Annotated in this window: 102 protein-coding genes (2 of these 102 only partly in view); 52 read left to right on the forward strand and 50 right to left on the reverse strand. The window is 65.0% G+C overall.

Going from position 1 to position 114,436, the window contains the following annotated elements:
- Together ACFEMD_RS10205 and ACFEMD_RS10210 are read left to right on the forward strand one after the other, a co-directional pair.
- Positions 1-775 carry the 3' portion of a glutamate-cysteine ligase family protein gene (locus ACFEMD_RS10205; RefSeq protein ID WP_394740900.1) on the forward strand. It extends 419 nt beyond the left edge of the window, so 775 of the gene's 1,194 nt are visible here — the last part of the coding sequence; its start codon lies beyond the left edge, outside the window; the stop codon is at positions 773-775.
- Positions 776-781: 6 nt separating this feature from the next.
- Positions 782-1,510 carry a type 1 glutamine amidotransferase gene (locus ACFEMD_RS10210; protein ID WP_394740901.1) on the forward strand — a complete coding sequence of 243 codons (729 nt, stop codon included), beginning with the start codon at positions 782-784 and terminating at the stop codon, positions 1,508-1,510.
- Positions 1,511-1,544: 34 nt separating this feature from the next.
- On the opposite strand, the gene ACFEMD_RS10215 is transcribed toward ACFEMD_RS10210, so the two are convergent.
- Positions 1,545-2,519 (reverse strand): aldo/keto reductase, encoded by a 975-nt coding sequence (locus ACFEMD_RS10215; protein ID WP_394740902.1) that lies wholly within the window; start codon positions 2,517-2,519, stop codon positions 1,545-1,547.
- Positions 2,520-2,667: 148 nt separating this feature from the next.
- On the opposite strand from ACFEMD_RS10215, the gene ACFEMD_RS10220 reads away from it, so the two are divergent.
- Genes ACFEMD_RS10220 through ACFEMD_RS10230 form a run of 3 tightly spaced genes read left to right on the forward strand, consistent with a single transcriptional unit; the run spans position 2,668 to position 6,578 of the window.
- Positions 2,668-3,315, forward strand: a complete 648-nt coding sequence (locus tag ACFEMD_RS10220) for a hypothetical protein (RefSeq protein ID WP_394740903.1) — start codon at positions 2,668-2,670, stop codon at positions 3,313-3,315.
- Positions 3,312-4,556: a DCC1-like thiol-disulfide oxidoreductase family protein gene (locus ACFEMD_RS10225; protein ID WP_394740904.1), complete on the forward strand. Its 1,245-nt coding sequence runs from the start codon at positions 3,312-3,314 to the stop codon at positions 4,554-4,556. The genes ACFEMD_RS10220 and ACFEMD_RS10225 overlap by 4 nt, the downstream gene beginning before the upstream one ends.
- Before the next feature lie 48 nt (positions 4,557-4,604).
- Positions 4,605-6,578, forward strand: coding sequence for a DUF460 domain-containing protein (locus tag ACFEMD_RS10230; protein WP_394740905.1), 1,974 nt, complete (start codon positions 4,605-4,607; stop codon positions 6,576-6,578).
- A gap of 46 nt (positions 6,579-6,624) precedes the next feature.
- On the opposite strand, the gene ACFEMD_RS10235 is transcribed toward ACFEMD_RS10230, so the two are convergent.
- Complete coding sequence (locus ACFEMD_RS10235; RefSeq protein WP_394740906.1) at positions 6,625-6,804, reverse strand: DUF7470 family protein; 180 nt, start codon at positions 6,802-6,804, stop codon at positions 6,625-6,627.
- A gap of 124 nt (positions 6,805-6,928) precedes the next feature.
- Here ACFEMD_RS10235 and eif1A point away from each other — a divergent pair, with 124 nt between their 5' ends.
- Positions 6,929-7,219, forward strand: coding sequence for a translation initiation factor eIF-1A (gene eif1A / locus ACFEMD_RS10240; RefSeq protein WP_394740907.1), 291 nt, complete (start codon positions 6,929-6,931; stop codon positions 7,217-7,219).
- A gap of 100 nt (positions 7,220-7,319) precedes the next feature.
- Here eif1A and ACFEMD_RS10245 read toward each other — a convergent pair whose 3' ends face one another.
- From ACFEMD_RS10245 to ACFEMD_RS10270, 6 genes are all read right to left on the reverse strand, one after another.
- Entirely contained in the window at positions 7,320-7,601 is a 282-nt protein-coding gene (locus tag ACFEMD_RS10245; protein ID WP_394740908.1) for a hypothetical protein, read from the reverse strand.
- Between the two features lie 405 nt (positions 7,602-8,006).
- Positions 8,007-9,119, reverse strand: coding sequence for a pyridoxal-phosphate-dependent aminotransferase family protein (locus tag ACFEMD_RS10250; protein WP_394740909.1), 1,113 nt, complete (start codon positions 9,117-9,119; stop codon positions 8,007-8,009).
- Positions 9,120-9,256: 137 nt separating this feature from the next.
- Positions 9,257-9,526 (reverse strand): hypothetical protein, encoded by a 270-nt coding sequence (locus tag ACFEMD_RS10255; RefSeq protein WP_394740910.1) that lies wholly within the window; start codon positions 9,524-9,526, stop codon positions 9,257-9,259.
- A 127-nt stretch (positions 9,527-9,653) separates the two neighbouring features.
- Entirely contained in the window at positions 9,654-10,679 is a 1,026-nt protein-coding gene (locus ACFEMD_RS10260) for a DMT family transporter (RefSeq protein WP_394740911.1), read from the reverse strand.
- Positions 10,680-11,063: 384 nt separating this feature from the next.
- The gene (locus ACFEMD_RS10265; RefSeq protein ID WP_394740912.1) at positions 11,064-11,774 is read right to left on the reverse strand and encodes a twin-arginine translocation signal domain-containing protein; all 711 of its coding nucleotides are present in this window, start codon (positions 11,772-11,774) and stop codon (positions 11,064-11,066) included.
- A 127-nt stretch (positions 11,775-11,901) separates the two neighbouring features.
- Positions 11,902-13,134: an MFS transporter gene (locus ACFEMD_RS10270; protein ID WP_394741051.1), complete on the reverse strand. Its 1,233-nt coding sequence runs from the start codon at positions 13,132-13,134 to the stop codon at positions 11,902-11,904.
- 113 nt (positions 13,135-13,247) lie between these two features.
- On the opposite strand from ACFEMD_RS10270, the gene ACFEMD_RS10275 reads away from it, so the two are divergent.
- Positions 13,248-14,588, forward strand: a complete 1,341-nt coding sequence (locus tag ACFEMD_RS10275) for an O-acetylhomoserine aminocarboxypropyltransferase/cysteine synthase family protein (RefSeq protein WP_394740913.1) — start codon at positions 13,248-13,250, stop codon at positions 14,586-14,588.
- A 3-nt stretch (positions 14,589-14,591) separates the two neighbouring features.
- Positions 14,592-15,800, forward strand: a complete 1,209-nt coding sequence (gene metX / locus ACFEMD_RS10280; RefSeq protein WP_394740914.1) for a homoserine O-acetyltransferase MetX — start codon at positions 14,592-14,594, stop codon at positions 15,798-15,800.
- Positions 15,801-15,854: 54 nt separating this feature from the next.
- Here metX and ACFEMD_RS10285 read toward each other — a convergent pair whose 3' ends face one another.
- Positions 15,855-16,235, reverse strand: a complete 381-nt coding sequence (locus ACFEMD_RS10285) for a hypothetical protein (RefSeq protein ID WP_394740915.1) — start codon at positions 16,233-16,235, stop codon at positions 15,855-15,857.
- Positions 16,236-16,327: 92 nt separating this feature from the next.
- A complete protein-coding gene (serB, locus tag ACFEMD_RS10290; RefSeq protein WP_394740916.1) occupies positions 16,328-16,972 on the reverse strand; it encodes a phosphoserine phosphatase SerB in 645 nt (214 codons plus the stop codon).
- Positions 16,973-17,102: 130 nt separating this feature from the next.
- Here serB and ACFEMD_RS10295 point away from each other — a divergent pair, with 130 nt between their 5' ends.
- Positions 17,103-17,831 (forward strand): hypothetical protein, encoded by a 729-nt coding sequence (locus ACFEMD_RS10295; RefSeq protein ID WP_394740917.1) that lies wholly within the window; start codon positions 17,103-17,105, stop codon positions 17,829-17,831.
- A gap of 54 nt (positions 17,832-17,885) precedes the next feature.
- Here ACFEMD_RS10295 and ACFEMD_RS10300 read toward each other — a convergent pair whose 3' ends face one another.
- Positions 17,886-19,085 (reverse strand): mechanosensitive ion channel family protein, encoded by a 1,200-nt coding sequence (locus ACFEMD_RS10300; RefSeq protein WP_394740918.1) that lies wholly within the window; start codon positions 19,083-19,085, stop codon positions 17,886-17,888.
- Positions 19,086-19,249: 164 nt separating this feature from the next.
- Between ACFEMD_RS10300 and ACFEMD_RS10305 the strand changes: the two genes are divergently transcribed.
- From ACFEMD_RS10305 to ACFEMD_RS10330, 6 genes are all read left to right on the forward strand, one after another.
- A complete protein-coding gene (locus ACFEMD_RS10305; RefSeq protein ID WP_394740919.1) occupies positions 19,250-20,146 on the forward strand; it encodes an EamA family transporter in 897 nt (298 codons plus the stop codon).
- An 83-nt stretch (positions 20,147-20,229) separates the two neighbouring features.
- Positions 20,230-21,816 carry a phosphoglycerate dehydrogenase gene (gene serA, locus ACFEMD_RS10310; RefSeq protein WP_394740920.1) on the forward strand — a complete coding sequence of 529 codons (1,587 nt, stop codon included), beginning with the start codon at positions 20,230-20,232 and terminating at the stop codon, positions 21,814-21,816.
- A gap of 123 nt (positions 21,817-21,939) precedes the next feature.
- Entirely contained in the window at positions 21,940-22,305 is a 366-nt protein-coding gene (gene hisI / locus ACFEMD_RS10315) for a phosphoribosyl-AMP cyclohydrolase (RefSeq protein WP_394740921.1), read from the forward strand.
- A gap of 1 nt (position 22,306) precedes the next feature.
- A complete protein-coding gene (locus tag ACFEMD_RS10320) occupies positions 22,307-23,464 on the forward strand; it encodes a DUF7118 family protein (protein WP_394740922.1) in 1,158 nt (385 codons plus the stop codon).
- Between the two features lie 63 nt (positions 23,465-23,527).
- Complete coding sequence (locus tag ACFEMD_RS10325) at positions 23,528-23,944, forward strand: universal stress protein (RefSeq protein ID WP_394740923.1); 417 nt, start codon at positions 23,528-23,530, stop codon at positions 23,942-23,944.
- A gap of 45 nt (positions 23,945-23,989) precedes the next feature.
- Positions 23,990-24,499 (forward strand): HPP family protein, encoded by a 510-nt coding sequence (locus ACFEMD_RS10330; protein WP_394740924.1) that lies wholly within the window; start codon positions 23,990-23,992, stop codon positions 24,497-24,499.
- 2 nt (positions 24,500-24,501) lie between these two features.
- On the opposite strand, the gene ACFEMD_RS10335 is transcribed toward ACFEMD_RS10330, so the two are convergent.
- Positions 24,502-25,578, reverse strand: coding sequence for a hypothetical protein (locus ACFEMD_RS10335; RefSeq protein WP_394740925.1), 1,077 nt, complete (start codon positions 25,576-25,578; stop codon positions 24,502-24,504).
- A 56-nt stretch (positions 25,579-25,634) separates the two neighbouring features.
- The gene (glmM, locus tag ACFEMD_RS10340; RefSeq protein ID WP_394740926.1) at positions 25,635-26,999 is read right to left on the reverse strand and encodes a phosphoglucosamine mutase; all 1,365 of its coding nucleotides are present in this window, start codon (positions 26,997-26,999) and stop codon (positions 25,635-25,637) included.
- Between the two features lie 90 nt (positions 27,000-27,089).
- On the opposite strand from glmM, the gene ACFEMD_RS10345 reads away from it, so the two are divergent.
- The 3 genes from ACFEMD_RS10345 to ACFEMD_RS10355 all read left to right on the forward strand — a co-directional run bounded on the left by ACFEMD_RS10345 (position 27,090) and on the right by ACFEMD_RS10355 (position 30,568).
- A complete protein-coding gene (locus ACFEMD_RS10345; protein WP_394740927.1) occupies positions 27,090-27,920 on the forward strand; it encodes an HVO_0234 family beta-propeller protein in 831 nt (276 codons plus the stop codon).
- Positions 27,917-28,702, forward strand: a complete 786-nt coding sequence (locus ACFEMD_RS10350; RefSeq protein WP_394740928.1) for an FkbM family methyltransferase — start codon at positions 27,917-27,919, stop codon at positions 28,700-28,702. Before ACFEMD_RS10345 ends, ACFEMD_RS10350 begins: the two co-directional genes overlap by 4 nt.
- Positions 28,703-29,041: 339 nt before the next feature.
- On the forward strand, positions 29,042-30,568 hold the full coding sequence (locus ACFEMD_RS10355; RefSeq protein WP_394740929.1) for a polysaccharide biosynthesis C-terminal domain-containing protein: 1,527 nt from the start codon (positions 29,042-29,044) through the stop codon (positions 30,566-30,568).
- Positions 30,569-30,596: 28 nt separating this feature from the next.
- Here ACFEMD_RS10355 and ACFEMD_RS10360 read toward each other — a convergent pair whose 3' ends face one another.
- A complete protein-coding gene (locus tag ACFEMD_RS10360; protein ID WP_394740930.1) occupies positions 30,597-31,685 on the reverse strand; it encodes a GNAT family N-acetyltransferase in 1,089 nt (362 codons plus the stop codon).
- Positions 31,686-31,694: 9 nt separating this feature from the next.
- A complete protein-coding gene (locus tag ACFEMD_RS10365; protein ID WP_394740931.1) occupies positions 31,695-32,642 on the reverse strand; it encodes a polysaccharide deacetylase family protein in 948 nt (315 codons plus the stop codon).
- Between the two features lie 535 nt (positions 32,643-33,177).
- Here ACFEMD_RS10365 and ACFEMD_RS10370 point away from each other — a divergent pair.
- The 6 genes from ACFEMD_RS10370 to hjc all read left to right on the forward strand — a co-directional run bounded on the left by ACFEMD_RS10370 (position 33,178) and on the right by hjc (position 38,503).
- Positions 33,178-34,470, forward strand: coding sequence for an amidohydrolase (locus tag ACFEMD_RS10370; protein WP_394740932.1), 1,293 nt, complete (start codon positions 33,178-33,180; stop codon positions 34,468-34,470).
- Positions 34,471-34,627: 157 nt separating this feature from the next.
- Positions 34,628-34,978: a hypothetical protein gene (locus ACFEMD_RS10375; protein WP_394740933.1), complete on the forward strand. Its 351-nt coding sequence runs from the start codon at positions 34,628-34,630 to the stop codon at positions 34,976-34,978.
- A gap of 63 nt (positions 34,979-35,041) precedes the next feature.
- On the forward strand, positions 35,042-36,325 hold the full coding sequence (locus ACFEMD_RS10380) for an adenosylhomocysteinase (protein ID WP_394740934.1): 1,284 nt from the start codon (positions 35,042-35,044) through the stop codon (positions 36,323-36,325).
- A gap of 160 nt (positions 36,326-36,485) precedes the next feature.
- A complete protein-coding gene (locus tag ACFEMD_RS10385) occupies positions 36,486-37,019 on the forward strand; it encodes a DoxX family protein (RefSeq protein WP_394740935.1) in 534 nt (177 codons plus the stop codon).
- Between the two features lie 88 nt (positions 37,020-37,107).
- Positions 37,108-37,929, forward strand: coding sequence for a CPBP family intramembrane glutamic endopeptidase (locus ACFEMD_RS10390; RefSeq protein WP_394740936.1), 822 nt, complete (start codon positions 37,108-37,110; stop codon positions 37,927-37,929).
- Between the two features lie 55 nt (positions 37,930-37,984).
- Positions 37,985-38,503 (forward strand): Holliday junction resolvase Hjc, encoded by a 519-nt coding sequence (gene hjc, locus ACFEMD_RS10395; protein ID WP_394740937.1) that lies wholly within the window; start codon positions 37,985-37,987, stop codon positions 38,501-38,503.
- Positions 38,504-38,506: 3 nt separating this feature from the next.
- Here the strand turns inward: hjc and ACFEMD_RS10400 are convergent, their stop codons facing one another.
- From ACFEMD_RS10400 to ACFEMD_RS10415, 4 genes are all read right to left on the reverse strand, one after another.
- Positions 38,507-40,180: a histidine kinase N-terminal 7TM domain-containing protein gene (locus ACFEMD_RS10400; protein WP_394740938.1), complete on the reverse strand. Its 1,674-nt coding sequence runs from the start codon at positions 40,178-40,180 to the stop codon at positions 38,507-38,509.
- 218 nt (positions 40,181-40,398) lie between these two features.
- Positions 40,399-40,620, reverse strand: a complete 222-nt coding sequence (locus tag ACFEMD_RS10405; protein WP_394740939.1) for a hypothetical protein — start codon at positions 40,618-40,620, stop codon at positions 40,399-40,401.
- Positions 40,621-40,628: 8 nt separating this feature from the next.
- Positions 40,629-42,500, reverse strand: coding sequence for an acyl-CoA dehydrogenase family protein (locus tag ACFEMD_RS10410; protein ID WP_394740940.1), 1,872 nt, complete (start codon positions 42,498-42,500; stop codon positions 40,629-40,631).
- 69 nt (positions 42,501-42,569) lie between these two features.
- Positions 42,570-43,220, reverse strand: coding sequence for an SWIM zinc finger family protein (locus ACFEMD_RS10415; RefSeq protein WP_394740941.1), 651 nt, complete (start codon positions 43,218-43,220; stop codon positions 42,570-42,572).
- Positions 43,221-43,469: 249 nt separating this feature from the next.
- Between ACFEMD_RS10415 and ACFEMD_RS10420 the strand changes: the two genes are divergently transcribed.
- Positions 43,470-43,727, forward strand: coding sequence for a DUF7472 family protein (locus ACFEMD_RS10420; RefSeq protein ID WP_394740942.1), 258 nt, complete (start codon positions 43,470-43,472; stop codon positions 43,725-43,727).
- A gap of 388 nt (positions 43,728-44,115) precedes the next feature.
- Here the strand turns inward: ACFEMD_RS10420 and priL are convergent, their stop codons facing one another.
- A complete protein-coding gene (priL, locus tag ACFEMD_RS10425; protein WP_394740943.1) occupies positions 44,116-45,192 on the reverse strand; it encodes a DNA primase regulatory subunit PriL in 1,077 nt (358 codons plus the stop codon).
- Between the two features lie 165 nt (positions 45,193-45,357).
- Here priL and ACFEMD_RS10430 point away from each other — a divergent pair, with 165 nt between their 5' ends.
- Positions 45,358-46,218: an alpha/beta fold hydrolase gene (locus ACFEMD_RS10430; RefSeq protein WP_394740944.1), complete on the forward strand. Its 861-nt coding sequence runs from the start codon at positions 45,358-45,360 to the stop codon at positions 46,216-46,218.
- Positions 46,219-46,296: 78 nt separating this feature from the next.
- Here the strand turns inward: ACFEMD_RS10430 and ACFEMD_RS10435 are convergent, their stop codons facing one another.
- From ACFEMD_RS10435 to ACFEMD_RS10450, 4 genes are all read right to left on the reverse strand, one after another.
- Positions 46,297-46,611: a HalOD1 output domain-containing protein gene (locus ACFEMD_RS10435; protein WP_394740945.1), complete on the reverse strand. Its 315-nt coding sequence runs from the start codon at positions 46,609-46,611 to the stop codon at positions 46,297-46,299.
- Positions 46,612-46,745: 134 nt separating this feature from the next.
- A complete protein-coding gene (locus ACFEMD_RS10440) occupies positions 46,746-47,489 on the reverse strand; it encodes a DNA polymerase sliding clamp (RefSeq protein WP_278290661.1) in 744 nt (247 codons plus the stop codon).
- A 516-nt stretch (positions 47,490-48,005) separates the two neighbouring features.
- Complete coding sequence (locus tag ACFEMD_RS10445) at positions 48,006-49,118, reverse strand: ATP-binding response regulator (RefSeq protein WP_394740946.1); 1,113 nt, start codon at positions 49,116-49,118, stop codon at positions 48,006-48,008.
- A gap of 49 nt (positions 49,119-49,167) precedes the next feature.
- Complete coding sequence (locus ACFEMD_RS10450) at positions 49,168-50,070, reverse strand: winged helix-turn-helix transcriptional regulator (protein ID WP_394740947.1); 903 nt, start codon at positions 50,068-50,070, stop codon at positions 49,168-49,170.
- Positions 50,071-50,227: 157 nt separating this feature from the next.
- Between ACFEMD_RS10450 and ACFEMD_RS10455 the strand changes: the two genes are divergently transcribed.
- Both ACFEMD_RS10455 and ACFEMD_RS10460 read left to right on the forward strand, forming a co-directional pair.
- On the forward strand, positions 50,228-51,526 hold the full coding sequence (locus ACFEMD_RS10455) for a DUF2334 domain-containing protein (protein ID WP_394740948.1): 1,299 nt from the start codon (positions 50,228-50,230) through the stop codon (positions 51,524-51,526).
- Complete coding sequence (locus tag ACFEMD_RS10460; RefSeq protein ID WP_394740949.1) at positions 51,523-53,067, forward strand: glycosyltransferase; 1,545 nt, start codon at positions 51,523-51,525, stop codon at positions 53,065-53,067. The genes ACFEMD_RS10455 and ACFEMD_RS10460 overlap by 4 nt, the downstream gene beginning before the upstream one ends.
- A gap of 242 nt (positions 53,068-53,309) precedes the next feature.
- Here ACFEMD_RS10460 and ACFEMD_RS10465 read toward each other — a convergent pair whose 3' ends face one another.
- Complete coding sequence (locus ACFEMD_RS10465; protein WP_394740950.1) at positions 53,310-53,834, reverse strand: DNA-binding protein; 525 nt, start codon at positions 53,832-53,834, stop codon at positions 53,310-53,312.
- A complete protein-coding gene (locus ACFEMD_RS10470) occupies positions 53,827-54,489 on the reverse strand; it encodes a nucleotidyltransferase domain-containing protein (RefSeq protein WP_394740951.1) in 663 nt (220 codons plus the stop codon). Before ACFEMD_RS10470 ends, ACFEMD_RS10465 begins: the two co-directional genes overlap by 8 nt.
- Positions 54,490-54,713: 224 nt before the next feature.
- On the opposite strand from ACFEMD_RS10470, the gene ACFEMD_RS10475 reads away from it, so the two are divergent.
- On the forward strand, positions 54,714-55,499 hold the full coding sequence (locus ACFEMD_RS10475) for a 23S rRNA (uridine(2552)-2'-O)-methyltransferase (RefSeq protein WP_394740952.1): 786 nt from the start codon (positions 54,714-54,716) through the stop codon (positions 55,497-55,499).
- 106 nt (positions 55,500-55,605) lie between these two features.
- On the opposite strand, the gene ACFEMD_RS10480 is transcribed toward ACFEMD_RS10475, so the two are convergent.
- The 3 genes from ACFEMD_RS10480 to ACFEMD_RS10490 are packed head-to-tail and all read right to left on the reverse strand — an operon-like array spanning position 55,606 to position 58,526.
- A complete protein-coding gene (locus ACFEMD_RS10480) occupies positions 55,606-55,860 on the reverse strand; it encodes a hypothetical protein (protein ID WP_394740953.1) in 255 nt (84 codons plus the stop codon).
- A 55-nt stretch (positions 55,861-55,915) separates the two neighbouring features.
- Positions 55,916-56,104: a CopG family transcriptional regulator gene (locus ACFEMD_RS10485; RefSeq protein ID WP_394740954.1), complete on the reverse strand. Its 189-nt coding sequence runs from the start codon at positions 56,102-56,104 to the stop codon at positions 55,916-55,918.
- Between the two features lie 49 nt (positions 56,105-56,153).
- Positions 56,154-58,526 carry a twin-arginine translocase subunit TatC gene (locus tag ACFEMD_RS10490; RefSeq protein WP_394740955.1) on the reverse strand — a complete coding sequence of 791 codons (2,373 nt, stop codon included), beginning with the start codon at positions 58,524-58,526 and terminating at the stop codon, positions 56,154-56,156.
- A 143-nt stretch (positions 58,527-58,669) separates the two neighbouring features.
- Between ACFEMD_RS10490 and ACFEMD_RS10495 the strand changes: the two genes are divergently transcribed.
- Together ACFEMD_RS10495 and ACFEMD_RS10500 are read left to right on the forward strand one after the other, a co-directional pair.
- Entirely contained in the window at positions 58,670-59,725 is a 1,056-nt protein-coding gene (locus ACFEMD_RS10495) for a twin-arginine translocase subunit TatC (protein WP_394740956.1), read from the forward strand.
- A 417-nt stretch (positions 59,726-60,142) separates the two neighbouring features.
- Positions 60,143-61,915, forward strand: coding sequence for a nitrite/sulfite reductase (locus ACFEMD_RS10500; protein ID WP_394740957.1), 1,773 nt, complete (start codon positions 60,143-60,145; stop codon positions 61,913-61,915).
- Between the two features lie 38 nt (positions 61,916-61,953).
- Here ACFEMD_RS10500 and ACFEMD_RS10505 read toward each other — a convergent pair whose 3' ends face one another.
- The 4 genes from ACFEMD_RS10505 to ACFEMD_RS10520 all read right to left on the reverse strand — a co-directional run bounded on the left by ACFEMD_RS10505 (position 61,954) and on the right by ACFEMD_RS10520 (position 65,525).
- Positions 61,954-62,313 (reverse strand): hypothetical protein, encoded by a 360-nt coding sequence (locus ACFEMD_RS10505; protein ID WP_394740958.1) that lies wholly within the window; start codon positions 62,311-62,313, stop codon positions 61,954-61,956.
- A gap of 153 nt (positions 62,314-62,466) precedes the next feature.
- A complete protein-coding gene (locus tag ACFEMD_RS10510) occupies positions 62,467-63,711 on the reverse strand; it encodes a glycosyltransferase (RefSeq protein WP_394740959.1) in 1,245 nt (414 codons plus the stop codon).
- 98 nt (positions 63,712-63,809) lie between these two features.
- A complete protein-coding gene (gene larE / locus ACFEMD_RS10515; protein ID WP_394740960.1) occupies positions 63,810-64,676 on the reverse strand; it encodes an ATP-dependent sacrificial sulfur transferase LarE in 867 nt (288 codons plus the stop codon).
- A 69-nt stretch (positions 64,677-64,745) separates the two neighbouring features.
- Positions 64,746-65,525 (reverse strand): hypothetical protein, encoded by a 780-nt coding sequence (locus ACFEMD_RS10520; RefSeq protein ID WP_394740961.1) that lies wholly within the window; start codon positions 65,523-65,525, stop codon positions 64,746-64,748.
- Between the two features lie 134 nt (positions 65,526-65,659).
- On the opposite strand from ACFEMD_RS10520, the gene ACFEMD_RS10525 reads away from it, so the two are divergent.
- Positions 65,660-66,229 (forward strand): DUF6789 family protein, encoded by a 570-nt coding sequence (locus tag ACFEMD_RS10525; protein WP_005555075.1) that lies wholly within the window; start codon positions 65,660-65,662, stop codon positions 66,227-66,229.
- A 115-nt stretch (positions 66,230-66,344) separates the two neighbouring features.
- On the forward strand, positions 66,345-67,199 hold the full coding sequence (locus ACFEMD_RS10530) for an ABC transporter permease (RefSeq protein ID WP_394740962.1): 855 nt from the start codon (positions 66,345-66,347) through the stop codon (positions 67,197-67,199).
- On the opposite strand, the gene ACFEMD_RS10535 is transcribed toward ACFEMD_RS10530, so the two are convergent.
- Both ACFEMD_RS10535 and ACFEMD_RS10540 read right to left on the reverse strand, forming a co-directional pair.
- A complete protein-coding gene (locus ACFEMD_RS10535; protein WP_394740963.1) occupies positions 67,196-68,290 on the reverse strand; it encodes a glutamate-cysteine ligase family protein in 1,095 nt (364 codons plus the stop codon). The two genes, ACFEMD_RS10530 and ACFEMD_RS10535, sit on opposite strands and share 4 nt — an antisense overlap.
- Positions 68,291-68,649: 359 nt before the next feature.
- The gene (locus ACFEMD_RS10540) at positions 68,650-68,892 is read right to left on the reverse strand and encodes a hypothetical protein (RefSeq protein ID WP_005555078.1); all 243 of its coding nucleotides are present in this window, start codon (positions 68,890-68,892) and stop codon (positions 68,650-68,652) included.
- A gap of 208 nt (positions 68,893-69,100) precedes the next feature.
- Between ACFEMD_RS10540 and ACFEMD_RS10545 the strand changes: the two genes are divergently transcribed.
- Together ACFEMD_RS10545 and ACFEMD_RS10550 are read left to right on the forward strand one after the other, a co-directional pair.
- Positions 69,101-71,122 (forward strand): MutS-related protein, encoded by a 2,022-nt coding sequence (locus tag ACFEMD_RS10545; protein WP_394740964.1) that lies wholly within the window; start codon positions 69,101-69,103, stop codon positions 71,120-71,122.
- 163 nt (positions 71,123-71,285) lie between these two features.
- Positions 71,286-72,968, forward strand: a complete 1,683-nt coding sequence (locus ACFEMD_RS10550; protein ID WP_394740965.1) for an alkaline phosphatase family protein — start codon at positions 71,286-71,288, stop codon at positions 72,966-72,968.
- A 71-nt stretch (positions 72,969-73,039) separates the two neighbouring features.
- On the opposite strand, the gene ACFEMD_RS10555 is transcribed toward ACFEMD_RS10550, so the two are convergent.
- The gene (locus ACFEMD_RS10555; protein ID WP_394740966.1) at positions 73,040-74,137 is read right to left on the reverse strand and encodes a polysaccharide deacetylase family protein; all 1,098 of its coding nucleotides are present in this window, start codon (positions 74,135-74,137) and stop codon (positions 73,040-73,042) included.
- A gap of 270 nt (positions 74,138-74,407) precedes the next feature.
- Here ACFEMD_RS10555 and ACFEMD_RS10560 point away from each other — a divergent pair, with 270 nt between their 5' ends.
- Both ACFEMD_RS10560 and ACFEMD_RS10565 read left to right on the forward strand, forming a co-directional pair.
- Positions 74,408-76,048, forward strand: coding sequence for an oligosaccharide flippase family protein (locus ACFEMD_RS10560; protein WP_394740967.1), 1,641 nt, complete (start codon positions 74,408-74,410; stop codon positions 76,046-76,048).
- Positions 76,049-76,178: 130 nt separating this feature from the next.
- Positions 76,179-77,153, forward strand: coding sequence for a glycosyltransferase family 2 protein (locus tag ACFEMD_RS10565; RefSeq protein WP_394740968.1), 975 nt, complete (start codon positions 76,179-76,181; stop codon positions 77,151-77,153).
- A 277-nt stretch (positions 77,154-77,430) separates the two neighbouring features.
- On the opposite strand, the gene ACFEMD_RS10570 is transcribed toward ACFEMD_RS10565, so the two are convergent.
- Positions 77,431-78,783 carry a polysaccharide deacetylase family protein gene (locus ACFEMD_RS10570; RefSeq protein ID WP_394740969.1) on the reverse strand — a complete coding sequence of 451 codons (1,353 nt, stop codon included), beginning with the start codon at positions 78,781-78,783 and terminating at the stop codon, positions 77,431-77,433.
- Between the two features lie 321 nt (positions 78,784-79,104).
- Here ACFEMD_RS10570 and ACFEMD_RS10575 point away from each other — a divergent pair, with 321 nt between their 5' ends.
- Together ACFEMD_RS10575 and ACFEMD_RS10580 are read left to right on the forward strand one after the other, a co-directional pair.
- On the forward strand, positions 79,105-80,793 hold the full coding sequence (locus ACFEMD_RS10575; RefSeq protein ID WP_394740970.1) for an asparagine synthetase B family protein: 1,689 nt from the start codon (positions 79,105-79,107) through the stop codon (positions 80,791-80,793).
- Positions 80,794-81,136: 343 nt separating this feature from the next.
- Complete coding sequence (locus ACFEMD_RS10580) at positions 81,137-81,463, forward strand: DUF7344 domain-containing protein (RefSeq protein ID WP_394740971.1); 327 nt, start codon at positions 81,137-81,139, stop codon at positions 81,461-81,463.
- Between the two features lie 16 nt (positions 81,464-81,479).
- Here ACFEMD_RS10580 and ACFEMD_RS10585 read toward each other — a convergent pair whose 3' ends face one another.
- Entirely contained in the window at positions 81,480-82,070 is a 591-nt protein-coding gene (locus ACFEMD_RS10585; RefSeq protein ID WP_394740972.1) for a DUF7344 domain-containing protein, read from the reverse strand.
- A gap of 409 nt (positions 82,071-82,479) precedes the next feature.
- Here ACFEMD_RS10585 and ACFEMD_RS10590 point away from each other — a divergent pair, with 409 nt between their 5' ends.
- Entirely contained in the window at positions 82,480-83,472 is a 993-nt protein-coding gene (locus ACFEMD_RS10590; protein ID WP_394740973.1) for a DUF1616 domain-containing protein, read from the forward strand.
- Positions 83,473-84,843: 1,371 nt separating this feature from the next.
- Here the strand turns inward: ACFEMD_RS10590 and ACFEMD_RS10595 are convergent.
- From ACFEMD_RS10595 to ACFEMD_RS10610, 4 genes are all read right to left on the reverse strand, one after another.
- Positions 84,844-86,835, reverse strand: a complete 1,992-nt coding sequence (locus tag ACFEMD_RS10595; RefSeq protein ID WP_394740974.1) for a hypothetical protein — start codon at positions 86,833-86,835, stop codon at positions 84,844-84,846.
- Positions 86,825-87,814, reverse strand: coding sequence for a glycosyltransferase family 4 protein (locus ACFEMD_RS10600; protein WP_394740975.1), 990 nt, complete (start codon positions 87,812-87,814; stop codon positions 86,825-86,827). The genes ACFEMD_RS10595 and ACFEMD_RS10600 overlap by 11 nt, the downstream gene beginning before the upstream one ends.
- A 6-nt stretch (positions 87,815-87,820) precedes the next feature.
- Positions 87,821-88,888 (reverse strand): DUF354 domain-containing protein, encoded by a 1,068-nt coding sequence (locus tag ACFEMD_RS10605; protein WP_394740976.1) that lies wholly within the window; start codon positions 88,886-88,888, stop codon positions 87,821-87,823.
- Between the two features lie 146 nt (positions 88,889-89,034).
- Positions 89,035-90,408: a nucleotide sugar dehydrogenase gene (locus ACFEMD_RS10610; RefSeq protein ID WP_394740977.1), complete on the reverse strand. Its 1,374-nt coding sequence runs from the start codon at positions 90,406-90,408 to the stop codon at positions 89,035-89,037.
- Positions 90,409-90,710: 302 nt separating this feature from the next.
- On the opposite strand from ACFEMD_RS10610, the gene ACFEMD_RS10615 reads away from it, so the two are divergent.
- Together ACFEMD_RS10615 and glmS are read left to right on the forward strand one after the other, a co-directional pair.
- Complete coding sequence (locus ACFEMD_RS10615) at positions 90,711-91,397, forward strand: helix-turn-helix transcriptional regulator (RefSeq protein WP_394740978.1); 687 nt, start codon at positions 90,711-90,713, stop codon at positions 91,395-91,397.
- Positions 91,398-91,941: 544 nt separating this feature from the next.
- The gene (gene glmS, locus ACFEMD_RS10620) at positions 91,942-93,747 is read left to right on the forward strand and encodes a glutamine--fructose-6-phosphate transaminase (isomerizing) (RefSeq protein WP_394740979.1); all 1,806 of its coding nucleotides are present in this window, start codon (positions 91,942-91,944) and stop codon (positions 93,745-93,747) included.
- Positions 93,748-94,475: 728 nt separating this feature from the next.
- Here glmS and ACFEMD_RS10625 read toward each other — a convergent pair.
- Positions 94,476-95,153: a hypothetical protein gene (locus ACFEMD_RS10625; protein WP_394740980.1), complete on the reverse strand. Its 678-nt coding sequence runs from the start codon at positions 95,151-95,153 to the stop codon at positions 94,476-94,478.
- Between the two features lie 418 nt (positions 95,154-95,571).
- Between ACFEMD_RS10625 and ACFEMD_RS10630 the strand changes: the two genes are divergently transcribed.
- Both ACFEMD_RS10630 and ACFEMD_RS10635 read left to right on the forward strand, forming a co-directional pair.
- The gene (locus ACFEMD_RS10630; protein WP_394740981.1) at positions 95,572-96,702 is read left to right on the forward strand and encodes an ORC1-type DNA replication protein; all 1,131 of its coding nucleotides are present in this window, start codon (positions 95,572-95,574) and stop codon (positions 96,700-96,702) included.
- A 74-nt stretch (positions 96,703-96,776) separates the two neighbouring features.
- On the forward strand, positions 96,777-97,874 hold the full coding sequence (locus ACFEMD_RS10635) for a saccharopine dehydrogenase family protein (protein WP_394740982.1): 1,098 nt from the start codon (positions 96,777-96,779) through the stop codon (positions 97,872-97,874).
- Between the two features lie 246 nt (positions 97,875-98,120).
- Here ACFEMD_RS10635 and ACFEMD_RS10640 read toward each other — a convergent pair whose 3' ends face one another.
- Positions 98,121-98,390: a DUF7553 family protein gene (locus tag ACFEMD_RS10640; RefSeq protein WP_394740983.1), complete on the reverse strand. Its 270-nt coding sequence runs from the start codon at positions 98,388-98,390 to the stop codon at positions 98,121-98,123.
- A 225-nt stretch (positions 98,391-98,615) separates the two neighbouring features.
- Between ACFEMD_RS10640 and ACFEMD_RS10645 the strand changes: the two genes are divergently transcribed.
- Positions 98,616-99,710, forward strand: coding sequence for a DUF4397 domain-containing protein (locus ACFEMD_RS10645; protein ID WP_394740984.1), 1,095 nt, complete (start codon positions 98,616-98,618; stop codon positions 99,708-99,710).
- Between the two features lie 80 nt (positions 99,711-99,790).
- Here ACFEMD_RS10645 and ACFEMD_RS10650 read toward each other — a convergent pair whose 3' ends face one another.
- On the reverse strand, positions 99,791-101,011 hold the full coding sequence (locus tag ACFEMD_RS10650; RefSeq protein ID WP_394740985.1) for an outer membrane protein assembly factor BamB family protein: 1,221 nt from the start codon (positions 101,009-101,011) through the stop codon (positions 99,791-99,793).
- Positions 101,012-101,131: 120 nt separating this feature from the next.
- Here ACFEMD_RS10650 and uvrB point away from each other — a divergent pair, with 120 nt between their 5' ends.
- On the forward strand, positions 101,132-103,186 hold the full coding sequence (gene uvrB / locus ACFEMD_RS10655) for an excinuclease ABC subunit UvrB (protein ID WP_394740986.1): 2,055 nt from the start codon (positions 101,132-101,134) through the stop codon (positions 103,184-103,186).
- Positions 103,187-103,216: 30 nt separating this feature from the next.
- On the opposite strand, the gene nrfD is transcribed toward uvrB, so the two are convergent.
- The 3 genes from nrfD to ACFEMD_RS10670 form a co-directional block, all read right to left on the reverse strand.
- Positions 103,217-104,578, reverse strand: coding sequence for an NrfD/PsrC family molybdoenzyme membrane anchor subunit (gene nrfD, locus ACFEMD_RS10660; RefSeq protein ID WP_394740987.1), 1,362 nt, complete (start codon positions 104,576-104,578; stop codon positions 103,217-103,219).
- A gap of 89 nt (positions 104,579-104,667) precedes the next feature.
- Positions 104,668-105,150, reverse strand: a complete 483-nt coding sequence (locus ACFEMD_RS10665; protein WP_394740988.1) for a GNAT family N-acetyltransferase — start codon at positions 105,148-105,150, stop codon at positions 104,668-104,670.
- A 67-nt stretch (positions 105,151-105,217) separates the two neighbouring features.
- Positions 105,218-105,514 (reverse strand): SUI1 family translation initiation factor, encoded by a 297-nt coding sequence (locus ACFEMD_RS10670; RefSeq protein ID WP_394740989.1) that lies wholly within the window; start codon positions 105,512-105,514, stop codon positions 105,218-105,220.
- A gap of 132 nt (positions 105,515-105,646) precedes the next feature.
- Here ACFEMD_RS10670 and ACFEMD_RS10675 point away from each other — a divergent pair, with 132 nt between their 5' ends.
- Complete coding sequence (locus ACFEMD_RS10675; protein WP_394741052.1) at positions 105,647-106,156, forward strand: hypothetical protein; 510 nt, start codon at positions 105,647-105,649, stop codon at positions 106,154-106,156.
- A gap of 8 nt (positions 106,157-106,164) precedes the next feature.
- Here ACFEMD_RS10675 and ACFEMD_RS10680 read toward each other — a convergent pair whose 3' ends face one another.
- Positions 106,165-107,928, reverse strand: a complete 1,764-nt coding sequence (locus ACFEMD_RS10680; protein ID WP_394740990.1) for an excinuclease ABC subunit C — start codon at positions 107,926-107,928, stop codon at positions 106,165-106,167.
- Between the two features lie 150 nt (positions 107,929-108,078).
- Between ACFEMD_RS10680 and ACFEMD_RS10685 the strand changes: the two genes are divergently transcribed.
- From ACFEMD_RS10685 to ACFEMD_RS10705, 5 genes are all read left to right on the forward strand, one after another.
- Positions 108,079-108,336, forward strand: a complete 258-nt coding sequence (locus tag ACFEMD_RS10685) for a hypothetical protein (RefSeq protein WP_394740991.1) — start codon at positions 108,079-108,081, stop codon at positions 108,334-108,336.
- Positions 108,337-108,423: 87 nt separating this feature from the next.
- Positions 108,424-109,344, forward strand: coding sequence for an ABC transporter ATP-binding protein (locus ACFEMD_RS10690; protein ID WP_394740992.1), 921 nt, complete (start codon positions 108,424-108,426; stop codon positions 109,342-109,344).
- Positions 109,341-110,318: an ABC transporter permease gene (locus ACFEMD_RS10695; RefSeq protein ID WP_394740993.1), complete on the forward strand. Its 978-nt coding sequence runs from the start codon at positions 109,341-109,343 to the stop codon at positions 110,316-110,318. The genes ACFEMD_RS10690 and ACFEMD_RS10695 overlap by 4 nt, the downstream gene beginning before the upstream one ends.
- Before the next feature lie 101 nt (positions 110,319-110,419).
- On the forward strand, positions 110,420-111,421 hold the full coding sequence (locus ACFEMD_RS10700) for an ArsA family ATPase (RefSeq protein ID WP_394740994.1): 1,002 nt from the start codon (positions 110,420-110,422) through the stop codon (positions 111,419-111,421).
- A gap of 355 nt (positions 111,422-111,776) precedes the next feature.
- Positions 111,777-112,703 carry a CPBP family intramembrane glutamic endopeptidase gene (locus ACFEMD_RS10705; protein WP_394740995.1) on the forward strand — a complete coding sequence of 309 codons (927 nt, stop codon included), beginning with the start codon at positions 111,777-111,779 and terminating at the stop codon, positions 112,701-112,703.
- Between the two features lie 263 nt (positions 112,704-112,966).
- Here ACFEMD_RS10705 and ligA read toward each other — a convergent pair whose 3' ends face one another.
- Positions 112,967-114,436: the 3' portion of an NAD-dependent DNA ligase LigA gene (gene ligA, locus ACFEMD_RS10710; protein WP_394740996.1), read on the reverse strand. It continues 615 nt past the right edge of the window; only the last 1,470 of its 2,085 coding nucleotides appear in the window; the start codon falls outside the window, past its right edge; it ends in the stop codon at positions 112,967-112,969.

The raw sequence follows: 114,436 nt of genomic DNA on the forward strand, positions 1-114,436 counted from the left end.
CGGCCGCGAGATCGACCAGCTGAACACGCTCGTCGCACTCGATCCCGCGCTGGCGCTGGTCAACTCCACGCCGTTCTTTCGCGGAACGAAGCTGGCCACCGGTGCGAGATCGCAGCTGTACCGTCGGCTGGCCTACGCTGCCCTCCCCAACCAGGGGGAGCTGTGGCCGTACGTTCCCGACAGGAAGGCGTGGGCGAGACGCGTCGATCGCTGCTACGAGGCGTTCCTGACCGAGGCCGTGATCGCCGGTTTCGACCGGGAGTACGTCCAGTCCCACTTCGAGCCGGAGGGAACGGCCTGGACGCCGGTCAAGCTTCGCGATCGGTTCTCGACGGTCGAGTGGCGCTCACCCGACACCGCCCTTCCGAGTCAGGTCGTTCGACTCGCCGACGAAATCGCCGGTATCGTCGAGCACGCTACCGACGTCGGTGTTCGTATCGAGGGAGAGACCGGCCACGTGAGGAACGACTCGGTCGTTCTTCCGGAGTTCGAGGCGCTGAGATCGTACGTCGACGCCGCCATCCGGGACGGGCTGTCGTCTGGTTCGGTTCGATCGTACCTGGGACGAATGGGATTCGACGTGTCGGCGTACGATCCGCTCTCGCCAGAACTCGCCGCGATGGGGGAGCCGACACGTTCCGAGGCGCGGGCGCTCCGCCTCCGGTATGCGGACCGCCTCGAGCAGGATTTGTCTCGGGGCGCTCCTTCGACGGCGAGCGACGGGCAAGCGCATCCGAGCAGCGACGAGAGTTCGTTTCGGCCCAACTCCCGGTGAGAACGGATGGGAGAGATACAACTCGCGCTGTTGAACGCGGCTCACGAGGCGACCGATACACGACGAAACTTCCGCCGGGAGCTCGACGCCGAGTTGACGGAGTTTCACTGCCCGTCCGGCGAGTTTCCCGACGACTTCCGCTACGACGGGTTCGTCGTCACCGGTTCGCGAGCGTCGGTCTACTGGGACCGGGAGTGGATCGGCCGGCTGAAGACCTGGACTGGCGACGCGATCCGGGCCGGGTTACCGGCGCTCGGCGTCTGTTACGGACACCAGCTCCTTGCGGACGTGATGGGCGGCCGCGTCAAAGCCATGGGCGAGTACGAGATCGGGTACCGGACGGTCGAACAGGACGGTGCGAATCGCCTTCTCGAGGGCGTCGACCGAACGATGACCGTCTTTACCACTCACTCCGACCACGTCTGCGAGGAACCGCCCGGTGCGACGGTGTTCGCGAAAAACGAGTACGGGATCCACGGCTTCCGGAAGGACCGCGTCTTCGCCGTGCAGTTTCATCCGGAGTACGACATGGAGATGGCCGAATCGGTCACCGCGGGAAAGTCCGATCAGCTCCCCGAGGAGCGTATCGACGCGGTTCTCGAGGGGATCGACGCCGGAAACTACGACGCGGCCTGCGAGGCAAAACGGCTGTTCGATAACTTCCTCGCGTACGTAGAAGAGATCCAGGCGAAACGACTCGCAGCGGACGGCGGACCGAACGAGCCGTCCCGCTGACTGCGACCGGCGGGGTGTCACCGGGGATGTCGATTCAGTCGTGCCCGTAGACCGGCACCGGCTCGTACGGCTCCTCGAGGTACTCGACGTCCGAGTCGGAGAGCGAAATCTCGAGCGCCTCCACGGCCTCCTCCAGGTGTTCGACGCTCGAGGTACCGACGATCGGCGCGGTCGTGTTCTCGTTCTCGAACTGCCAGGCCAGCGCGATCTGGGCCATCGTGACGCCGCGGTCGTCGGCGAGCTCTCCCACCCGTTCGTTGATCGCCTCGCTTGCCGGGAACTCGTGGTAGGGGACGCCGGCGTTCTCGACCTCGTGGTCGGCCCGCGTCGTCGACCGGAACTCCTCGTGGGGCCGAGCGAGATATCCCGCGCCGAGGGGGCTCCAGGGCATCGTGGCGACGTCGTAGTCGTCGCAGACGGGGAACATCTCGCGTTCCTCCTCGCGGTAGGCCAGGTGGTAGAGGTTCTGCATGGTCTCGAACGGCGCGAGCCCCTCGCGCTCGCTCACCCGTCTGGCCTCGAGAAACTGGTGGGCCCACATCGAGGATGCCCCGAGGTGACGGACCTTCCCGCGACGGACGGCGTCGTCGAGGGCGCGCATCGTCGTTTCGATCGGCGTGTCGTAATCCCAGCGGTGGATCTGGTAGAGGTCGAGCGTGTCCATCCCGAGCCGATCGAGGGAAGCCTCGAGCTCCTGCTCGATCGTCTTCCGTGAGAGCCCCTCGGCGTTTCGGTGGTCGTTCGCGCCCGGAAAGCGGACCTTCGAGGCGACGACGAACTCGTCGCGGTCGTAGTCGGCCAGCACGTCGCCGAGGATCGCCTCGCTCTCACCCGCCGAGTAGACGTTGGCGGTGTCGAAGAAGTTGATCCCCAGGTCGATCGCGCGCTCGAGGAGTTCCCGTCCCTCCTCCTCGTCTAACATCCAGTCCTGACCGCTGCCGAAGCTCATACAGCCGAGACAGATCTTGCTCACGGTCGTCCCGGTCGAACCGAGCGTCGTGTACTCCATCGAACCGATCGATGGCCGTCGCGTCCAAATACCTACCGCTGTTGCACTCTCGTTATCTTTTCGACGTCTAAAATTTACGCATCAAACGCTCAGCCCCCAGAAAACCTATATATTCGGTTTTAGTAAGACGGGACAGTGATCCGTATTGTTGGATAGTTTATCTGACCTCACGGCCGTCCTCTTCCCCGCCGTGTACGTGCTGTTCTTTCTGGGAACGCTCGGTATTCTCGCGTTCGCCCGCCGTCGATACGCTCGCGAGGTTTGGCTCGCGGGGTTCTTTACGACGCTGCTGGTCGTCACGCTGGTCGGCATGCCGCTGCTTCCGGTCGTCGACATGCACAAGTTCGCCCAACCGTCCGAGGAGGAAGAGACCTACTACGAGATTCGGATGGTCGACGCGTCGGGTGAGGAACTCTGGTTCGACGACCGCTCGACGCCGCCGACGACGGGTACCCGAACGTCGACGGTCGCCGGTCAGATGGCCGACGAGTACACCGACGAACAGCGCCTCGAGATGGGCGAGTTCTACCTCGAAAACGCCAAGGAACACCGGCACGCGGTCGAGTCCGGCGACAGGTCGGTCACCGATCGGCTGCAGCCGCCGCGGTACGTCGACGACCGGGCCTGGACCGCCGCGGAGCTCGAGGGCCACGAGGCGTTCGAGGCGATCCGGATCTACGAGCGCACGGTGATCTACAGCGACGACAACACGGCGGTCGAATCGAACGAGGAGCGACCCCGGGTGACGATCGATCCGACCGACGGAACCGTCACCGAACACGAGGAGAGCCGATGAGCGCGTTCGTCAACTACGTCGCCGACGACGGCCGCGCCTCACCGCTCAACCTCGCCGTCGTCCGCGTGTTGCTTGGGATGTACGTCATCTGGCGCGTGCTCTCGCTCGAGTGGGCGGCCTACGGGGAGTGGCCGGAGTTCCACGTCGACGAGACGATCGGCTTCCTCCACCAGGATCTCTTCTTTGCGCTGTTGCCCTACCAGCAGTGGGTCGTCGCCGCCCTGTTGGTGCTGTTCGTCGTCGGCTACCGGACCCGCTGGACCGGCGGCCTCGCGAGTCTCCTGTTGATGCACATGCTCTCGGTCAAGGCGACGATCTACCTGGCCGGAACCGTCGAGTCGCTGTTCGTCTGCTCGTACCTGATCCTCATGTTTGCGCTGTTCGCCGAGGACGACCGACTGTCGGTCGACGCGCTCCGCAGAACCGGCGACCGCTCGCTCGAGGAACTGAACGCCGTCCTGACCGACGAGACTAACCGGGTCTACAGGATGCGCGCACTCAAGTGGGGACTGCTCGCGGTCGCGATCATCTACGTCGGTTCGGCCTGGGGGAAGGCGCTGAACGGCCCGCTCGAGATCTGGTTCTCGGGGGCCGAACTCCAGCGGGACATCCTCTTTAACCGCGAGATGACCGGTATCGAACGCGCCGCCGGCGCCCCGATCGTCGAGAACGAGCTTCTGGCGTGGGTCGGCTTCGTCGGCACCGCGGCGGTTCAGGTGTCGCTGTTCGTCGCTGCGGTCCTCGGGCTCTCGGTGACGCTTCCGATCCTCGGAATAATCGGCTTCCACGTCTCGGTGATTCTCACCCTGGGGCTGTACTTCATCGACATGATCCTCGTCCTCTCGCTGTTCGCCGCCTGGGACGGGGCCTACCGACGGCTCGCGGCCGACGCGGACGACGAGGCGACGGTGGTGTACGACGATCGTTGCCGCGTCTGCACCCGGGCGCTCGTCCCCTTCGTCCACCTCGACAGCACCGACTCGGTTCGGTTCGTTCCGCGATCCGACGCCCCTGCCGAGCTGGCCGACCGCGAGGCGGCGCTGTCCCTGTCTCACGACGGCGAGGTCTCCGAGGGATACGAGGCGTTCCGTCGGCTTCTCGGGCGGTTTCGGCTGTTGGCGCCGATCGCGTGGGGGCTGGGAGTATCGCCCGTCCGGGCGGTCGGAACCCGCGTCTACGAGCGCGCCGTCCCCGACCGTCGTCGACGTCCCTCGGACGCGCCGGAACCCGGCCGCTCCTGACCCGTTCCCCGCGTCGGATTTATACCCGGGTCGACCCTATGGCCCGCCGTGAGCACGCGAACGAGTGCGCTCGACGCGGTCGTCTTCGGCGTCGACGTCCAAAGCGGCGACGTGCGCGGGGACGCGCCGTCGTACGCCCTGGTCGTCTACGACGGCGAGGACGTCACCCGGGACGTCGTCACGCACCGGAAACTCAGACGGTTGATCGACGACGAGGAGCCGGCCATCGTCGCCACCGACAACATGTACGAGCTCGCGGCGGACAAGGATCAGCTGATCCACTTCCTGGGTTCGCTGCCCGCCGGGACGAAGCTCGTCCAGGTGACGGGCGCCGAACAGCCCGAGCCGCTCTCTCGCGTCGCGAAACGTCACGGGATCCCCTACGGTAAGCAGCCGATGAAGGAGGCCGAGGCCGCGGCTCGGCTGGCGGCCCACAACGTCGGCCACGAGGTTTCGGCGTTTACCGACACGACGACGGTCAAGGTCTCGAGGGGCCGCTCGACCGGCAGCGGCGGCTGGAGCGAGGACCGCTACACCCGCCGCATCCACGGCTCGGTCAGGAAACGGGCCCGCGAGGTCGAGTCCGAACTCGAGGACGCGACCCTCGAGTTCGAGCGCGAGGTGCGGGAAGCCTACGGCGGCTTTGCAAACGCTGTTTTCACCGTCGAGGCCCGCCCGCAGGACATTCCGGTCTCGCGGAACCGCTCGGGCGACGTTCGGGTCGAGATCGAACGCGAGCGCCGCGACGGGATCGAGTTCCGCCCGCTGGCCAAGCGCCGGGACCACGTCGTCGTCGGCATCGATCCGGGGACGACGACCGCGGCCGCGATCGTCTCACTCGAGGGAGAGGTACTGGACGTCTGGAGCTCCCGCACGAGCGACACCGCGGACGTGATCGAGTGGATCGTCGAACGGGGTCGACCGATCATCGTGGCCGCGGACGTGACGCCGATACCCGAGACGGTCGAGAAGTTCCGCCGGAGCTTCGACGCCGCGGGCTGGGTTCCCGACAGCGATCTGCCGATCGACGAGAAACAACACCGGACCCGCGAGCACTCATACGACGACGACCATCAGCGGGACGCGATGGCTGCCGCGCTGTTCGCCGTCGACGCCCACGAGAGTCAGTTCGAGCGCATCGCCGAGCGGATCCCGCCGGGGATCGACCGCGGCGAGGTCACGGCGCGGGTCGTCGCGGGCGAGGAGAGCGTCGAGGCCGTCCTGACCGACCTGACCGAGGACGACGGCGCCGAGGAGGAGTCGACCGAGCACGAGCCCCGCGAGTTGACCGAGGAGGAACGGAAGATCAAGGACCTGAAGACACAGGTCGAACGGCTTCAGTCCCACGTCGGAACCCTCGAGGACCGACTCGAGGAGAAAGACGAGCGCATCCACGAACTCGAGAACAGCCTCAGCGGCGCCCGCCGCCAGGAGCGAAAGGAGGTCCGGCGGGACCGGGAAGTCTCCCGACTCGACCGCAAGGCCGACCGCCTCGAGCGCGAGCGCGACGAGGCCCGCGAGGAGGCCGAGGCGCTCGAGGAGAAAGTCGAGCGGATGAAGGCGCTCTGGAAGCTCGATCACTCGAACTTCAGCGACGTCTCCGCGAAGAAGGAGGGGCTCGTTCCCGTCAAGGTCGTCGAGAAGTTCACCAAGGGAGCGATCCGCGAGGCCGACGAGCAGTACGGCATCGCTGCCGGCGACGTTGTCCATCTCCGGGACGCCAGCGGCGCGGGTCGGTCGACCGCAAAGCTGCTCGCGGGGTTCGAACCGCGAGTCGTGTTGAAGGAGGGGGGGCTCTCTGACGTAGCCGACGAGATCCTCTTCGAGGCCGAAATTCCCGTCGGTCCGGCCGACGACGTCGCGATGCAGGAGGTCGACGAGCTTGCGGTCGCCCGCGAGGAGGACGTCGAGGCCGTGATCGACGACTGGCACGGCCACGCCGAGGAGCGTACTCGCGATCGGAAGGCGGAGATGGTCGATCAGCTCATCAGCGAACATCGCGCGGGCGACAACGAGGTGTAGGTGTAACCCCACTCCGGGCTCGAGGCGAGGTCGACGAACCGGCCGTTCACATCATGCCGAACTGCCGGAACACGCTCGAGACGAGCGCTTTCACGGCCAGACCGATTCCGACCAGAACGAGCGCCAGCCCGGCGGCGACCAGGAGACTCTCGTAGGCGATAACGGCGAGACCGACCAGCAAGAGCGCGATACCGGCGATTCCGAGCGGACCGAGATGCCTCAGCATACGCTGGACTGGTCAGGGCAGAGAGATAAACGACGTGGTTCGTCACGGGTACAGACCAGCAATCGGGGCGATTCGGCCGGAAAATCGATAAAGGATTAAACCGATCGAACGCGAAGCCCGCGATATGAGCGACGACGGTGACGGCGGTCGGAACGACCTTCGGATGCCCGACGACGACGAGGTGTTCGCGACCGTGACCGACATGCTCGGAGCGAACCGCGTCAAGGTACGGTGTGCCGACGGAACCGAACGGACCGCACGCATCCCCGGAAAGATGCAAAAGCGCATCTGGATCCGCGAGGACGACGTCGTCCTCGTCGATCCCTGGGACTGGCAGGACGAGAAAGCCGACATCACCTGGCGCTACGAGAAGAGCGAGGCCGATCAGCTCCGGCGCGAAGGTCACATCCAGTAACTTCGGTTTTTGCGCTTCGTTCGCGTGCTCCTCGAGCGTCGCAGCGACGGCGTCGCTTCGCTCACGTTCTTCGGGACCGACAGTCGGCAAAATAGCGGCGTTATCGGGCGTCGACACGGATTTCGACGGTGCCGATACCGGGCACCTCGAGCTCGGTCATCCGGCCGTGGAGTTCACGGGCCAGCGCCGGCGCTCCGAGTCGGAAGACCAGCGCCGCGGCCACAACGGCGCCGACGGCGGCGGCGACGGTTAGCGGGTAGCTGATCGCGACGAGCAACCCCATCGCCGCGAGGACGAAGAGGAGCGCGCCGCCGATCGAACCCGACCTCGCGGTTCGGTCTCGAGTCGACTCGGCCGACTGGGGGTGGAAGTATCGCGTCATGAGTGGTTTCGGTTCGAAGTACACACTCGACGCTTATAACCTTTCACCCTTCTGGTACTTTTAGATACGTGCTATCATGTAACATTCGATGATTTCGTATCATGATGGCCTATAGAACCACGTAACGAGTACCATGGTATCCTCTCCCTGTATTTCGAAATAGTTACAAATAGTGCCGGAACGATCATGTGGAACCGCCGATTCGGACGAACGGCGCGATCGCTCGAGGGGCTCGAGTCTCCAAACTCGAGTCGAAACGAGGGCGGAAAACGAGGTCGTAGATCCGAACGGTCGGTCGTGGCGTGGCCGACGAGCGACCGGCGATTCGGACGGGCTGCTGTGACTGCGTACCGGAGCCCCCGCGGGACGGCTCGCGATCTCGGACCCGACGTGCGGAGATCCGTCTCAGAGATCGGCGACGTCCTCGATGGCGTCGGTCAGCGCCTCGATGCTCTCGACGTCGTGTTCGCCCATGTGGCCGATGCGGAACGTCTTCTCCCCGAGCTGTGAGCCGTAGCCGTTCGAGAAGGCGAAATCGTACTTCTCGCTGACGGTTTCGATGGTCCCGGCGACGTCGATCCCCTGCGTGTTCTCGATACAGCTCACCGTCTGGGACTCGTAGCCCTCCTCGGGGAACATCCCGAAGTGGTCGCGGGCCCACTCGCGGGTGTACTCGGCCATTTCGTGGTGTCGCTCGTCGCGGGCCTCGTGACCCTCATCGAGCATGTGTTTCATCTGTTTGCGGTAGGCGAGCATGATCGGGATCGCCGGCGTGGAGTGGGTCTGGCCCTTGCGGTCGTAGTAGTCGATCGTTCGCTGGAAGCCGCCGTACCACGACGCGGAGTCCGTCTCGAGTTCGCGCTCGTAGGCCTCGTCGCTGACGGCACAGATCGCCAGTCCGGGCGGCATCGCGAACGCCTTCTGGGAGGACGCGAAGATGACGTCGACGTTGTGCTCGTCGATATCGACGTAGTCACCGCCCAGCGACGAGACGGCGTCGACGACGAAGTAGGTGTCGGGGTACTCGGCGACGACGTCGCCGATCTCCTCGATCGGGTTCCGAACCCCGGTCGAGGACTCGTTCATCACGCAGGCGACGACGTCGTAGTCGGTGTCGCTCGTCTCCAAGGTCTCGCGGATATCCTCGGGTTTGACCGCCCGCCCCCAGTCGTACTCGAGTCGGTCGACGTTCTTTCCGAGGCGCTCGGCAACGTTGGCGTGGCGTTCGCTGAAGCTCCCGCAGGTTGCGACGAGGATGTTCTCGTCGACGAGGTTGAGCGTCGAGGCCTCCCAGAACTCGGTTCCTGAAGCGGTGAGAACGACGACGTCGTTGTCGGTGCCGAGGAACTCCTTCGTGTCCTCGACGACGGTCGTATAGAGGTCGGTCATCCGGTCCATCCGGTGGCCGAACATCGGCTCGGACATCGCCTCGATGACGTCCTCACGCACCTCGGTCGGACCGGGAATGTACAGCGTCTTGTCGGGATAGTCGTCTCCGTATTCGCGTTTTTCGGTCACGTAACCACCTGAGTACGGTCCACTGGGTCGCGAGGCGGTATGGTAGTTGTGGATGGCACAGGACCGGAACCGTCGTCGTCGGTCCGGACCGAACGGGGCGGCCGTCGCCTCGACGACGGTCCGTCCGACGCGTCGTCTCACTCGTCGACCCAGCCGTAATCCGGCGTCTCGTCGTCCGCAAGATCGTCGGCTCGGTTCCGATCGGCGTCGGCAGCGGCAGCGCCGTCCGTCGGCGAGCGGTCGCAGTACTCACAGCGGTCGGCGTCGACCGCCATGCGAGCGCCACAGTTCGGGCAGTTCGTCTTCGGCTCCGCCGCGGTTTCGTCACCGCCGACCGTCTCGAGGACGCGGTCGAACTCCGCGTAGAAGAGCACCAGTTCGATCAGTCCGAACGCCGTGACGAACACGGCCGTTCCGAGGTCGTCGACGTCCGAACCGACGAGCGTACCGGTGGGAACAGCGGTCGTCGTGCGACCCGATCGCTCGACCTGCAGTGCACGTCTTGTCGTCCGCCGAACGGACGATCGCCGCCGATCAGTCCGCCGACCGCGCCTGGCCGGCGTAGCTGTCGGTACCCGCGACGTAGACGTTGCCGTCGACGACGATGTCGCCGGCCCTGGCCGCCGCGGCCGCGGGTCGGGTCGGGCCGTAGCCGACCACGGGGGCGCCGAGCCTCCAGAGCGCGCCGATCTTACAGAGCGCGAAGCCGGCGATGATCAGCGCGAAGCCGGCGATCGTCGCGAGCGTGATCGTCTCGCCGAGCAGCGCCCAGCCGACGAGCGCCGCGATGACGGGCGAGGCGTAGTTGACGAGGCTGAGCTCGCTCGCGCCGACGCGCTCGAGCAGGACGAAGTACGCAAGGAAGCCGCCCGCGGTGGAGACGACCGCGAGGTACGCGAGCGCCGCGGTCGTCTCGGCCGTCAGCGCCGCACGGAGTCCGGCCGCGCTCTCGCCGGGGTGGGCGAAACTCAGCGTGTGAAGCATGGCGGCGCCGACGGCCATCGCCCATGTCTGGAGCGGGAGCAGCGGGAGCGTCCCTCGAGTGCGTTCGGTCAGCACTGAGCCGATCGCGAACACGAGCGCTGAGCCGAACAGGAGGGCGACGCCGACGACCTGTCCGTCGATGGAGCCACCCGAAAGCGCAATCATGATGACGCCGGCTAGTCCGAGCCCGAGCCCGACGACCGCCGGCGCTCGGATCCGCTCGCGGGGTAACAACGCCAGCGCGAGCGGGGGCGTCACGATCGGTGTCAGGCTGAGCACGATCGCCGCGACCGCGCTCGAGACGTACGACTGACCGAGGAACATGAGCCCGTAGTGGCCGCCGACGATGAGTCCGCCGGAGATGATGATCGTAACCCAGTCCGCCCTGGTTCGCGGTCGCCACTCGTAGCCGAGCGCGGCGATGGCCGCGACGAACAGGAGGACCGCGCCGTCGAGTCGGAGCGCGGCGAAGAGGATCGGCGGCAGCGTCTCCAGGCCGACCTCGACCGCGCCGAAGGCGGTCCCCCAGGCGACCGCGAGCGCAACGAAGAGGAAGATATCTCGCTGTGAAGTCATTTTAACACGAAACGGCCTGGGGGGATTTGTATTTTGATATCTGGCAGTAGAGTGGTGCTACGTACCGAATTCGGGGAGAGTTGCTAGCTATGAACACGGGAAGAACAGTGTATGTTAGTAACTGAGACGGAACGAATTTCCGGCACGAACGCTGGCGTCCTCGAGTCGCGGTACGCGATCGATCCGGCGGGTGAGCCGACGGCCGTCCCGCCGATCAGTCCGATACGTTTCAGTGTGAAAGGAACGCACGTGGCTGGCTCGCTCTTCGAGAGCCGTGAGAAACTCCTGGTCCCGTCACACTCGTCGCGCGGTCGCTCGAGGGAGCTGCCGCTTTAGGTCGTGGGCGCCGCAAAAATGGGTGAATCGTCGTGCGGGGCGAGCGAGTTACTCGTCGTCTTCGTCGTCGATGAGGTCGTCGTCGTCCTCACCGTTGTCTTCGTCGTCGGCGCCGTTCTCGTCGTCGACACCGTTTTCTTCGTCGTCGGCGCCGTTCTCCTCATCGTCGGCACCGTTCTCGTCGTCAGCGCCGTTCTCTTCGTCGTCGGCGCCGTTCTCCTCGTCGTCGGCGCCGTTCTCCTCGTCGTCAGCGCCGTTCTCGCCTTCCTCGATCTCGAAGGCGCCGCGCATCGCGTTCTCGTGGGGACGGCAGACGTACTCGGCCATATCATCGCTGGCCTCGAACTCGAGGAACTGGTCGTCGCCGCCTTCCTCGTCCTGGTCGGTCTCGTAGTCGTCGACGACGTCGTCGTCCTCGTCGACGATCTCGATGTTGTGGGCCGTACCGTCGCCCTCTTCCCAGCCGATCTCGTACTCCTCGCCTTCTTCGAGGATCAGCGTGGGGTTCTCCTCGCCGTCGATGTCCTCGGGCTCCTCGCCTTCCCAGCCGGCGGAGTCGCCGTAGAGGACGATGCGCTCGCCGGGCTCGATCTCGACGCCGTCGCCGTCGGCGCCGTTCTCGCCGTTCTCGCCGTTCTCGTCGTCGCCGTTCTCGTCGTCGTCGCCGTTGTCACCACAGCCTGCAACGAGCGTCGTCGCAGCCGCAGCACCCGTGACCTTCATCGCGGTCCGTCGCGAAATGCCGTTATCTCGTGTCATCACCGATGGGTTGGAACCGAGTACATAAAAATGGCAACCCTCCATCCGAGCGTCGCCATGGGGTCTCATACCACGGTTTACGGTAATATCGGCTGGACTGATTTATGCTCGAAATCAAAGATGTCCGTCAGTCGTCGCTACCGTCGCTCGCACGAAACGGCTCGCTGCGATCGACCGACAGTCGCAAGAAGAGGGGAACGGCGACGAGCGCGATCAGGATCTCGAGGCCGCCGACGGCGAGAAACGCCGAGCCGTAGCCGTAGCTGCCGGCAACGGTCCCGCCGATCAGGAATCCGCCGAGAAAGCCGAGACTCCCGGCGAGGTTGAAGCCGGCCATCGCGATTCCGCGCTCGCGCTCGTGTGCGATATCGGTAACCAGCGCCATCGTCGCCGGCGAGACCAGCGCGCCGAGGACGCCGACAGCGACCATCGCGGCGGCGGCGGTCGCGACCGTCGGCGCGGCGCCGACCGCGAGGATTCCGACGCCGTAACACAGCGAACCGACGACGATCGGGATCGTTCGACCGATCCGATCCGAGAGCACACCCATCGGGTACTGCAGCAGGGCGAAGGGAGCGAAGAAACACGCGAGCATGAGCCCGGTCGTCCCGGGGCCCAGCCCGAACGCGTCCTGGAAGTACAGCGTCCCGACGAGCGCGAAGAAGCCGGCCGTCAGCCGATCGACGAACCCGAACGCGTAGGGGATCGTCAGGGTCGGTCGCCGGCGAACGCCCTCGACGAGGGCTCGAGCGGATCGTCGACCTCCGCCGGTTCTGTCGGGGGCGAACGAGACCAGCGCGCCGACACAGACCAGCAGGGCGGACGCGACGACCAGCGGCGCCAGCGGGTTGAGTTCCGTCAGCTGTCCGCCGACTGGAGCGCCGAGGGCGGCTCCGAGCCCGATCGCGATCCCGGCCGCGCCCATGTTCCGTCCGTGACCCCCCTCGAGGTCCATCAGCATCGTCATCGTCAGCGAGAACGCGCCGATCGTCATCGCTCCCTGGAAGAGTCGCAGGACGAGCACGCCCTCGAACGGAACGTCTCCGAGGAGGGGGGCGGCGGCGAGGGCGGCGTAGCCGACCGCGCCGGCCAGCGCGCCGGCGACGATGAAGGGACGGCGACGGCCCGCCGCGTCGCTCGCGAGCCCCCAGACCCCGACGAAGGCGACGTAGGCCGCGAACTCGCTCACCAGAAACCACATGCTCGCGTCCAGCGCGGTCTCGGCGAACGGCGAGGCCGTCGCCTCGGCGCCGAGCGTCTCGACGAGCGTCGCGACGCCGGGGTAGAGCAACAGCTGTGAGAACAGCACCGCGAAGACGACCGCCGCGAGGAGGATTCGATCGCGGTCACTCGAGTGCACGACCGCCGGTTCGCGCTCGTCGCCTAAGAAGCCGTTCGTCCGGACCGCTTCGGCCCTGCGGTTTTTGCCGTTACTGGGACGCATATGAACGTGGAGAAGTATGCGTACTAAACATGAGTGACGACGCGAGCGACGGGCGCAGCGATCGGGAGGGCTGTCGATTCGGGACGCGGAGCGTCCACGCCGGCCAGTCGGCGGATCCCGCGACGGGCGCGATGGCACCGCCGCTCTACCAGACGACCTCTTACGTTTTCGACGACGCCGACGCCGCCGCGGAGCTGTACGCCCTCGAGGGGGAGGGGTACATCTACTCGCGGATCGCCAACCCCACGGTACGAGTACTCGAGGACCGTCTGACCTCGCTGGAGGGCGGGGCGGGCGCGGTCGCGACCGGCAGCGGGATGGCCGCGCTCGACTCGGCGGTGTTGATCCTCGCCGAGGCGGGCGACAACGTGGTCTGCTCGACGGACACCTACGGCGGGACGACGGCGTACTTCTCGAAGACCGCCACTCGCCGGGACATCGAGACCAGGTTCGTCTCGACGCTCGAGTACGAGGCCTACGAGGCGGCGATCGACGAGGATACCGCGTTCGTCCACGTCGAGACGGTCGGCAACCCCTCGCTGGTGACGCCCGACTTCGAGCGCGTCGCCGAGATCGCCCACGACCACGGCGTCCCGCTCGTGGTCGACAACACGTTCGCGACGCCCGCGCTGTGTCGACCGCTCGAGCACGGCGCCGACGTCGTCTGGGAGTCGACGACGAAGTGGCTCCACGGCTCCGGAACGACGGTCGGCGGGATCCTCGTCGACGGTGGCTCCTTCCCCTGGGGGGAACACGGCTACGACGAGATCGCCGGTCAGAACCACGCCTACCACGACGTCGACTTCTCGCGGGACTTTCCGGAGGCCCCCTTCGCCGCGGCCGCGCGCTATCGCTCGCTGCGCAGCCTCGGCAACCAGCAGTCGCCGTTCGACGCCTGGCAGACCCTGCAGGGCCTCGAGAGCCTCCCCCTCCGGGTCGAGAAACACTGTGAGAACGCGGCGATCGTCGCCGACTACCTGAACGAACACGAGGACGTCGCCTGGGTCACCTACCCCGGACTGGAGTCCCATCCGACTCACGACAACGCATCCCAGTATCTCTCCGATTACGGCGGGATGATCGCGTTCGGGCTCGAGGGCGCGGGCGAGCGCGGCGGGTACGAGGCGGGCAAGACGTTCTGCGAGAACGTCGAGGTTGCCCAGTTCCTCGCGAACATCGGCGACGCGAAGACGCTGGTCATTCATCCCGCGAGTACGACCCACGGTCAGCTCACCCCCGAGGAACAGGAGGAGGCCGGCGTCACGCCGGATCTCGTCCGGATGTCCGTCGGGATCGAGGACCCCGCGGACATCCTCGCGGATCTCGAGGGAGCGATCGACGAAGCTACACGCGCGGCTCGCGAGGGGTAACCCGTGACGACGAAGGAGACGATCGACCTCGGCGAGTTCCAGTTCCAGTCGGGGGAGTCGATCCCGAGCCTCGAGGTCGCCTACGAGACGTACGGCGAGTTCGAGGGGGACAACGCAGTGTTGATCTGCCACGCCCTGACCGGCAGCGCACACGTTGCCCGTCGCCCCGACGCCGGCGACGGGACCGCGGGCCAGGCCCGTGCCTGGTGGGGCGACGTCGTCGGTCCCGGGAAGGCGATCGACACCACCGAGTACTACGTCGTCTGTGCGAACGCGCCGGGCTCGTGTTACGGGACGACGGGTCCCTCGAGCACGAACCCCGAGACGGGGGAGCCGTACGGGACCGACTTTCCGCCCGTGACGATCGGGGACTGGACCCGCGCCCAGCGACGGCTGCTCGACGAACTCGGCGTCGGCCGGCTCCACGCCGTCGTCGGCGGCAGCGTCGGCGGGATGAACGTGCTCGACTGGCTGCGCCGCTACCCCGACGACGTCGAGCGGGCCGCGGGGGTCGCCACGGCCGCCAGGCTCGACGCCCAGTGTCTCGCGCTCGACACCGTCGCCCGCCGGGCGATCACGAGCGATCCGAACTGGAACGGCGGTCACTACTACGGCGGGGCGGAGCCCGAGGAGGGACTGGCCCGCGCCCGGCAGATCGGCCACATCATGTACCTCTCGAAGACCTCGATGGCCCGGAAGTTCGGCCGCCGATCGGCCGGCCGCGAGACGGTCCAGGAGACCCCGCCCGACCCCGCGGCCGCCTTCTTCCCCTACCGCGAGGTCGAGTCCTACCTCGACTATCAGGCCGAGAAGTTCACCGATCGCTTCGACGCCAACAGCTACCTCTACCTGACGCGGGCGATGGACGACTTCGATCTCTCGGCCGGCTACGAGTCCGACGCCGACGCGCTGGCGGCGTTCGAGGGCGAGTTGCTCCTCCTCTCGTTTACCGGCGACTGGCACTTTACCGTCGAGCAGGCGGAGGTCGTCGCCGAGGCCGCCCGCGATGCCGACGTCAACGTCGCCCACCACGTTGTCGACTCCGACCACGGCCACGACGCCTTCCTCGTCGAACCCGAGAAGGTCGGGCCGCCGCTGTCGGAACTGCTCGAGACGGGCCTGTCCGGACGGACGATCACGGACACGAATCCCGAAATCGAGGACGAGAACGACTCGTTCGCGCCCGTGCACACGAGCCTCTTTTCGAAGTAACGGCGTCCTCGCAGTAATCGGTCGTTTCGCGCGTCGGACCGGGACTCAGCCTCGTTAATCGGCGTGGACGGCCGACGGCTGCTCGGCCGAAACGTACTGCTCGCCGAGCCGGCGGTCGTCGCGCCGTCGGTCCACCCACCGTCGCAGGTCCCGCGCGAAAAGCGAGAGACCGGTCAACCGAAGCAGTTGCTGGATCGGTCTCTGGGGCGAGCGAAACGCTGCGATCAGTGACCACATCGATCCCGCCGCGTAGGCGCCGAGCGCCGAGAAGGTCATGCCGAGGGTCAGAAACGTCGTGCCGTACACCATCCCGATCCCCATCGACGGGATGCTCGTCCCGAGGGGAACGCGGGCGCTCGCGTCCCGCAGCGTCGGGGCGAGAAAGAGAATCGAGAGCGTGCTGCCTATCATGAACACCAGGTCTTGCCACATCATCGAGACAACTTACTCGTCCCTGAGTAAATAACTCTCTTGGTATCGAAATGGCCCGTTACCGTAGAATTTCAGCGCTGGCGACGGCTCTCGCGCTACTCGCGGTCCAGCACGCCCTCGGCGAGTAACGTGTCACGGACCTCGGCCATCGAGTCGACGACGACCTCGCAGTGGGGCTCGACGGCGGGTTTCGGGTCGAACCCGATCGAGAGTCCGGCGACCCGCAGCATCGGCAGGTCGTTCGCCCCGTCGCCGACTGCGACGGTCTCCTCGAGTTCGGCGCCGACGTGGGTCGCGAGGTCCTCGAGGGCGGTGTCCTTGGTCCCCTCGATCAGCGAGCCCTCAACGTCGCCGGTAAGCTTACGGTCGGCCATCGGTAGCCGGTTCGAAACGATGTGGTCGACCGTCACCCCCTCGCGCCCGAGGGCGGCCTCGACGCCGCGCTCGAACCCGCCCGTGAGGATCGCGGTCGTGACGCCCGCGTCGTTCAGCGACTCGATCAGCGCCCCCGCCCCCTCGCGGAGTTCGACCTCGGCGAAGGCCGCGGCGACGGCTTCCTCCTCGAGTCCCTCGAGCAGCGCCGCTCGCTTGCGGAGGCTCTCGGCGTACTCGATCTCGTCGTTCATCGACCGTTCGGTGATCTCGGCCATCTCGTCGGCGACGCCACACTGTCTGCCAAGCAGGACGGTCATCTCGGAGTCCGAGAGCGTCCCGTCGAAATCGAACGCAACGACTGTCATCGCTCGCCCGTTGTGGGGCCCGGGATAAACCAGTTCAGGTTCCGCTCCGAGAGCGGTCAGACTCGTTCGGAGCCGCCTCGAGACGAACCGCACCCGAAAGCTGTTAGCGACGCGCTTCGACTGTCGCGCCATGTCAACGGAGAGACGACTCGAGTACGACAAGGGGCCGTCGCTCGAGGACGAACCCCGGGACGATGATCCGAACGACGGAGACGACCCGGAGTGCGCAGTCGAGCGCAGCGGCCGGCCGACGGTCGAGGCTCCAGCCTGGGCGGTCGGGGTGGCTTCGGGCGTGATCGCGTTCGCGGCAGTCTTTTTGATGAGCTACCAGCTCGCCGGGTCGATGTTCGGGACGGGGCTGTTCGCGCAGGTCGAGAACGAACCGAGCCGGTGGGTGATGTCGAGCTTTACGATGCTCGGCAGCCACGGTGCGGTGATCGTGGAGGGCGAGGAAGCGGCCCGCGGGCTGTACGCCCCGATGGGGATGTTCGCCTCTCACGTCTCGGCGCTGGTTCCGCCTCTCGTTCTCGGAGTCGTCGGCTACCTGCTCGCTCGATACGTTCGTCTCGAGACCCTCAGAGATGCCGGGATCCTCGTCGGAACGCTGACTGCGACCTACGTCGTTCCGCTGGTCGCCCTCGGGACGGTCACCCAGTGGGTGCCCGAGGAGAGCGACCCCGACGCCGGCGAGGTCGGCGCCGAACAGGAGGTCCTCTCGGTCGCCGTCGACGTGTCGATGGTGATCTCGACGACGCTCTCGGTCGCCCTGTTCGTTTCTCTCGGTGCTGCCGTCGCCGTCCTGCCGCGGCTGCTCGAGCGCGCGCCGATCGAAACGACGATCGACGACGGCTCCGCGTGAGCTGACCCGAGAACGTGTTCCATCGTGTCCCGCCCAACAGTCAGAAAGCGCCCCTTACTCGTCGGGACCCGGACCGCTCGGCGGCGACTCCGCGGGCTGGTCGGCTCCGTCCCCGCGTTCGTCGCGTCCGCCCGCCGGCTCGTCCGGTTCGCGGAAGTCGAGGCGCTGATCGGCATCGGCCGACTCCTCGAGGAAGGAGAGTTCGCGCTGGGGGAACGGGATCGTGATCCCCGCCTCGTCGAACCGATCGTAGATGCGGCGGTTGAGCTGATCGACGGCCCGGACCTCGGCCAGCGGGTGAGCGATGTAGGCCTGCAGTTCGAAGACGAGCGCGGAGTCGCCGAACTCACGAAACAGCACGCGCGGCCGCGGCGACTCGCGGATCATCGGTGAGTCCTCGCAGACGTCCATGGCGATCCGCTCGACGGTCTCGTAGTCGGTCCCGTACGCCGCCGTGATCGGGACGTCGATCCTGATGTGTCGTCGCGGTGCCGTCTGGTTGACGACCTGCGTCGAGTTCAACACGGCGTTGGGGACGGTGACCATCGTGTTCTCCGGGGTGAGGACCGTCGTCGACCGGATGCCGATATCGACGACCGTACCGCGCATCCCCTCCTCGAGCAGGATGACGTCGCCCGGCTTGTACGTGTTGTCGAAGTACAGCGCGATGCCGCCGATCAGGTTGCTGATCGCGTCCTGGGCGGCGAAGCCGATGATGATACCCAGCACACCCGCCGACGCCAGAAACGGCGTCACCTGCAGGTCCCAGATCGAGACGATCACCAGCGCGGCGACCGCGACCATCCCGATCGTCCAGAAGTTCTGGAAGATCGGGGCGAACTCGTAGTTGTTCTCGGAGCCGTTCGCGACCTCGAGCCAGCGGCTCCCGATTCGGATCGCCGCGCGCGCCCACAGCACCGTCAGCGCCGTCGCGACGGCGTTGCTGAGCAGCGACTCGGCTTCGACGACGCCGAACGCCTGGAGCGAGACGGAGATCCCGATCAGGAGGATCGAGATCGCAAGCGGCGTGTAGATCTCCTCGACGGCCGCCCGTCCGAACGTCGTCGGCGCGTCCTCGTCCAGCGGCCGAAGATACCGTCGGCCGGCCCAGTGGACGAGGCGAGCCAGCAGGTACGAGCCGACGATGATCAGCGAGAGCAACAGCCACTCCCACTCGAGCAGCGACGCCGATAGCGCCGGCTGGCTGGCGCCGTCGGGCTGTAGCCACCGCCACTGGTACGTCGGGAGGGACATCGAAGACGTGTAAGCCGTGGTTAGGGCGAGTAATATACTGTTGGATGTTGCACTCGAGGCTTTTTAATACGGGCGTCGAACCCCGCCGGTATCACAACGATGATCAGGACTCTGTCCCAACTGTTGTCAATGCCCAGTGAGGGGCGGACGGGTGGCGACGACGGATGACCGCCACGTCGCTCGAGGTCGTGGCACTTGCGCTGGTACCGGCGATCCTGTGGGGGCTCGCGCCGATCTTCGACAAGCGCGGGATGGCCAGCGGCGGCGGCTCGATCCAGGCCGCGCTGGTCGTCGTGGTCGTCCAGTTGCTGTGGTACTGGCTCGCGATCGCCGTTCTCTACGGGGAGTCGGCCTTCGCCGGACTGACCCTCGAGATCCTGGCGGTCTTCGCCTTCGCGGGCGTGATCGGCACGGCGCTCGGCCGGATCGCGATCTTCGTCGGCGTCGACAGGGTCGGTGCGAGTCTCAACAGCACGATTCTGAGCACGCGGCCGCTGTTCGCGACGCTGATCGCCCTCGTCGCCCTGGGCGAACCGCTCGGCCCGGTGACGGGGGCCGGGATCGTGATCCTCGTCGCCGGGCTCTCGACCCTGACGGTCTCGAGAGGCGGCGACCTCGGCGGCTGGACGCCGCGGGATCTGCTGTGGCCGATCCTGGCCGCCGCGACGTTTGCCGTCGCCAACGTTGCTCGCCGGTACGGGATGCTCGAGACGCCGATCTCGGCGCTCGAGGCCGTCGCGATCAACGAGACGGCCGGACTCGTCGCGCTGGTCGCCTACGCGCTCGCCGTCGGCGGGCGCGACGTCCTCGAGCGTCCTCGCGCCTCCTACCGCTACTTCGCCGTCAGCGGACTGCTGACGACGGTCGCGATGCTCTCGTTGATGGCTGCGCTCGGCCTCGAGGCGGGACGGATCGCCGTCGTCGACCCGCTGGTCGCGACCGCGCCCTTTTTTACGCTCGTGTTCGCCGCCGTGTTGCTTCGGGACCTCGAGCGGGTGACGAAGGGCGTCGTCGCGGGAGCGGTGCTGGTGGTCGTCGGCGCCGTCCTGATCACGATCTGAGGCAGTTTTTGCGGCCGGTAACGGTTTTTGCCACCCGTGCCGACAACGGAAGGGTTTACCCGTTCCAAGGCGGTGTCTCGCGCATGAAGGTGCTCGTTACGGACCCGATCGCGGACGCGGGTCTGGACGTTCTCAGAGACGCCGGCCACGAGGTCGAAACGGGGTACGAACTCGAGGGCGACGACCTGCTCGAAGCGGTGTCGGACGCCCACGGACTGATCGTTCGCTCCGGGACCGAGGTCGACGAGACGCTGTTCGAGGCCGCCGAGGAGCTCGTCATCGTCGGTCGGGCCGGAATCGGCGTCGACAACATCGACATCGAGGCCGCGACCGATCACGGCGTTATCGTCGCCAACGCGCCCGAGGGCAACGTCCGCGCGGCCGCCGAACACACCGTCGCGATGGCGTTCGCGACCGCCCGCTCGGTCCCGCAGGCCCACATCCGCCTGAAGAACGGCGAGTGGGCCAAAAGCGACTACCTCGGCGCCGAACTCGACGGCAAGACCCTGGGCGTCGTCGGCCTGGGTCGGGTCGGTCAGGAGGTCGCGAAGAAGCTCGACTCGCTGGGAATGGACGTCGTCGCCTTCGATCCCTACATCTCCGAGGAGCGCGCCGATCGGCTGGGCGCCGAACTCGTCGACTTCGAGCCGTGTCTCGAGCGCGCGGACTTCCTGACGATCCACACCCCCCTCACGCCGGAGACCGAGGGGATGATCGGCCCCGAGGAGCTCGACCTGCTCGAGGACGGCTACCTCGTCAACGTCGGCCGCGGCGGGATCGTCCAGGAGGATGCCCTCGCCGCGAAGGTCGAGGACGGGACCCTCTCGGGTGCCGCGCTCGACGTCTTCGCGGAGGAGCCCCTGGCCGAGGACTCGCCGCTACTGGAACACGACGACGTCATCGTCACGCCCCACCTCGGCGCCTCGACGGAGGCCGCCCAGGAGAACGTCGCCGTCTCGACGGCCGAGCAGGTCGCCGCCGCGTTCCTCGACGAACCGGTGGCAAACGCCCTGAACGCCCCCTCGATCGACGAGAGTGCGTTCCCCCGCGTCAAACCCTACATCGACATCGCCGAGACCGCGGGCAAGGTCGCCGCCCAGCTGCTCGAGGGTCGCACCGAGCGCGTCGAGGTCTCCTACGAGGGCGAGATCGCCGACGAGGACCTGGAGTTCGTCACCGCCTCGGCGCTCAAGGGCGTCTTCGAACCGCTCGAGTGGCAGGTCAACGCGGTCAACGCCCCCCAGATCGCCGAGGATCGGGGCGTCGAGGTCACCGAGTCGAAGACCCGCCAGGCCGCCGACTTCCAGAGCCTGATCTCGGTGACCGTCGGCAACGGTGACGACGAGATCTCGGTCGACGGGACGCTGTTCGCCGGCGAGGACCCCCGGATCGTCCGGATCGACGGCTACCGCGTCGACGCGATCCCCCACGGGAAGATGGTCGTCACCCGAAACACCGACGAGCCGGGCGTCATCGGCCTCATCGGCAGCGTGATGGGCAAGTACGGCGTCAACATCGCGGGGATGTTCAACGCCCGCGAGACGATCGGCGGGGAGGCCCTGACGGTGTACAACGTCGACGGACTGGTTCCCGAGGAGGCGAAGCGGGAACTCAACGAGGACGAGCGGATCCTCGGCGTCGACTACATCGTGCTGAACGGCCAGTCGTAGCGACGCGAGTTCGGATCGCTTTTCGTCGAACCAGTTCGGGACTCCGCGGCTCGAGTCGATCGATCGCCCCCTGGACCGACCGACTGCAAAAGATCTATCGCCGGCACGGCCCTCGAGTCGCCTATGGACGAGATCGCGGTCGACTTCGGCGAGGACGGACTCGTGCCGGCCGTCGCACAGGACGCCGAGACCGGCGAGGTGTTGATGCTCGCCTACGTCTCCCCGGAGGCTCTCGAGCGAACCCGCGAGACGGGGCGGGCCCACTACTACTCGCGCAGCCGGGACGAACTCTGGGAGAAGGGCGCGACGAGCGGCCACACCCAGGACGTCGCGGAAGTCCGGGTCGACTGCGACGCCGACACCCTGCTGTACCTGGTCGACCAGGCGGGCGGGGCCTGTCACACCGGCCACCGCTCCTGTTTCTACCGCACGATCGAGGGGGAGAACGTCGGCGAACGCGTCTTCGATCCGGAGGCCGTCTACGAGTAAGATGAGCGAGCGCGTCTCCCGCTCGAGCGACGCCGAGACCGATCGAACGCCCCTCGAGCGACTCGAGGCTGCCCGGGAACGCTACGCACAGGCCCGGACGGCGATCGACGATCGCGGCGGCGAGGCGGTCGTCGAGGCCGCCGAGGCCTACCGGGACGCGACGGACCTGCTCGAGCGCTACGTCGACCGGGCGACGGGAACGGGCAGGGAGAACTTCAAGGCCTACGTCGAACTCGAGGGGAAGTTCGACTCGCTGGTCGAGGGACTTCCCGACGACCTGAAGGGCCGCGAGGCGTTCGAGAGCGCGCTCGACGCCATCGACAAGCGCCGACTGAGCGAGTCCGACTTCGAGCGGGCCCACGACGAACTCGAGCCCGCCGAGCGGTACGCCGAGTTGCTCGAGGAGCGAGACGCGGCCCGCGAGGCACTCGACGAGGCGCGCAAAGCCGCGAGCCGTCGTCTCCGGGAGATCGACGGCGAGATCGACGAGCGCGAGCGCCTGCTCGAGCTGGCCAACGCCGACCTGAGCGCCCCCGTCGAACGCCTGCGGGAGCCGATCGAGCGCTACGACGAGCTGATCCGGGAGCGGTTCCGGGAGTACCGCCTCGAGGCCTCGGCCCGCGAGGTGTTCGCGCTGCTCGAGCGCAGCCGGTGGTACCCCTTCGTCCCGTTCGAGCTGCCGCCCGACGATCTGGAGCGGTTCGTCCTCGAGCGACCTGCGGGCGAGTACACGATCCCCGAGCTGCTCGAGTACGCCGACTACTCCCGCTCGAAGCTCTCTCACTACGTCGAAGACCCAGACGAACTCAAGCGGGCGGTCGCGACCCAGCAGACCTACCTCGAGGGGATCGGCGGCGAACCGCTGACCGTCGGCTGGCCGCCCGGTCCCGCGGGTCTCCTCGAGCGGCGAACCCGGGAGCTCCGGCCGTTCGTCGCCCGCGTCGCCGACGAGGAGGCCGTCGCCGCGCTCCGGGAGGTTCGGGCGTTCGCCCGCGACGGGGAGTACGATCGGCTCCAGACGGCGGCCCAGGCCGTCGAGCAGCTGACCCCCGACGAGCGGGAGCGACTGCGGGAGGGTCGGGTCACGGAGGAACTCGAATCCCTCCGAACCGAGCGGGAGCGACTCGAGGCCGCACTCGAGGTCGACGACCGGGTGTAGGACCCGCTCGACCGTTTTCGCCTCGGGCCACGACTGAAGGGGCCGGCGGTCGTACCCCGCTTTATGACCAGACAGCTGCTCGTCCCGATCGACGACTCGGCGCCCGCGCGGGCGGCCCTCGAGTACGCCCTCGAACGGTTCCCCGACGACGAGCTCGTCGTCGTCCACGCGGTCGACGACCTCGAGGCGGGGTACGCCGGCGAGCCGTCGGCCGACGCCGGCGAGGCGACCGACCTCGACGTCTTCCAGGACGCCACGCGACTCGCCGAGGAGCACGGACGGCGAGTCGAGACGCGAGTTCTCGAGGGCCAGGCCGCCGCCGCGATCCTCGAGCACGTCGTCGAGGCCGGCGTCGACGAGATCGTCATGGGAAGCGAGGGGAGATCGGGCGTCTCGCGGATGCTGCTCGGTAGCGTCGCCGAGAAGGTCGCCCGTCGGTCGCCAGTACCGGTCACGATCGTCCCGAAGGCTCGTGAGTAACCCGGAAACACCGACGTTTTCACCTCGAGCCGTCGAACGAGGAGTATGGACGATCGGACGGGGACAACGCTTCACACCGGCCTGCTCATCCTCACGACGGCCGGCGTCGCCTGGCTCTCGGGGCTGCCGATGGTGTTTCCGAGCCTCGGTCCGTCCGCGTTCGTACTGGCGCTGTTTCAGGACAGCGACGCGACCTCGCCGCGACGGGTGATCGGGGGCCACGCGATCGGCGTCGTCGCCGGACTGATCGCTTACCACACCTTCGCCGGCGGCGTCAGCATGACCTCGGCGACGGCACCGGGCTCGCTCGCAGGGCTCCAGCTCGCGGCCAGCGCCGTCGTTGCGACGACCCTGACCGCCGGTGGGATGCTCGCGACCGACACCCGCCACCCTCCTGCCTGTGCGACGACGCTGATCGTCTCACTGGGACTGCTCTCGACGCTGTGGGAGGGGACGCTGATGGTGCTCGCGGTCGTCTTGCTCGTCGTCGCCCACCGAATCCTGCTGGCGACCGAGCGGGTGGGTGCCCGGTACGGCGAGGAACTGCGCCACTGAGTTCAGTCGCCGACGTCGCTCGTTTCGAGGTCCTCACGGGGGAGCTGTTGCTGGAGCACGAACGGGCCGAAATCTGCGGCCGTCCGCCGCGCGATCGTCGCGATCCGGAGCACGTACGCCAGCAACACGGCGAACGGACTGAACAGCGCCGTGATCGTCGCGGCGACGACGACGACGTAGACGTAGGAGTGCAACTCGAGGGCGAGCAGGTTGCCGTACGAGAGGACGATGAAGGCGCCGGCCAGCAGCGTCGGGAAGCCGACGTACAGCAGGATTTTCGAGAGATCCGCCAGCTCCTGTTGCATGTACACCGTCTTGAAGTACTGGCGGGCGACGTGGATGTCGCCCAGCAGCTCCTCGAGGCGCTCAAGCTGGTCGTCGGCGGCTGCCGAGAGGTCGACTCGGTGGTACTCGCGGATCTTTCTGACCTCCTGGAGCTGCCAGGGATCGTTGTAGTGGAGGATAACCGAAATCACCTCGAAGGTGCCGAACGTGGTTTCCCCGAGCGACTCGATCGAGTCGTCGTCCCGCGGTACCGTCGTCGAGACGAACTCCTCGACGTCCTCGCGCAGTTCCGCCTCCGCGTCCGAACAGACGTTTCGGAGGCCGAGGGTCGTTCGGCGCTTGGCCTCGATCAGCGTCCGTAACAGCGCGGACGGCTCGGCGGGGCTCGGTCGAACGCCGGTGTGGGATTCGATCGACTTTCGGAAGTCGGCGGTCTCCTCGAGGCGTTCGAAGAAGGCGCCGGTCGTCCCGAACTCCTCGGAGAGGATCAGCTGGTTGATCGCCAGCACGACGGTAATAAAGGGGAGCATCCCGCCGATCAGCGTCGAGGAGATCGCGACGACGTCGTCGGCCGCAGCCGGGGTGATCAGTGAACTCCGGATCAACGCTAGGGAGGCGACGAACGTGGCGACGAGCATCAGTCCCGAGACGGCCCGGCGGTCGCCGTGGAGGTAGAGCCAGTGGAGCCAGGCGTCGGTCCGCGACTCCGCCCCGACGAGCGGGTCGGGCTGGGATTGGGGCGTGTCGTCTTCGTCGGCGACCTCGTGGCGGTGTTGTGTCGACTCTTTCCCCATCTGTTCGAGCGATGGGTTCTCGAGGCCGAAAGAACTGCTGCCGGCGGCGCTCCGGTTCAGGCGTCGTTTTTCGCCGTCGAGAGGGCCTCGTACATCTCGTCGGCGAGTCCGTTCGCCCGGTCGCCGTCGCGGGCCTCGGCGTAGATGCGGACGAGGGGCTCGGTGCCGGACGGTCGGGCCAGCACCCACGCGTCGCCGTGATCGAGTCGGTAGCCGTCGCGCGTGTTGAGTTCGGCGTCGGCCTCCTGGGCGTGGTTTGCCGCGGCGTCGAGCATCGCGTCGCGTTCGGCCGTCGACTCGTACTCGATGTTGCGGCGGACGTTGGCGTAGCCGCTGTAGGGAGCGACGATCTCGCTGACCCGCCGCTCGGCGACGAGCTCGAGGAACCGCGCGGCGGTGTAGGCGCCGTCCCGGGTCAGCCGGTAGTTCGGGAAGAAGATTCCGCCGTTGCCCTCGCCGGCGACGGGGACGTGTTTGTCCTTGGCCTCGAGCTCTCGGATACGAGTGATGATGTTCGTCGAGCCGATCGGGGTCAGCTCGAGTTCGGCACCGATCTCGTTCGCGACGTCGACCAGGCGCTGGGAGACGTTGACCGCCGAGACGGTCGTATCCTCGGGCCCGAGTTCGGCCGCCGCGAGCGCGGCCAGCGTGGCGTCGCCCTCGACGTACTCGCCGTCCTCGTCGAAGAAGATCGCGCGGTCGCCGTCGCCGTCGTGGGCGATTCCGATGTCGGCGTCGGTCGACCGGACGAGCCGGCCCAGATCGCCGAGGTTCGACAGCACTGGCTCCGGATCGCGACCGGGGAAGTGGCCGTCGGGCTGGCCGTTGACGGTGACGACCCGACAGCCTAGCCGACGGAAGAACTCCGGGCTGGTCAGCGAGCCCGCGCCGTGGCCGGGGTCGAGGGCGATCGTCAGGTTGGCGTCGGCGATCCGCTCGCGGTCGACCGCCTCGAGCAGCTCGTCGACGTACTCGCGTCTGGCGCCCTCGACCTCGCGGACGCGCCCGGTCTCGTCCCAGGAGGCGACGGTAAACGCCTCCGCGAGCAGCGTCTCCTCGATCGACTCGAGGTCGGAGACGGCGAGCTCGACGCCGTCGCGGTCGACGAGCTTGACGCCGTTGTACTGCGGTGGGTTGTGCGAGGCCGTGATAACCATGACCGGAACGCCTTCCCGTTCGGCGTACGCCTGCGCGCCCGGCGTCGGCATGATCCCGAGCCGATCGACGTCGGTCCCCGTACTTGCCAGCCCGCTCGCGGCGGCGTCGGCGAGCATCTGGCCGGTGTATCGCGTGTCGCGCGCGATCGCGATGCGGCCGACCCCCCAGGCCGTCCCCGCTGCCTTCGCGACGCGCAGGACGAACGCGGGCGTCAGCTCCTCGTTGGCGACGCCCCGCGTCCCGCTCGATCCGAATACTTGCATCACGTAGTAGTCGGGTTGGCCCCCCCAAATGGGTTCCGAAGCCGACGGACAGACGGAACGCTTTCGGTTCGCCGTCCCGATCCCCGAAACATGGATTCGATCGAGGAGAAACGCGTCTACGGCGATCGAAAGGGCGACACTCAGGTCTATGTCGCGAGTTCATTCGGCGTCGTCCGCGTGCGGGTCGCCGGCGATACGGTCGGCGAGTTCGGGCTCTGTGAGCGCTGTGACGCCGTCGATGTCGCTGCGACCGCAGACGGGATCGCCGTCGCGACCGACGACGACGTCGAACTGCTCGAGCCCGCGGCCGACGCGAGCGACGCCGAGCTCGTCGGAACCGGGTTCGGTTCCGCGGTTGCGGTCGGCGCCGACGAGTCCGGGCTGCTCGCTGCGGGTCCGGACGGACGGGTCGCCTCCCGAGAGGACGACGAGTGGCAGACGCTTTCCGGCGACTTCGAACCGACGGTTCGGGCGATCGACGGCGACCTCCTCGCGACCGATCGGGGTGTCTACCGTGTCCACGACGGCGAACTCGATCATGCCGGGCTCACCGACGTCCGCGACGTCTCCGCAGCGGGCGTTCCGCTCGCGGCTACCGCTGACGGCCTCTACAAGCTCGGCAACGGCTGGATGGAGGTTCTCGAGGGCTCGTTCGAGGTCGTCGCCGCGGATCCTCGATCGGAGCCGGGGAGCCTCCGTCGTGCACACGCGGTTTCGAATGGAGCCGCCTACGACTACGCCGCGGACGTCGGGGAGTGGCGCGAGCTCGATGTACCCGGGGAGATCGTCGACGTCGGCTACGCCGACGCGGTCTACGCCGTCACCGCCGACGGTCGGTTCCTCGCGGCGACCGACGGCGAGTGGCGCTCCCAGGTCCTCGGGATCGACGGCGTCGCGGGGCTGGCCGTCGTACCCGCGTGAGCGCCGCTCTCGAGCGTCTCGAGCGCTCCGATCTCGGGACGCGGGCGTTTCGGACCCTCCGCGGGCTGGGCTACGGCGCCTACTATCGGCTGGCGGCGCTGAACTACGATCGGGAGCTGTTCTCGCGCCGGAACCGGACGCCCGCGGGGACGTTCCGGTGTTACGAACCGCTCAACCGCCACGGCGACGACCGGATGCTCGCGGAGCTCGAGGCCTGCTGTGGCCCGTCGGCCGTCGTCTACGACGTCGGCGCGAACGTCGGAATCTACGCGCTCGCGCTGGCGACCGACGAACCGGATCGACGGGTCGTCGCCTTCGAACCCGCACCGCGAACCGCCGACCGACTGCGCGCGAACGTTCGGCTGAACGGGCTCGAGGATCGGATCGACGTCCGGGCCTGTGGGATCGGCGACGAGCGCGGCGACCGTCCGTTCTACGTCTCGACGTACCCCGAGCTCTCGGCGTTCGACCGGGCCGGCGCCACCCGCTGGGGGGCCTCGGTCGCCGACGTCCGACCGGTCCCGGTTCGTCGGCTGGACGATCTCGTCTCGGGGTTGCCGGCGCCCGACGCGATCAAGATCGACGTCGAGGGGGCCGCACCCGCGGTCGTTCGCGGCGCTCGAGCGCTCCTCGAGCGACACGAACCGACGGTGTTCGTCGAGATCCATCAGGAGGGTCTCGAGGACGACGCCCCGGCCGAAACGAGAGCGGCGCTCGAGGCCGCCGGCTACCGGATTCGGGACCGAGAGGGGTACTGGCGCTGTGACCTCCGCGGGGGTTGACCACGCGGTATCGATAGGCACGCAAACGGAGTTTACGGGCCTCTCGTGCCGGACTCTCCGCCGATCGCGTCGCTTATTTACCGTATAATAATCCCCCGCGCGTCGGTACGACCGAGCGATGGGTCTGCTCCGTCGATCGTCGTTCTCCCCGTTCCGTCGGCCGCGCGCACGACAGCGCTCGTCGATACGAGACCGGAAACACGACTTCGCCGTCGCCCTCGGCGGCGATTCGACCGCCGCGCCCCCGAGGGGCGCTTCCGCCGGACGAAACGGGCCGAACTCGATCGGGACCGGAACACGATGCACTCTTCGGGCAGCGTTCGAAACACCTCCTAACGAATGAAGCGGAGCATTACCAGCGGCTTTCTCTCGATCCTCGGCGTGAAGTTTCTCCTCATCAGTCTCGACTTCCTCTCCTCGCCGCTGTTGACCCGGTTCCTCGGTGAAGGGTACGGTGACTACGCGGTCCTGATGTCCATCTTCGCGATCTACATGATCTTCGTCAGCACGGGCGTCGGCGACGGCGTAAGGAAGTACGTCGCGGAACAACGCGACACGCCACACTGGGACGAACACGTCGTCGGGTTCTACCTCCGACTGGCGCTGTTGCTCGCCGCCGTCGGCTGTTTCTTCCTCGCGCTGGCGGCCCGATCCGGCTTCATCCAGAATCACCTCGGCGCGTCCTACCAGACGTACTTCTATCTCCTCTCGCTGCTCGTCTTCACCTCCCAGTTCCGCGAGTACACGCGCCGAACGCTCATGGGATTCGGCCTCGAGCGCTACTCCGAACCGCTGCTCTTTCTCGACAAGATCCTCTTTATCACCGTCGGCGTCGGGCTCGCGTATCTCGGCTACGGCGTCCCCGGGGTGCTGATCGGCCACATGACAGGCGCGGTAGTGACGTCGGTGATCGGCCTGGCGGCGATCCACCGACAGGTGCCGCTGACGACGGCGCTGTTCAAGATTCCCTCGCGGGAGTTTCCGCGCCGCGAACTCTTTGCGTACAACGGGCTCAGCATCGTACTGATTCTCTTCCTGACGTCGCTGTACGAGGTCGACGTCGTGATGCTCGGCTTCTTTACCACGGCCCAGGAAACCGCCTACTACCGGATCGCGCTCACCCTCGCGGAGTTCCTCTGGATCGTGCCGCTGGCGCTCCAGAACGTCCTCCTGCACTCGACGTCGAACATCTGGGCGAACAACGACCGCGAGCGGATCAACTCGCTGGCCGCCCGGATCACGCGGTACACGCTGTTGTTCACCCTGCTGCTCGCGATCGGACTCGCGGCGCTCGCACCGGTTGCCCTGCCGATCATCTACCCCGACGACTACATCGCCAGCTACGTGCCGATCCTCCTGTTGCTCCCCGGCTGCGTCGGGTTCGCCCTGGCACGACCGGTCCTCGCGATCGGCCAGGGAAAAGGCGACCTCCGGACGCTGATCGTCGCGACCGGCGCGGCGGCGGTACTCAACGTCACGCTCAACGGACTGCTGATCCCCCCCTACGGGATGTACGGCGCCGCCGCCGCGACCAGTATCAGCTACGGACTCATGTTCGTGTTCCACCTCTGGAGCGCCAGATCGATCGGTTTCTATCCGGCCGCGGACGCTCGAATCCCGCGGGCGATACTCGTAGGCGTCTCCGCGGCAGTTCCGATCTTCCTCCTGACGGAGTTTCTCCGCGGCTCGGCCATCCCGCTGGTCGTCATCGACTTCCCCGTGTCGTTGATCGTCGTCCCGCCGGTCGGCGCGATCGTCTTCTTCGCGCTCTCGATCCTTTTCGGTGCGGTCGACATCGACGAAATCGTCGACTTCCTCGAGTCGGCGCCGGATCCGATCGGGCAGTTCGGCTCGAGCCTCCGGTAACGTCACCGCCGCGGAACGGTACGAGCACTCAGCCGCTGTCGACCTCGCAGAACGCGAGCCGCCAGTTCGAGGCGTCCGTGAGCCGACGGCCCGAGAGGGTCCACGCCGTCGGCTCCGTTCCCGACGGTCTGACGACGTGGGTCGACGACGAGGTAGCCCACGCCAGGGGCGGTCGCTGATCGCTGTGGAACCCGCGGGCCCGGAGCGCTCCCTCGGGAATCACCGCCCCGGGGGCGACGAGGACGTCAGCGTCCGCGTTCTCCCGAACAACGTCCTCGAGCAGTCCCGAGAGGATCGCCGTTCGGTACGTGTCGGTTCCCGCCGCGAGCGGGAGCACGTCGACGATCCGAACGGTGGTGGGTCCGTCGGCTCGCTCCCGCCGACCGTAGACCAGCGCTCCGACGGCGTCTCCGTCCCGGGTCGCGAGGACGGTCCGGTAGCTCCACAACGGGTTCTCGAAGCGCCACTCGTAGAACGACTCGTCGCGGACAACGTGAAACTCCGACACCGTCTCGGCGTCGGCCAGCGCCGCGAGCGTCGCCGTCGGTACGCCGTCGTACCGCGACCGGTCGACCGCGTCGCTCGAGTCGGCGCGGCGGTCCCTGAGCGCGCCGTAACTGCTCGCGGCGGTCCGGGCGAGCGCCTCGACGGGCTCGAGAGCCGGCAGCCAGGCGGTCGGGTTCTGAATCCGGTAGTAGGTCTCCCGCTCGCCGACGACCCGCCAGCCGAGCTTGCGGTTGCCCGGGAGCGAGCGGTGGTTCGGGAAGTTGAAGAAGAGATCGACGTCGTCCTCGTAGCGCTCGATCGCCCGCTCGGTCATCCGCGTGAAGAGCCCGCGTCGCTGGTGGTCGGGGTGGACCATCGAGTCACAGGGCTCGAACGCGTCGTACCGGTCGTCTCCCGTGGCGACTTGGAGCGGGAAGAACGACCGCGCGCCGACGAGTTCGCCGTCGTGCTCGGCGACGATGATCGGAACGTGGTCGACGTAGGGGTTCGCCTCGTACTTCCAGGCGAACCAGTCCGTTCCCATTCGTCCGCCGAGCACGTCCTCGAACAGCTCGAGGAACGCGTCTCTGTCGGCCGGCTCGTACTGTCGGATATCGTACGGATCGGACATCGTCTGGGGTTACAACGACTTCGCGCGTGCGGGCCGAGAGCGTTCCGCCCGCTGCACGTCGTCGGCGATACCGCTCATCGTGTCGACGCGGAGATCGCTGGACTCGCGTCGGCGATCGATATGCCGAACGATCGACCGAAGCCGTCGGTGGTGAGCGGGGGTGCGAAGGTTGTGGGGATGCAGCCAGAGGTGTAACACGCCGTCGGTCTCGGCGACTTCGTCGATCCCGGCTTTGACCTGTCTGAGGACCGGATCCTTCCCGAGCGCGGCGAACGGTTTCTCGTACTCCTGACCGAAGTTGAACAGGTAGATCGACGCCGGAACGTTGACGAGTCCGTACTTGTCGACGTGCGGTTCGACGATCGGCGGCGTCGGCTTCCCGACGACCGCACTCGAGACCTTTGTGAGCTGTCGACCGATCGTTCCCCGCTCCTCGAGCAGTCGGTTCACGCCACGGTAACACTCGAACCCGTGCTCGGCGAGCAGATCCCGGCGACGAACCCTGTTGACCGGGAAGACGAACGACGAGAGGTCGTACCCCTGTCGAGCCGCGGCTCGGGTACAGTTCTCGATTTCGCGGGCCGCGAACTCGTCGGTCATCCGCTCGTGCTCGAGGTGGACGTGGGTAAAGCCGTGGCCGCCGATCTCGTGGTCGACGGCGGCGTTCGCGATCTCATCGACGAGTTCGTTCGCACACCAGACGTCGTTGGCTTCGAGGTTGCCGACCGCGTGCTGACAGCAGCGCTCGCCGGCCGGATGGTCCCGGTGACAGCGCGGACAGGAGTCCAGAAACAGGTGGCCGGTAACCGCCCAGGTCGCCGGAACCTCGTAGGCGTCGAACAGGTCTCGGAGGTGGAGCCAGTTCTCGCGTGTGTTCCGGAGCAGTGACTCCGGAACCTCCCTGTCGTGAAACCCCCAGCCGAGTTCCGCGTCGAGAGAGATAACTACCTTCCCCATCGTATCACCCGACCGTATCCGCGACGGTGGTTGCTCGCGAGCATCCCTCGCTCGCCCGCCGTTGCGCAGAGAGACGGCCGATCTGCAGTCCCTTCGCCGCGTACTGTTGACGATTCATCTCTGTCGGAGCGTGGGTTTTACCGGGTATAGTGTTTAATCTGTTAAGGATAGGTCCGAATATTACTACGGTTTCCCGCCGTTCGAACCCCGCTGTAGTGGCCGAAAGCCGAGTAAAGAGTTCGCTCGAGTTACAGGAGTCGGGCCCCGAATCGGGGCCGGCAGCTGCCGGGCGCTCGATCGATCCACCTCGCGGAGGCCCTCGATTTCGCTCCGCGAACGATTCGACGTCGCTCCCGGATGCGATTTCCGGGGCGATCGTTGCCCGTTCGGTCGTGACGGAAGCGTTCGCTACCACCGTCATAAGCGGTGGCGAGTAGGTTGTCGCTGCGAAACGGTTGGCGGTCCAAGGTTTGTGTCCCTCGAGTCCGCTCGTTGAATCGACACGCTAAGGCGGACCGACGAGAAACCCGAACCGATGGCGACGCTTTCGATCACCGGCGGCCAGGTGCTGTTGCCCGACGGGACCGTGACGCGCGCGGACGTACTGATCGACCAGGAGGGCGGCGAGATCCTTGAGGTCGGCCCCAACCTCGCGGGCGAGGAGACGCTCGACGCCTCGGGGGGACTCGTGACACCCGGGTTCGTCAACGGTCACAGCCACGTTGCGATGACGCTGTTGCGGGGGTATGCCGACGACAAACCGCTCGAGAGCTGGCTCCAGGAGGACATCTGGCCGGCCGAAGGGGAGCTCACGGCCGAGGACGTTCGGGTCGGTGCGGAGCTGGGACTGCTCGAGATGATCAAGGGCGGGACGACCGCCTTCGCCGACATGTACTTCGAGATGCCCGAGATCGTCGACGCCGTCGACCGGGCGGGGCTTCGCGCGCGCCTCGGCCACGGCGTCGTTACCGTCGTCAAGGACGACGCGGGCGCCCGCGAGGACCTGGAGACGAGCCTCGAGTTTGCCCGCGAGTACGACAGCGCCGCGGACGGCCGGATCTCGACGGCCTTTATGCCCCACTCGCTGACGACCGTTGGACGAGAATACCTCGAGGAGTTCGTCCCGAAGGCCCGCGAAGCGGGCGTCCCGATCCACTACCACGCAAACGAGACGGTCGACGAGGTAACGCCGATCGTCGAGGACCGGGGCGTTCGCCCCCTCGCGTACGCGGCCGAGCTGGGGATGCTCGAGCCCGAGGACTTCGTCGCCCACGGCGTCCACGTCGACGAGAGCGAGATCGGGCTGCTCGCGGAAGCGGGAACCGGCGTGGTCCACTGTCCGGCCTCGAACATGAAACTGGCGAGCGGGATGGCCCCGGTCCAGCGCATGCTCGAGGCGGGCGTCGCCGTCGGACTCGGGACCGACGGCGCGGCCTCGAACAACGACCTCTCGATGCTCGACGAGGCCCGCGACGCCGCGATGATCGGCAAGCTCGCCGCCGAGGACGCCAGCGCGGTGCCCGCCGAGCGGATCGCCGAGCTGCTCACGCACAGCACCGCGGACGCGATCGGCCTCGAGTCGGGTCGCCTCGAGGAAGGCGCGCCCGCCGACCTCGCCGTGATCGACCTCGAGGAACCCCACCTGACGCCGGCTCACGACCTGGTGAGCCAGCTCGCCTACGCCGCGGCCGCGTCCGACGTCCGCCACACGATCTGTGACGGGCAGGTGCTCATGCGGGATCGGGAGGTGCTGACCCTCGAGGAGGACGCGGTGCTCGAGCGAGCGAGCGAGGCGGCCGAGTCGCTGGTGGCTCGCGCCGAGGAGTAGCGCGACGGGTTGGATCGATCGTTTCTACCCTGACTTCTGTGGCCGCCGTTCGGGTTGACGGCCAGTGGCTCACCTGGACGCAACCAAACAGTTATGCTGGAATATAATCAAATAAAATTTATGTATATCGCGTACGTGCTCGAACAACCCAACGTCTGTGCCCTCGAGTCTGCTACTCCGAGAACTGGCTCTCGGACTGCTTCTGCTGACTGGCACGCATTTCTTCGTCGTCGATGTTCGGGTGTTCGCGTCGGTCGGTGCGGCGATTCCGCTCGTCGCTGGCGTCGCGACCGGGCCACTGCTGCTGGTAATCCTGCGCCGAACGGACCGCACGACCGTCGGCTTCGCAGGAATCGTCGCGTTGGCGGCGGTCGTTGCGGCCGCGAGTTGGACCCTTGCGGCTGCCGTCGCCGGCACTGAGACGGAGGCCGCACGACTCCCCGCGTTCGGCATCGGCCTTCTGGTAGGCAGTATCGCGCTTCGGCTCGCCGACGAGCGGTATCGGTAGCAGGAGCGGTCGCTTCCCCGGCACTTCGGTAGCGTTTTCCCCGCCCTGGCCCTCCACCGACACATGACCGAGTATCCGCCGATCAGCGATCAGCTGGACGACCTCGAGTCCGCACGGGAGGAGGGTCGTCGCAAGATGGACTGGGCCGCCCAGCATATGCCCATCCTCGAGCACGTCCGTGAGGAGTTCGTTGCCGAGCAGCCCTTCGAGGGCGAGCGCATCGCGATGGCGATGCACGTCGAGGCCAAGACCGCGATGCTCGTCGAGACGCTCGCCGAGGGCGGGGCCGACGTTGCGGTGACGGGCTGTAATCCGCTCTCGACCCACGACGACGTCTCGGCGGCGCTCGACGCCCACGAGTCGATTACGAGCTACGCGAAACGCGGCGTCGACGACGAGGAGTACTACGACGCCATCGAGGCCGTCATCGCCCACGAGCCGACCGTCACCGTCGACGACGGGATGGACCTCGTCGCCGCGATCCACGAGGACTACCCCGAGCTGATCGACGGTATCGTCGGCGGTGCGGAGGAGACCACCACGGGCGTCCACCGCCTGCGCGCGATGGACGAAGACGGCGCGCTCGACTACCCCGTCTTCGCCGTCAACGACACGCCGATGAAGCGGCTGTTCGACAACGTCCACGGCACCGGCGAGTCCTCGCTGGCCTCGATCGCCATGACCACGAACCTCTCGTGGGCCGGCAAGAACGTCGTCGTCGCCGGCTTCGGCTACTGCGGGAAGGGAGTCGCTCGGAAGGCGTCGGGCCAGAACGCGAACGTAATCGTCACCGAGGTCGAACCCCGCCGCGCGCTCGAGGCCCACATGGAGGGCTACGAAGTCATGCCGATGGCCGACGCGGCCGAGAAGGGCGACGTCTTCCTCACGACGACCGGAAACCGGGACGTCGTCGTCGAGGAGCACTTCGAGGCCATGCAGGACGGCGTCCTGCTCGCGAACGCGGGCCACTTCGACATCGAGATCGACCTCGAGGCGCTCGACGACCTCGCCGTCGACCGCTACGAGGCCCGAGACGGCGTCGAGGCCTACGAACTCGAGGATGGCCGCCGGCTGAACGTCGTCGCCGAGGGCCGACTGGTCAACCTCGCCGCGCCGATCTCGCTCGGCCACCCCGTCGAAGTGATGGACCAGTCGTTCGGCATTCAGGCGGTCTGTGTCCGGGAGATGCTCGAGAACAGCGACGCCTACGACGCGGGCGTCCACGACGTTCCCGACGACCTCGATCGAGAGATCGCCGAGATCAAACTCGAGGCCGAAGGCGTCGAGTTCGACGCGCTGACCGACACCCAGCGCGAATACATGGATAGCTGGGACCACGGGACGTAAGTTTCTCACCCTCTACTCTCGAGCTCTCTCGAGACGGTTTTTCTGCCACACGAAGAAAGAAATCTTTCAATAGTTGTAGTTAGTTTCCCTCACGATGGGAACCAGCTGCGGTATATAGGTGGTTGTCCGTCCTACGTATAGCTGTACGAGGAGAACGATCATGCAAACACCCACCATCAACCGACTCGAGAGCCGCCTCGGAGGCGTAACGATAGACGGACGACCCCACCAGCTGGGCGTCTGGGCGATCTTCGGACTGCGCCTGCTCATGGGCTGGGTCATGCTCGCGGCGGGCTGGAGCAAACTCGTCGGTGACTTCAGCGCCTACGGCTATCTGGCGAACGTCGACCCGGCGAGCCCGGCCAGCGCGATCTTCGGCGCGATGGCTGCCAACGGCACGCTGATGGCGGCCGTCGACGTGATCGTCCCGGTCACCCAGGTGCTGATCGGCGTCGCGTTGCTCGCTGGCGCGTTCGTCCGTCTGGCCGCGCTGGGCGCCTCGATCCAGATGGTGATGTTCTACTTCGGTAGCTGGGACGTCGCCGGCGGACTGGTCAACGACCAGCTCGTCTACGCCGCGGTGTTCCTCGCGCTGGGGGCCCTCGCCGCGGGACGGATCCTCGGCGTCGACCGCTACCTCGAGAGTCACCCGATCGTCGAGCGGTACCCGAAACTCCGGTACCTCCTCGGCTGATCGATGACCGACTCTCGTTCCCGCTCTTTTCATATCGTCTTCAGCTGAAAGAGGAACGCCCAAAAGTGGGCTTCCCCTAGGTCGGCGTATGGCAACAGTAGACCGGGCGGACGGTCAGGTGAGATCGCTCCTCGTCGCCGTCTTCCTCTCGGTCGCCGCGATCGTCGCGTCGCAGTTTACGACGCTCCCGGCGTTCCTGCTCGATCCGGCGCTGCTCGAGTCGCCGGCGGAGGCATCGAACACGGCGACGTTCGTCCTGCTGACGCTGAACTTCCTGGGCTTCTTCCTCGTCGGCGGATTCTACCTCTGGTGGACCGAACGCGGCTGGGACTGGCTCGACCTGCGGATGCCGACGCGGCGCGGCTGGGGATACGTACTGGCCGGTATCGTGGGTAGCATCGCGTTCGTGATGCTCGTCAACGTCGTCGCGACGGTGCTTCAGCTTCCCTCCTCGGAGAATCAGGTCGTCGAACTGGTCGGCGACGATCCGAACATGGTGTTGCTCATGATCGTCGTCGTCTTCCTCTTTAACGCGCCAGCGGAGGAGTTCCTCTTCCGCAACGTGATCCAGAAGCGCCTCTACGCCGCCTTCTCGCGAATGGGCGCCGTCGTCGGCACGAGCGTCATCTTCGCGCTGGTCCACATCCCCGCCTACGCGCTAGCGGCCGACGGGGGGCTCGCCCCACTCGGCGCGATCGGCGTCTCGCTGACGGTCGTGTTCTTCGGGTCGATCATCTTCGGCTACCTGTATGCGAAAACGGACAACCTCATCGTGCCGACGGCGGCCCACGCTGCGTTCAACGCCTTCCAGTTCGCGATCCTCTACCTCGTCTTGCGCTTTGCACCCGAGGAGGCCGAGGAGATGACGGCGATGGCCGTCGACGTCGCGCTGGCACTGGTCCCGCTCTGATCTCGGTAACTGCGGTTCGTCTCGCTTATTATCCCGCAGTGGAGACCTATCAGGTATGTCCCACGCGAAGGGCGGCCGCCGCGAACGAGAGCTCGTCAACGCGCTCGACGAGGCCGGGTTCGCGGTGATGCGCGCGCCCGCCAGCGGTGCGGCGACGGACCGCGAACTCCCCGACGTGCTCGCCGGCGACGGCGACACCTTCTACGCGATCGAGGCGAAATCGAGCGCGGGCGACCCGATCTACCTCACCGGCGAGGAGGTCGAGGCGCTGACCTACTTCGCCCAGAACTTCGGCGCGAAACCCCGCATCGGCGTCCGCTTCGACCGCGAGGACTGGTACTTTTTCCACCCCGCGGATCTCCACGTCACCGACGGCGGGAACTACCGCGTCAAGAAGAAGACCGCGCTCGCCGACGGCACCGACTTTCCCGAGTTCGTCGGCGACTCGGCGAAGGTCACCCTCGAGGAGGTCGACCAGCCCGACGCCGGCCCCGACGAGGACGTCGTCCGCGTGCTCAACGCCGTCAAGCAGGGTGTGATGGAGGTCGAGGAGGCCGCGGAGCTGCTCGAGTAGTCGCTACCGACTCGAGGCGTCGGCGGCCGGGAGCCGAACCGTGACGACGCTGCCGCGGGGTTCGTTCTCCGCGAAGGAGAGTTCGCCCGACGACAGCGAGACCGTCCACTTCACCAGCCAGAGCCCGAAGCCGCTGCCGTGCTCGAGGGGGGTTTCCGCGTTGGCCTCGAGCGCGGTGAGCTCCTGCTCCGGAATCCCGGGCCCGTCGTCGGCGACCTCGATCCGGACGGTGTCGTCCTCGGCAACGACGTGAACGGCAACCGATGGCTGCGCTGCGTCGTTGTGGAGCACCGCGTTCTCGATCAGATTCGCGATCGCGGTCCGAAAACTTTCCTCGTCGATGACGGTGACAGGGCCGACCCCACCGTCGAGATCGACGGTGAACTGCGCCTGCGGATACTCGCCTCGAGCGTCCTCGACTACCCGTTCGACGACCGCTGTGGCTGACGCGGTCGTCCGGCCGTCCTGGGAGTCGATCGCCCGCTCGAACTGCCGGGCCTTCTCGCTCAGTTCGACGACACGGGTCGCGCTCGCTCGAGCCCGGTCGACGTACTCGCGGTCCGCCGGCTGGACCCGTTCCTCGAGGAGGTCGAGATAGCCGACGGTCACGTTCAGGTCGTTGCGGATGTTGTGACGAAACACGCGCTGGAGCACGCTGCGTCGCTCGCGCTCGATGAGCTGCGTGACGTCGTCCAGGTAGATGACCCGCCCGGTGTTCCGTCCGAGACCGTCGGTCAGTTCGATCGTTCGGGGCCGAAACACCCGTCGGCCGGCATCCGTCTCGACGACGTGCTCGCCGCCGTCGATGTCGAACTCGGACGGGAGCGCCACCTCGATGTCGGTTCCGACCGTCTCGTCGCTGAGCAACTCCCGCGCGGTGGCGTTGGCGTCCAGCAGCCGGCCGTCGGCGTCGACGACGACGACGCCGTCGTCCAGCGCGTCGAGCAGTCGTGACCGGGCTACGGGGACGACGTCGATGAGGCGGGTGGTGAAGATACCGACGCCGAAGAGAACGGCCGTGATAGCGAATCCGATCGGCGTCGGATCGACCGCCGGATGGGGCCAGCCGCGGAAGACGTACGCGATTCCGACGACCCAGGGGATGACGACGCCGAGGGCGATAACGAACGACTGTTTCTGGTAGATTGCGGGCTGTCCGATCGCCGTCAGCAAGAGGAGCACCGTCCCCAGCGCGAGGAGCCCCCATCCGAACGCGGCGAACAGCCAGAACCCCGGTCCTCGCCCACGTTCCAGAACTGCCGTCTCCTCGACGGTGACGACGGCGAACTCCGCGTAAAACAACCCGTGGCTCTGGGTGGTGAGCACGACCAGGACGGTTAACACGGGTCCGACGAACAGGAGCGTGACGAGTCGACGGGTCACCCAGCGGTCCCGTCCGGAGTACCGCAGTACGAACAGCAGGAACCAGATCGGTGCCGTCGTGACGCCGAGGTACTTCACGGCGGTGAGGACGACGTACGCCGCCGGATCGAGCGTGAACAGTCGGGCCATCGACCCGATGACCCAGACGGCGACGGCCAGGACCATACAGACGAACAACCGGCCGAGCGGCTTCTCCGAGTGGTTGCGCCCGACGTAGACTGCCAGAGCGATCATCAACCCCGCAGCGACGAAGTGGCTCACCCAGATGACGTCCGAACCGGTCACCCCGTGCACAGTTACCTCCTTCGTCGCCGAGCGAAGCGGCGTACTTCCTCCGTCGACGCTTTCCTGGCCCCGCCGACGGCATCCGAACGCTGTTCTCCCATCGTTCTATTTCGAACTCACACTCCAATGAATTTATTGTACGATAGTATAGTATAGCACTCGAACAGGTTAGAACAGCGTGTCTTCGGGACGCCGTCTCGAGCAGCGTCTTCCGAAGGATCGATCGATCAGTTCCCGTCAGTTCGGTCGTATCGGGGATTGACCTTCTCGAATCGGGTCCAGCACAGCCCCATCAGCGCCGCGAAGATGAGGACGAACGCGAGCCCGGTCAGCCCGACCGGAAGCCCGAGGAGAGACAGACCGAACGTGCCGATCGCCGACAGGATCGCGACACTCACGACGATAACCTGGACGGCGCTGAACGCACTTGTTCCGTCTGCACCGATCATGGCAGCCGCTACCCTCGGTCGTCGTAAATACGTTCTGACGGGTTTTCGATACCGTCGACGTCCGAGAGCCGATCGGGTTCGACCGACGCGTACCGGACGATCGGATCGAACGCCTCGAGCGCGAACCGCTCCCCATCCGTGATCCCGCGGGCCTCAGGGTACTCGAGTTCGTTCGCGACGAACCGCTTCGCGACGAGCGCCGTTCGGGCGTCCCCGTCCTCGATCTCCGACTGGGCACGCTCGAGCAACAGCGCGGCGGTGAAGACGTCGAACACGTAGTGGGCCAGGCGCTTGGCCGATAGCTGGGCGTACTCGCCGTCCTCGCCGGCGAGCGTCGCGAGCGCGGTCAGCAGCTCGTGGTACTCCGCCTCGACGGTCTCGAGGCAATCGGCGAGCGCCGGATGAGAAACGCGCTCGAGTCGGTCCTCGATCGCCTCTTGCAGCGGTTCGTGGGCATCCTCGTGCTCGAGGGCCCGCAGCACGTCCAGCGAGAGGACGTTCTCGGTGCCCTCCCAGATTGGAAGCACCTGCGCGTCCCGGAGCATGCGGTTCGTGACGAACTCGTTCACGTAGCCGTTGCCGCCGTGGACCTCCATCCCGTAGGAGGCTGTATCGACGGCCATTCGAGCGGTGCGCAGTTTCGCGATCGGGATCAGCAGTCGCATCAACCGGTAGGCGTCGTCCGCTTCGTCGTCGTCCTGGCCGGTCCGTTCCGCCCGCTCTCGCTCCGAGAGCAACCGCGCAGCCTCGAGGACGTACGCCGTCGCGGCCTCGTGGTCGACCGCCATGTCGACCAGATCCGCTCGCATCAGCGGGTGCTGGTCGATCGGCTTCCCGAACGCCTCCCGGCTTGCGGCGTAGATCTTGCTCTCGAGCAGCACCCGGCCCATAATCCCGCAAGACGCGGCGGCGTTCGACAGCCGCTCGAGGTTGAGCATCTCGGCCATCTGCCGGAACCCGGCTTTCTCCTCGCCGACGAGAATCGCCGTCGCGCCGGTGAACTCGACTTCGCCAGTCGGCACCGAGATCGTCCCCAGTTTGTCCTTCAGGCGGCGGTAGAGCTGGTCGTTGACTTCGTCGGGTGCAAGCGGGCCGTCCTCGAGCAGGTCGCCCTTCGTCACCGGATCGTCGAAGCGGTCGGGGTCGGCGTGGGGAACGAGAAACATCGAAAGCCCCGCGGTCCCCTCGGGCGCGTCGGCGGTCCGGGCGAGCACGAGCGTCCCCTCGGCGTCGACGTTCGAGCAGAACCACTTCTCGCCGGACAGGCGCCAGCACTCGCTCTCCTCGTCGTACTCGGCGCGAGTCTCGTTCGCGCCGACGTCGCTGCCGCCCTGTTTCTCGGTGAGGAACATCGCTCCCTCGATCAGGTCGTCGTAGTCGCGACTCGTCAGCGCCTCGTAGTAGGGGTCGAGCGACTCGTCGCCGAACTTCTCGAGGACGAGTGCCGCGCCGGCGGTCATCGCCACCGGGCAGTCGAAGCCGGGGTCCGCGTAGCAAAGCAGGTACTGCATCGCGAGGTTGTGCGACAGCGCCATTGGCTCGTCGCGGCCGGGTGGGGCCTCGAAAACGTCGGCGACGATCCCGGCCTCGTAGGCGAGGCGTTCGTTCTCGAACTGTTCGGCCGGATACCGCACCCGGTTTTGAACCTCGCCGTGTCTGTCGTAGGGCTCGAGTTCGGGTCCGTGGTGGTCAATGTAATCGGCGTTGTCGGCGATCACGTGGCCGACGGTCTCGCCGAACGCCTCGAGGCGGGGCTCGGCCCACGCGAACGCCTCGTCGGCGTACGTTCGGCGGAGTTCGCGCTGCAGGGTCCGATCGAGTTCCCAGTAGTTGACGTTCCGGCCCTCGTCGTAGCGGCCGTAGTCGATCCCGTCGTCCATACCCTGACACTTGATCCCAACCGCTAAAAAACGAAAGCTATCCAACTAACTTCCCGTTGTCGAGCGTTGCTACGCCGTCGCGGGTCGGCCCCGTCCCGCCGGCCGCCTCTCGAGTCGCGTGCGAGGGAACACGTACACCCGCAGCGACTCGGGGACGACGCCGTTGGGCGCGACCGTCGCGTGGGGGTAGACGGCGCCGACGACGGGAACGTCGGGCGCGTAGTTCTCGTTCGTCGCGTAGTCGGCGACGGACTCGCCCGTGGCCTGGATCCGGACCGCGTCGGCCCGCAGGTCCGAGACGTCGACGACCGTGAGTCGGTCGCCGGTTTCGCGGTCGACGACCGGATCGCCCGGTCGGAGCGCGTGGCGGTCGCAGTAGATCGGACCGGCCGCGTTCTCGTCGACGAACACCGTCTCGCCGCAGTCGTGGCAGCCGACGGCTCGCTCGCCGGGCGGGGGCGTTCGACCCTCGTTGATCTCGATGGCGACGCGACGGACGTGCTTGCACCGGACCCCGCGGAAGACGTGATCGGGGCAGGTACAGCGCCCGCCCTCGAGATCGACGAGGTAGGTGTGGTCGCTCGCGGACTCGACCTCGTAGAGCCCCTCGCCCAGCGCTAGCACCGACATCGGTTCGGTGCGGGCGCGGCGCGAGCGCTCCTCGAGGGCGTCGTCGGACGGTACTGGAAGCGGTGTCTTCGGTGACGCTGTTGTTTTCATGGGTGCGTCGGTAGTGATTCGCCGGCTGACGGCCGGCTCCGTGGTCGACTGACTGTTCGACGATTGTAGGCGAGCGACGGAAATAACCGGACCGCTTGCAATCTCCTGCTCGAGATTTATATATAACGTCCCGATTTCGTCGGATCCGACGCCTCTGGGGCCCGTTCAGAGACGGGAGATCTGGTCCGGCTGGCGCCGCTCGAGCGCGCTTCGAAGCGTTTTTGCACGGGCCGGGGGAATCGTCGGGTAATGCTCGAGCGCGAGCGGATCATCGAAATCGTCGTGGCCGTGACGTCCGTCTTCCTGATGCTCGGCGCCATGGTCGCCATCGGCGGCGAGTACGGCGGTGCGGACAGCGCCCTCTCTCCCGAGGGCGGCGAGATGCTCGTCGGCGTTATCATCGGCTTCATCTTCCTGCTAACCGCAGTCGGGATCGGACTGGCGTACCTGCTGAACGACCCGGCCGACGACCTCGACGACGACGCGGACGCACAGAACGCAGCGTAGGCGGCGACGGTTCCTGCCTCGAACCACCCTACCCCTGTAGCCGCCGGCGAGCCGAGGACTTGGCTTCGTGATTACTCCTTCTCGAGTTCGTCGACCCGCCGCTCGAGGGCCGCGATCCGTCGCTCGTAGCCGCGCTTTCTGTCGAGATACTCGTAGACACCGATGATAAGCAACAGCGGAATTCCAAGGAAAACACCGTCAGTAACAGGACCACGAGCAACTCCGGACCACCGGGGACCTGGAGTATCATCGTCCCATCACTACCGGCCGATCTCACATAAAACTGCGTTCGGACCGACGTGTTCGACCACAGATTCGGCGCTTTCCTTCCGTCTCGGCACCCGAACCAGGGGTGGGTGTCGGGTGCCGAAACGGACGGTTCGGTCGGTCAGTCTCCGGCGGCCGACTCCTCCGATCCCTCGCGCCAGTCCTCGAGTTCGTCCTCGTCGGTCTGGTCGATGCGTTTCTCGTAGTAGGCCATCGGGTGCGGAATACGCTCACAGAGGTCGTCCTTGTTCACGCAGTCGCCGTAGGACTGCATCGTCGCACAGGAGGGCGGGGAGTACTCCGTCGGCGACGTCTCGCCGCCGATGTGGTCGGTCTGGTAGCGGGTCATCTCCTCGCCGAACGAGGAGTTCACCCGGTAGAGTTCGACGATCTCGTCGGTCGACATCCCGATGCTCGTCAGGAAGGCGGTGATCGCAAAGCGGGAGTGGTGGGGCAGGTGTTCGCCCTTCTGGATGTCGTCCAGCAGCGCCTTCATACACGGCGGGAACAGGTCGGGGACGACGGTGTCGATCTCGCGGGTGAGATCGAGTTCCGCCAGCACCTCCCGGATCTCGGCGGCCTCGGGCTCGAGGGTCGTCGCGATCGCGTCGGGCACCTGGAAGGGGAGCCCCTCCTCGATCCGCTCGCGGATCGCCTCGCGGAGCAGCGTGTGCAGTTCGTCCTCCTCGATCGGTACCTCGCCGTCCGAGAGCGCCCGGTTGACGAGCCGCCATCGGTCGTCTCGAAGCCCCGCCGAAAGCGGGAGGTAGCGGCCGACGCCGATCCGGTACCCGTCGCCCGTCGAGCGAACGGCGTTTGCGAGGTCGAACTCCTCGAGCAGGTCGTCGAGATCGAGCCCGGTCGAACTGACGCTCTTGAGTTCGACGGTCTCCTCGAAGTCGGCGGTGAACCGCTCGAAGGCCGCCGTCGACTCGGCGCGGGCGTACTTGCGGATCAGGATCCCCTCGTCGACCAGCGAGACGAGCACGCGGGCGACGGGATAGGAGAGCAGTTCGGTGCGGGGATCGCGGTGCGGGTCGCCGATCTCGCCGTCCTCGAGCGCGGTGCTCACGCGCTGGGTTGCCCGCTCGACGACCGCCCCGTTCTGTTCGACGATCGTCGCCAGGTCGACGGCCTCGGTCGCCACGGCCTCGCGGGCGGCCTCGAGAAACGGGTACCGGGCGTGCAGTCGCTCCATCGGTAACGTAGTGTTACTCGGGGAGGTTAAGCGCCCTGATTGTCCGGCCGCCTCGGCGCTCGGAGCCAAAACGATGTTACTGTCGGTAACACGCTGTTACCGATTTCGCGGGTCGGCCCTGCCTCGAGGGTCGATTTCAAGGGCGTCCGACGCGTCGGCACGCGTATGCCACGGGTCACTCGAGACGGCGTGTCGATCTACTACGAACGCGACGAGGGGGAGGGGACGCCGGTCGTCTTCCTGCAGGGACTGGGATTCGGGCGGTGGATGTGGCGCTGGCAACGGGAGGCCGTCGCCGACGACTACGGCGTCATCGCGCCCGACAACCGGGGGACGGGTCGCTCCAAGGCGGGCCTCCCGCCGCTCGTGGGCCGACTGCCGCGAAAGCTTCGCGCCCCCCTGATCTTCAAGTTCGCCGGCTACTCGATCGGCGGGCTGGCCGCCGACCTCGAGGCGGTCCTCGACGACGTCGGCATCTACGACGCCCACATCGTCGGCGCGAGCATGGGCGGGATGATCGCTCAGCGCTACGCGCTCGAGTACTCCCGGGCGAAGACGCTGACGCTTTGCTGTACGACCCACGGCGGGGTCGACGCGGTCCCGATCCCCGACGAGACCCAGGAACAGATATTCGACACCCCAGACGGCGCGAGCGAACGGGAGGTTATCCGTCACCGAATGCGGCCCGCGTTCAACGAACGCTTCACCAACCGGAACCCGCACCTGATGGATCGCATCATCGAGTGGCGCTTAGAGCAGGACGCCGACGCGCCGGCCCGAGAGGCCCAGGCCGCGGCCGTCCTCGAGTTCGACGTGAGCGATCGGCTCGAGCGGATTCGGGTGCCGACGCTGGTCATGCACGGGACGAACGACCGAGTCCTCCCGGTCGCGAACGGGAAGCTGCTCGACGAGAAGATTCCGGACACGCGCCTCGAGCTCGTCGAGGGCGGCTCGCATTGCTTCTTTATCGAGGACTCGGAGCTGGTCAACCGGACGCTTCGCTCGTTCCTCGAGGATCACGAGTGAGTCGTCCCGCCGGCTAACAACCCGTGCGTGCTCGGTTGCCGGTCGTAATCGCTCCTTTGATCGGTCCGCTCGCCAGTATCAGTCGCCGCCGGCGAACGCGCCGGTACTCGAGGGATCGGAGACGCAAATCCGGCCGTCGGTGCGAACGTCGACGTCGAAGCCGGCGTAGGAGAACCGAAGGCTATGGGTTCGGTTTCCGGCCGTTCGACGGGCGTGGGCACACAGCGAATCGATCGCGTCCGGATCGATAACGGCGTACAGCGGCTCGAGCTCGAGCGGATCGACGTCGGCAGCGGTTCCGACCGCGTCGAGGACGGCTTCGCTGGCGCTGTCACCGGCGGGATCGAACGTTGCCTCGTACCGTCTATCGCTGGGGTCGCTGGTGGAGGGCATGCGCGCTCTTCCTACACGGAGGAAACTGGTAGGGACGGTGCTTACCATATCGAGCTTTTAAGTCACGACTCGAGTGAGATACAGTCACACGCGAAGGAAAAGCGATCGAACGTGATCGAACGAAAACGGTGGCGTCAGTCGCTCTGGATCCGCGGCGCCAGCATGTAGGTGACCTGTCCCTGTCCCTCGGCGAACCCGAAGTAGATCTTGACCGGGAACTCCTCGCCCAGGTCGAGCGTGACCTCGGCGTCGCCGGGGATCGCCTTGTCCATATCCTTGAGGTAATCCAGCGAGAACAGCGAGTGAGCCGGGCCGACCTGCAGGTCGATCAGGTCTCCCTGTGTGAGCTCGAGATGAACGTCGTCGGTGTCGCCCTCCGCGTCGACGTAGAAGTACTCCTCGCCCTCGTCGACGCCGAGCGCGATGTGATCGGAGACCATATCCGCGGCCTTCACCGAGCGGTTGACGTCCTTCCCCTCGAGGACGACTCGTGCGGGGAGGTCGAGCTCCGGAATGTCCGGCTCCTGGCGGATCGAGTCGGGGTCGATCAGCGCCAGCGTGTACTCGAGTCCGTCGATCTGGATGTGGAGTTTGCGGGTCTCCTCGTCGAGTTCGAGCTGGATCAGCTGCCCGGAGTCGGCCATCCCGGCGATATCCTCGAGACGGGAGAGATCGACGCCGATCAGCCCGCCGTCGGCCTCGTAGGACTCGAACGCCGTCGCCTCGAGCGAGAGGTCGACCATCCCGACGTTCGCGGGATCGACGGCCCGGATTTCGAGCCCCTCCTCCTCGAGATGGATCTTGCACTCGTCGACCAGCACGCTCACCGAATCGAGCGCGCTGGTGAGCGTTTCCGCGCTCACGATGGCCTTGAACATATGAATCGAGGTACGGACGGTCGCCATAAAAATGCACTCTTTACGCGCGAGCGTGACGCGGGCGCGAAGAAGATATTCGCGGGACGGACCTGGCATCCGTCCCCGGGCGAACCGAAAACTCCGCCCAGCGGAAACGACGACTCACCGGGGGTTCAGACGGCGTCGACCCCGGTGATCTCGTGTCGCCGTCCGTCGTCGATGGACGAAAGACGCCAGCCGTGAGCGTCCGCGACGGCAGCGGCGATCCTGTGTCCGGGATCGTGCCAGGTTTCGTGTCCGTCCTTGTCGTCTCTACCCGCTAGACTGAACGACGCTGACGAATCCTCGATTTCGACGAAGAACCCGCCGTCGAGAGCGCCGACCGCACGCCCACGGGTCGATCCTCCTCCTCGTGTCGACCTCCCTCGTTCTCGAGAAGAACTCCGATCGCATGTGCGAAACGCCACCGACCGTCTTACCGTTGCGCGCCCGACCCCCGCTCGAGGCATCGACGATACGCAGACGCCCGCGACGGGGTCAATGTTCGGATTCGAGGCGGATCCGAACGGTCGTTCCCGGCGGTCGCTCCGGGTCGCTCTCGATGGTTAGACTCCCGCCGTAGCGGTCGACGAACGTTCGCACGAGGTACAGGCCCACGCCGATCCCCTCCTCGTCCGTGGTGTAGCCGCGTTCGGTGGCCCGCCGGCGATCGGTCGCCGAGAGGCCCGGCCCGCCGTCGGAGACCGTCAACTCCGCGCTCCCGTCGGTTCCGCGAGAGACGTTCACGGTTATCGTTTCCTCCGCATCGCCGTGGACGACCGCGTTCGTCAACACGTTTCGGACGACGACGTTGAGAAACCGGTCTGCCCGAACCGAAACCGTCCCCTCGGGGCGGTCGAACGCCACCGTACAGTCCCCGTGTCGTGCCTCGAGCCGATCGATCTCCTCTTCGACCACGGCGACGAGATCGATCGGGACGAGTTCGGTCTGTGGTTCCTCGAGTGACTCCACCATCACTCCGACCGACTCGGTGAGTTCGACGATGTGCTCGCCGGCTTCCTCGATCCGGGAGACGATCCGTTCCGACTCGGGGTCCGTGGCGTCGAGCGCTGCGGCCCAGCCCAGGACGACCGTAGCGTCGTTTCTGATCTCGTGGCGGACGAGCCAGTGCAGTACCGCCAGTTCGTTTCGCTGGCGTTCGATCTCGGTGACCCGGCGTCGCCGCTCGATGGCGTAGGTAACGGTCCGATCGAGCAGCCGTGGCGTCACGCGATCCTTCACGAGGTAGTCCTCCGCCCCCCGCTCGACCGCCTCCCGTCCGATCGCGTCGTCGTCGATCCCGGTCAGGACGACGACGGCCGTCCCGTCGACGGTTTCGAGAACGGAATCCAACGTTTCGAGCCCCAGGGAATCGGGAAGGTTCAGGTCGAGCAACACCAGATCGAACGACTCGTCGTCTTCGAGCGCCGTTCGGGCTTCCTCGAGCGTTCGGACGGTTTCGACGGTCGTGCCCGTCTCGCCTCCCCCCTCATCGGTCGCCACCGGCTCCGTCCCCCGCTCGCGGTACAGCATCGTCCGGTACAGCCGCGCCTGCAGGTCGTCGTCCTCGACGAGCAGTAGTGTGTGAGAAGAAGACTGTTCAGCGAGCATTACGTTCACCAGGAAGCGGGCTCTCAAAGGTTCTCTGGCCGAACCCGAATCAGGAAGCGTCCTCGTCGGAGGGTGACACCTCCGTCTCGGGGTCGGCTCCCTCCTCGAGCAGTCGGCGCCACGGTTCGCGAGCCTCGACCGCGGCCGCCCGGTCGGCCTCGATCCGCTCCAGTTCCGCCCTCGCGCGGCGGTACGGCGCCGTCGATCGAACGGCCGAGCCGAGGTGGGTCTCGACGAACTCGAGTCTGTGGCGTCGCGCCCGGACCTCGCGGGCGATCGGTGCCTCGTCGGGGAGTCGGTTTAGCTCCTCGATCGCCGTCCGTAGCTCGCGCTCGGTGATCGGCTTTCGCAGCAGTCGATCCGCCGGTAGCGAGACGTCCGCCGGTGTCACCTGCATCGACGTGAGGACGGCGATCGGCGTTTCCTGCCCGACTCGAGCGATCGACGACGCGATCTCGTCGCCGCTCTTTCCCGGCATCGACCGATCGAGGACTGCGATATCGACCGACTCCTCGAGGCGCCGAAACGCCTCTCGGCCGTCGGTCGCCGTCACGACGTCGTAGTCGGTCGCGAGCCACAGCGCGTAGAGTTCGAGCAGTCGGCTGTCGTCGTCGGCCAGCAGCACGGTCGGCGCGCCGGCACCCGTTACGTGGGTCGCGTCCCACTCCGCCATCGACTCGAGGATCGCGTACAGCTCCCGACCCGCACCGGTGAGCTCGTACTCGACGCGACGGGGCTGTTCCTGGATGACGTCGCGCGAGACGACGCCGTATTCGCGGAGGTCCTCGAGGTTGTCCGAGAGCACCTTGCTCGAGATCCCCTCGAGTTCGCGCTTGCAGTCGCCGAAGCCGAGCCGCCCCTTGGCCGCCAGAGCGACGATTAGCCGTGGCTTCCACTTGGTGCCGAGTAGCGAGCCCGCGACCGACTGTGCCGGATTCGGCGTCTGCGTCATGTGGTCGTCTCCAGTTGCGGACACGTTCCCTAACGTCTCCGAAACGATAAATCGGACGCCCGGGGCGATGACAAGGGGATGGTAACCTCGAGGTAACCCGGGGGCGATACCTTCGGCTCGTCGTCGATAGTCGTTCGGAAATCCCCTCCGTACGGTAATGACTACGTATCCGACCCGTTGTTCTCGGTGTGACGCACAGTCGGTCACGGACGAGCGAATCGTCGAACACGTTTGCGGGCACGTCGCCTCGGCCGGGGCGTTCGACGACGGCTGTGAGAAGTGCCGCCATCGGGCCGACGCCGACACGCTGGCCGACCTGCAGACGGTCGAGCGCTGCCTGGAGTGTGGCCACCGCTCGCCGCTGGAGCCCGACCAGGGGATGATCGGTCCCGTGCCTGCAGTCTCCTTTCCGACGCTTCCGACCCCGGAACAGAATCTCAGTTGGATTCCGGCCCGGTTCGTCCCGGAGTCGCAACTCAGGCGGGGCGTTCTCAGCACTGCGCTTATCGCGATGGTGCTCGTCGCCGGAATCGCCGGTGCCGTCTCCGTGACGCCCATGCTCGAGGGAGAGCCGGCCGATGAGGCGTCGGTCGATGCCGACTGGGCGGAGTACGACTCGATCGTGATCTTCAGAAATGACGACATCCAGCCGTGGTACAACCAGGAGGAGCTGCGTGCGGTCGACGACGTCTTCATCGAACGCGACGTGCCCGTCACGCTCGGGATCATCCCCGACACGAACGGGAGCGCCGCCCTGACCGAGGACCCGGAGCTCTGTGAGTACCTGCAGTCGCTCGAGACCGATCACCCCGGACAGTTCGAGATGGCGATCCACGGGACCACCCACGAGCCGGTGACCGATTTCTACGGCGCCAGCGAGTTCGGCGGCCTCCCCGAGGCCGAACAACGCGAGCGACTGGCCGAGGGCGAGGCGTTGCTCGCCGACTGCGTCGACTCACCGTCGTCGACGTTCATCCCGCCGATGAACACGTACGATACGACGACCGTCGAGGTGCTCGCCGAGTCGAACTACACCGCCGTCTCCGGCGGCCAGTGGTTTACCGACGAGTACTACGACACCGACAACGAGACCTACTTCGAGGCGGGCGGACTCACTCACGTCCCCGAGACCCAGGCGTTCGAGAACTGGACCGCGTACGAGGAGGAGGGCGGGGACGATAGCGACGTGCCGTTTCACGACCTCGAGACGCTGACGGACTCGTTCGACGCGAGCCACGAGGAGAACGGTGTCCACGTCGTGATGCTTCATTACCAGTACTTCACCACCGACGACCGACTCGAGAAGCTCGAGTCGCTGATCGAACACATGCAAAGCGGGGACGACGTCGGCTTCCTGACAGTCGAACAGTTTGCCGAGGGACTCGAGGACGGTACGGTCGAGGAAACCGACGAGGGCTGGCGCATCCTCGAGCCCATCTCGGCGGTGAGCCGATGAGCGTCGAGCGACCGTTCGGGAACGCCCTTCGCTTCGGGCGGACGATGGGCCGCGGCCTCCGGGCCGTGAAGTGGCGCTCGGTCGCGCTGTTCCTCTCGGCGCTGGTGCCGTTCGGGCTGCTGATAAACGTGATGAACGCGGGAACGCTGTACGCGATCGCACTGTTAAGCGGGCTCTTCGTGTGCTACTTGCTCTGGAGCTACTACGTCGTCGAGCGCAACCCTCGGTACGAGTCCCTGTTCGGGATACGGGCGCTGGTCGTCGGCGGGGTCGGCTACCTCGCGACGATCGTCTGGCTGGGCTGGCTCACCCCCTCGCCGATCGCCGTCGTCCACCTGGGCGCGGTCGTGTTGATCTTCGCGTACTACTGGTTTATCGCGTTCATCGCGTTCTTCCACGACCAGATCGGCCGCTCGAAGTACGTGCCCAGGCCACCGTACCCGAACGTGACCGTCCTGATTCCCGCGTACAACGAGGAGGGGTACGTCGGTCGGACGATTCAGGCGCTGCTCGACGCCGACTACCCCGCCGAACGGCTCGAGATCGTCGCGGTCGACGACGGGTCGACCGACGGAACCCTCGCCGAGGCGAGCGCGTTCGCCGCCGCCTCGGATCGGGTCTCGGTCGTCAGCAAGGCAAACGGCGGCAAGTACTCCGCACTGAACTACGGATTGCTGTTCGCAGACGGCGACGTCATCGTCACCGTCGACGCCGACAGCATCGTCGACCGCGACGCCCTGAAACGGATCGTCGCCCCCTTCGAGGCCAACCCGAAGATCGGCGCCGTCGCGAGCAACGTCACAATCTGGAATCGCGACTCGCTCATCACCCGCTGTCAACAGCTCGAGTACACGATCGGCGTCAACATCTACCGGCGGGCGTTGGACTACTTCGGCATCGTGATGGTCGTTCCCGGCTGTCTGGGCGCCTACCGCCGCGAGGTGCTCGAGGAGGTGTTCGCCTACGACCCCGACACCCTCACCGAGGACTTCGACGTCACGATGAAGGTGCTCCGGGCCGGCCACCGCGTCTCGGTCAGCGACGCCCGCGTCTACACGGAGGCGCCGGCGACCTGGCGAGACCTCTACCGCCAGCGTCTACGCTGGTACCGCGGCAACTACATGACCGTCTTCAAACACTGGCCGGTCGTCACGGATTCGTCCTACGGCTACCTCAGTCGGATCGCGCTGCCGTTCCGACTGGTCGAGATGTTCTTCCTCCCGCTGGCGAGTTTCGTCATCCTCGCGTACATCGCCTGGCTCGTCCTCGCGGGGTACGTGACGACCGTCCTCGCAGTGTTCGTCTTCTTTACGAGTATCGTCTTCCTGATCGCCGCCCTCGGTATTCAGATCGAGGGCGAGGACTGGCGGCTGCTCGTCTACGCCCCGTTGCTCGTCGTGGGTTACAAGCAGTTCCACGACGCGCTCAACATCCGCTGTCTACTGGACGTCCTGATCGACCGCGACCTCGCCTGGACGCGGGCGAACCGGATCGAACAGGACTCGAGTGCCGACGCCGAGCCCACCCGATCGGCCGACTGACGCCGCCTGAGACGGGACGTCGGGCCGGCTCAGTTTCAGCAGGTCTTTGCGCGTCTGGTCCGTAGCTGTGGGACGAACCGGCTGATCCCTCGAGTCGTGACTGGATCAGCGTGATCGACAGATGGCACGGAAAGACCACTACTACAACTACCCCTCTTGATCTGTTTCATCTACTATAGTAACAACTGAAACTGTTTGCCACCGATCACACAGCCGTCGTGCGATCGGGTGCGCACTGACTTTCAGTGGCTACTATAGTTCTGACAGCGACACTCGTGTGCGATTTGTGAAAAATTCTTGATATAATCATGGACGGCAACTGCGAGGTCGAACATCGCATCGGCCTGTTGAGCGGCAGCGACAGTCTCGCGGTAGTACGCTGCTGCGCGGTTGTCACGGTAGAGTTGCTTCATCCGCCGCGCAGTTTCATCGGTGACGAGATGGAGATCGGCACCGCGGTCGTATGCCCGGTCGTGTCCCTCGCGGAAGTCATCTATCGTATCGTTCGACGCGGTGAGTGCGTAGAACTCGAGGGTGCGCTCGATGGCAGCGAAAGACATCTCGATGACGCTCGTATGGTAGCCGTCGTGCTTGCGGAGCAGACGGCACGCATCGAGGAGGCGGCACGCCTTCCGAAGTTGAATCACGTTGGGATCGTGAGCATTCGGGTCGAGTCCTTCCTCGTAGTCGGGACGACCCAGTTGGCCGGTGAAGGCATCCTCGGCGTGTGCGACTGCATCGACGAGGGCATCGGGTTCGTCAGGCATCACTCATCACCTCGCACTTGAGGTCGCTGAGAGTGTTGCTGTCCACGAGCGTTATCGCGTCGGCGAAGATCTCTCGAAGCCGGTCACCGTGGCCGCGTGCCGACTTCGGCGTCTCGACGAGAATCTGGAACTCGTAGCGGTCGCCGTCGAACCGCTTTTCTCCGAGTTCTTTCGCGACCTCGTTGGCGCGATGCTGCTCGACGCGGTCGCCGGCCAGTATCCAGAGGTCGATGTCGCTCTGGCGGTCAGCACGGCCTCGGGCGACGCTCCCGAACACGAGAACACCCTCCACGTCTCCGAGCTCGTCACAGATCCGGTCGAGTGCAGCACGGACTGGTGGATGGTACTCCGGCTGGGGAATGCGAAGGACTGGATCGTCGGGCTTCGTCACGCGAGTTCGATTGATGGAGACGAGTCGACGGTTACCCTCGCTCTCGACCACAATGACGTCATTGGCTTCGAGGACGTCAACGGCCCGCTTGACTGACTGGGCCGCGTTGTCGGTAAGCCGCCCCAGCTCGCGGATCGTGAACTGCTCGTACGGATTATCGAGTAACAGTCGGAGCAGGTCGTCAGTTGCCGTGTGGCGGAACAAATTGGGATCCGTGGCTGGTATCGGAAGCTCGATCGTGGCTTGCTTCGCCTCGTCGGCCACCGTTGTCTGTCTCGTCATACGTTACGTATAACGCGTAACGAGACAATAGATTTCCGGTGGGACAGAGGAGCCAGCAAACCCGTCGTAGCAAATTCCACGGCTGGAAGGGGCGACGCGCTGCCAGCACCATCCGATGTACCTTTCCGGGTTGGCGACGTCTCCTTTCGTATGAACGCGGATTCGCCAGCCCTCGTGAACGCGCCACGAACCTCGATGAGGTATTCATGACACGAAAAGACCACTACTACAACAAGGCGAAACAGGAGGGGTACCGCAGCCGAGCGGCCTACAAACTCAAGCAGCTCGACGATCTCGAGAACGTCATCTCCGGCGGCGACACCGTCGTCGACCTGGGGGCGGCTCCGGGCGGCTGGCTCGAGGTTGCCGCCGAACGGGTCGGCCCGCAGGGACGGGTCATCGGCGTCGACCTCCAGCGGATCAAAGACCTCGAAATGCCCGGCGGCACCGATCGAATCGAGACGATCCGCGGCGACATGACCGAGGACCGAACCCGGGATCGAGTCACCGACGCTGCCGGCGGCAGCGTCGACGTCGTCGTCTCCGACATGGCGCCCAATATGTCCGGCGAGTACTCCCTCGACCAGGCTCGGTCGCTACACCTCGCCCGTCAGGCGTTCGAGACGGCGCTCGACCTGCTCGACAGCGGCGGAAACTTCCTCGTCAAGGTGTTCGACGGTCCCGACGTCGACGCCCTTCGGGCCGACCTCGAAGAGGAGTTCCAGTACGTTCGGGCGACGGCGCCCGACGCCTCCCGCGAGTCCTCCTCGGAGCTGTACTTCATCGCCAAGGGGCGGCTGACGGGGCCGGTCCGGGAGGGCGACGAACTCGAGGTCGAGATCGTCGACGTCGGCAGCGAAGGCGACGGGATCGCGTCGATCGAGGGATACCGGCTGTTCGTTCCGGAGTCGGAGAAGGGCGACGTCGTCGAGGTTCGCGTCGACGACGTCAAACCGAACTTCGGGTTCGCCGAACGGATCGACCGGGACTGAGACTGTCGGATAGAAGTCAACACGGAGCCGATCTAAACTCCGGGGTCGTCGTGTTCGATGACTCTAGCAGAACGATCGGCTTCACGTAAGTCTGTCAGCAGTGTGATTACTCTTGCTCGTAACTGATCCGAACCGTCGTCACCGACTCCTCGGCCGTGGCGACGTACAGTTCCTCGAGGTCGTCGAAGACCTCGGGCGGCAGCTCCGCCGCTCCGTCGGCGCGTTCGGCTTTCGCGACGGCGAGTTCGTCGTAGAGGTGGGCCGTCGCCTCGTGGAGCGCGCGCTGGACCGCCTCCGTCGCCGGAAGTTCGACGGCTCCGTCGGGCGTATTGGATTCCTGTTCAGTCGTGGAGGGCGTCATGGCACAGGGTACACCGCCGAGCCCCCATAAGCAATCTGGTTCTGGGGATCGGTAATTACGACCGCTGACGCTCGTCGGGCTCGAGTCGGCCCTGTCGGTCGTCGATCTCGTCTAAGATATCGAGGGTCTTGCGGACGGAGGCGCGGATCGCGTCGCTGCGGTTGACGAACTTGCCGTCGTCGCCGACGTGGTCGTCGAGGTCGTCGAGCAACTCCTGTGGGATTTCGACGCTGATCTTGGGCATGGACGATCGTTCGCAGGGAACTCCCTTAAGCCGTCTGCGACCGGTCCGGCTACTCGGGCGTCGGCGCGGCCTCGGGTTCGGGGTCGGGACTGCCGCCGCCGCCGCCGAAGAAGCGGCCGCCGCCGGTGAGCACGTACAGCACGGCGAGTCCGAGCATGTAGGTCAGCGCGATCGGGATCGCGACCAGCAACATCGTGAGGATTCCCTTCGGGCTGAAGAACGCGGCGGCCGTGAAGATCCCGACGACGATGGGCCGCCAGCGCTTGAGCATCGTCCGGTAGTTGACGATGCCGCCGATGTGGAACAGCGCCATCGTGACGATGATATTAAAGAGGAAGCCGACGCCGAGCGTCGTGTAGATCACGAGCCACGAGAAGCTGTTGATCCGGTAGGAGACCTGCATCCCGTTCGTGACGGCGTCCGTGATCAGATACGAGATCACCGCGGGGGCGATCCAGTAGAAGCCGATGAACAGCCCCATCGCGAACCCGCCGATCATCGCGCCGCCCCAGAGGAGCATCACGCGCGGGTCGCCGCGGACGAGGCCGCGCTCTCTGGCGGCCGGCCAGCTCCAGTACAGAATCAGTGGAGCGACGGCGATGATCGCGAGGATCGTACTGACCTTCACCATGAAGATCAATACCTCGACGGGGTGGAGTGCGATGACCAGCCCCGCCTCGTTCAGGATCTCCGTGATCTCCGCCGTCGAGTCCGCGGCGGCGATCTCTTCCTCGCTCATGTCCGTGACCTGGGCGAGGGCCGCGTCCGGTACGCGATCGACGAACTGGGTGAGGACGACGCCGAACCCACCCTGGTAGAGCGCGACGAACGTCCCGCCGAGCACGACCATGAACACGCCGACGATGTAGAACATCTTCGAGGTGAGGCTGTTGAAAATAAAGGCGAGGTCGTAGGCGTAGCCGCCGACGTCGTCCTCGGTTGTCTCCTCCTCGGTGAAGGCGTCGAGCATTCCGGCGGCGGTACTCGAGAACAGCCCGCCCTCCTCTTCCTCGTCCGCTGTTGCGGCGCTGCCGCCGGCAGCACTCCCGGCACCCGCACCGACGTTCGAGTCGGCGCCCGGCCCGTCGTCGGATCGCTGTTGTTGTTGCTGTTGTTTCTGCAGTCCGTCGTACCGGTCGAGGATCGCCTGTGCCTTCTCCCGGTTGTCGTCGTACATCGCCTTCCGGGATTGATCGAGGGCCTCCTCCTCCTCCATCTCGAGGAAGACCGTCGCCGGAACGTCCCCGATGTCGTCGGCCGCGAGGGTCTCGAAGTCGACGTCCTCGGCGGTTTCGGCGGTCCGGATGTCGTCTTCTCGCGGATAGACGGGCGACTGCAGGACCTTCACCGTGTAGCCGAGCAGGATGAGCCCGCCCACGGTGGTGGCGGCGATCACGGCGATCGCTAGCAGACCGAGTACGCCGTAGTCGACGTACAGTTCCCAGAATCCGACCGTTCCGCCCTCGGGCTGGAGCCACGCCGGCAGGTTCGGATACACTTCCTGATTGACGAACGCGAACCCACCCTGCACGATGAACACTACTGCAGCGACGGCAACGAGGGCGATAACGCCGAGGAACTGGAGGAGCCGCCGCTTCATCAGTCCGGTTCCGGTGTCGAGCTCGGCCGCACCCCGACGGCGGATGTTCGTGACGACCTTCGCCAGTCCGAGGCTGAAGACGTATAGCGCGAACAGCGGCATCGCCCACATGATCAGCGTGAACGGGTCCGGCGGGGAGAACATCGCCCCGAAGACCGTGATGGCGACCGCGGCGTGGCGCCACTTGTTTCGGAACGTCTCGTAGGAGACGATCTCCGTGTAGGAGAGTACGCCCATGAACAGCGGCATCTGAGCCGCGAGACCGAACGAAAGCGTCAGAAGCGCGATAAACTCTGTGAACTCGGTGATCCCCCAGCTGGGGTTGACGCCGGCGTCGAACGCGACCGCACCGAGGAAGTCGAACGCGAACGGGAAGAAGATCGCGTAGGCGTAGAAGACGCCGACCCAGAACAGCACGAACGACGCCATCGCGAAGCTGGCCATGTGAAGCCGCGAGATCGGAACCTTCGAGCGGAAGCCGCGCTCGCGGAGTTTCTGACGGGAGAAGTACAGGAGGGCGGGGATCGCGACGATGATCCCGACCAGCATTCCGATCTTCGCCTGGAGGAGGATGACCTCGAACGGCGTCCGGGTAATGATCTCGGTCGCGTCGGCGACGATCTGGTTCATCTCCGAAGTCGCCGTCCGCTCGAGGAAGTCCCAGATCCAGACCCGCAGGGCGTAGAAGGATCCGAGGAAGCCGAGGACGAAGACGATAAACACCTTCTGGAGGTGCGTCTGGAGGCTCGAGAGCATCGCGCCGATCGTCTCCCGGCCAGTGTTGATAGCGCGGGCCGTGTCCTCGTCGACGGCAGAGCTCATTTACTGATGAGTTGTAGCTGACATCCGGTTATCAACCTTTCGTGTACGAAACGGCCGTCTTGTGAAACGACGGCGGCCTGTCTGCGGTTTCGGGTGACCGTAAGAAAAGGCCTATAACTGGCGGGGTATCTATATCTCGATAGATGTCGGACGAGTCGGCGACCGATGGGGACGTCGAACACCCCGAAGAGCCGCGGGACGATTCCGAGGACGGTGTCTCGAGCGACGCCGATGCGGAACCCGACACCGACAACGAGATCGAACCTGACGCAGACCCGGATCCGGAGCCCGACGCCGACGACGAGACGACCGACGTTGATTCGGAGCCCGACGCCGACAACGACGGTGCGCTCGAGCGGGCCGACGACGACGAGCCCGAACTCGAGACCGACGGCGAGGGGGTCGTCGGCGACCGTCCCGAGGAGTCGGAGCCGACCTACCCCGACCCCGACGAGGACGTCGGCGGGATCTCGACCCCGCCGGACGACGAGGAGATGCCGCTGGCCGACCACATCGAGGAGATGGTGCTCCGACTGGCGGTCGTCTTGCTCATCGGTGCGGCCGGGACCGCGATCGGGCTGCTGTGGGCATCCCAGGCGATCGAGTACGTCTGGAACAACGTTTTCCCCTCCCAGTTCGAGCAGGTCCCCCCGCCGCATATCTACCACCCGCTCGAACTGTGGTTGACCCGAATCAAGCTCTCGGCGCTGTTGGGGATCATGGTCGCGCTGCCGATGTTCGTCTACCAGTGTTACCTGTTCATGAAGCCGGGGCTGTACCCCAACGAGCGCAAGTACTACCTCGCGGCCGTCCCGACCAGCGTCATCCTCGCGGGGCTGGGGATGATCTTTTCGTACCTGCTGGTGTTGCCGATCCTCTTCCAGTACTTCACGTTCTACGCCGAGGGGAGTGCGGGGATCGCCTACGCGCTCGGGGACACGTTCAACCTGATCATCACGCTGACGGGCTTTCTCGCTATCGTCTTCCAGATCCCGCTGTTCATGATGCTCGCGATCATGATGGGCGTGACGACCCGGAAGTGGCTCGCGGACAAGCGGCTGTACTTCTGGGCCGGTTTCGCGGGGCTGGCCTTCCTGTTTACCGTGGACCCGACGATGATGGCCCCCATCCTCGTCGCGATCACGATGATCCTGCTGTTCGAGGGAACCCTGTTACTCCTGAAGTGGACGGGAAGATAGCCCTTCCCGGCCAAATCCTCGCCGAAACCCTCGAGCCCCTGGCGCGACCGTTCCCGGCTCCCACCTGCTCTCCGGTCTCCTCGAGTCCGTCTGATTCCGCTATAGTATCAACTGAAACTGTTTGCACACCGATCGCACAGCCGTCGTGCGATCGGGTGCGCACTGACTTTCAGTTGCTACTATAGTTGCCGTTGAGAATCGTCGCTCGAGTGCGAACTCCGTTCGCATATATCTCCTTATACAGATTGTAGTCGATTGGAGATCCGACGTTCGCCGCCGAATGCAGAGGGGAAATGGACGATCGTTAACAGTTACAGTTATACGGGTTAGGAACATGGGGATGAAACATGAATACGTCCCCATCCGGAGGAAAAGAGCACGAATTGGAGTACGATCGTCATATCGGGGTGGTCGGCGGTGGCGCATAAGAAAGAGGACCAGAAGGCGGACTGTTACGGCGACGAGGTTCGCGAACACATCCTCGAGTTCGCCGAGAACGGCGGCTACGAGGCGATTCCGGAGGACGAACGCGAGGAGTGGTTCACCCGGTTCAAGTTCTGGGGGCTGTTCCACCAGCGCGACGGCCAGGAGTCCTACTTCATGATGCGCCTGACCAACGCCAGCGGCGTCCTCGAGCCCGGTCAGTTACGGGCGATCGGCGAGGTCGCTCGCGACTACGCCGCGGGTCCCGTCGAGAACCCCGAGTTCGGTAACGGCTGGATCGATCTCACGACTCGGCAGTCGGTCCAGCTCCACTGGCTGAAACTCGAGGACGTCCCCGAGATCTGGGAGACACTCGAATCGGTCGGTGTCTCCTCCAGATCCGCAGGCGGGGATACGATGCGTAACATCTCCGGGTCGGCGCTCCACGGCAAGGTCGAGGAGTACGTCGATTCGGGCCCACTGCTCGAGCGGTTCCAGGAGGAACTCCGCGGGGACGACGCCCTCGCGAACATGCCCCGGAAGTTCAACATCAGCGTGACGGGTTCGAAATCGGGCTGTGCACAGGACTCGCTCAACGACATCGGCTTCGAGCCGGCGCGCAAGGAAATCGATGGAGAGACGGTCAAAGGGTTTAACGTCCGCGTCGGCGGCGGCCTCGGCGGTCGCCAGCCCCGCGCCGCGAGCCCGCTCGATATCTTCGTCCGCCCCGAGAACGCCTACGAGGTCGGCCGCGGGTTCGTCGAGCTCTACCACGACCACGGCAATCGCCAGAACCGATCGAAGAACCGCACGCGCTTTTTCGTCGAGGACTGGGGCGAGGAGCGGATCCGCGAGACGCTCCAGGCGGAGTACGTCGACGTCGAACTCGAGACCGCGGGCGAGAGCTTCCGCGAGGAGTACACCTACAACGCCGGCAAACCCGCCGACGCCGGCAAGCGCGATCACGTCGGCGTTCACGAGCAGCAGGGCGAGGGGATGCACTACGTTGGCCTGACGGTTCCGGTCGGGCGCATGCCCGCCGAGGACGCCCTCGAGCTCGCCGACCTCGCCGACGAGTACGGCTCCGGCGAGCTTCGGCTCACGCGCCGCCAGAACCCCGTAATCGTCGACGTTCACGGAGACGTCCTCGAGGAGCTGCTCGCCGAGCCACTGCTCGAGGAGTATCGACCCGAGCCGAGTCCCTTCGAACGCGGTGCAATGGCCTGTACCGGCACCGAGTTCTGTTCGATCGCGCTGACCGAGACGAAAGCCCGGATGGCCCGGACGCTGCGCTGGCTCAATCGCAACGTCGACCTGCCCGACGACGTGGACACGATCAAGATGCACTACTCGGGCTGTACGGCCGACTGCGGGCAGGCCATGACCGCCGACATCGGGCTCCAGGGGATGCGCGCCCGCAAGAACGACGAGATGGTCGAGGCGTTCGACATCGGCGTCGGCGGCGGCGTCGGCGAGGAGCCGTCGTTCATCGAGTGGGTTCAGCAACGGGTGCCCGCCGACGAGGCCCCCGGCGCGATCAAGAACCTGCTCGAGGCGTTCGCTGCCCACCGCGAGGCGGGGCAGACGTTCCGCCAGTGGGTCGAGGCGACCGGAACCGAGACGCTTATCGAGTGCTGCGAGCCCGAGGAAACCGACTTCGAGGCACCGTACATGGCCGACGCCAAGCAGTCCTGGTACCCGTTCTCCGACTCTGACTCGCTGGCGGAGGCGACCGCGAAGAGTTCGATGGTTCCGTCGGACGACTGATCGACACTGCCTTTCAGTGCCCTTCCGCGAGACGTCGGCTACCGGTGATCGGCCGTTCGCCGGCGTGCGTACTCGAGCGCGTCCTCGAGGGTCCCCGGTCCGTCGTAGCGCGCGGAAAACAGCTGCATGAACTCCAGCGCGATCCGGTTACAGCGATCGAAGGTGAGCACGGTTCTGACCGGTTTCGTTTCGGAGAGCTCCAGTCCCGGGTAACTCGTCGCCGTGAGCGCGTAGCCGGGGTGGGAGTCGCCCTCGAGGGAGGCGGGGGCGACCTTCACCCGCAGGTCGTCGGACTCGTGGCGGTAGGTCAGGTACCGCAGTTCCCGATCGCTGTCGGTCGTGTTATAGTTTCGCTCGGTTTCGATCCTCCACTGAGACGGCACGTCCTCGTCGTCCATCGGCAGTTGCTATCCGCCGAAAGGCTACGTCCGTATCGACTTGTGCAAAATTTCCGTACGCTTGAATAGAATCACTTCGTCTTTCGAGTTTCACGCCCTAAAACCGATTATACACTGGACGGATGGCTAACAGATATCGAACTCAGTGGACGATCAGCTACCGGCCTCGCTCGCGAGTAGGGTGAGATAATCCTCGAGCAACCGCGGGAGGAGGAACCGTTCGCGGACGGTTTCTCGGCCCCGTTCTCCCAACCGATCCCGTAGTCCGTCGTCCTCGAGGAGCCGAACGAGTCGATCCGTCGTTGCCTCGGTGTCCTCGGGCTCGACGAGGTAGCCGTTCTCGCCGTCCTCGACCTGAAGCGGAATGCCGCCGACGTTCGCGCCGACGACCGGCGTCTCCTTCCACAGCGTCTCCGAGACGGTCAGCGCGAACCCCTCCCGAAGGGATTTCTGGACGCCGACGTCGGCGCTTCGCTGGAGGAGGTTGATGCCGACGTCCGGCAGGTTCGTCAGAAGGTGGATATCCTCGTCGGTCTCGGTTTCGGCTTCGACCTCGCGGTAGACCTCGATCCCCTCGGGATCGTCGTCGGGCATCCCGCCGGCCAGCACGAGCTGAGCGTCGGGTACCGTCTCGCGGACGTCCCGGTAGGCCTCGACCACCCCGAGCGGGTCCTTCCAAGGGTCGAACCGCGACACCTGTACCAGCAGCGGCCGATCGGTATCGAAGGGGTACTCGCCCGGATCGCTCCCCTCGAGATCGGCCGGGAGCTCCTCGATCGCCCGATTCTTCTCGGTGAACGGGTCGATCGCAGGATGAACGATCGCGGTCTCCTCGTCGGAAAGCGCCTCGGCGTACCCCGGGTGGCTGACGAGGGTGCGGTCGATCGGCTCGAGCCAGGAGCGAACGAACTCGAGGTAGGTATCGGCCGCCGTCGTCAAGTCGATGTGACACCGCCAGAGCAGGCTCGCGTCGGGGTACCGATCGGCGAGCGTCGGGGCCATTCCCAGGGACTGCGGATCGTGGAGGACGATCGCGTCGTAGCGTTCCTCGAGCGCCCTCGCGTTCTCGCGGGTGACGCGCCGGTAGGTGTCGCGCATCTCGTCGGTGAGCGGGGTGTGGTCGCCCTGCAGTCCGTTGTGGATGGTCTTGGTGACGTCGTAGAACTCGTCGGGGGCGTCCATTACGTACCAGTCGACGTCGACGCCGACGTCCCTCGAGAGGGGGACCAGCGCGTGCAGGATCTCGGCGACGCCGCCGCCGTCGGCGGTCGTGTTGACGTGGGCGATTCGCTCGCCGCCGAGTCGATCAGCCCGGTCACGGATACCGTCACGGCGGCTCCGGTCGAGGTAGTCGTCGTACGCTGACAGTCGTCGATCGGCCGTTTCTACGGAAAACATTCGTCGTGCGGATAGTTCGCACGCCCTGTCGGATCACTGTTTCTCACGTTTTCAGACGGATTCACTCGAGGGGTTCGATCAGTTGCAGGCTCGGGGCGTTACGACGACTCCGATGCGAACACGTCGTCCTCGACGTTCCCCTCGTCGACGTCAGCCTCCGAGGCGGGACTGACGCTTCCGGTGCGGTAGCCGTGCAGATCGAGGGTGACGTGGTCGAACCCGATCTCCGAGAGCTCCTCGCGGACGGTCTCGACGAACGCGGTCTCGAGCGCGCGCTCGAGTTCGTCCGGCGCGACCTCGATCCGGGCCAGCCCGTCGTGGTCGCGCACGCGGAACTGGTCGAACCCCCACTGGCGAAGCAGGGCCTCGGCGCGCTCGACGCGGCTGAGTCGCTCCTCGGTGACCTCCAGTCCCGTCGGGATGCGCGAGGAGAGACAGGCCATCGACGGTTTATCGGCGACCGAGAGTCCGTAGCGGTCGGCGATCTCCCGGACCTCCGTCTTGTCGATGTCGTGGGCCAGGAGCGGCGAGTGGACCTCGAGCTCCTCGACGGCCTGCAGGCCGGGTCGGTGACCAGCACCCGGATCGTCGGCATTGGTCCCGTCACAGACCGTTTCGATTTCGAACTCGCGGGCGGTCTCTATCATTTCCCCCAGCCGCATCGTCCGGCAGTGATAACACCGGTCGTCGTCGTTCTCGACGAAGGCGTCGCTCTCGAGTTCGGAGAACTCGACGAGTTCGTGGCGGATGCCGATCTCGCTTGCGACCCGCTTTGCGTCCTCGAGTTCGGCCTCGGGGAGGGTCTCGCTTCTGGCGGTGCAGGCGACCGCGTCCTCGCCGAGGGCGTCGTGGGCGAGCGCGGCCACGACGCTCGAGTCGACTCCCCCGGAGAACGCGATCAGGACGCCGTCGCGCTCGGCGAGGTCAGCGCGTGCGGCCTCGAGTTTCGCCTCGAGCGTTGTCATGGCCCCTCGTTCGAACCGGACGTGCAAAAGCGCGTTGTCGTTCGGACGGCACGGTGGTCGCGGACCGAGTCAGCGCCGTCGCTCGCTGCTCGCGTCCCGGACGGAAGCCGCGAGCTCCGCGCGAGCGCTCGCGGGGACCTCGTCGCCGGCCATTCGCTCGTCGAGCCACCACTGGCGCTCGAGAACGACGGCGTCCTCGGTCTCGCGGAGCCCGTCGAAGCGGTCCCAGGGGAGAAACCGTGTTGTGACGGTCCCCGACTCCTGGTATCGGAGCCCACGCTCGCAGGCCTCGTACACCCGGGACCGTCGTACGTGTATCTGCAGGATAACGACCGCCACGACCCCGGCGGTCAGGAAACTCGAGGGGAGTCCGTACAGCGTGCCGACGAACGCGCCGACTGATCCGACGCCGAACAGCAGCGTGGCGGCGTGCAGCCGTCGCCGCCTCCGCCGATCGCAGGTTGCAACCCAGCAGGCCCTCGAGTCGCCCGCGGCACCCTCTGCGTAGACTCGAGTGCCGAGGATCCAGACGACGAGCCCGAGCGCCACCAGCCCGAGCAGCGAGAACTGCGTCGATAGCGCGATGTCGGCACGCCCGACGTCCTCGAGAATCGTCGTGGCGACGGTCGGTACCAGCGGAGCGACTATCGGCACCGCAAGCAGCCGTCGACGGCCCGCCCCGACCCACACGCCGGAACGGCTGCCGAGTGCAACGGCGACCGTCACCCACGCGAGACCGAAGACGAGAATCGACCCGGTTCCGTCGATACCGATCGTGGTGCTCACGAGGAAGCCAAGCACTCCAGCGTAGGCGCCGGCCGTAACCGCTGGCCAGTCGACTGCGTTCATACTTCGATCGTGACACCTTGCTATAATAAATATTCTCTCGAGTTCCCGTCGCCTCGTGGTCGTTCGTCGGGCTAGCCGTCCACTGCACGCCGGAGCGTTAAGTTCGTGTTCGCGGTAGGTACTAGGAGAGCACTATGACCGTCTCCGAACGACTTCGACGACTGCGGTCGAGAAAGGGTTCCTCCGACGTTACCGGAGCGACGGCCGAGCAGTCACGAGCCGAACACGCCGCGCGCGCGGCAGTCCGCGGGATCCAGGCGGGAATCGTCGCGACGCTGATCATGACCGCGTTCCGACTCCCGATCCTGCGTTCCCTGCCGCCGTCGGCGAACTTCTGGTCGACGTACGTCAGCGGCAACGATCCCGAGGACCACCCGGTTATCGGACTGATTCTTCACCTCGTGTACGGAATCCAGGGTGGAGTGATCTTCGGCGCACTGTTCGCCCTGTTCGACGCCGACCGCTCGATCGAGCCCGAACAGCGCGGCCTCGTCTGGGGCTCGGTGTTCGGTATGGGGCTGTCGGCCTTCGGCTCCCAGATCATGCTCAAGGAGCTGCTCGACATCCGCCTCGAGTCCGACGAGCTCGCGCTGTTCCACGCCGCCCACCTCGTCTACGGGATCTCGCTGGGCGCCTGGGTCGGCTCGCGAACCGAGGGTGTCGAGGATCCCGAAGAGGAGTACGAGTACGACGACGGGAACTAACCCTCCCCAGTGTTGCTACTCTCGAACTCTCGATTAACAAGGCTTAGCAGCCGTATTACGGCTATCGGGTCCGGAACATAACAACCAGTATACCCGTCGACGACCCAGCTGCGATATGGAGCTGGGCCTCGTCGCCGGCGTCGTTTTGATCGGCTTCGTCCACGGCGTGTTGCCGGACCACGGCTGGCCGATCGCGGCGACGTACGCGCTGAACCGTAACCGACGCTGGCTCGCCGGACTGGTGGCGGCGTCGATCCTCGGCGTCGGCCACCTGATCAGCAGCGTCGCGCTCGTGCTCGCATACTTCTGGTTCAGCGCGTTCGCCGAGTTCGCCGAAGGACCGTGGCTTCGGTACGTCGCCGGAACCCTGCTGATCCTGCTGGGTATCCACGAGTATCGCCACGGCGGGCACGGACTACACGAACATGGCGAGGACCACGGTGACGGCCATAGTCACGAACATGGCGAGGACCACGGTGACGGTCATAGTCACGAGCACGACGAGGGACACGACCACGGCCCGGATCACGGCCACCACACCAACGGCGGTGTCGACACTCTCGAGTCGGGACACCACACCCACCACGACGCTCACGATCACGAAACCGATCGCAGCCTCCTCGAGCGGTTCCGTGCCGCACTTCCCGGTGGCGGGGGCCACCAGCACCTGAGTGAGGAACACGCCGAACGAGGGCTGGTCGCGCTCGGGACGACCGCGCTGTTGCTCGGGTTCGCCCACGAGGAGCCGATCCAGATTCTGGCGATCTGCGTCGGAACGGAGGCCTGCCTCGAGCTCATGCTCGTCTACTCGCTGGCCGTCATCGTCGCGATCATCGTCCCGACGCTACTGTTGATCGCCGGGTACGAACACTACCGCGAGCGGATCGAGCGACTCACGCCGTACCTGCCGACGATCACTGCCGTCGTGCTAATCGGCATGGGACTGGCGTTCATGGCGGGGGTCCTCTAGTCGATCGTCGCAGCTAACTGCTCGACGTCGGACTCGAGCCGGCTCGCGTACTCGAGGCGCAGTTCGCGGGCATCGCTTTTCGTCACGTACTGCCGACCGCCGATCTGGGTCGCGATCGGATGGTAGTCGGTGACGGAAAAGCCCATCCGATCGAGGTAGTTCACCACGGGAGTCGACTCGAGGCCCTTTCGGATCGCCGCGCCGGCGAGATCGAAGACGGTGTCGTAATCGGGGAGTTGAACCCCCTCGCTGGTGACGTAGCCGGTTGCGCCGTCGTGACCCCCGTCGCCGATCTCGACGTTCGTGTCGTGGATCGTCTCCATTACTCCGTACAGCTCGTCGGCGAGTCGCAACAGCTGACTCGGAAGCGCCGCGTCGGGCGAGCGCCACTCGACGGTCGGCATCTCGTCGCGCAGCCGAACGGGCGTCCAGACGACGTCGTCCACGGAGAAGTTCTCGGCGATCGCGTCCCCGTCGACGCCGGCCGCGAGCGCTTCCCCCTCGAACTCCTCGAAACACCGCTCGAGTCGGCGTGACCACTCGCCGACGCTCTCGACGTAGTTCCAGAGCTGGCCGTGTCTGGGAAACTCGGCGTACGCCTCCTTTCGATAGCAGTGGGCTCGCGCGCTGTTCGCGACGCGTTCGCCCTGGTAGTACGGCGAGGAACTGACGAGCGCGAGGGCGGGGTCGAGCGCGATGAGCGCGTTGAGCTGGTCGGCTACGTTTCGTTTCTCGAAGTGGAGGTGGGTTCCGGCGCAGTAGCTCGCGTACTCGAAGTTCGATCCGAGAACCGCCTTCTGGATCCGTCCACGCTCGCCGGGTCGACGCTCGACCCCGTCGCAGTTGATCGGCGTTCCCAGTGGGACGAGACCCTTGTCGGTCCGCTCGGCCTCCGCGAGCACCGCCTCGAGCTGGCCGACGAACGTCGACCGAAGCTCCGCCACCGACTCACAGGGGGGCGTCTTCAGTTCGAACAGCGGTTCGACGAACTCCCGTTCGGTGTACTCGGAGACGTCCGCGAGCGATTCCGGCGGGGTGAGCTCGCCGTCGCTATCGATCACCCAGTACTCGACCTCGAGACTCGTGTTCATTCTCAGTTGAGAGGGAAGGTGGCTGCTCGCTTCGTGCGGTCAGAACGCCTTCGATACGGACTCTCCTTCGTCAAAAGGAGGGCGCGTCTCGCGGAAGCAGTCGTGCCTGCACCAGCCTGCCGTATACCCGACAACCACGCGGAGTGGTTTGACGATCCTCGTGGAAGCGCCGGCTACGGTTGCGACGTTCGTGGACCGCGACGGAGCTGACCTGACGGCGCTGTTCGCCCGGAGCTAATCGATCACGTGGGGAGCCCGTGTGGGGAAAGCGGCGGCGTCACCGAGTTCACGGTACCCGCAGTTCCCCGTCCCGAACGCGCTGCTGAAGCTTGAGATCGACTTCGGCGAGTAGTTCCCGACTACGCGGCCTTCGACGTCGAGGTGTCCGGGGAGTCCGAGGAGTCGTCTTTTCGGAGCAGCCCAACGACGCCCTGCGCGACCATCCCGATAAGGACCCACTTCCAGGCCAGGACGGCAACGCCGAGCATCAGCCCCGCTCGAACGTAGTTCCCGCGGTCGACCGCCCGCTTGGCGCTTTTGAGTATCGAAACGACGGCTAGCGACCGCGTCGCCGTCGAGCCGAAGAGCTTCTTGAGTACCATGGCTCTGTTTGCGGAGTCGGGAGAATAACGAGCGGCCCGGAACGCGCAAGGTTTCGCGCTCCGCGATTCGATCGTCGTAGACCGCACCGTGCCGGATCGCTCTCGTCTCCGTCCCGTGGGACGGTAGTCGTGCTCGTTGTTATCACCTCGGACGTCTCTCGGACGGGAGGCTTTTTCTCACTCCGCTCTGATACGCCGCTCGAGAACGATGGACCTCGAGTCGATCCCGGGCGTCGGCGAGAAGACCGCCCGGTCGCTGTCGGCCCTCGACGATCCCGAGCGAGCGCTGCGAACGGGCGACGTCGCGGCGATCGCAGCGGCACCCGGCATCTCGCAAGGACGGGCCGCCCGCATCGCGCGCGGCGCGATCCGCCACGAGCACGATGATCCAGGTGCGTTCCTCGCGACCGATCGGGCGCGCGAGGTCTATCGGAGCGTGCTCGGACTGCTCAAGGAGCGGACCGTGACCGACTACGCCGCCCAGCGCCTCGAGACGCTGTATCCGAGTTCGCGGCGCTCGCGGATCGAGGAGGTCCAGGCCTTCGCGAGCGAGGCGATCGAGCGCAACCCCGACCCCGAGGTGCTCGAGGCGCTCGAGGGCGTCGAACCGCTTCGCGAGCCCGGCGACGTCCGGGTTCGCGAGCGCTGTCTGGCGACGACCGACGCGGAACGCTACACCGAGGCCAAGGAGGCGATCCCGGAGTTGCCGGTCGAGATCGTCGAGGACGCACAGGGGCTCGCCGAACTCGCCCGGGGGTACGCGACGGTGATCGCGATCGACGAGTCCTTCGCCGGCATCGCCGTCGAGGGCGACGTCCGGGTCGAGCCGAACGCGCTCGAGAACCCCGCCGAGATCGTCCCCGAGCGGTCGCTGGCGTTTTTCGCGCGCAACCGAAACCGACTTCGGGCTGCCATCGACGTCGACCGCACCGCCGGTCTCGATTCGGATTGCGATCTCGACGCGCTCGAGGAGGGGCTCTCCCGGCTCGACGAGGACGGGACGGTCGCGGGTGACGCGGAACTGGACCGACTGACCGCGGCCGCGGCCGACGTCGACGCCGCGGCGGGAACCGCTGAAAACGTCGCGAACGACCACCTGCGGGAGGCGATCCGCGAACAGGACGTCACCATCGAGGGGTCGGACCTGCTCTCGCTCGTCGAACGCGGTGCTGGCGTCGACTCGCTGCTGTCCCGGGAGCTGGCGGACGAACACGCCGCAGCCGTCGAGGCCGCCCGCGACCACGTGATCGACGCGCTCGCCCTCGAGTCCGGAGAGGACGAGCTGGCCCGCCGAATCTTCACCGACGAGCCGACGTTTCCGGTCGAACGCGACGAGGACGCGCTCGGCCGGCTTCGAACCGAGCTGACGACGGCCAAGGAACGGCGTGCGAACCGCCTCAAACGAGAGCTCGCGGCCGACCTCGCGGACCGACGCGAGGGGGCGCGCCGACTCGTCCGCGACGCCCTCGAACTCGACGTCGAACTCGCAATCGCCCGCTTTGCCCGCGAATTCGAATGTACGATGCCGGCGGTCGTCGACGAGGAGGTCGGGTTTGCTATCGAAGGGGGCCGCTCTCCGCTGCTCGACGAGCCCGTCGGGGCGATCGACCCCGTCGACTACGAGGTCTCCGGCGTCGCCCTGCTCTCGGGCGTCAACAGCGGTGGGAAGACGTCGACGCTGGATCTCGTGGCGAGCGTCGTCGTGCTCGCACACATGGGGCTGCCGGTTCCGGCGGAGCACGCACGCGTCCAGCGGTTCGACGACCTCCACTACCACGCCAAGACCCAGGGGACGCTCGACGCCGGCGCGTTCGAGTCGACGGTCCGGGAGTTCGCGGAGCTGGCCCAGAGCGGCGAGGGATCGCTCGTGCTCGTCGACGAACTCGAGAGCATCACCGAGCCCGGCGCCAGCGCGAAGATCATCGCCGGCATCCTCGAGGCCCTCTCCGAAAACGGCGCGACCGCGGTGTTCGTCTCCCACCTCGCGGACGAGATTCGGGAGATGGCCGGCTTCGACGTGACCGTCGATGGCATCGAGGCAGTCGGACTGGTCGACGGGGAACTCGAGGTGAACCGCTCGCCGGTGAAGAATCGACTGGCTCGTTCGACGCCGGAGTTGATCGTAGAGAAACTCGCCGAGGAATCGACGGAGACCCGTCCACAGTCGAACGGCGGGGCGTCGACTCGATCGGAATCGTTCTACGCGGACCTCCTGGAAAAGTTCGATTAACGTATTAGTCTACTAATATGAAAATTGAGAAAAAGAGCAATTTCAGGCCACGAGACGCTGTTAACCGGGAGATAATAAGGTGGTCCGGATCCACCCTTCGAAGCGAAACGGCTGGTTCGGATCGATATCGGTCTGCGATGAACGAACACCTCGACACTACAACATGGAACGGAGCGCGCGGACCTCTCAGCACGACGAAACTGAATCGGACGACGAATCTACCGGCATGAACACGCTACTGATCGGGATCGACGCGGGAAGTCTTTCGGTCTTCGACGATCTCGACGCGGATACGGAGATCCCGACGATCCACCGGCTCTGCACGGAGGGGACGAGCGCACCGCTCGAGTCCCAGATTCCGCCGTGGACGCCGAGCGCCTGGCCCTCGATGTACACGGGCGCGAACCCGGGCAAACACGGCGCGTTCGGTTTCGTCGGCTACGACGGTTACGACTGGCACGTTACCAGCACCGACGACGTCAACGAACACACCGTCTGGTCGCTGCTCGACCGCCACGGCTACTCGAGCGTCGTCGTCAACGCGCCGATCACCCACCCACCGGAGGAGTTCGACGGCGCCTTGCTTCCCGGCTTTATCGGTCCGGAGGATCCGGACTGCCACCCCGACGGACTCCTCGAGGAGGTCCGCGACGCGATCGGCGACTACCGCGTATACCCGTCGTACTCCCGCGACGACGACACGCTCCCCGACTCCGAGAAGATGACGGAGTACCGAAACCTGATTCGGATGCGCGGCGCGGCGTTTCGGTACCTCGCCGAGGAGTACGACCCGGACTTCGGGTTCGTTCAGTTCCAGAAGACGGACACCGTCTTCCACGAGTTCTTCGGCGACGAGGAGAAGGTCCGGTCGGTCTATGAGACGACCGACGAAGAGATCGCCGCGATCTTGGAGCGGTTCGACCCCGATCACGTGTTCGTCGCCAGCGATCACGGGATGGGCGAGTACGACGGCTACGAGTTCCGCGTTAACGAGTTCCTCCAGGACCGCGGCTACGTCGAGACGACGACGAGCGGGAAGGGGATGCCGTCCTGGACGCCGATGCGCCGCAAGCTCCGGGAGGGCGAGGAGTCCGAAACCTGGGAGCCGAGCTTCACCGAGCGCGCCGCGGCGGTCGCCGCCGAGCGATTCGGGATCACGGCTCGCGACGTCGGTGTCGTCCTGGAGCGCGTCGGCCTGGCCGAGACCGTCAAGAAGTTCGCCCCGGGCGGGGTCGCACGGACCGCGAACGAACAGGTCGACTTCGAGAACTCGCAGGCCTACGTTCGTGCCCGTACCGAACTCGGCGTCCGGATCAACCTCGAGGGGCGCGACCCCGAGGGCGTCGTCTCGCCGGACGACTACGAGCGAGTCCGCGAGGAGCTTATCCGCGAACTCGAGGACGTCGAGACGCCGGACGGCGACCCGGTTTTCGAGACCGTCGCGCCGCGCGAGCGGTACTTCCACGGCGAGTACGCCGAGGATGCGGTCGACATCGTCACCGTTCCCGCCGACTTCGATCACGCCATCTCCGAACAGCTCGGTGAGGACTACTTCGGTCCGGCCGAGCCCTGGAACCACAAACTCGACGGGGTGTTCGCGGCTGCGGGCGAGGGCGTCGACGAGGACGAAACGCTCGAGCGTGCCCACCTGTTCGACGTCGCCCCGACGATCATGGCCTCGTTCGATCTCCCCTACAGCGACCGGATGGACGGGAGCGTCATTCCGGTCGTCGAACCGACCGAGGCGACGTCGTACCCTGCCTACGACGGCAAGGGAGAACCGAACCAGTCCGAGGTCGACGAGGAAGTGACGGACCGACTGGCGGATCTCGGCTACATGAACTGATCGGCGGCGTCCCGATCACCGATCACGAGATGCGATCGGCAGGGGCCTCTTCGGGTACTGGGGGGTTACCGTTACGATTGCTCGGCGTCGACAGCACTGAACGCGTCCGTAAGCGTCACAACCGTTAGGTCTCGTTCCTCGACCCACTCGAGCATCTCGCGGATCCCGTCCTCGTCGACCTCCTCTTTGAACGTGTGGGCGCCCACGATACCGATGGCATCCTGTGCGGCGACTTCGTCGAGCTGTTCCTGGATGTCGAGAGGATCAGTAAACTCGATGAAGTAGTCCCGGTGGGTGTCGAACGGATCGAACTCCTCCCGGTCGTTAACCATCGATCCCGGGTTGACGTTCGCGATTCCGTCGTAGTACTCGCTTGCGAACTCGATCGTCCACTCGTCACAGATGTCGTACGGCGCCAACAGCGTATCGACCTCGAACCCCCACTCCTCGAGTTGCGCCTTCGAATCGCCGAGGAACTCGTGCATGAGTTCCTCCGGATAGCGCTCGACGGTCTCGCCGGCGGCGAACGATTCACCGACCGGCTCGTCGAACTCGAGGTAGCCGCCGATCTCGTCGCTATCGGAGGCGACGACGGTCCGAACGACCGAGTTCTCCCCGTCGGTGATCTCGATGTCGTACTCCAGGTGGAAGCCGTGGTTTCGTTCTTCCGGGTAGACACGCGTGTCGTCCGGCTCGACGTCTTCGACGAGTTCGAACTCGCCGAGGGCAGTGTGTGCGGTCGTATGGGAGTTGATCTCCCAGCCGGCCTCGGCGAGTTCCTCGAGGTGCTCGACGTCCATCCAGTCGTTGTCGTTGAAGTCCTCGCGGCCGACCCACTCGGTGACGATACCCGTACTCGCAGGTGCGTCGAACTCCTGGTGGACCGGAAACGCCTGCTCGTAGTCCTCCATCGGCCCGTCGTCGTAGGTAAACACCACGGCTCCGCCGTCGATATCCGGAACGTCCTCCGTTTCCTCCTCCTGCTCATCCGTCTCGTCGCTCTCGTCGGATTGGGTTGTGTCGTCGTCTCCGTTCGAACCGTTCCCGTCGTCATCGTCCGGGTCCTCATCCCCGTCTCCGGCGAGACTATCGAGACAGCCCGCAGTCGCTCCAAGCGTGCCGGCACCGATGGTGCCGAGGAGCACTCGGCGTGTTGCCTTCTCGTTCATCGATAATAGTTGATAGTTCTACCCACCTATTTATCTCTCGGTTAACTGTAGTCTTTGATCGCTCGGCAAAAATCACTCGAGACGCTCCGACAGCGTGAGGACCGCTGATGCTACTCAAGCCCGCTACCGGTCGTTCTCGTACGGTAACTGACCTGATCTTAATGCGGTTATAATAAGGCCATCCCGACACAGAGCTTCGAACACTGTGGGTGCCACCGGACTACTGCTAGCTGTGAGAGCCGTCCGACGGCGTCGCTCTCGGGGGAACCTGTGAACCGAACCCTCCCTGGCGATGATCTCTCCGTCGGTACTGCTAACGTAGTTGCTCTCCTCGTGGGATTCGTCACGATACCGGTTCTGTTCCGACTGCTCGGTCCGTCCGGGTTCGGCGACTACGCGTTTCTGCTATCGGTGTTTGCGATCTACATGATCTTCGTCAGTTCCTGGATCACAGACGGTGTCCGAACGTTCCTGGCGGAGGACCGGCCGACATCCGACTGGGAGCCGTACGTGATCGGGTTCTATCTCCGACTCGCGGTGTTGTCCGCGCTTACTGGCGCTTTCGTCCTGTTTCTGGGCTCTCGCAACGAGTTCGTCGCGGCGCTGTTCGGCGAGGAGTACACGGTCTACTTCTACGGCTTGGCGCTGTTGGTGATCTCCGTCCAGTTCCAGACCTACTCCCGAAAGACGCTTCTGGGACTCGGCCTCGAGCGACACTCCGGCTTCCTCAGCGTCCTCGACAGCGTCGTGTTCGCCGTGATCTCGGTCTTACTCGTCTACCTCGGCTTCGGCGTTCCGGGCGCGCTGACCGGCTACGCGGTCTCGAGCATCGTTTGCGGTATCGTCGGTCTGGCCCTGATTCACGGCCGCGTGTCGCTCTCGAGCGTGTTTCGAGTGCCGCCGCGGGAGTTTCCACGCAAAAAAATGCTCACGTCCGCCTCGACGAGCGTCGCGCTTCTCTTCTTGCTCGCCTCGCTCTACCACATCGATATCGTGATGCTTCAGCAGTTCCGCGAGAGTTCGGCGGTCGGCAACTACCGAGCGGCGCTGTTCCTGGCCGAGTTCCTCTGGTTCGTCCCGATTGCTCTCCAGACCGCGTACGTCGTTCCGACGTCCGAGCTATGGTCTCGAAACCGGCTCGACGAGATCACTGCTCTCGCGTCGAAGACGACCCGCTATACGCTCTTGTTGACTGCGGCCGTAGCGGTCGTAATCGCGGCGCTGGCCGACGTCGCAGTCCCGATTTACTTCGGTCCCGACGCCACGCCGGCGATCGGTCCGGCACTGTTACTGTTGCCCGGTGCGCTCGGGTTCGCTCTCGCACGACCCGTCCTCGCGATTTCGCGAGGGGAGGGTACGCTCCGCTATCCGGTTCTTGCGACCGCCGGCGCCGCGGGGATCAACGTCGCACTCAACTACCTGCTGATTCCGCGATACGGAATGCACGGTGCGGCGTTCGCGACCACTATCGGCTACGGATCGATGTTCGTCTTTCACTGGCTTTCGGCACAGCAGATTGGCTTCGATCCGCTCGCCAATGCACGACTCGGCCGAGTAGCGGCGACGACCGCTTTCGCTGCGGTGCCGACGTTCGCCCTTGCGACGGTAGTCACAAACCCGTGGCTTGCGCTGCTTCTCGTCCCTCCGTTTGGACTTCTCGTCCACCTCGTCTTCGCCGTCCTTACCGGAGCGATAGAACCCGCAGAGCCGTTCGGGGTTCTCGCCGAGCTTCCGTCACCGGTAGGTTCCCGCGCCGAACCCATCCGCGATCGCCTCGAGGGCGTCAACGGCGACCTGACCGTCGCGGGCTGGTTCCAGAGCATGCTGTTTCTGGCCGGCGTGACGCTTCTGTTGTCGGGAGTTCTCCTCGCGACGTTCGGACCGGATACAGGGGTTCCGATCTTTGGGTAGGAACCGTCCGCCCCAGCGGAAGCCGATCCTGTCGGAAATCGGATCGAAACGGTGGTCGTCCCCTCTCGTCCTGCTCGAAACGCGGTTAGTCCGTCGATAATAAAGCGCCGGTGGGCCCGTGTCGAACGAAATGGCACTGGTTAGCGTCATTATTCCGACGTACAACCGGGAGGAGACGGTTTCGAGAGCGATCGACAGCGTCCTCGAACAGACACACGACGACCTCGAGGTGCTCGTGGTCGACGACGGATCGACCGACGACACCGCCGCGGTTCTCGAATCCTACGACGACGATCGGGTGCGGCCGATCTACCACGAGACGAATCAGGGGGCGAACGTTGCGCGGAACACGGGCATCGAACGCGCACGGGGGAAGTACGTTGCCTTCCTCGACTCCGACGACGAGTGGCGTCCGGAGAAACTCGAGGCTCAGCTCGACGCTCTCGAGGAGCGTTCCGAGGAGTGGGTCGCAGCCTACTGCGGCTTCGCGTTCGAACTCACCAGCGCCTCCGACCGGTTTCGCGGTCTGGCCGCCAGCGTTCTCTCCCGTGCGGACGGTCAGCCCCGAATGGAGGGTGGGGAGGAACTCATCGGCGAGATACTCGCCGACAACGTTCACACGGGCGCCGGCTCGACGCTGGTCGTCCGAACCGACGTTGCGAGGGAGGTCGGCGGATTCGACGAGACGCTCGACCGGTTCCAGGACCCCGAGTTCGTCCTGCGGATCCTCGAGGTCGGAAAGCTCGCCTACGTTGACGAACCGCTCGTCGTCCGCGAGGAGACGGGGACGCCGCCCGCGGACACAATCAGGCAGGCCGACGAACAGTACCTGTCGCTGTATGCCGAGGAGGTCGATCGGTTCGAGACCGAGGGGTACGAGATCCGCTCGAGTCATGACCTCGTGCTCGCAAAGAGCTACTTCAGCGAGGGGCGTCCCGCTCGCGGCTGCTGGCACCTCCTTCGTGCCGGGCCCGAACTCCGTCACCTGCCGGGTGTCCTCTGGTCGGCCGTCTCCGGAGCCCGACGGCGCCCGTTCCCGTTTCTCGCTACCGGTTTCGTCCTCGTCGTCGCGCTGATCGGCGGGTGGATCGGACTCCGTTCCTGAGGACGAACACGCTCCCATTGTCTCGACGACTGGACGGGACTCCCCCTCGATTTCTGCCTTGCTGGTGACCTGCTCGAGACAGTCCTCAGTTCACCGATTCGTACACTTCCAGGACATGACCAGATCCAGGTTGAAATGCGTACCGGCTGTGGCTATCGGTGAGTTCGGCCACCCCGACGTGTCAACCGATGTCGACCGAATCGTATGCGAGAGAGTGCTCTCGGCGTCGGAGAAGCAATAGAGCAAAGAGAGAAAAAGCGGTCGCCGTCGTCGCCGATCAGTGACCTTCGCGGCGCATTTTCCAGAGGTCGTCGAAGTCGATGACCTCGACGTCGGACTCGTCGATGTACTCGAGCAGCTCCTCGTAGTCGTCTACGTCCATCGTATTGTCCAGACTGAAGTCGTGGAAGTTCAGGACCGTACACTGATTGTGCTCGACCGCGGCGTCGATACAGTCTATCGCGATGTCGAGATCGTGGCCGATCGTCCGGGACATCACCAGCGGATCGAAGCCGTGGACGCCCATGAGGTTCGGGCTGCCGGACTGGTTGAACCCGCCTGCGTAGTAGTAGTTCGAGGCGATCTCGAGCACCCGATCGTCGAAGTTATTGTGCGGGAAGACGAGGTAGTGGCCGCCCTCGAGTTCGTTGTTGACGGCCCAGTTCTTGTCCGTATTTATTGCGTCGTCGAGTTCCTCGTCGTCGAGGTCGGTCCATTCGGTGTGGGTTCCGTGGGCGACGATCTGATCGCCGGCCTCCTGGCGCTCGAGGAGCTGCTCGATCGTCATGACTTCGTCGCGCTGGTCTCTGGTCCACTGACGGACGACCGCCTGAACGGCGTTGACGTCGTACTCGTCGTGGAGATCACCGGCCGGCTCGTAGAAGTCCTCGAACCCGTCGTCCCAGCAGAGGATGACGTATCCCTCGTCCGCTTTCTCGTGGGTGCGCAGGTCGTCGAACCAGACCTCGGCTTCGTCACCGGTGTTGTGGACGATGAGTCGAATCTCGTCGATCGCGTCCTGCTCGACCGGCGTCGTACTTTCGTCGGCGAAGCCGGGACACATCCGGAACCAGCCGGGATTTTCGTCGCCGTAGGAGATCGACTGGAGCATGTAGCTCGCGTGCCCGCCGTAGATGTCTCGAACCTGAATCTCGAGGGCGATGTTGTGCGGGGTGGTCGTCTGGACGGCCACCGAGAGGTCGAGGTCTTCCATGTCGGTCGCGTCGTCCAGCTCCGTCGCGACGACGGCGTTGTCCTCGTCCTCAGCCATGAGGCGAATACTCTGGTCGCCGTCGAAGGAGAACTCGTCGTCCATCTCCGCTTCGCCCTCGAGGACCGTCCAGTCGTCGTCGGTCTCGAAGTCGTTGAGCTGGTCGCCGGGCTGTCTGAACTCCTCGCGGCTGTTGTACTCGGTTTCGACCTGGAGCTCGGGGGATTCGACCTCGTCGCCGTTTTCGCCGTTACCGTCGTCGTCGCCGTTACCGTCGTCGTCGCCGTTACCGTCGTCGTCGCCGTTGCCGTCGTCATCCTCGTCGGAGAGGAAATCCGTACAGCCAGCCATGGCCGCCGCGAAGGCCGTTGCACTGGATGCTGCGAGGAACCGTCGTCGAGTGTTCGGTCGTTGGGTCATTGCTGACTCCGGCTAGCGACAGCAATGGTATTATTATGGAGCCAATAGGCCCCCGGAATCGTTCGGTTGAGAATCTTATATGAGTGTTAGCTCCGGAGAATACTGCTGATAGAGCCACCAGATAGCCCGATAGCATTTCAGCGGAGGACTGTTTATTGGTGGCACACAGCTAGTTCACTTTGTGACCCGCTTAGTGGAACTATAGTTAATGGTGGCTCGCTCCCAGTGTGGTGTAGTTCGACGTGTGCGTGCCTTCCGGTTGACAAACGGTGTTGCCGGTCGCGACTCCACGCCACAGTCACGCAGTGAGATGGTCTCGAGATGAATACGGAACTCTTCGGCGTATTTGGTGGTACAGAAGCGTTCACCCGGTTTCGATCGACGGACGAGTTCGACGAGGTACTCGTCGGCCCGTCGATAACCGTCGGGATCAGGGATTTCGGGCTCGGAACTCCCGGCTGGACGGCGAGCTACGACGGTGAAGCCGGTTGCTGTGTTATCTGGGGCGAGGTGTACGTTCCCGGCCAGGAAACGAACGCTGCCCGCTGGTTCCTCGATGCCTACGAACGCAACGGTACCGAGGCGCTGGCCGAGCTCAACGGCTCCTATCTCGCGGTCCTCGACACACCCGACGAGACGTTCGTCGCGACCGATCCGATTCGTTCGCGGGAGTGTTTTTACACCGACGCCCCTGGGGTTCGCGTGTTCGGCACCGACTCCGCAACGGTCGCGAAAACCATTCCCGACCCCTCGTTCTGTCGAGACGGTATCCTCGAGTTTCTCCATCTGGGCGTTGCACTCGGCGAGAAGACGAGCCTCGAACAGCTCTCTCGACTCCCGATCGACAGTCAACTGCGGGCGTCGTCGGTTACCGACCTCGAGCGATTCATCTACGATACCAAGGAGTTCGACTACGCCGGAACGCTCGCGAACCGACTCGAACGCGCAATCGACCGTCGATCGATCCTTCCCGGACGAAAGGGGCTGCTCCTCTCTGCGGGATACGACTCCCGAACGCTACTCGCCCAGCTCCCGGATCTCGAACACTGCTACACGGTCGGCAACTCCACCGCCCAGGAGGTAGTCGGCGCCAAACGCCTCGCAGCGCAGTACGGCGCTGACCACACTGCGTTCGGACCCGACGAGCGCTACCTCCATGCCGACCGGTCGAAGGTACAGTACTCACAGGGGATCAAGGAGTCGCTGCATATCCACCACGCGGGGTACACCGACGAAATCGACGTCGATACGATCTATCACGGCCTGCTGTGCGATACCTTCTTCCGCGGTCACTTCACCGCTCACGTCGACCTCGAGGTGTTCGGCAAACGGGTTCCGTTCGAACGACTCGATCCCGACCCCGATCCGATCGACGTTCTCCTCTCACGGTTCGGTTACAGCCAGGCGGCGAGTCAGGAGCTTTCCGAGCGGACCGCCTTCGACGTCGACCCCGAATCGTTCGTCAGACAGGCCGTCCGAACGGAGTTCGAATCGGTCCTCGATCGCTCCGATTCGATCCAGAACGCGCTCAGCTGCTGTGGAATCGCTAACCAGCCGTCGATGCCGTTCCACACCCAGCTTGCCGACAACTTCTTCGCGTCGTTTTTGGCTGCGGACACGAAACTCCTCGACTGGCACCTCCGCGCGCCGCCAGCCGAACGGTCCACGGACACCTTTCTCGAGGCGTGCAAGCAGATCGATCCCGAGATGCTCCGACACCGACCGCCGGACCGACCACACGACGTTACGCTGTTCAACGAGATGGAACGGTTCGTTCGCCGCAAGGCACCGTTCTTTGACTCCTTCGAATCGCCATGGCCGAACCGGAAACAGCTCTTTACCAGGTACAACTTCGATCAGCGACTGCTGCCGGAGTTCGAACACGTCCACGATCTCCCCGCCAGACACAAGCTTCGCCTCAACGACTTTCTGGGGTGGGTCGAGAGCTGGGACGAGAGCGCGGACCAGCACCTGAGATGGATCGATCAGAACTCCTCCTTCGCCCAATAGTTCCGCTTGTAAGAGGACTTTTCGCACTCTGTAAAATGTTTATGCCCGGTTTGAACACGTGAACAAACGGCCGCAACAGATTTATCGCATGCTATCGAGAGCATATTTATAGTACCAGACGTGTGTGATTCGCAATATGCGTCTGACGCCGTTTCGAAAGAACTCTTCCTCGGACTCGAGTGGCGACGAGTCCACCGTTCAAGCGTCGACGTCTGTTAGAGTGTTCGAATACAACGAATCGTCGATCGTGTCCAACGACCGCGAGACCGACACGTCGACAACCGGAGCGCCGGCCGAACTCGAATGGAACGTCGTTTCTCTGCTCGAATCACGCAACGGACCCGTGACGATCGACGAGATCGCGGATCAGCTCTATGAAGCCAGTGGAACCGACGACGTCGAAGCCTGGGGCGACGTACACGAACGCCTCTCACAGACCGACTTGCCTGCACTCGACGCCTCAGGTGTGGTCGAGTACCGCCCCGAACGTGGAACCGTCGAGCTCACCGACGACCACTCCTCCGACCGATGGCGCTATCCGATCGCGCTCGTGTTTGCGGTCTCGTTAGCGCTGCTCGTCTCACCGATCGTCTTCGAGATCACGGCGGCCGTCTCGATCGTTGGCCTGCTGACTGCCTGTCTCGGGACCGTCGCTACTATCTACCGGTAACGGCGGCGAGAGAGGCCTACCTAACGTACTGACCGATCGTCAGCGTCGTGAACATTAGCAGGATCAGTGCGCTCAGACCAATACCCGTGATGATCGAGAGCAGCGGCAGTTCGAAGATCGCTCCCAGAAGCAAAACCGCACCCGCACCGGCAGCACCGATGTAGTAATCGTCCCAATCCGTTCCTCTGTCCTTTCCGGTGGCGGCGGCCGAGTTCGTGTTCGAATCCGCATTGAGGTAGTAATCGAGCTGCCGGGCGAGCGGGCGCCGCTCGACGACGCCTCGGTTCTGCTGGTAGTCGATAATACCGGCCTTGTCCAGTTTCGGAAGGTGTGACTGATACAGCGGGATGTATACGCGCTGGCGCTGGTCCGAGGTCAGCTCCTGTACGGTCGTCTCGTTCTCCCAGGCGGCGACCTGCTCGGCCACGTCACGCATCCGTACCGAGCCATCTGTCTCTTGCAGATACTCGAGAACCATCCGTCGGCGCTCGTTCTGAAGAATATGGAAAATCTCGTCGACCGGAAGTTCTTCCTCGTCGGAGACGATATCCGCTTCGCGGTCCTCACCCCGGTTTCGTTCCTCTGTAACGGTCTCTGTCGAACTCATCGCGTTGATCAGTCCGACTCGTGGACCAGTATTAAAGCATGAAAATCGTCCATAGATGAACGGTTTTACTTCACCCAAATCCGTACTAACCCACCCGTTCAGACTGTTTCATATAATGTACTGTGTGTGTACAGCCGTTGAGAGGGCTTCTTTCTTCATAACTGGGCTATAACGAATCGCGTTCGGAACTATTACAGACGGACGTCCTCCATTCGCCCTATCGAGTCGCGGCTTCCGAAGCAAGATCGGTGTCGACCTGAACTGTATTTTGATGGGTGGTGAAAACAACGAAAATAAAGCCGGATCGCGTTTCTCGTCACGCTGGGTTCGGACGCTCACACCGGGTCGGTCTCCGCAGCCGTCGCTTATATGACTGATAACTAAACGCTCGAGAACCACAGGACCTGTAATGAGCGACTCCGATTGGTGGTTCTTCGATCTCACACTTGTCATCGCAGTAACCGGGTTCGTCACGTTCGGTCTATTCACGCCGATCTCGGGCGCGGTTCGAGTTCTGTTGGGGATTCCGCTGTTGCTGTTTCTTCCCGGATACGCTTTCATCTCTATCTTATATCCGGACGCGTCGGAGGCGGAATACCGGTCGTTCGATGACGAAACGCGAGAGCCGAACCGAGCTGAGCTGAACAACGGCGGACTCCAACCGATCGAACGGTTCGTTCTCTCGGTCGTCGCGAGCATCGCGATCGTTCCGGCAGTCGCGCTCGCTGCGACCGTAACGCCGTGGGGGATCACGATTCTCCCGGTGCTCGCCGGAACGGCGCTCCTGACGATTGCGCTCGCGCTGGTAGGGATCGTTCAGCGGTATCGGTGTCCTCCGAACCGCCGATACACACCCTCGCTGTCGGGCGCTCCACTCTTGTTCTCGAACGCCGGCGACTCGTTCAGCCGATCGGATCCGAGCACCAGGCCGTACAACGTGATGTTTCTCGCCGCGTTGCTCGTCCTGGCGGCCGTCGCCGGATTCGCCGTCGCGAGCCCGCCCGACCACGACAGCTACACCGAGTTCTATCTCGAGACGGAGGAAGTCGACGGTGACACCGAGTATCTCTACGAGGAGTCACTCTCTGCGGGCGAGACGGAGTCGGTGACCGCCTACATCGCAAACGAGGAACACGAGGAGCGATCGTACGAGACGGCAGTCGCGTTACAGGACGTGAGCTACGACAACGATAGCGTCTCCGTCGAGGACCAGGACGTTCTCGCGACTGACTCTGCAACCGTCGACCACGGCGAAACTCACGAGCAATCCCTCGAGTTCGAACCGACGATGACCGGTGACGACGTCCGTCTGGTCTTGTACCTCTACGAGGGCGAGGCGCCGGACGATCCGGACGAGGAGAGCGCCTATCGAACGATCAAGCTCCCGGTGACTGTTTCATAGCGCTCGGAACCGCCGATCCGCTAGCAAACTGGCCCTATTGCTCGCTTCCCACTCGCGTTCTCGAGTCCGCTGTTATGGCCTCTCTTTCTTCAAGGAGAACATTCTGCCATCGTCGGGCGTAGCCGACTGCTTTGGGAATCGACGTTCTCTCCCGTTTGCGGGGGCTCCGATACCATCTACACGAGTTGTGTTCGGTATCGATACGGATCTCAAGCGAGTACCGGTTCGTAGCACGAGTACGCCGAAGCGGTTACACCACCCGAATCCACAGTATCGGGTCTCTTGAAATCGGAACGTTCGAGACACACCCTCGAGTCGCTGTGGTGTCTCGGCCAGCAAGATCGCTTCGCGTCCCTGTTCGAGGGCAGGAGTACCGGCGGTGTGGCTCCGCCAGTCGCTCTCTCATGCCGACCGGATACAAACCAGCAACTATCCTCCGTGCAGTGCTATGAGAAAGCCCACTGTTTGCCGCGAGGAGGAGGTCGCCCAGACTATGGGGAACGGTTCTGTCGTCGTGAGGTGACTGTAGTGGCCGACTCTTGCCGTTCGCTCGCCCCGTCGGTACGGCGAGTTGGCATCCGATACCGACGAAACCGTGAGTGAATCGATAGCCTGGCGTTCGTGCAGCCTTTCGGTATCGGTTTCGACTGTTACCATCGCGATATCGGAGTCGGACTCCGTTCTCTCGATACTACGGCGCTACGCCTGCTGCTCACCGCCGTTTGCGACTCGTCGGCCGATCCCACCCTCGCAGATTGCTCTCGACGCCAGTATAGACCCGTGACTGTCGTCGTACTCGAGTGTTCGTTCGTTCCGCACCCTCCGTACGACAGCGGACCGTATTCTTCCCTCTTCGACGACCGAAAGAGCACGAGCGGAAAGCGGACTAACTCGGAGCCTTCGAACTCGACCGCTCGAACGACGGCTACTCCCTCGATCGGCATCGAACTCGGCGCTGACTCCACTCAACCCACCCGATCCTTGCTGCGATCTTTCTTCGAGCAGCAACCAGCCCGGCCTCGCATGAGGTAACTGGTCGCGGCTTCGTGAGCGGTGTTCCACTCTCCGCGAAGCGTCGCTCCTCGAGCGGGAGCTGAAGCAGTCCATCCAACGGACGGCGGTGGCGATCTCGAGGCTACAACCCCGTCGGGGAAGGGAGACTCTTCGTTACCGATTATGGAAGAAGCACCGATCGTCTCTCGCTACGAAGCTGCAAGAATCGCTCCATGGCGCCGGCTGTAGTAGGCATCTCGCTCGAGCCCCTTCGAGGAATTTCGACCGACGCTGTCGATGATCTCAAAAACCTTCTCTCGGCCGACCGACGCGACCTCCGACGATACCGACGTCCGACGCGGTTACGAACCGGTTAGACTACTCCTGTGCCGGCGACGGGGTACAGAAGCGCACGTCGCCGTTGTCGTACACGGACGACTGTGTCGTTCGACAGATGCGCTCTTCGGTCGGGTTATCGGAGTACCCCGGTCCGTCCTCGGCGCTGCTGAAGTACGTCGCGTCCTCCGACTGGGTCGTTCGGTAGACGACGTAGTCGTGTTCCGCGTAGCCATCCTCAGGGAGGATTATCGACGTGGTCGACGGATAGGCCCCGGTTCGCTCGAACACTGTCTGGTAGGGATGATCGGTGTGTAGCTGTTGCTCCGGAGTGATCTCGGATCCCGCAGGCGAGCCGGTCATGTCGCCGATCGTGTCTACCGCCGCGAGCTCGGACTGATCGTAGGCCAGCCGCTCGTGCTGGTCGGAGAACACCGGGCTGTCCGGGTTGCTTTCGGCGGCGAGCATCATCCCAGCCGGGTACAGCAGGACGATCACCAAGAGGAGAGCGACGACTGGGGCGGGCGAGAGGTTCCGGCTGAGCGTCCGCAGTCCGATCGCGCCGATGATCGCCATCAACGCATAGAGGAAGGCAAACCATCGCGTCGGAACGAAGTTCTCGATTCCGAACATCGGTAGCCCGAGCACGAACACGAGCATGATTCCGCTTCCGAGCACCAGCGTGAACACCGATTGCTCGGCGCGTCGACGATGGACGACGTAGAGACTTCCCACGAGCATCAGACCGAACAGCATGAGAAAGCCGATTTCGTTGACGTAGGGGACGATCTGATCGAGCACCGTCGTCCCCGTGTCGGGAACTGCTGCTTCTTCGTCACCCGTTGCGCCCGGCGATGCGAGTTCGAGGAAACCGGCGCTTTCCTCGAGCGTTTCACCGAACCAGCCGAGGACCGTTCCCAGGAACGAGTCGTCGCGGTACGGCGTCAGAGACCAGACAAAAATCGCGAGGCCGAAGTTGAACACGAGAAGTCCGATCAGGTTGACCGGTTTCTTGGTCCGGAAGACGCTCGTATCGAGTCTGGTAAGTCCCAGCGGCCCGGTCATAAAGAGGATCTGAGCCAGGAACGCGGCACCGAGGAGAACCAGTACGATGAACGTCGATATCTGGTGTGTCAAAATAACCGCGACCGAGAGGAAAACGAGAAACGCGAAGTCGCGGCTCGTGTACTCGATGCGCATTACGCGGATCAGGGCGTACACGATCGCGAGGAAAAAGACGAGTCCCATGCTGGTCGGGATGAGATGAACTCCCCACATAACGGTGTAGCTGGCGACCGAGAACATCGCGGTCGCAAGGGTCGCCCACCGGGCCGGAACCAGAAGGTTGGCTGCGGCGTAAACGACGAGAATGGAAAGCGGCATCGCAATCCCCATCGAGAGGTACAGCCCCATTCGCAACGAGACGTCGTAAACGAGCGTGGATGCGATGACGTACAGGTGGAAGAACGGCGATCCGAAGTGTTTGTCGTAGGAGATCGCACCGAGCGACTGTTCCAGGTAGACCGCCTGGGTGAGCTCCGTCATGTGCGTCCAGACGTCGATCCCGATGTATCCCGGCGTCGTATACAGCGCGGTAAACCGGAAGACGAACGCGAACAACACGAGCTGAAACAGAAGGATTCCGCGATGGAAGTCACGGTCGCTCGTGAACAGTATCTGTCCGAACAGCAACGTCCCGACAACGCTCGAGATGGCGAAAAACAGTGGCGTTCGGGTGCCCTGCAAGATCGTCACGAGGATCATCACTGCCATTCCGACAGTGACGATACTCGGAAGCGCCATCGCAGCCGGTGTCGACAGCGTCGGCAGCGTTCGCTCGCCTTCGTTCTGGTGGACCGCGAGGAGATACAGCGCACAGCCGAGGCCGACGACGATCGGGATCGTGTTGATGTAGATTTGGGACGCGAAAAACCGCAGCGGGAACAGCAACAGCGCAGCGATTAAACCGGCGATCGCCGCTGTCGTGTCGAGTCGCAAGGGTCGCACGTTCGACAGCGACATTTTAGATGCCATGATACGTTTCCTCTCTATCGTCAGTTCGTTCGAGGGATAACTCCGTCGCATCGCGTCCCCGCTCCTCGAGGACCGCTCGATAACACTCGACGAGGCGGTCGCCCATCGACTCGAGACTCAGTCCGTCGATGGCCTCGCGACCGTTCGAGCGTCCGGAGCCGGCGAGAACCGACTCGAGTCCTGCCGCGAGCTCGCTGTCGTCGTCGCTGACGACGCAGCTCTCGAGGCCGCCGATCGTCTCGTCGACGAAACCGACGTCTGTCGAGACGATAGGGACGTTACAGGCGGCGGCCTCCTTGACGGCCATCGGCCCGGCCTCCCGTTTCGACGTCACGAGCAGCAGGTCGCTCGCGTTCATGTAGTACGGCATCTCTTCGTAGGCGACGCCGTCGATCGCCCGCACCTCGAGATCCGCGTCGGCACGGTCGGCGAGACGTTCGGCCCGTGGATAGTCCTTCTCGCTTCGATCCGGGTCGTACGGGAACAGCGCGATTCGCTCGTCTTCGTCCCAGCCGACGCGTTCGCGAGCGTCCTCGCGTGGGATCGGTCTGAACAGTTCCGTATCGATCCCGAACGGAATCTCGACGTGGTCGACGTCGAGTTCGCGTGACATCGCCGGGCTCGGAACGATCGTCGCGTCGGCAAACCGGGCGCCGTACCGGCTGATCGTCTCGAGCCAGCCCATGTCGCTCATCAGGTCGGTACCCCAGAGACTCAGCACCACCGGACGCGTCGGCTGGGCGAGTGCAAACGGTGCGACGAGACCGTAGTGTCCGTGAACGATGTCGTAGTCGTCCGCCCAGACGTGAGAGAGCACCTTCGGATGAAACCGGAGGTAGTCGATCGGCGTTCGAGGCGATTCGGCCGTGTAATCGCCCGGTACGCCGACGACGGTACAGTCGATCCCTCGGTTTTCGAGGACCGAGATCTGTTGTTCGAAGAACGAACGTGTGGTAGTGATGAGGTGGAGTACGTGCATATCGTGTCAGTCGGCGTTGGCGGCAACTGTCGCTCGGTCCGGGTCGGTCGTCAGGACGGTCTCGAGTTCCCGGACGATGACGTCGGTGACGTCGACGCGGTCGGCGAGCAACCGATCTCGTCGACGCTGCCAGGTCTCCTCGTCGCGGCTTTCGATGATCGACACCGCTTTCTCGAGCGAGCGGGCGTGGCGGTCCTCGTCGTTGAAGTTGAACACGAGCCCGTACTCCTCCTCGAGCTCTTGCATGTAGCCCAGCGAGAGGGAGTTCACGTAGACCGCAGGGGTTCCGAGTATCGCAGCCTCGGCGGCCGTCGTTGCACCCTCGCCGACGAAACAGTCCGCGTACGCGAGCAGGTCGTGTATCTGATCCGGCGACGTCGTCATCCGGTTGGCTTCGAGTTCGTCGGGAAGGGGAACCTCCGAGGTGATCAGCACCGTCGCCCCGGCGTCCTCGAGCCGCTGGACGGCCTCTATCGGATCGTTGAACCCTCCCTGACCCATGTCGTGTGAGGAGTCCCAGCTACTCAACCGCATCACGACGAAGGTGTCGTCCGGCTCCAATCCGGCTTCCTCGAGAACCGTCGGATCGGGTTCGAACCGGTCGGGGTGGAGGTAGGCGAGTTCGTGGTAGCCGGGGTACTCGACCTTCTTCGATCCGATATCGCCGTCGTAACACTCCGGTGTACAGATGATGTCGGCGAACGGGTACGCGAGCATCTTGATGAGCGTCGCGTGTTCGGTGTCGTAGAAGACGACGCTTTTCGCGCCGACGAGCTTTGCGACGTGAGTCGCGGCGGGGCCACCGATGGCCGTAATAACGTCAGGCTTGATCTTCCGCGCCCGGGCCAGCAGTCGCGCCTCGTAGGTCGCCTGTACCCTCGCGAGCGAGAACAGGGAGTCGGACTCGCCGGCCAAAATCTCGTGGTCGATATCGTAGGACTCGAGTAGATCCCTGACGACTTCGTTCTCCCGGGCGAAGACGTAGACGTCGTTCCCATCCGCCTCGAGCTCCGTGATAGCGTGTTTGAAAAAGTGGACGTGAGCTGGGTGTTGGATCGTTACGATGACGCGCATCTATCGGCTCACCCTACTCGTACTGTTCCTCGTCGTGTCGATTTCCGTCGCTGTCGGGAGGACGGTGACCTTCGTATCGAGTGCGAACGCCGACGCCGATAATTTCCTCGGTCGCGTCCCGCCTCGGATCGTATGACCGCGGTACATTATATTCTCCTGTAACTGAAGCCCTGATCCGTTGCATCGTCGGCGTCGAACGCCCCGGGGATATCGACCAGCGCGGGGGACTCGTTGAGCGCCGTCGCCATCGTCCCGAGGTCGAGTTCGTCGAACGCCGCGTGCGGAGTCGCCATGAGGACGCCGTCGAAGCCCGCAAACGAGAGCGAGTCCTGTACGTCGATGCCGAACGCCTGGGTGACGGCGTCGTTGTCCGCGTGGGGATCGTAACCGACGACGTCGACGTCGAACTGCTGGAGCCGATCGATCACGTTCGCGATCTTCGAACTTCGGATATCTCCGACGTCCGGCTTGTACGAGAGTCCGAGCACGAGTATCCGACTCTCACAGAGGGCCTTGTGTCCGTCGTTGAGTGCCTTGATCGTAAGCTCGGAGATGTGATCCGGCATCGACTCGTTGACGTTCCGGCTCGTAAGAATCAGTTCCGGATCGGCACCGGCCTGTTTCGCCCGGTGGGCGAAGAAGTACGGGTCGACCGGAATACAGTGGCCGCCGACCAGTCCGGGCTGGTAGTCATGGAAGTTCCACTTCGTCCCCGCGGCCTCGAGCACGTCGTGCGTGTCGATCCCCATCTCCTCGAGAGCCATCGAAAGCTCGTTCATCAGCGCGATGTTGACGTCGCGCTGGACGTTTTCGATGACCTTGCACGCCTCCGCGACTTCGATCGACGGCGCCCGGTGGACGCCCGCGTCGACGACGGACTCGTACAGCGTCGCGACGTCCTCGAGGACGGTATCGTCCTGTCCACCGACGACCTTGACGACGCTGTCGAGCGAGTGCTCGCCGTCGCCGGGGGTCGCTCGCTCGGGCGAGTACGCGAGATAGAAGTCCTCGCCGGCCTCGAGTCCGGATGCGTCCTCGATGGCCGGGGCGAACTCCTCGCGCGTGACCCCCGGATACACCGTCGACTCGAGGATTACCGTCGTTCCACGCGTCAGGTGTGTGCCGACGGTCTCGGCGGCGCTTTCGATGAACGCGAGATTCGGGCGTTCGCCCTCGACGGGCGTCGGGACCGTAACGAGCACGTAGTCGGCGTCGCGTACCGCGGCCGAGTCGGTCGTGTAGCTGATGTCACCGTCGAGGATTGCTTCGTCCGAGAGATCCCCGGTCGTATCGACCCCGTTCTGTAGCGTCTGGACCTTCGAGTCGTCGACGTCGAAACCGACGACGTGGTAGTTTGCCTGTGCGAACCCGACCGCGAGCGGGAGCCCGACGTAGCCGAGCCCGACGACACAGACTGTCGCATCTCGAAGGCTTCCCTCTGCCGACTGGGTGAGTCCGTCCGGCCGATCGCTCTCTGGTCCGTCAGTTCGTCTCTCGGTGTCGCTGAGTGGTGGGGTCATGGTGGTGTGTCACGTGCCCGACGCCGCCGACGACGCGCGTCGGAGTCTGTGTGCCAGACGCCCTCGAGACGGCTGACACGCTTCACTCGAACACAGACAATCTCATCGGTTTACTATAGAGCCGATAAACTGCCCCGTCACACGTCGTTCGGATTCGTCAACAGTCTAGCTCCCTCTTGACCCTCACTCAGCCTTGGTTTCGCTTCTCAGACCCTGTTATCTTATTTCGCTGTTAAGCAAATCTGTTTGACCGCATAATGAAGTTGGATGTCATATTGTGTGCTAATACGACCGATGTGAATATGTTCTCTCACGGTCGGTCATACCCGAGTCTAGCAACCATGGAGCCCAGAACGATCGATACCGTATCCGAATCCGTCTCTAGCGACGTACTGGTTACCGTCGGCGAGGTACACGTAGCCGCGTTCATCTCGTCGCCCGACGGCGCAACAGTCCGGTCAGCAGCGGCGTCTCTCGCTGCCAGCATCAGTGTCTCTCAACCCGTCCAGTTTCTGGGCGGGACGCCGATCTGGGAACTCGCACTGGTCGGCGCTGCAGTGGTGATCATCGGCGTACTCATCGGAGCTCGCCTCCTCGAGGCGCTCTCGAACCGCGATGTTACGCTCGACCCTGCGGCGTTGGTGTCTTCCGACGACGACGAACGGGACGACGAACCGACGGAGGAAGAGCCGACCCACACGTACGAGACGTACATTTCACCGGACACACCCGATGAACTTCTAAGCGACAGGGGACAGATTATCCGGATACTCGTCGAGAACGACGGCAGGACGTACCAGTATCGGATCGTCGAAGAAACCGGCTGGTCGAAGTCCAAAGTCAGCCGGCTGCTCTCGGAGATGCACGATCGAGGGGAAATCGGCAAGGTCTCGGTCGGTCGCGAGAACGCGATCGTTCTCGCCGACCACGGACCTGGGGGCTCACCGGAGACCGACGACCCGTCGGTAACGGTTACAAAGTCTCCGTAGGAGCCGACGGAGCCGACGTCGCTGGGTATCTTCTCTCGCGTTTCAATAAATACGCCGACGAACCTCGTTTTGGCCGCTGTCCTCCCTACTGACCGATTCTAGACGTGTTTACGAACCGGCCATGCTGGCACGCTTAGTGGTCGAATAAGGATGCGTCGTGTCTCTGCAACAAAGTGCAGCCGTTCGATCGAGACTCCGGTTCGTCTCGTTGTGGTTAGTCAGTTACCGTTCTCCGAACTGCCGAACGTGGCCTATCGTGCGCTCTCACTGCACGATAAGATAATATTACTGATGAGACGCGGAGAAATGGTGAAACGGGACGTCCGTTAGTGGTTATCCGATCCATAGTAATGGGCTATGTCGGCAACGTATCGGGTAACGCCGGGTCGATGTGCAGGGACAGAAGACCCGGGAGGATTAGATCTATGACACGTTACAGAACTGCACGCCGTAGCGGCGTACCGAACCGACGTTCGACCGACCCGGCCCGCTCTGTTTGTGGCCCCTCCTCGGTTGCCGGAGCCGTCCCGGAGGTACTCGGATAATGTGTGGTATCATTGCACGAATCGGATCCGATGACGCGGCCGACACGTTGCTGACGGGACTCGAAAACCTCGAGTACCGCGGCTACGACTCTGCGGGGATCGCGGTCCAGAACGGTTCGGGTGTGAAGGTGCACAAGACGTCCGGCGAGGTTTCGGACCTCAAATCGAAGCTGAACTACCTGCCGACCGGTAACGTCGGCATTGGCCACACCCGCTGGAGTACTCACGGTCCGCCGACCGAAGAAAACGCACACCCCCACACCGACTCCGCCGGTGACGTCGCCGTCGTTCACAACGGCGTCATCGACAACTACGCGGAGCTTCGGACGGAACTGGCGGAGAAGGGACACGTCTTCCAGAGCGATACGGACACCGAGGTCATCCCGCACCTGATCAACGAGTACCGACAGAAGCTGCCGACCGAGGCCGCGGTGCGCAAGGCAGTCGAGACGCTCGAGGGAAGCTACGCGATCGCGGCGATCGTCGAGGACGAAGACCGCGTCTACGCGGCGCGAAAGGGATCCCCCCTGGTACTCGGCCTCGGAACCGACGACTGGTTCCTCGCCAGCGACGTTCCAGCCTTCCTCGATTACACCGACGAGGTCATCTACCTCGAGGACGGCGATGTCGTCGTTCTCGAGCCCGAATCCTACGAGATTACCGATCTCGAGGGTGAGCCGGTTCACCGCGAGACCGACATCGTCGACTGGGACCCAGAAGACGCCGGTAAGGGTGAGTACGACCACTACATGAAAAAGGAGATCCACGGCCAGCCGACCTCGCTCGCGAACACGATCGAGGGTCGCGTCGAGGATGGCGAGGTCGACATCGAGTCGCTGCCCGCCGGCTCCTTTACGAACGTCGAAGAGGTCCAGTTCGTCGCCTGCGGGACCTCGTACCACGCTGCGCTGTACGGCGCCCAGCTGCTGAAGGCGTCGGATATCCGCGCGGAAGTGATCCGTGCGAGCGAGTACGACTCCGCCTCGGGCCCCGTCGACGAGAACACCCTGACCATCGCAGTTACGCAAAGCGGTGAAACCGCCGACACGCTGCAGGCGATCCGCAAAGCGGCTGACCGCGGTGCACGAACGCTGGCGGTTACGAACGTCGTCGGCTCGACGATCGCCCGCGAGACCGACGACGCGATGTACATCCGCGCCGGCCCCGAGGTTGGGGTCGCCGCGACGAAGACGTTCTCCTCGCAGGCGGTCTCGCTTGCGCTGGTCAGCCAGCGTATCGCGGCCGACGTCCCCCACGCCGACCAGGTCGACGACGTCGACGTCATGCTCGAGAGCCTCGAGGACCTCCCGGCGCAGGTCGAGGAGATCCTCGAGACTACCGACGCCGAACGACTGGCGAAGCAGTACATCGAAAGTGACGCCTTCTTCTTCATCGGCAACGGGCTCGGCCACCCCGTTGCGCTCGAGGGAGCTCTGAAGTTCAAGGAGATCACGTACGAGCACGCCGAGGGGTTCGCCTCCGGCCAGCTCAAACACGGTCCCCTGGCGCTCGTCACGGAACGAACCCCGGTCTTTGCGGTCTGTACCGGCGGCGACGACGGCAAAACGAAGACGAACGCGATCGAGGCACAGACCCGAGGCGCGTCGATCGTCGCCGTCTCGCCGGACGACCACCCCGTCGTCGACGCGGCCGAGGCCCACCTCTCGGTTCCGGACACGCATCCCGTCTGGGCCGGGCTGCTCGCGAACGTCCAACTGCAGTTGGTCTCGTACTACGCTGCGGATCTGCTCGACCGACCGATCGACAAGCCGCGCAACCTGGCAAAGAGCGTCACGGTCGAGTAGGACCCGTTCCGATCGATCCTCCCGCAGTCCCTCGATATACGCTTCTATTTCCCTCCGTCGCAGTCTTCCGATCCTGCTATAGTAACAACTGAAACTGTTTGCACACCGATCGCACAGCCGTCGTGCGATCGGGTGCGCACTGACTTTTAGTGGCTACTATAGTGGCTCCCGAGCTCCGAGCCGCGGTTCGGCAACGAATCGAGCGCATCGTCGCCTCGTCCTCGTGAGCCGTCGGATCGATTCGACTCGACCCGCTTCGGAGCGATGCTACTCTCTTTGCAACGTTCTGCACGAGCGCCGCGTTCGAGACAATCCCGTTTCGACGCGTGGAGGCGCTACTGGCTCGCGAAGGATCGATGCCAACTCCACGGCAGCAATCACCTGCCCCGGAGACGAGCCGTGTCTCTCGGCCGGCTCTCTCGGGAGGGCTGCGACAGCCGTTTCGGCGAGTGCTGTCGGAGATCCCCCCGGCGTCGACAACCGTCTGCGGATCGTTCGTTCTCGTTCGAGCGCCGCGAAGACCACGACCGATCGTCGGGTCGCCCGCTCGAGTTCGGCCTTGATTCCGGATCGTATCCACTACGATTTCCCCGAGGTGTGTTCGGCCGCGTGGCAATTGCGTTCAGAAACGGCACCCGTCTCGAACGAGACGCAGAACTGAACTCTCGGGTCAAATCACTCTTCGTTCGACGTTCGACTGCGAAAAGGAAGCGCGCTACGCTACCGCGTTATTCGAACCAGTTCCCGTCGTCATCATCGTCATCATCGTCGTCGTCGTCATCATCATCGTCGTCGGTGTCGTCGGCATCATCGGCGTCGGCATCATCGGCGTCGGCATCATCGGCATCGTCGGCATCGTCAGCGTCGTCGTCACCGAATACGTCGTCATCGAACGGCGCATCGTCGTCAACGTCGTCCGCACCGGTGTCGTCAGCCGGGACGTCGTCAGCGCCGTCGTCACCGGCATCGTCGGCCGCATCATCGTCAGCTCCGGCATCGTCAGCCGCATCATCGTCAGCTCCGGCATCGTCAGCCGGGGCGTCGTCGGTGTCGTCGTCTCCGGCATCGTCGGCCGCGTCATCGTCTCCAGCATCGTCGGCACCGTCGTCAGCCGGAGCGTCGTCCGCATCGCCTTCCCCGGCGTCGTCATCACTCTCGTCTACGTCGTCACCGCCCTCGTCCTCGGTCTCAGTCTCGTCGCTCTCGTCGTCGTCGCTCGGCTCGTCCGGTTGGGTTTCCCCCTCGATTTCCTCGTCGTCTACTCCGGTAATTGCATCGTCAATCCCCGATCCGCTTGCGGCGAGTGCGATTCCGGCGACGAGAAACCCGATTCCGGCAACGATCAGGAGAAGCTGGGCACCGGTCGAGACCGAGCGCGTGTTCTGCTGTGGACTCGAGTGACTCATACTACCGGTGTGCGCTGTGCGGTGCGTTTTCTCTTCCGACACGTTTCTCGTGACCGACGAACTGGTGTCTCATAACGCCGTTGATCGCGACCGGCGTGGCTCGACCGACCAATCCGGACGGTCGGCGCCGCTCGCTTCGCGTCGTAGCCGTCCGCCTCGAGAGGAAGGCCTTGCCGGCGCTCGGCCTGATCTCGTGTGTGCCACGACGAGATAGCTGGTCCCATTGGTGGCTACTTGCGGTGTACGACGTTTCATTATACGGCCGTTAAACGAACCTCGAGATTTCCTCCCTTCGTGTCAGCACCGAAAACGCGGGCGAGGGAGTAGGCGGTCGAATACACGTGTTCGCGGGGGGACGTTCCGGACACGGAGCCTGCCTCGCAAACAACTAAGTAACTACGACAGCGTGGTGAAAGTAATGGCTGACGACCCCGAGGAGGGGATGTTGTCGTGGGACGAATCCGTGTTCAGAGACGAACACGTCTTCGAGATCGACTACGTACCCGAGACGTTCAAACACCGCGACACGCAGACGCAGAACCTCACATACGCGCTGCGGCCGGCGGTGCGCGGATCCCGCCCGCTGAACGTTATGGTTCGGGGACCGCCCGGAACGGGAAAGACCACGGCGGTCCAGAAGCTGTTCGACGAGGTCGGGACACAGACCAGCGACGTGCGGACGATTCGCGTCAACTGCCAGGTCAACTCGACGCGGTACTCGGTGTTTTCGCGGCTGTTCGAGGGCACCTTCGACTACGAACCGCCGTCGTCGGGGATCTCGTTCAAGAAGCTGTTCGGCCAGATTGCCGATAAACTCGTCGAGGACGACCGCGTGTTGGTCGTCGCACTCGACGACGTCAACTATCTCTTCTACGAGAACGAGGCCTCGGACACGCTGTACTCGCTGCTCCGTGCCCACGAGGAGTACCCCGGTGCGAAGATCGGTGTCATCGTCGTCTCCTCCGATCCGACCCTCGAGGTCATCGACGAGCTCGACTCGCGGGTACAAAGCGTGTTCCGGCCCGAGGAGGTCTACTTCCCGGTGTACGACCAGCCCGAAATCGTCGACATCCTCGACGAACGGGTCCGGAAGGGGTTTCGCGACGGCGTTATCTCGCGGAACACCGTCGAGCGCGTCGCCGACCGGACGGCAGAGAGCGGCGACCTCCGAGTCGGAATCGACCTCCTGCGCCGCGCGGGACTCAACGCCGAGATGCGTGGGAGCCGAACCGTCGAGATGGAAGACGTCGACGCGGCCTACGAGAAGTCGAAGTACATCAACCTCTCCCGGAGCCTCTCGGGACTGTCGGACACCGAGCGGGCACTGCTCGAGGTCATCGCCACCAACGACGGCGGACAGGCTGGAGAGGTGTACGAGACCTTCCACGAGGAGACGGGGTTGGGGTACACGAGGTACTCCGAGATCGTCAACAAGCTCGATCAGCTCGGGCTGATCGACGCCGACTACGCCGACATCGAGGGTCGGGGCCGATCGCGTTCGCTGTCGCTGTCCTACGACAAGGAGGCCGTCCTCGATCGCCTCGAGTGATCGGCGGCCCGCGGACGGACCGTAGCGTCACCTGCCGGCCCGCCGTTTAACTCCGCCGTCGGGGTTCCGTGTGTATGGGATCGCTTCTGATCTACGGCTCGTACGGATACGTCGGTAGTCTGGTCGCCGAGGACGCGATCGACCGCGGACTGGATCCGATCCTCGCCGGCCGCGACCGGGACCAGCTGCGCGAACAGGTCACGGATCTCGAGCAGCCGGGTCGACGGTTCTCGCTCGAGGAGCCGGACGTCGTCGCCGAGGCACTCGAGGACGTCGACTGCGTGTTGAACTGCGCCGGACCGTTTTCGAACACGGCCGAGCCGCTGGTCGAGGGCTGTCTGCGAAGCGGCACGGACTACGTCGACATCACCGGCGAGATTCCGGTCATCGAGTCGATACAGGACCGCGACGACGAGGCGCGAGCGGCCGGGGTAACGCTGTTGCCGGCTGCCGCGCTGTCGACGATTCCGATGGACTGTCTGGCCGCCCACCTCGCCGACCGCCTGCCGGAGGCCGAGAGCCTCGCACTCGGCGTCGATTCGGTTCGAATTCCGTCGATCGGCACCGTTCGAACGGTCCTCGAGGGCGCGAACACCGAGGGGGCCGTCCGCCGCGACGGGCGCGTCGAGAGCGTGCCGACGGCCTGGCGAACCCGCGAGATCGACTTCGGTCGCGGCGAGCGCCCGGCGGTGACGATGCCGATGGGAGATATCTGTACGGCACACTACACCACCGGGATCCCGAACGTCGAGATGTACGCCATGCTGCCCCAGCCGGCGCGGCTCGCGCTGAAATCCCACCGGCACCTCACGCCGCTGTTCGAGGCGAAGCCAGTCCGATGGGTTCTGAAGCAACTGGCGGGGGTCCGCGATGGGCCCGCCGAGTGGACCCGCGAGCGCGGGACGGCCTACGTCTGGGGCGAGGCGCGGGTCGACGGCGACGACGGCGAGCGGGTCGTCTCCCGCCTGCGGACGCCCGACCCGTACGTCGTCACCGTCGACGGCGCCGTGACGGTCGCCGAACGCGTTCTCGCCAGCGACGCGGACGCGGGATTCCGAACCCCCGCCGGTGCGTTCGGCGCCGACTTCGTCCTCGAGCTCGACGGCGTCGAGGGCTTCTTCGACGAGGAGACGCCCGAGGGAACGTCGCCGCTCGGCCCGCTCCTGCGGTAGCGAATCGACGGCGTCGCTGGCAGCAGCGGCGGGTGCGGAATCGTCGTCGAGACGCTGCTCGAGAACGTGAACGACCGTCGCGAAACGAGCACCGACGATGCCGCCGACGTCATTCGACCGTTCTCGAGCCCGTCGACGGGTGCGTGTGCGCCACCGTCGCCAGCTCGGGCAGTACGGGCTCGAGAAGGTGTTCGGCGGGGTCGACACCGAGTCGACGTTACGGATCGAACGCTGCGAGAGCGTAGTTCAGGCCTGGTCGATACCTTCGCGGTACTCCTCGGCGGTCTCGAGCGCGCTGTCGACGTGCTGACTCGTGTCTCCGGTTGCGCGCTCGCTGAGCTGTCGCAGTCCGTTCAGGTGGTCGTCCATGATCGCGTGGTCAGGTTCGTGGTCGCCGATCGTGTAATCCTCGAACGCGTCGACATGCTCGCGGATGTCATCGCGGAGGCCGTCGTCGTCTGCCGTCTTGGCTGCCTTCTCGAGATCGTCACGGACCTGCGTCAGTTCCTGAACCATACCCGAACTCACGACGGTCCGACTCATAACGGTTGGCCAGACATCAGCCCCGCTATCAAGGGCGGGTCGTCGTCTCCCGGTTCGGATCGGAGGTCGTTGACCGTGTACGAGGGGTTTTCTCTCCGTAGGGTTACCGTACTCGATCGTCGCCGTCAGTAATCGGATGAGAGTCTCGAGTACTGACTGACGGCTTTTTGTCGTCTTGCCCCCCGGTCACGGTTGCATATGTCCGTATCACGACGCACGACGCTAAAAGCGATGGCTGTAGCGGGCGGATTGAGTATCACGAGCGGTGCCGTCTTCGCGAAAGGCGAGCACGAGGACGACGAGCGAGCGACCGACGACGACCCAGCCGACGATCCGGCCGCCGTTTCCGCCGCGGTTCGCGTCGCTCACTTCTCGCCCGACGCGCCGAACGTCGACGTCCTCGTCGACGACGAGCAGGTGCTCGCGGACGTTCCCTACGGCGCCGTCTCGCCGTACCTGGAACTCGAGCCCGGAACCTACACCGTCGCGATCACGGCGGCCGACGATCCCGAGGCCGTCGTCTTCGAGGACGAAGTCGAGGTCGCCGAGGGGTTCGCCACGATCGCGGCGATCGGCGAACTCGAGGCCGAGACGTTCCGTCCGGAGATCCTGGTCGACGCCGAGCCCCTGCCGGAGGACGCCGAGGCCGACGCGGCGTTCGTCCGCGTGGCACACTTTTCGCCCGACGCGCCCGCGGTCGACATCTACGCCGACGAGCAGCCGCTGGTCGAGGGCGTCGAGTTCGAGGACGTCTCGGAGTACCTCGCCGTCCCCGCCGGCGCATACACGCTCTCAGTTCGTCCGGCGGGCGAGGAAGAGGCGGTAGCGTCGTTCGACGTCGACCTCGAGGCGGAATCGATCACGACGGGGTACGCGATCGGCTACCTCGAGCCGCCCGAGGAGTTCGCCGATCGCGAGTTCACCGTCGAGCTCGTCGTCGACGGACCGGCGGCTGACGCGGAGGAGGAAGAGCCGGAAGCCGACCACGAGGACGAGGCTCCGAAGGACGAGGACGACGAGAAGGACGTCGACGAAAAGGACGAGAAAGACGCTGACGGAGAGGACGAGAAGGAGATCGACGAGAAAGAGAACGACAAAGACGTCGACGAGAAGGGTAAAGACGAGGTCGGCGACGACGCGGCCAAGGAGAAGGAGCCGGCTAACGGAAAGAACGGCGTCAACGAGAAGGAGGCCGCAAACGGAAAAGACGCGGCCGACGGCAAGGACAAGGGTCCAGCCGACGGCAAGGACGCGGCTAACGGGAAGAAGGCGGCGCCGGACCACCAGTGTTAGCTGATCGGTAGAGGACGGGGCCGACCGTCGGCTCCGCGTCGAGCGATTCGAGCCGTTCCGTTCTCTTCGACTCGGTCTCCTCAGCCGTAGGCGACGACGTGGCTGTGTCCGGTTCCCACGAACAGTGCGCCGTCGACCGGCGCGAGCGACGCCGCGCTGGCGACCTGGACGCTGTCTCCCTGAAGATCGCGTTCCCATCGACGCTCGCCGTCCGTCGGATCGATCGCGACGAGATCGACGTCGCCGGCGTCACCGCCGACGAGAAGCGTCTCCCCCGCGGCAGCCAGGATCGGTCGCTCCCACTCGGTCTCGAGCTCCCAGTCGATCGTCCCCTCGCGGTCGACCGCCGCCAGTGTACTCGGCCCGTCGGGATCGTCGTCCCGGCCGCCGCGACCGACGTGGAAGACCGCCCGATCGCCGACGATCACCGGCGAGGCGACGTGCGCGTCCGAGAACTCGCGTTCCCACTCGAGCTCGCCGTTGTCGAGCCGATGGGCCTGCAGCCGTGCGGAGTCGTCGTCGAGCGGCCAGTAGCGGGCGCCGACGAGAACCCGATCCTCCCAGACGGCGGGGAACGTTCCGTGACCCCCACCCGACGCTTCCCAGCGTGGCTCCGGCTCGCCGTCGTCGAACCGTACCGATTCCGTGGGGGACTCGTACGCGGTAAGTCCGGCGTTCCCCCGCAGCAGCCGATCGCCGTCGATCGCGCTCGCCCCGTACCCCGAGAGGCGCCAGCGTTCGTCGCCGTCCTCGGCGTCGTACGCGGTGAGGCGACCGTCGTCCCCCCGGTAGAGCGTCTCGCCGTCGAAGCGGAGCCACACGCCGTGGGTCGTCGATCCGCTGGCTCTGGCGGTCTCCCAGCTCCGCTCTCCCGCTTCGAGATCGTATGCGGCGACGTCGCCGTCCTCCGCCGTCGTGTACACCGTTTCGTCGCCGAGCGCGAGCGCAGCGACGTCGGCGTCCTCGTCTTCCCACCGAACGTCCCCGCTGTCCCGTTCGAGCGCAACGAAGCTCCGGTCCGCCTCTTCCTCGCTGCCCGCGACGACGACGTCCTCGCCGACGACGAGTCCCGCGACGTCCCGACCCGGCGACTCGAGCTCCACACGCCACCGTTCCTCGGGATCGTCGGGGACGGTCGCGTCGGCGTTGTGGCCCGTGTTCTGCAGGTCAAACCGCGAGAGCCGCCAGCTGTCCGGATCGGTCTCGAGCGTGCCGAACGAGTGCCGGCTCGAGAGACAGCCCGCGACGGCGGCCAGTCCGGTCGCCGCCCCCGTCGCGAGCACGGCGCGTCTGGATGGCATATCACTGCCACTACACGTTCTCGGCATAGTCTTTCGGGTCCCCGCGGATCGATCGAGGCTCGCGGGCGCCCGCGCGTTGCATGCGAGCGCGTCAAGTATCTCGAGTCCCTGATCCAGATGATGAGTGACTCTCGAGGTCCCCTCCAGCCGGACCGTCCCGAGGCCGCCCAGCCGTTCGAGGTCGACGCGCCGTTCGACCCCGCGGGCGACCAGCCCGAGGCGATCGAGGAACTCGCCGAGGGGTTCCGGTCAGGTGCGGACAAGCAGACGCTGCTCGGCGTGACGGGATCGGGCAAGACCAACACCGTCTCGTGGACGATCGAAGAGATCCAGAAGCCGACCCTCGTGATCGCCCACAACAAGACGCTGGCGGCGCAGCTCTACGAGGAGTTTCGAAATCTCTTCCCGGAGAACGCCGTCGAGTACTTCGTCTCTTACTACGACTACTACCAGCCCGAGGCCTACGTCGAGCAGACTGACACCTACATCGACAAGGACGCCTCGATCAACGACGAGATCGACCGCCTGCGCCACTCGGCGACGCGATCGCTGCTGACGCGGGAAGACGTCATCGTCGTCGCTTCCGTTTCTGCTATCTACGGCCTCGGTGACCCCCGAAACTACATCGACATGTCGATGCGACTCGAGGTCGGCGAGGAGACCGGCCGCGACGACCTCCTCAAACGCTTGGTCGACCTGAACTACGAGCGCAACGACGTCGACTTCACGCAGGGCACGTTCCGGGTGCGGGGCGACACGATCGAGATCTACCCGATGTACGGCCGCTACGCCGTCCGCGTCGAACTCTGGGGCGACGAGATCGACCGCATGGTGAAGGTCGACCCGCTCGAGGGCGAGACCCAGGGCGAACAGCAGGCCGTGCTCGTCCACCCGGCCGAGCACTACTCGATCCCGGAGACGAAACTCGAGCGAGCGATGGACGAGATCCGCGACGACCTCGATTCGCGAATCTCGTACTTCGAGCGCCAGGGTGACATGCTCGCCGCCCAGCGCATCGAGGAGCGAACCACGTTCGACCTCGAGATGATGCAGGAGACGGGCTACTGTTCGGGAATCGAGAACTACTCGGTCTACCTCTCGGATCGGGAGTCCGGCGAGGCGCCCTACACCTTGCTCGACTACTTCCCCGACGACTTCCTGACGGTGGTCGACGAATCCCACGTGACTCTCCCCCAGGTCCGGGGCCAGTACGCCGGCGACAAGTCCCGAAAGGACTCGCTGGTCGAGAACGGCTTCCGGCTGCCGACGGCGTACGACAACCGCCCGCTGACGTTCGAGGAGTTCGAGGAGAAGACCGACCAGACGCTGTACGTCTCGGCGACGCCGGGCGACTACGAGCGCGAGCACAGCGATCAGATCGTCGAACAGATCGTTCGGCCGACCCACCTCGTCGACCCGGAGATCGAGGTCTCGCCCGCCAGCGGCCAGGTCGACGACCTGATGGACCGCATCGACGAGCGCATCGAACGCGACGAGCGCACCCTCGTGACGACGCTCACGAAGCGGATGGCCGAGGATCTGACCGAGTATCTCGAGGAGTCCGGCGTCGACGTCGCCTACATGCACGACGAGACTGACACCCTCGAGCGCCACGAGATCATTCGCTCCCTTCGGCTGGGTGAGATCGACGTCCTCGTCGGCATCAACCTCCTTCGGGAGGGCCTGGACATTCCCGAGGTCTCGCTCGTGGGTATCCTGGACGCCGACCAGGAGGGGTTCCTGCGCTCGGAGACGACGCTCGTCCAGACGATGGGACGCGCGGCACGAAACGTCAACGGCGAGGTCGTGCTCTACGCCGACGATCCCTCGAACGCGATGGAGTCGGCCATCGAGGAGACCCGTCGGCGTCGCGAGATCCAACAGGAGTACAACGAGGAACACGGCCTCGAGCCGACGACGATCGACAAGGCGGTCGGCGAGACGAATCTGCCCGGAAGCAAGACCGACACGACCGAGGTGTCGGGTCGCGAACTCGAGGACGACGACGAGGCCGCCCGCTACATCGCGGAGCTCGAGGATCGGATGGAAGAGGCGGCAGGAAACCTCGAGTTCGAACTGGCGGCTGACATCCGGGATCGGATTCGAGAGGTGCGCGAGGAGTTCGCTCTCGAAACCGAGGACGAGGGGATCGCACCACCGGCCGAGGAGTTCTGAACAGGTTTCACACCGCGGTCCGGGAAGCCCTCACTCGTGTTCGGCGCGGTCGGCGCGTTCGGGACGGGCCTCGTGCTCGCCGCGATCGCCGCGGAGGTGTTCGATCGCGTGGAGTTCGACGACCGGGACGACCTTCGCGACGCCCAGGAAGAAGAGAACGACCATCCCGATCGTTCCCGTAATCGAGGAGAATTCGATCAGGCTCGGGAAGTACGTCCCCGGCGTGGCCCCGTAGATCTCGAAGCTGGGATGGAAGAATCCCTCGACGACGAACAGCACCTTCTCGATCAGCGTCGCGAACAGCACGAGGAGAGCCGCGGCGATGGCTCGCCCCTTGGAGAACAGCGCCGGTCGGATCGTCTGTGCGAAGATGTACGCGAGGACGCCGAAGACCAGTCCCATCGAGAGGAGGTAGATCGGGTGTGCGAGCCGCGCGGTCGCCGCGGCGTCCAGATCCACGGGCGGGAAGAAGCCGCCGGCCACGTTCTGCTGGAGCTGCAGCCAGAGAAAGAGCAGGCAGAAAAAGCCGAGCCACAGCAGGAGTCCGCGGAAGACGTCGTCGGTGATGATGTGGTCCCAGTCGTAGGCTCGGCGGAAGGCGAACGACAGCAGGATGACCCCGCTGATCGCCGAGGTCAGCGCGATGGTGAGAAACTGCGGGCCCTGCACGCCGCCGAACCAGATCGGGTACGTCGGCAACACCGCGAACAGCCACGGGATCACGCCCCCGTGGAGCAACAGCGGCGCCATGATGATGATCGCGAGTGCAAGCCACCAGACCATCCGCTGGACGATCTCGTCCTCCCGCTCGCTGTAGCCGATCGTCAGTCCCCTGTAGATCGGTTCGAAGTGATTCGGCAGCTGGTCGCCCAGTCGGGAGACGTCGTACCTGAGCGTGAGTCCGAGATACGTCGCCGTCAGCACGAAGTACGCCGTGATGACGGTCACGTCCCACACCAGCGGCGACGCGTGGACGGTGATGTGGTAGTGACCGAGGACGCTCGTCACCATCCGGTCGGGGCGACCCATGTGGACGAGGATGAAAAAACCCGCCGCGGAGAGCCCCGCGATGGTCAGGAGTTCGGCCAGCCGAGCGACCGGCATGTACCGGTCCATCCCCAGCAGTCGGACGGCCGCCGAGAGGATGATCCCGCCGTGGGCGATCCCGACCCACCAGATGAACGCCCCGATGTAGACGCCCCAGGTGACCCCGCCTCCCGTCCCCCAGTCCGAGAGTCCGGTAACGATCAGCCCCTCGGCGAGCTGGTAGGCCCAGCCGATCAGAAAGATCAGGAGCGCCAAGCCGGCGACGCCGAACAGGAGGAAGTACGTCGTCGTCGTGTTCTTGATCGGCCGAAGAATGTCCGCTTCGGTGGGCGCTTTCGTGCTCATTGTGTGGGTTCTTCACACCCTCATGCCGACCCGCTACTTCCATCCGTCCGGTGAGCATGCAAGCACACTTTTAACCGGCCGCGGTACCGCTACAGCTCGAGCGTGTAGACAACTTCCCGGCGGGACTCGCCGCCGATCTCGACCTCGCCCTCCCCGGTTCGCTCGAAGCCGAGTTCCTCGTAGAACGCCCGACCACCCTCGTTCGAGGTGAGGTCGATCGCCCGCATCCGGCTCATGTTGAAGTCCTCGAGATCCTCGCGGAGTCGATCGTGGAGCGCCGTGCCGACCCCCTCGCGCTGATGATCCGGATGGACGTACATCCGCAGGACGTCGCCCTCCTCGCCCTGCACGACGCCGTGGGTGAACCCGGCAATCTCGCCGTCGGTCTCGGCGACGAGCACCGCCGTTCCGGGCTCCGAGAGCGCCCGCTCGAGTTCGTCGTTGCCGTACCAGTCGTCGATCGTCTCGTCGACGACCTCACTCGAGAGCTCGTCGTAGGTGTCGTGCCAGGTCTCGCGGGCGAGTTCGCGAAGCGATTCGCGGTCGTCGGCCGTCGCCGGTCTGATCTCCATGCCGCGCGCTACGGTAGCGAGGACCAAAGCTGTACTCGCAACTCGAGTTGCACCGGTACAACCCCGGTTACGTTTCGACGTCGAACCCGTGTTCGCGAAGGAGATCAGGCGCTCGGTCGCGGTGGTCACCCTGGAGCTCGATTCGCCCCTCGTCGACGGTGCCGCCGGTTCCCACCGAGGATTTGAGATCGGAGGCGATCGATTTGACCTCGGCTTCCGGCAGGTCGAACCCCTCGACGATCGTCACCGGTTTTCCGTACCGTCGTTTCTCCATTCGGATCGACAGCAGCTGTTCTGCGGCCTCGAGGTCGCCGTGGCTGTCGAGTTCGTCGAGCAGGTCGTCGATCGAGTCGTCGTTAGACACGTAGTACCAATCGGGGCCGGAGCGCAAAACCCTGTCCCCGGATCGAACGACCCCCGATCGTCAGGACCGACACCCTCGCGGTCCACCGCCCGAGGCCCGATGGTTCATACGGGCGGGACACGACTCTCCACCGTGCTCCGTCGCGCCCGCGAACTCGGACCGCCGGTGTTGGTACCGCTCGCCTGGACGTTCGTCGTCGCAGCGCACCTCGGTGCCGTCGCCGTTCGGACGCTGTTCATCGCACACGTCGTGATGAGCACGCTGCTGGCCGTGTTCGCCGTGACTGGTCGGTCGGACATGCGGCGCGGAACGCTGCTCGTCTGGTGGCGTCTCATCGTCGTCGGCCTGTTCGTGACGCTGTGTGGAACGGCGGGATTCCTGCTCGAGTCGGTCGCCGATCCCCTCCAGGCGATCGCGCTGTTCGGCTGGATGCTCCTCCCGGCCGTCGGCTTCGTCGACACGGGACGGCGCGTCCCGAAGGGAACGTGGATCTATCTCGGAGGGGCCGCGGCCTGCGCCCTCGGCGCGGTCGCGTATGCGGTCGGCGTCGCCGCGACCAGCGATTCGATCGCGGTCGTCGGGCTCGTCGCGGTCGGGCTCGGCCAGACCGCCGGAATCCTCGACGCCGCGATCCGATACTGACGCCCCCGCTACAGCCGTGATTTGATCGTTTCGGCCGTCTTCTCGCCGACTCCGGAGACACTCCGGAGGTCCTCCGGACTGGCCTCGCGAACGTTCTCGACGCTGCCGAACCGACCGAGCAGTCGCTTTCTCGTCTCGGGTCCGATCCCGGGGACGTCGTCCAGTACCGTCGAGACGTCGTCGCGGATCGTCTGATGGTACTGGACCGCGAAGCGATGGGCCTCGTCCCGAACCCGCTGGAGGAGGTGGAGGTGTGGCGCGTCGTCCGGCCACGACAGACTCCGGTCGGGCGTCACCACGCGCTCCTCGGCCTTCGCGAGCGCCACGGCGGGTACGTTCCAGCCCACCTCTGCCAGCGCGTCGCGGGCCGCCTCGAGCTGGCCCTCGCCGCCGTCGATCAACAGCAGGTCCGGGTCGGGCCGGTCGTCGCGACCCTCGACGGCTCGCAGGGCGCGCCACTCGAGCAACGCCTTCATGTTCGCGTAGTCGTCGTTCTCGTCGGTGAGCTTCTTCCGTCGGTAGTCGGCCTTCTCGGCGTTGCCGTCGACGAAGGTGACGTCGCTTCCCACCGCGAACTTCCCCTGAGCGTGGCTCACGTCGAACCCCTCGATCCGCTCGGCCGACTCGATCTCGAGGGCGTCGGCGAGCATGGCGCACTCGTCGCGCCCGCCGACGTTGCGCCGGGCGTTCTTCAGCGCGAGGTCGACGAGTTTGGCCTCCCGGCCCGCGCCAGGGACGCGCACGGAGACGCCCTCGGCCTCGAGCCAGGCTCCGACCTCGTCGTCGCTGTGACGTTCGGGGAGCAGGAGGGCGTCCGGCAGCTCTCGTTCGGCGTAGTACTGCACGATGAACGCCGCGAGGACGGCGGGAACACCTCCCGGCTCACCCCCGACTCCGTCGTCGCCAGGATCGGGGCCGGGTGCCTCGAGCGTGTGTCGATCTCGATCCACGAGCTTTCCGTTTTCGGCTCGCAGGCGGGCGACTGTGGCGTCCCCACCCTCGATGGCGACGCCGAGCACGTCGACGGCCCGCTCGTCGCCGGTCGACTGGACGGCCTCGCCGCCCTCGCCGTGGAACGCCTCGACGGTCTCGAGGCGATCCCGCAGGTTCGCCGCGCGCTCGAAGTTCTGCTCCTGTGCGGCGGCCTCCATCTCCCGGCACAGCGGGTCGGCGAGGATTCCCGTCTCGCCCTCGAGGAACCGTTCGACGGCGCTGACGTCCTCGACGTAGCTCTCGAGGTCGATCTCGCGGGTGCAGGGGGCGGTACAGAGCCCCATCTCGTAGTCGAGACACGGCCGATCCCGCCCGGAATACTTGTGGTCCGAACAGCCCCGGACGCCGTAGGTCTCCCGCAGCGCCTTGACGACGACCTCGACCTGGCGCTTGCTCGTGTAGGGACCGAACACCGTGGCGGACTCGTCGGGGTCACGCGTGATCTCGATCCGCGGGGCTTCGTGGTCCGTAAGCTGGACCATCGGGTAGGACTTGTCGTCCTTCAGCCGGACGTTGTACCGCGGCTGGTGGCGCTTGATGAGGTTCGCCTCGAGCAACAGCGCCTGCGTCTCGGTGTCGGTGACCGCGATCTCGATCCCGTCGGCGCGGTCGACCATCCGTCGAATGCGGGCGCTTCGCGGGTCGGCGTAGGATCGAACCCGGCTCCGGAGATCGACCGCCTTCCCGACGTACAGCGTCGTCCCGTCGGCCCGGAACTGGTAGACGCCCGGCTCCCGCGGTAACGACGTCGCGCGCTCGCGAACCCCCTCGGCGTTCATCGGCGGGCCTAGGGCGGCGGGGGGTTTCAGCCTGACTCCTCGCGGTCGACGGACGGCGGGCTCGTCGCTCGCTCCGACTCGGGGTCGGCTCGAGCCGACCGCCGAAGCGGACGCGGTACATTCTCGGTGCTGGATCCACCAGAACGGGGTATGAGCGAGGAGATCCGCTGCTGGCTGGTCGAACGCGAGTACGACGACAAGGGACTGGTGACGCTGACGTACGCGACGCCCGACGGCGAGTCGATCTACCGTCGGGAGCTGGCGGCGTCGGCCGCATCGGACGTCACGGCCGCGAAGGAGCTTTCGTCGGATCAGCTCGAGGCCGTCGCGGACGAGGAGACCCGCGACCGGTACGCGACGGAAGTCGATCGGACCGCGTCGAACTACGATCCCGGCGAGCCGATCTGATTCGGCATTTTTCACTGTCACGGAAATGAATATTACTCCGAGTGGCAATCCTTATCGGGAAACGGTGTCTTCACTCGGCCACCAACCATGCCCGCTATCACGGTCGACGGGCTGACCAAGACGTACGGTCAGACCCTCGCGCTCGACGATCTCTCCTTCGAGGTCGAGGAGGGTGAGGTGTTCGGCTTCCTCGGTCCGAACGGGGCCGGCAAGTCGACGACGATCAACGTCCTCCTGGATTTCGTCCGTCCGACGGCGGGACGAGTCGAGGTGCTCGGGCTCGACGCACAGGCCCACAGCCGCGAGATCCGATCGCGGACCGGGGTGCTCCCCGAGGGGTACCGGACCTACGAACGACTCACCGCCCGGCAACACCTCGAGTTCGCGATGGACTCGAAGGGCGTCGACGACGATCCCCAACGGCTGCTCGAGCGGGTCGATCTGGCCGACGCGATCGACAAGAAGGCCGGCGGATACTCGAAGGGGATGGCCCAGCGGCTCATGCTCGCGATGGCGCTGGTCGGCGACCCCGAACTCCTCATCCTGGACGAGCCCTCGACGGGACTGGACCCCAACGGCGCCCGTGAAATGCGAGAGATCGTCCGCCAGGAGAGCGAACGGGGCGCGACGGTCTTCTTCTCGAGTCACATCATGGAGCAGGTCGAGGCCGTCTGCGACCGCGTCGGCATCCTTCGCGAGGGCGAGATGGTCGCCGTCGACTCGGTCGCGGGACTGCGGGAGTCGGTCAGCGACGGGACGGTGTTGCGGGTCACCGTCGATCGGCTCGACGACGACGCCATCGAGGCGGTCCGCTCGCTGCCCGACGTCTCCGAAGCGAGCGTCGAGAGCGAGGCGCCGCCGACGCTCGCGGTCCGGGTCGACGGCTCGAAGACGGACGTACTCTCGGAACTCGAGAACCAAGGCCTCGAGGTTCGCGACTTCTCGACCTCCGAGGCGTCGCTCGAGGAGGTCTTCCAGTCCTATACGACGGAGGTGGGTGCCCGATGAGTACCGAGTCCGAGACGGAAACCGGAACGGCCGACCGCGGGACGACGGCGCCCTCGAGTTCGATCACCCTCGAGAGCGTCCGTGCCGTCGCGAAGAAGGACTTCCAGGACTCGGTCCGCTCGTGGCTGTTCTGGGGACTGAGTCTCTTTTTCTTCACGCTGCTGGTCGCGACGACGGGCGTCGTCTCGTACTTCGGTGAGGACCTCGCCGCACAGGGGGCGACGACGGACGTACTCGTCGGCTTCGTCAGCGAGATCACGCGGCTGATCATCCCGCTGATCGCGCTGATCCTGGGCTGGAAGGCCATCGCCGGCGAGCGCGAGTCGGGCAGCATCAAGATCCTCCTCTCTCTGCCCCACTCGCGCAAGGACGTGCTGCTCGGGAAGCTCATCGGACGCTCGGCGGTGCTGTCGCTGTCGCTTACCATCGGGTTCGTCCTCGCCGCGGCCGTCGTCGCCGTCCTGCTCGGCGGGTTCGACGTCGGCGACTACGTCGGCCTGCTCGCAGTCTCGATCCTCTATGGGATCGCCTACACCAGTATCGCCGTCTCTCTATCCTCGCTGACCCGGTCGACGACGATCGCCGGCGCGGCAATGTTCGGCGTCTTCATCCTCTTCTACGTCGTCTGGAACGCGCTGACGTCGGTCGCGTCGCTGCTGGCCGAGCGAGGAATCCCCCTCTTCGAGACGATCAGCTACACGACCGAAATGCAAGGCCAGGAGGTCGAACTCGAGCGCCTCCCCGACTGGGTGTACTTCGTCGTGAACCTCGATCCCGGGGAGGCCTACGGCCGAACGCTGACGCTGGTCACGGATACCGATATGATCGAGCTCCAGGCCCAGCTCAACGAGGAGATGTTCGGCGGCGAACTCCCCTTCTTCCTGCAGGACTGGTTCGCACTCCTGATCCTGGTGTTCTGGATCGTCGTCCCGATCGCCGTCGCGCTCTACCGGTTCGACCGGGTCGACCTCTGAGCGGCGGTCGTTTCGATCCTCGGCGGAACCTCTCCGCTACCGGGACTGTCACGGCTGCGTGACCGGGTACTTAGGGTCGCGGCTCCGGTACTCGAGTTCGAATGACACGTTGTATCTTCTACGGCGGCAAGGGCGGCGTCGGGAAGACGACCTGCGCGGCCGCGACGGCGACCCAACTGGCCGACGGCGGACGGAAGACGCTCGTCGTCTCGACGGATCCCGCACACTCGCTGTCGGACTCCCTCGAGGCCGATCTTGGTCCCGAGCCCCGAAAACTCGAGCGAGGACCAGAACCCGCCCTCGAGACCGACTCGAGGGGAGCGCCCGAACTCGAGGACGCGGCCGACCTCTGGGCCGCCGAAATCGACCCCGAGACACGCCAGGAGCGCTACGAGGAGCTCGCGCGGGCGCTCGCGGCCGACCTGCGCAGCGCGGGGATTCGGCTCGACGACGAGGAGGTCGAGCGGATCTTCGCCGCCGGAACGCCCGCGGGCGGCGACGAGATCGCCGCACTGGACCTTCTGGTGGAGTACGTCGACTCGGGCGACTGGGACGTCGTGGTCTTTGACACCGCGCCGACGGGCCACACGCTGCGGCTGTTCGACACGCCCGCGGTGGCGGGCCCGTTCCTCGAGACGCTCGGCTCGCTACGCGGGCAGGCCAGGCGGATCGGCACCGCCGCCCGTTCGGCGGTACTGGGCCCGATGTCGATGTTCGGTGGGAGCGACGATGGGGCCGACCTCGAGGCGTTCCGGGATCGTCTCGAGCGCTCTCGGGAGTTGCTGCTCGACACCGAGCGGACGGAGTTTCGGGTCGTCCTCACGCCCGAAGGGATGGCGATCGCCGAATCCGAACGCCTCGTCGAGAAACTCCGGGAGGCCGGAGTCCGGGTCGATCGCCTCGTCGTGAACCGCGTCTTCGAGGATCCCGAGGACGACTGTTCGCGCTGTCGGTCGCGGTACGAGCGCCACGAACGGCGGGTCGACGAGATTCGCGAGACGTTTCCCGATCTCGAGGTCGTGACGCTTCCGGAGCGGGAGGGCGAGATACAGGGACTCGAGGCGGTCCGATCGATTGCCGACCGGCTCCCCGCGGAGGCGTAGCTGACGTCGGTACTACGGTTTCGTTATTCGGTCTGGACGGGAATCTGAACTGGCCGACTCGTTACGTACAGATCGCCGTCTCTTCCATTAACTAATAGAAATGTCGAGAGAGAGTCGTGCTGAATACAGCGCACGAATGTCGCACGAGTCTGAACGTGATCAATGCGGAGCATCGAACGCTCAGTAGAGGTGGTGCAGTTATCCGTTCAGCGCTTTGTCTCTCTGATTACTGTCAAAAACGGTGTTCTGAGTATGAGGATCTGTTCAGCAATACTGAGTTGCTCATCCACTCATAAATTGGGGCTTACACGAATTTTCGGCTAGCTTAACCGTCCTCGAGATGTAAAAATTCATAATGGAAAAAACAATAGGCCACACGATTGGTAAAACCAATATTCAATTGTCGAACCCCTGGATATTCTTTGCAATAACGTTCGCTTTCACATGGGCATTCTGGATACCGGCGATTATCTTCGACCTCGCGTTCGATAACGCTCTTGGGCTCCTGTTACTCCTCCTCGGGCTCCTCGGGCCAGGTATCACCGGAGTTACCCTCATGAAGTTGCTGTATACCGAAAGTGCCCAGCAGGACTTCTGGGATCGTGTCACGAACATCCGTCGGATCGGCATTCAGTGGTATCTTGCAGTCTTCTTGTACGCACCGATACTATTCGCCATTGCAGCAGGTATCGATATATTGTTGGGCGGCACCGGCTACTTTGTGGCCGATTGGGTATCACAACTGACATCTAATCCAGCTGCGTTCCTCCCAACACTACTCTTTTCGACACTACCACCGGTCCTCGAAGAGTTAGGCTGGCGTGGTTATGCACTGGACCAACTCCAACTAACACGGACCGCGTTAGCTGCCGGATTGGTTTTGGGAGTTTTCTGGGCAGCCTGGCACCTCCCACTCTTTCTTATTGAAGGGACAAACCAGCACGACGCTGTTGGGTTTTTGACAATAGGTTTCTGGCTATTCATGATCGGCGTCGTCGCACTCTCTGTCGCATTCACCTGGATACATAACGGCACTGGGGGGAGTATCCTTGCAAGCATCTTGCTACACTCTTGGACGAACTTCACGCTGCAAACCTTCGAGGGGACACTCCGAACAGATATTTTCTTCTATGCCGGTACTCTGTGGGCCTTTGTCATACTCGTCGTAATAGTCTACGGTGTGAAAACCCTGGCAAGAAGGGATGATCTCCCACACCCGACCCTCAAAACACAGCCGACCGTCACTTCAGACGGTAACCAAGATGCACCTCCTGGCCTATGACTGCTAATTAGACTCGTTCGCGGTCAGTCGTTTGGTTCACGTGTGTAGTGTACAGTATATTCACGTGAATAAATCTCTAAAGAAGAGGATTTCAACAGAGCCGATACTCAGTAAGTAGCAGCGTATCCTCTCTATTCAGCAGCCAGTTCTTGACAGTTATTGGTGAAACCAATCGCTTCTCCGTTACCTACTTGTCCTGTACGTAACGCGATTTTCAGATGAGAAGCTGAATAAAGAAATACTGCTACGATCTACTGGTAACGCTACCCGAGCTCGATTCCCCGCTCCGCCAGCAGCTCCCGAAACTCCCCCTCCTCGAGCACCGGTACGTCCTCGTCCGCAGCGTCGTCGAGCTTCGTCTGGCCTGGACTCTCGCCGGCGACGAGGTAGTCGGTGTTGCCGGAGACGCTGCCCGTCGCCGACCCGCCGTGGGCCTCGACAGTTTCCTGGGCCTCGTCTCGCGTACTGCCCTCGAGCGAGCCCGTGAAGACGAACGTCAGCCCCTCGAGTTCGTCCCCGCCGGGTTCCAGTTCCGACTCCTGTGGCGAGACGTGCTCGAGGATCGCGTCGACGGCAGCAGCGTTGGCCTCGCTGGCGAAGAAGTCGTGGATCTGAGTCGCGACGGTCTCACCGACGTCGTCGACGCCCTCGAGCGACTCGGGCTCGTCCGCTGCGGTCGTCCGAACCCGTTCAAAGGTGCCGAACTCGCGAGCCAGCTCGCGGGCGGTCGTCGGACCGACGTGGGGGATGCCGAGCGCGGAGAGGAAATCTGCGAGCGGAGGTTCCCTGGCCGAGTCGATCTCCGCGAGCAGGTTCTCGGCGCTTCTCTCGCCCCAACCCTCGAGAGCGGTCAGCTCCTCGTGATCGAGCTCGTAGAGGTCCGCGACGGACTCGAGCAGGCCCGTGTTCACGAGCTGGCGGAGGCTCTTCTCGCCCAGGCCCTCGAGGTCGAGACCGTCGTCGCTCGCATAGTACTCGATCGATCGACGCAGTTGAGCGTCGCAGGCGAGGCCGCCCGTACAGAAGGCCATCGGGCCGTCGCGCTCGATGGCGCTGTCACAGACGGGACAGTGGTCGGGCAGCTCGTAGTGGCCCTCGCTCCCCTTCTCGACGACCTCCTCGACGTACGGGATGACGTCGCCCGCCCGCTGCACGCGGACGGTGTCGCCGACGTTGACGTTCTTCTCGGCGATCTCCTCGGGATTGTGCAGACTCGCCCGCGAGACCGTCACGCCGCCGACGTCGACCGGCTCGAGCAGCGCGACGGGGGTCACCCGACCGGTGCGGCCGATCTGAACCGCGACGTCGGCGATCGGCGTCACCTCCGCGCGGGCGGGGAATTTGTAGGCGAAGGCGTAGCGGTCGTGTCTGGCCGTTCGACCCAGCTCCTCGCGGGCCTCGCGATCGTCGACCTTGATGACGGTGCCGTCGATCTCGTACGCGAGGTCGTCGCGGGCCTCGAGCATGCGGTCGCGGTACGCGATGGCGTCGTCGATGTCGTCGACCACCTCGACGTGATCCGTTACCCGCAGCCCCCACTCGGGGAAGCGCTCGAGCTCCTCTCGGTGGCTCTTTGCGAGCTCGCTGGCCTCGAGCACGTCGAAGTAGAAGACCTCGAGGGGACGGTCGGCAACCACCGAGGGATCGAGCTGGCGGATCGTCCCCGCGGTGGCGTTTCGCGGGTTGGCGAAGGGTTCCTCGCCGCGCTCGATCCGCTCGCGGTTGTGTTCCTG

Source organism: Natronococcus roseus (assembly GCF_043677095.1).
In the GTDB taxonomy this organism is placed as follows: domain Archaea; phylum Halobacteriota; class Halobacteria; order Halobacteriales; family Natrialbaceae; genus Natronococcus; species Natronococcus roseus.

Coding starts and splice junctions, on each gene's coding strand:
- ACFEMD_RS10345 (WP_394740927.1), top strand. CDS start 27,090: ATGGATTCGATCGAGGAGAAACGCGTCTACGGCGATCGAAAGGGCGAC.
- ACFEMD_RS10465 (WP_394740950.1), bottom strand. CDS start 53,834: ATGCCTGACGAACCCGATGCCCTCGTCGATGCAGTCGCACACGCCGAG.
- ACFEMD_RS10365 (WP_394740931.1), bottom strand. CDS start 32,642: ATGGGGAAGGTAGTTATCTCTCTCGACGCGGAACTCGGCTGGGGGTTT.
- ACFEMD_RS10640 (WP_394740983.1), bottom strand. CDS start 98,390: ATGGTTCAGGAACTGACGCAGGTCCGTGACGATCTCGAGAAGGCAGCC.
- uvrB (WP_394740986.1), top strand. CDS start 101,132: ATGAGTGACTCTCGAGGTCCCCTCCAGCCGGACCGTCCCGAGGCCGCC.
- ACFEMD_RS10705 (WP_394740995.1), top strand. CDS start 111,777: ATGGAAAAAACAATAGGCCACACGATTGGTAAAACCAATATTCAATTG.
- ACFEMD_RS10455 (WP_394740948.1), top strand. CDS start 50,228: ATGACTACGTATCCGACCCGTTGTTCTCGGTGTGACGCACAGTCGGTC.
- serB (WP_394740916.1), bottom strand. CDS start 16,972: ATGACAGTCGTTGCGTTCGATTTCGACGGGACGCTCTCGGACTCCGAG.
- ACFEMD_RS10460 (WP_394740949.1), top strand. CDS start 51,523: ATGAGCGTCGAGCGACCGTTCGGGAACGCCCTTCGCTTCGGGCGGACG.
- ACFEMD_RS10485 (WP_394740954.1), bottom strand. CDS start 56,104: ATGCCCAAGATCAGCGTCGAAATCCCACAGGAGTTGCTCGACGACCTC.
- ACFEMD_RS10570 (WP_394740969.1), bottom strand. CDS start 78,783: ATGACCCAACGACCGAACACTCGACGACGGTTCCTCGCAGCATCCAGT.
- glmM (WP_394740926.1), bottom strand. CDS start 26,999: ATGCAAGTATTCGGATCGAGCGGGACGCGGGGCGTCGCCAACGAGGAG.
- ACFEMD_RS10325 (WP_394740923.1), top strand. CDS start 23,528: ATGACCAGACAGCTGCTCGTCCCGATCGACGACTCGGCGCCCGCGCGG.
- ACFEMD_RS10410 (WP_394740940.1), bottom strand. CDS start 42,500: ATGGACGACGGGATCGACTACGGCCGCTACGACGAGGGCCGGAACGTC.
- ACFEMD_RS10405 (WP_394740939.1), bottom strand. CDS start 40,620: ATGATCGGTGCAGACGGAACAAGTGCGTTCAGCGCCGTCCAGGTTATC.
- ACFEMD_RS10565 (WP_394740968.1), top strand. CDS start 76,179: ATGGCACTGGTTAGCGTCATTATTCCGACGTACAACCGGGAGGAGACG.
- ACFEMD_RS10390 (WP_394740936.1), top strand. CDS start 37,108: ATGGCAACAGTAGACCGGGCGGACGGTCAGGTGAGATCGCTCCTCGTC.
- hisI (WP_394740921.1), top strand. CDS start 21,940: ATGGACGAGATCGCGGTCGACTTCGGCGAGGACGGACTCGTGCCGGCC.
- ACFEMD_RS10480 (WP_394740953.1), bottom strand. CDS start 55,860: ATGACGCCCTCCACGACTGAACAGGAATCCAATACGCCCGACGGAGCC.
- ACFEMD_RS10450 (WP_394740947.1), bottom strand. CDS start 50,070: ATGACGCAGACGCCGAATCCGGCACAGTCGGTCGCGGGCTCGCTACTC.
- ACFEMD_RS10650 (WP_394740985.1), bottom strand. CDS start 101,011: ATGCCATCCAGACGCGCCGTGCTCGCGACGGGGGCGGCGACCGGACTG.
- ACFEMD_RS10305 (WP_394740919.1), top strand. CDS start 19,250: ATGACCGCCACGTCGCTCGAGGTCGTGGCACTTGCGCTGGTACCGGCG.
- ACFEMD_RS10685 (WP_394740991.1), top strand. CDS start 108,079: ATGAGCGAGGAGATCCGCTGCTGGCTGGTCGAACGCGAGTACGACGAC.
- ACFEMD_RS10330 (WP_394740924.1), top strand. CDS start 23,990: ATGGACGATCGGACGGGGACAACGCTTCACACCGGCCTGCTCATCCTC.
- nrfD (WP_394740987.1), bottom strand. CDS start 104,578: ATGAGCACGAAAGCGCCCACCGAAGCGGACATTCTTCGGCCGATCAAG.
- glmS (WP_394740979.1), top strand. CDS start 91,942: ATGTGTGGTATCATTGCACGAATCGGATCCGATGACGCGGCCGACACG.
- ACFEMD_RS10605 (WP_394740976.1), bottom strand. CDS start 88,888: ATGCGCGTCATCGTAACGATCCAACACCCAGCTCACGTCCACTTTTTC.
- ACFEMD_RS10210 (WP_394740901.1), top strand. CDS start 782: ATGGGAGAGATACAACTCGCGCTGTTGAACGCGGCTCACGAGGCGACC.
- ACFEMD_RS10530 (WP_394740962.1), top strand. CDS start 66,345: ATGGAGCTGGGCCTCGTCGCCGGCGTCGTTTTGATCGGCTTCGTCCAC.
- ACFEMD_RS10510 (WP_394740959.1), bottom strand. CDS start 63,711: ATGTTTTCCGTAGAAACGGCCGATCGACGACTGTCAGCGTACGACGAC.
- ACFEMD_RS10495 (WP_394740956.1), top strand. CDS start 58,670: ATGTCGGACGAGTCGGCGACCGATGGGGACGTCGAACACCCCGAAGAG.
- ACFEMD_RS10285 (WP_394740915.1), bottom strand. CDS start 16,235: ATGATGTGGCAAGACCTGGTGTTCATGATAGGCAGCACGCTCTCGATT.
- ACFEMD_RS10680 (WP_394740990.1), bottom strand. CDS start 107,928: ATGAACGCCGAGGGGGTTCGCGAGCGCGCGACGTCGTTACCGCGGGAG.
- ACFEMD_RS10380 (WP_394740934.1), top strand. CDS start 35,042: ATGACCGAGTATCCGCCGATCAGCGATCAGCTGGACGACCTCGAGTCC.
- ACFEMD_RS10690 (WP_394740992.1), top strand. CDS start 108,424: ATGCCCGCTATCACGGTCGACGGGCTGACCAAGACGTACGGTCAGACC.
- ACFEMD_RS10335 (WP_394740925.1), bottom strand. CDS start 25,578: ATGGGGAAAGAGTCGACACAACACCGCCACGAGGTCGCCGACGAAGAC.
- ACFEMD_RS10440 (WP_278290661.1), bottom strand. CDS start 47,489: ATGTTCAAGGCCATCGTGAGCGCGGAAACGCTCACCAGCGCGCTCGAT.
- ACFEMD_RS10435 (WP_394740945.1), bottom strand. CDS start 46,611: ATGCCCTCCACCAGCGACCCCAGCGATAGACGGTACGAGGCAACGTTC.
- ACFEMD_RS10525 (WP_005555075.1), top strand. CDS start 65,660: ATGACCGTCTCCGAACGACTTCGACGACTGCGGTCGAGAAAGGGTTCC.
- ACFEMD_RS10505 (WP_394740958.1), bottom strand. CDS start 62,313: ATGGACGACGAGGACGTGCCGTCTCAGTGGAGGATCGAAACCGAGCGA.
- hjc (WP_394740937.1), top strand. CDS start 37,985: ATGTCCCACGCGAAGGGCGGCCGCCGCGAACGAGAGCTCGTCAACGCG.
- ACFEMD_RS10695 (WP_394740993.1), top strand. CDS start 109,341: ATGAGTACCGAGTCCGAGACGGAAACCGGAACGGCCGACCGCGGGACG.
- eif1A (WP_394740907.1), top strand. CDS start 6,929: ATGAGCGACGACGGTGACGGCGGTCGGAACGACCTTCGGATGCCCGAC.
- ACFEMD_RS10555 (WP_394740966.1), bottom strand. CDS start 74,137: ATGAACGAGAAGGCAACACGCCGAGTGCTCCTCGGCACCATCGGTGCC.
- ACFEMD_RS10215 (WP_394740902.1), bottom strand. CDS start 2,519: ATGGAGTACACGACGCTCGGTTCGACCGGGACGACCGTGAGCAAGATC.
- ACFEMD_RS10600 (WP_394740975.1), bottom strand. CDS start 87,814: ATGCACGTACTCCACCTCATCACTACCACACGTTCGTTCTTCGAACAA.
- ACFEMD_RS10645 (WP_394740984.1), top strand. CDS start 98,616: ATGTCCGTATCACGACGCACGACGCTAAAAGCGATGGCTGTAGCGGGC.
- serA (WP_394740920.1), top strand. CDS start 20,230: ATGAAGGTGCTCGTTACGGACCCGATCGCGGACGCGGGTCTGGACGTT.
- ACFEMD_RS10355 (WP_394740929.1), top strand. CDS start 29,042: ATGAAGCGGAGCATTACCAGCGGCTTTCTCTCGATCCTCGGCGTGAAG.
- ACFEMD_RS10300 (WP_394740918.1), bottom strand. CDS start 19,085: ATGTCCCTCCCGACGTACCAGTGGCGGTGGCTACAGCCCGACGGCGCC.
- ACFEMD_RS10540 (WP_005555078.1), bottom strand. CDS start 68,892: ATGGTACTCAAGAAGCTCTTCGGCTCGACGGCGACGCGGTCGCTAGCC.
- larE (WP_394740960.1), bottom strand. CDS start 64,676: ATGACAACGCTCGAGGCGAAACTCGAGGCCGCACGCGCTGACCTCGCC.
- ACFEMD_RS10590 (WP_394740973.1), top strand. CDS start 82,480: ATGAGCGACTCCGATTGGTGGTTCTTCGATCTCACACTTGTCATCGCA.
- ACFEMD_RS10370 (WP_394740932.1), top strand. CDS start 33,178: ATGGCGACGCTTTCGATCACCGGCGGCCAGGTGCTGTTGCCCGACGGG.
- ACFEMD_RS10265 (WP_394740912.1), bottom strand. CDS start 11,774: ATGACACGAGATAACGGCATTTCGCGACGGACCGCGATGAAGGTCACG.
- ACFEMD_RS10275 (WP_394740913.1), top strand. CDS start 13,248: ATGAGTGACGACGCGAGCGACGGGCGCAGCGATCGGGAGGGCTGTCGA.
- ACFEMD_RS10520 (WP_394740961.1), bottom strand. CDS start 65,525: ATGAACGCAGTCGACTGGCCAGCGGTTACGGCCGGCGCCTACGCTGGA.
- ACFEMD_RS10475 (WP_394740952.1), top strand. CDS start 54,714: ATGACACGAAAAGACCACTACTACAACAAGGCGAAACAGGAGGGGTAC.
- ACFEMD_RS10595 (WP_394740974.1), bottom strand. CDS start 86,835: ATGGCATCTAAAATGTCGCTGTCGAACGTGCGACCCTTGCGACTCGAC.
- ACFEMD_RS10430 (WP_394740944.1), top strand. CDS start 45,358: ATGCCACGGGTCACTCGAGACGGCGTGTCGATCTACTACGAACGCGAC.
- ACFEMD_RS10585 (WP_394740972.1), bottom strand. CDS start 82,070: ATGAGTTCGACAGAGACCGTTACAGAGGAACGAAACCGGGGTGAGGAC.
- ACFEMD_RS10550 (WP_394740965.1), top strand. CDS start 71,286: ATGGAACGGAGCGCGCGGACCTCTCAGCACGACGAAACTGAATCGGAC.
- ACFEMD_RS10320 (WP_394740922.1), top strand. CDS start 22,307: ATGAGCGAGCGCGTCTCCCGCTCGAGCGACGCCGAGACCGATCGAACG.
- priL (WP_394740943.1), bottom strand. CDS start 45,192: ATGGAGCGACTGCACGCCCGGTACCCGTTTCTCGAGGCCGCCCGCGAG.
- ACFEMD_RS10700 (WP_394740994.1), top strand. CDS start 110,420: ATGACACGTTGTATCTTCTACGGCGGCAAGGGCGGCGTCGGGAAGACG.
- ACFEMD_RS10415 (WP_394740941.1), bottom strand. CDS start 43,220: ATGAAAACAACAGCGTCACCGAAGACACCGCTTCCAGTACCGTCCGAC.
- ACFEMD_RS10630 (WP_394740981.1), top strand. CDS start 95,572: ATGGCTGACGACCCCGAGGAGGGGATGTTGTCGTGGGACGAATCCGTG.
- ACFEMD_RS10610 (WP_394740977.1), bottom strand. CDS start 90,408: ATGACCCCACCACTCAGCGACACCGAGAGACGAACTGACGGACCAGAG.
- ACFEMD_RS10420 (WP_394740942.1), top strand. CDS start 43,470: ATGCTCGAGCGCGAGCGGATCATCGAAATCGTCGTGGCCGTGACGTCC.
- ACFEMD_RS10615 (WP_394740978.1), top strand. CDS start 90,711: ATGTTCTCTCACGGTCGGTCATACCCGAGTCTAGCAACCATGGAGCCC.
- ACFEMD_RS10295 (WP_394740917.1), top strand. CDS start 17,103: ATGTCAACGGAGAGACGACTCGAGTACGACAAGGGGCCGTCGCTCGAG.
- ACFEMD_RS10665 (WP_394740988.1), bottom strand. CDS start 105,150: ATGGAGATCAGACCGGCGACGGCCGACGACCGCGAATCGCTTCGCGAA.
- ACFEMD_RS10235 (WP_394740906.1), bottom strand. CDS start 6,804: ATGCTGAGGCATCTCGGTCCGCTCGGAATCGCCGGTATCGCGCTCTTG.
- ACFEMD_RS10545 (WP_394740964.1), top strand. CDS start 69,101: ATGGACCTCGAGTCGATCCCGGGCGTCGGCGAGAAGACCGCCCGGTCG.
- ACFEMD_RS10490 (WP_394740955.1), bottom strand. CDS start 58,526: ATGAGCTCTGCCGTCGACGAGGACACGGCCCGCGCTATCAACACTGGC.
- ACFEMD_RS10360 (WP_394740930.1), bottom strand. CDS start 31,685: ATGTCCGATCCGTACGATATCCGACAGTACGAGCCGGCCGACAGAGAC.
- ACFEMD_RS10445 (WP_394740946.1), bottom strand. CDS start 49,118: ATGCTCGCTGAACAGTCTTCTTCTCACACACTACTGCTCGTCGAGGAC.
- ACFEMD_RS10260 (WP_394740911.1), bottom strand. CDS start 10,679: ATGACTTCACAGCGAGATATCTTCCTCTTCGTTGCGCTCGCGGTCGCC.
- ACFEMD_RS10225 (WP_394740904.1), top strand. CDS start 3,312: ATGAGCGCGTTCGTCAACTACGTCGCCGACGACGGCCGCGCCTCACCG.
- ACFEMD_RS10625 (WP_394740980.1), bottom strand. CDS start 95,153: ATGAGTCACTCGAGTCCACAGCAGAACACGCGCTCGGTCTCGACCGGT.
- ACFEMD_RS10575 (WP_394740970.1), top strand. CDS start 79,105: ATGAATACGGAACTCTTCGGCGTATTTGGTGGTACAGAAGCGTTCACC.
- ACFEMD_RS10635 (WP_394740982.1), top strand. CDS start 96,777: ATGGGATCGCTTCTGATCTACGGCTCGTACGGATACGTCGGTAGTCTG.
- ACFEMD_RS10245 (WP_394740908.1), bottom strand. CDS start 7,601: ATGACGCGATACTTCCACCCCCAGTCGGCCGAGTCGACTCGAGACCGA.
- ACFEMD_RS10385 (WP_394740935.1), top strand. CDS start 36,486: ATGCAAACACCCACCATCAACCGACTCGAGAGCCGCCTCGGAGGCGTA.
- ACFEMD_RS10535 (WP_394740963.1), bottom strand. CDS start 68,290: ATGAACACGAGTCTCGAGGTCGAGTACTGGGTGATCGATAGCGACGGC.